Below are 115343 nucleotides of genomic sequence, written 5' to 3'. Positions count from 1 at the left end.
GCCTTCAGGTGCAGGTCGATCGGGCGGTTGCCGATCGCGCAGCCGCCGGGCAGCGAGACGGTCGCCTCGCCCGCGCGCGCGAGCAGCGGGCCGAGCACCAGGATCGACGCGCGCATCTTGCGCACGATGTCATAGGGCGCGACCGTGGAGGTCACCCGGCCCGCGCGCAGCGTCATCACCCGGCCGAAATCCTCGGGCCGCGCGCCCTCGATCATCGTCGAGACGCCGAGCTGGTTGAGCAGATGCCCGAAGCTGTCGACATCGGCGAGCCGCGGCAGGTTGCGCAGCGTCAGCGGCTCATCGGTCAGCAGCGCACACGGCAGCAGCGTCAGCGCGCTGTTCTTGGCTCCGGAAATCGGAATACGGCCCGAGAGCGGCTTGCCGCCGCGAATGATGATCTTGTCCATCGCCGCTGTTTAGCGGCTGCACGGGCTGGTGCAAGAGGGCGCCAAGGCGCGAAAGGTCAAACCTTCTCGAGCGTGCACTGCAGCGGGTGCTGGTTCTGCCGGGCGAAGTCCATCACCTGATTGACCTTGGTCTCGGCGACCTCGTACGTGAAGATCCCGCACACCCCGACGCCCTTCTGGTGGACGTGGAGCATGACGCGGGTCGCCTCGTCCATGTTCATGCTGAAGAAGCGCTTGAGCACGAGTACCACGAATTCCATCGGGGTATAGTCGTCGTTCAGCATCAGCACCTTGTACTGGCTGGGCTTTTTCGACTTGGCGCGGGTCTTGACCGCAATGCCGATATCGGGCGGACCGTCATCGTCTTCGCGATCGGGCCCGGCGCGCACGACCAGGCCTGCATCGCCTGCCACGATGGCAGCGAGGCGTCGGGGAGACGCTGAACGGATTGTCGTGCTGTGCATAGGTCGTCTCGAATATCGTATTTCTGAGGCCTCAGGCAAGGGGCTGCGCGCAAAATGCGACGCGCTGCCCCGTCATCCTGACGCAGCCATCTAGCGCCGATTCGGTTACTCTGGCGTTTCGCACCGCTTTCCGTTAGGGGCGCGGCCATGCATTTTCTCGATCAAGCCAAGATTTTCATTCGTTCCGGTGCGGGCGGACAGGGCGCAGTGTCCTTTCGCCGCGAAAAATATGTCGAATATGGCGGCCCCGATGGCGGCAATGGCGGCAAGGGCGGCGACATCATCTTCGAAGCGGTCAGCGGTCTCAATACGCTGATCGACTTTCGCTATACCCAGCATTTCAAGGCGAAGCGCGGCACCGGCGGCATGGGCCGCAACCGCACCGGCGCGGGCGGCGATGATCTGATCATCAAGGTGCCGGTGGGCACGCAGATCCTGTCCGAGGACAAGGAAGACGTGCTCGCCGACTTCACCCATGCCGGCCAGCGCATCACGCTGCTGCGCGGCGGCGATGGCGGGCGCGGCAACCTGAGCTACGCCACCAGCACCAACCGCGCGCCGCGCCAGCACGGGCCGGGCTGGCCGGGTGAGGAAATGTGGGTGTGGCTGCGGCTGAAGCTGATGGCCGATGCGGGGCTGGTCGGCCTGCCCAATGCGGGCAAGTCCACCTTCATTAATCAGGTGACCAACGCCCATGCCAAGGTGGGCGATTACCCGTTCACGACGCTGCGCCCGCAACTGGGCGTGGTGCGCCACCGCAATCGCGAATTCGTGCTCGCCGATATTCCCGGCCTGATCGAGGGCGCGGCGGAAGGCGCCGGGATCGGCGATCGGTTCCTCGGCCATATCGAGCGCTGCCAGGTGCTGATCCATCTGATCGACGCCAATGGCGACGATCCAGTCGAGGCGATGCGGATTGTCGATGGCGAACTGGAAAATTACGGCGCGGGGCTGGACGAGAAGCCGAAGCTGGTCGCGCTCAACAAGGGCGACCTGCTCGACGACGAACTGATGCAGCATTTCGCGAGCGAACTCGTCGCGGCGGGTGCGGACCGGGTGTTCCCGATCTCGGGTGCGACCGGCAAGGGCATCGAGCAGCTGTTCGATGCGCTGCTTGAATATTTGCCGCATGTGACCGCGACCGAACAGCCCGAAGGGGTGGACCCGGATCGCGATGACGAGCCGGGCACATGGTCGCCGGTTTGAATTTGACGAGTTAAGCCGTTCTCCGTCGAAAGCCGGAGTCTAGGGGCGAGATGGCATTGCGTTCGCTCTGGATTCCGGCTTTCGCCGGAAAACAAGGAAGAGACCGATGAACGCCCCCGCACCCCTCTCCCCCACGCAATGCCCAGTCCTCGTCGTCAAGGTCGGCTCGGCGCTGCTCGTCGCGCCCGAGGGCAAGGTGCGGCGCGAATGGCTCGCTTCGCTGGTCGCGGATATTGCCGCGCGGATCAAGGCCGGCCAGCGCATCGTCATCGTCTCCTCGGGCGCGATCGCGCTCGGCGCGCGGCGGCTCGGGTTGCCCAAGGGCGGCCGCGCGAGCCTCGAGGATGCACAGGCCGCCGCCGCGACCGGTCAGATTGCATTGAGCCAGTGCTGGGCCGAACTGCTCGGCGCACACGGCATCACCGCCGCGCAGATGCTGGTGACGCTGGACGATCTCGAGGATCGCCGCCGCTTCCTCAACGCCTCTGCGACGCTGCGCCGCCTGATCGCGCTCGATGTCGTTCCGGTGATCAACGAGAACGATTCGGTCGCGACCGAGGAGATCCGCTTCGGCGACAACGACCGGCTCGCCGCGCGCATCGCGCAGGCGGCGGGCGCGGGTGGCGTGGTGCTGCTCTCCGATGTCGACGGGCTCTATACCGCCAATCCGAAGAGCGACCCCGATGCGCGGCTGATTGAAAACGTCGCGCGGATCGATGCGCGGATCCGGTCGATGGCCGATGGCGGCTCGGCTTCGGGCATGGGATCGGGCGGCATGCTGTCGAAGCTTGAAGCCGCGCGGATCGCGACCAGCGCGGGCGCGCATCTCGCCATCGCCAATGGCACGCACGAACACCCTCTGAAGCGGCTCGACGAGACCGGGCGCTGCACCGTGTTCACCGCCGGCAAGCAGGGCAAGGGCCGCAAGCTGTGGCTGGCCGGACGGATGACCGCGCGCGGAAGGATTACGGTCGATGCCGGCGCCGTTTCCGCACTCGCCAAAGGATCGAGCCTGTTGCCAGCGGGCGCAACCGCCATTGAAGGCAAGTTCGCGCGCGGCGACGTGATCGAGATCGTGACGGCGAGCGGCGAAGTGATCGCACGCGGCCTCAGCGAATATGACGCCAGCGATGCTGCGCGCATCATCGGCCTGCGCAGCGATGGTATTGCCGAGATACTGGGCTATGCACCGCGCAGCGCACTCGTCCATCGCGACCAGATGGTGCTGCTGTGAGCGTGATCGCGATGACCGGCGGCACCGGCTTTGTCGGCGGCGCGACCATCGATCAGGCGCTTGCCGCAGGACACAGCGTTCGCGCGCTCGCCCGCAAGCCGCAACGCGAACGCGAAGGCGTCACCTGGGTGCGAGGCGCGCTCGACGATCCGGCCAGCCTTGCGCAGCTCTGCGAAGGCGCGGACGTCGCGCTGCATATCGCAGGTGTGGTCAACGCGCCCGATCGGGCAGGCTTCATCGCGGGCAACATTACCGGGACCGAGAACGTGCTCGCTGCGGCAAAAGCGGCGGGCGTCGATCGCTTCGTTCATGTCTCGTCGCTGGCAGCGCGCGAGCGCGCCCTGTCCAACTATTGCTGGTCCAAGGCCGAGGCCGAGGACCGCGTCACCGCCTCCGGCCTAGACTGGATCATGGTGCGCCCGCCTGCCGTCTATGGCCCGGGCGATACCGAGATGCTCGACCTGTTCCGCATGGCGGCAAAAGGCTTGGTCATGCTGCCGCCGAGCGGGCGCATGTCGGTGATCCATGTCGCCGATCTGGCCGCCTTGCTGGTGCGGCTCGCGGGCGGCGCGGGCGATGTGCACGCGATCTACGAGGCCGATGACGGAACCCCGCAGGGCTGGAGCCATGAGGGCTTTGCCGATGCGCTGGGCCGCGCGGTGGGGCGCAAGGTGCGCACCGCGCGCGCGCCGAAGCCGGCCCTGTTCATGGCAGCGCGCGCCGACCGGCTGCTGCGCGGCAAGAAAGCCAAGCTGACACCCGATCGTGCGCGCTATATCGCGCATAGCGACTGGACATCCGATCCGCTGCGTCGCCCGCCGCGCGATCTGTGGCAACCGGAAGTAGCGACGCCGAAAGGGCTGGCCGAAACCGCGCGCTGGTATCGCGCCAACGGGTGGCTCAAACGCTGATGAGCGGGTGCCCGAGAGCCATTTCGACGACGAACAGCGCAAAGGTGATGCTGAGACCAATCAGGAACAGCCGATAGGCAAGGCCCAGATAGCGGTATTTTTTGTGCTGCAGCACCATGCCGTTCTGGTGCACGTCGCGCAGCATGGTGCGGAAGATCGTCTCGTCCATGTGCAGATGGTCGATCACCAGATCGGCGAAATCATCCTCGGTCATCTGCGAGAAATTGCCGAAAAACATGAAATTGGTCGCCCCGGGCGGCACGTCGGCCTTCGGCTTGGGCGTGCCGCGCACGGAGGGCAGGATCGCGAACACCGCGCACATGGCCGACAGGAAGGCGAACAGCGCCAGCACCATCAGCGGCAGGCTGACATTGCCGCCGCGCGCCTGGCCGACTGCGATGGTGAACACCACGAACGTCGCACCCATCAGGATGCTCGCCTTCTGATCGGCCATCTGGCTCAGGGACAGGTTGGTCTGCACCGAGGTACGGATGAGGTGAATCGCGTGCGGAGAGAAGGTGTGCGGCGTCTGCGGCCAGGGGCTCGGGATCGCCGGACGGCTCGCATCGACTCGCATTTTCACCCCACCCTCTTCCATGACAGATTGATGACACAGCCGCACTGCGCTTGACAAGCGCCCCTGCACTGCCCTTCTGGCTGCAACAAGCTGCCGCGATTGTGCCGCATTCGCGGGGCATGGGCAGAGACAACCGTTACGGATGAAAGCACGACATGACCGACACCGCCATTTATGACCGGATCGCTGCGCAGATCGAACCCTTCAACAAGAAGGGCATCGCGCTCACCGAGAGCACCACCTTCGCCTCCGATCTGGAATGGGACAGCCTCACCGTCATGGATTTCGTCGCCGCGATCGAGGACGAGTTCGATATCATCATCACCATGAACATGCAGGCCGAGATCGAGACCGTCGGCCAGCTGGTCGCCGCGGTCGAGAAGCTCACCGCCTGACCCCGCGCTATCGTGCGCACCTTCCCCAACCGTGTAGAGACCCCCGAATGACCGACCTGTTTTCCAAGTTCGACGCCCTGATCGGCGAGCGCGAGGCGCTGCTTTCCACCGGCGTGCGCGATCCCTTCTCGCTGGTGATGGAATCGGTCAAATCGCCCACGGTCGCGATGTGCAACGGCAAGGAGACGATCCTGCTGGGCACCTACAACTATATGGGCATGACCTTTGACGACGACGTGCTCGAAGCCGGCAAGCAGGCGCTCGACAGTTTCGGATCGGGCACCACCGGCAGCCGCGTGCTCAATGGCACCTATGCCGGACACCGCGAGTGCGAGGAAGCGCTGAAGGAATTCTATGGGATGGACCATGCCATGGTCTTTTCCACCGGATACCAGGCGAATCTGGGCATCATCTCGACCATGGCGGGCAAGGACGATTACATCATCCTCGATATCGACAGCCATGCCTCGATCTATGACGGCTGCGCTCTCGGCAATGCACAGATCGTCGCCTTCCGCCACAATGATGTCGAGGCGCTGGAAAAGCGGCTGAAGCGCCTGCCCCCCGAAGCGGGCAAGCTGGTGGTGCTCGAAGGCGTCTATTCGATGCTGGGCGACATCGCCCCGCTCAAGGAAATGGTCGCGGTGTCCAAGGCCGCAGGCGCAATGGTGCTGGTCGACGAGGCGCATTCGATGGGCTTTATCGGCGAACATGGCCGCGGCGTCGCCGAAGCTGCGGGCGTGATCGACGATGTCGATTTCATCATCGGCACGTTCAGCAAGTCGGTCGGCACGGTCGGCGGTTTCTGTGTGTCGAACCACCCCAAGTTCGAGGTGCTGCGCCTCGTCTGCCGCCCCTATGTCTTCACCGCCAGCCTGCCGCCCAGCGTCGTCGCCACCGCCGCGACCAGCATCCGCAAGCTGATGCACGCGGGCAACAAGCGCGCGCATCTTTGGGAGAACAGCAAGCGCCTGCACCAGGGCCTGCGCGATCTCGGCTTCTCGCTCGGCACGCCCGAGGCACAGAGCGGCATCATCGCGGTGATCATGCCCGACATGCTCAAGGGCGCACAGATGTGGGAGGCGCTGCTCGAACGCGGCCTCTACGTCAACCTCGCCCGCCCGCCCGCAACCCCTGCCGGCATGACACTGCTGCGCTGCTCGCTCTGCGCCGAGCATTCAAGCGAGCAGGTCACGCAAATCCTTGGTATCTTCGAGGCAGCGGGCAAGGATGTCGGGATCATCTGATCCCGGCAGTACCAATCAACCCCAGATCGTCGTCAGCCAGTAGAACAGCGCGCCGACCGCGGCCGAAGCGGGGATGGTGATCAGCCAGGCGATGACGACGCGCCCGGCGACGCCCCAGCGCACTGCAGACGCGCGCCGCGCCGCGCCCACGCCAACGACGCAGCCGGTGATCGTATGCGTGGTCGAGACCGGAATGCCGAACGCCGTCGCGGCGAACAGCATCACCGATCCGCCCGACGAGGCGCAGAAACCCTGCTGGTGCGACAGCTTGGTAATGCGCGTGCCCATGGTCTCGATGATTTTCCACCCGCCCGACAGCGTGCCAAGTGCGATGGCGATGTAGCAGCTCAGCACCACCCATTCGGGCACCGCGAACTCGCCCTCCAGCATGCCCTGCGAATAGAGCAGCACCGTGATGATCCCCATCGTCTTCTGCGCGTCGTTCGCGCCATGGCCCAGCGAATAGGCGGCGGACGAGACCAGGTGCAGCTTCTTGAACACGCCCTCGGCCCGCTTGGCGGTGGCGCGCAGGAAAATCCAGGAGGTGAGCACCACCAGCAGGATCGACAGGATCATGCCGATCGTTGGCGACAGCACGATCGCCGAGGCGGTCTTGAGCACCCCCGACCAGACGATGCCGTCAAGCCCGGCGCGCATCACCCCTGCGCCGATCAGCCCGCCGACCAGGGCATGGCTCGACGAGGACGGGATGCCCTTCCACCAGGTGACGACGTTCCAGAACATCGCCCCGACCAGCGCGCCGAAGATCACCTGCGGGTTGACGATATCGGCATCGATAATGCCCTTGCCGATCGTCTCGGCGACCTTGAGCCCGAAGATCCAATAGGCCGCGAAATTGAAGAACGCCGCGAACAGCACCGCGTGCACGGGCTTGAGCAGCCGGGTCGACACCACTGTGGCGATCGAATTGGCCGCATCGTGCAGGCCATTGAGAAAGTCGAACGCCAGCGCGAGCGCGATCAGCGCGATCAGCAGCGGCATGGCAATGATGGTGGTTTCCATGGGGTGCGGCGCGCGTCAGGCGTGGTCGATGACGAGACCGTCGATCTCGTTGGCAACATCCTCGAACCGGTCGACCACGCGCTCCAGATGCATGAACAGCTCGCGCCCGACGGTGAACTGGATGGGGCTCGCCGCGCCATGTTCCTTGAACAATGCCTTCAGCCCGCGCGCATGGATCTCGTCGGCATGGCCTTCCATGATGACGAGGCGTTCGGTCAGTTCGTGCAGCCGCTGCGCGTTCTTGTTGACGCTGCGCAGCAGCGGCAGCGCCTCGACCGTGATCCGCGCGCAATCGACGATGATCGCGGCGATATCCTTCATCTCCTGCTTGAACTCGGTCACCTCGTAGAGGTCGATCGCGCCTGCGGTCTTCTGCATCTCGTCGATGGCATCGTCCATCGCGCCGATCAGGCTGGTAATCGCGCTGCGGTCGAACGGGGTGAGGAAGGTGCGGCGCACGGTCTGCAGCACCTCACGGGTGATCTGGTCGGCCTCATGCTCGCGCTCGACCAGCTCCTGCACATGATCGGCCATGCCCGGACCGCCATTGAGCAGCCGCGCCAGCGCGTTGGAGCCCGACAGCAGGGTCAGTGCATGCGCCTCGAACAGCTCGAAGAAATTGCCCTGCTTGGGCAGAAGGGCCTGAACCCAGGAAAAAACCGCCATTTTCGGTGAAGCCTTTTGCGTATCCGGAAGAAAACCACCCTTGGCGATGCGACGATCGGCGTCGCTGGCGCGGAAGCGGCGGATCAGTTCGGCGAGCTCGGGCTCATCCACCATCTGCGCGGCTTCTTCCAGCGAGAACCATTGCCGGTCGCGCTGGTCCTGCTCTTCCCATTCGTCCATCACGTCGGTCACCGAGAAGGGGAACACCTCGACCGTCACATTGAGCATCGCGCCGTTCTTGCGCTTCTTGCGATAGCGATAGCTGCCGAGCGGCGTCGGGCAGGCCGCACCGCGAACCCCCGCCTCTTCCTCCGCCTCGTGCGCGGCGGCGGCGTGCGGTTGCAGCCCTTCGATCATGTTGCCCTTGGGCAGCACCCAGCGCCGCGTCTCGCGCGAGGTGACGAGCAGGATCGTCACCGGCGCGTTCACATCGTCACGCGCCGTGCGATACGGCAATGCAGCTATCTGGCGAATGGCGTGTCCCCTGTCACAAAACCGCCGCATATCTGTAACAATTGCCGGTGCAAAGCGATTTCTGCCCGTTTTGGCGGCGTTCCATGCGGCTACCCACCGCTTTGTGACGCATGGCGCCTTGCAAGGCTTCAATTGCCCGCAAATATCTGTAAGGGGCAGCGCCATGGTCCTCCCCGGAAAAGGCCGACACCCATGACCGAATTGCTTGCGCTGCGCGATGCCGTGCGCGCTCACCATCGTGCCGATGAAGGCGCGGTGCTCGATTATCTGATGGCGAACTACGCCCCCTCGCCCGAGCTGCGTGCGCGCATCCGTGCGCGCGCGGTGCGCGTGGTCGAGGATGTCCGCGCCGCCTCGGGCCCGACGCTGATGGAAAGCTTCCTCGGCACCTATGGCCTGTCGAGCGACGAGGGCCTCGCGCTGATGACGCTGGCCGAGGCGCTGCTGCGCGTACCCGATGCCGAGACCATCGACGACCTCATCGAGGACAAGATCAGCCCTGCCAACTGGCGCGAGCATTTCGGCAAGTCGGAAAACACTTTGGTCAATGCCAGCACCTTTGCGCTTTCCATGACGCAGTCGGTGCTCGAAGGCCCGTCGAGCAAGGGTCCGCTCGATGCGCTGCGCGGGGCGATCAAGCGGCTGGGCGAACCGGTGATCCGCGCTGCCGTGCGCCGCGCGATGAAGGAGCTGGGCAACCAGTTCGTGCTCGGCGAGGACATGGACGAGGCGCTCAAGCGCTCGCGCAAATGGGCGGCGGAAGGCGCGACCTTCAGCTATGACATGCTCGGCGAGGCCGCGCTCACCTTCCCCGATGCCGACCGCTATTTCGCATCGTACATGAACGCGATCCGCGCGATCGCCGATGCCGCCAAGACCGACGACATGCGGACCAATCCGGGCTTGTCGATCAAGCTCTCCGCGCTCTACCCGCGCTACGAGATGAGCAAGGCAGACGAATGCGTCCCCGCGCTCGCTGACCGGGTGCTCGAACTCGCCCGCGCCGCGCGCGATGCGAAGATCGGGCTCAATATCGATGCCGAGGAAGCCTATCGCCTGGGCATGTCGCTCGACATCATCAAGCTGGTGATGAACGATCCCACGCTCGCGGGCTGGGATGGCCTGGGCGTTGTCGTCCAGGCCTTCGGGCGTCGTGCCAGCTTCGTCATCGACTGGCTGTACAAGCTAGCGGAATCGCTCGACCGCAAGATCATGGTGCGGCTGGTCAAGGGTGCCTATTGGGACAGCGAGATCAAGCGCGCGCAGGTCGATGGCGTGCCCGATTTTCCGGTGTTCACCAGCAAGGCCGCGACCGACATATCCTATATTTGCTGCGCCGCGCAGCTGCTGCGGCTCACCGACCGCATCTATCCGCAATTCGCCACGCACAATGCGCACAGCGTCGCGGCGATCCTGGAGATGGCCGGCAACCGCGACGATTTCGAGTTCCAGCGCCTCCACGGCATGGGTGAACCGCTGCACCATGCGCTGCTGCGCAACGAAAAGGTCCGCTCGCGCATCTATGCACCGGTCGGGCGCCACCGCGAACTGCTCGCCTATCTGGTGCGCCGCCTGCTGGAGAACGGCGCGAATAGCTCGTTCGTCAACCAGCTCGCCAACCATGCCGTGCCCGCCGAGGCGATCGCTGCCGACCCGTTCGAGCAGCTCGATGCGGCGCGCGCCGAGGCCGATGCGAAGATCATCCGCCCCGCCGCGATCTATGCCCCGTCGCGCGTCAATTCGCGCGGCTGGGACCTCGCCAACCGCGCGGACCTCAATGAATTCCTCGAATCGCGCGGGGCGTTTGCCGACCATCAGTGGCAGGCCGCCCCGATCCTCGCGGTCGAAGCGGGTTCGGGCACAGCACCGCGCGAGGTGTTCAGCCCCGCCCAGACCGACCGGCAGGTGGGCACCGTCACCGATGCCGGCGAAGCCGAGGCCAGGGCCGCGATCGCCGCCGCGCGCATCTGGGACACGCCGGTGGCCGAACGTGCCGCAGCGCTGACCCGCGCTGCCGATCTGTTCGAAGCGAACCATGGCGAGATTTTCGCGCTGCTCGCGCGCGAGGCAGGCAAGTGCGCACCCGACGCCATTGCCGAATTGCGCGAGGCGGTCGATTTCCTGCGCTATTATGCCGCCGAGGCGCTCGCCGCGCCCGCATCGAGCCCACGCGGAATCATCACCTGCATCTCGCCCTGGAATTTCCCGCTGGCGATCTTCACGGGGCAGATTGCCGCCGCGCTCGCCATGGGCAATGCCGTGCTGGCAAAACCGGCGGAACAATCGCCGCTAATCGCACATCTCGCCACGCGGCTGCTGCACGAGGCGGGCGTTCCCGTCACCGCGCTTCAGCTGCTGCCGGGACCGGGCCGGGTGGTCGGCGCGGTGCTGACCAGCGATCCGGCGATCGCCGGCACCTGCTTCACCGGATCGACTGCGACCGCGCAGACGATCAACCGCGCCATGGCCGAAGGCTGCGCCCCCGATGCGATGCTGATCGCCGAGACCGGTGGCCTCAACGCGATGATCGTCGATTCGACCGCTTTGCCCGAACAGGCGGTGCGCGATATCGTCGCCTCGGCCTTCCAGTCGGCGGGCCAGCGCTGCTCAGCCCTGCGCATGCTTTACGTGCAGCGCGATATTGCCGATTCGCTGAAGGAAATGCTGTTTGGCGCGATGGATGCGCTGACGCTCGGCGATCCGTGGTGGCTGGCCAATGATGTCGGCCCGGTGATCGACCAGTCGGCGCGCGAGAAGATCGCCGCGCATATCGAGGCGGCGCGGCGCGACGGCCGGTTGCTGAAGCAGCTCGATGCGCCCGAGACCGGCTGGTTCGTAGGCCCCGCCGCGATCGCGGTAAACGGCATCGAGGATCTGGCCGAGGAAATCTTTGGGCCCGTGCTGCACATCGCGACCTTCGAGGCGGGCGAGATCGACGCGCTGGTCGAGCGGATCAACGCGCGCGGCTATGGCCTGACCTTCGGGCTGCAGACGCGCATCGATGCCCGTGTCGACGCGATCACCGCACGCATCCATGCGGGCAACATGTACGTCAACCGCAACCAGATCGGCGCGGTCGTGGGCGCGCAGCCCTTTGGCGGCGAAGGGCTTTCGGGCACCGGCCCCAAGGCGGGCGGGCCGCGCTATCTGCCGCGCTTTGCTGATGCCGAAGGACCGCAGATCGACCTGCCGCCGCTGACGCGGATCGCAGGCCAGGCCGAGGTCGAGGCGGCGCTCGCTGCGCTGCCGCGCGTCACTGAGCTGCCCCTCGACACGCAGACCATGCCGGGGCCGACGGGCGAATCGAACGTGCTATCGACCTTCGCGCGCGGGCGGGTGCTGTGCCTCGGGCCGAGCGTCGAGGCGGCAACGCAGCAGGCGGAAATCGCGCGCGGCGAGGGCTGTGCGGCGCTGATCGTGGTGCCGGGCGCCAAGGGGCCGCATGCGATCGACGGCTTTATCGAGCGCCCCGATCTGCAGCGCATCCAGGGCTTCGACGCGGTCGCCATCTGGAGCACCAGCGAAGACCAGCGCGCGATCCGCAAGGCGCTGGCCGCGCGCGAGGGTGCCATCCTGCCGCTGCTGACCGAGGCCGGTTTCGCGCCGCGCTGCGTGCACGAACGCCATGTCTGCATCGATACGACCGCGGCAGGCGGGAACGTCTCGCTGCTGGCCTGAGGTCAGAGCATCGCGAGGTCGGTCGGCAGTCCCATCGCGACGCGGCCGACCAGCTCGTACACGCTGCTCGCGGTGGCGATATGCTGGGTCGCGACATGCGCGTCGCGAAAGCGGCGCTGCAGGTTGCTGGTCATATACACCGCGCTGCCGCCGCCGATCGTGAACGCGGTCTTCGCCACCTCGGCTGAAGTCTCGGTGGCATAGGTCGCGGCAAGGCGCAGCAGCGCGCGCTCCTCGGGCGAGAGCTCGCCGCGCGCGGTCGCGCCGTGCCAGCAGGCTTCGACGCATTCGCGCAGATAGGCCTCGGCCCCGCCGAGCTTCGCCTGTGCGCGCATCAGTTCGGTCTGCACGACGCCGCGTTCGGCGAGGCTGCGCTGCCCCCCTTGCGGCTTCTTGGCCTTGGCGAGCGCCTCGATCTCGTCGAGCGCGCCCGCCGCATTGCCCAGAGCGACCGACGCGACGCCAAGCGCCAGCAGGCCAAAGATCGGGAACTGATACAGCGCACCCGGCTCGACCGGCTTGTCCGCGATCAGCGACACGCTGCGCTCCTTGGGCACGATAATGTCCTTCACCGCGAAATCGCCCGAGCCGGTGCCCTTCATCCCCATGACATGCCAGGTATCGAGCAGTTCGGCCTGCTCTGCCGGGAAGATCATCATCCGGTGATAGGGTGCGCCATTGTCGAAGCGCTGCAGTTCGCCGTCCTTGAAGATCATCGCGCCGCCCGACAGCCAATCGCAATTGGCGCTGCCCGATCCCCATTGCCAGCGGCCCGAGACGACATAATGATCGCCCCTGTCATCCGCCCGGCCCATCGGCGCGAACACGCCGCCGGTGATCGAATGCGGGTCGGCATAAATCTCCTTCGCCACATCGTGCGCGAGATAGGCCGCGTTGAGCGCGGTGGTCGATCCGATCATCGCGCACCAGCCCGCGCTGGCTTCCGCGCGCGCGATGGCGTGCAGCACCGCGACCATCTCCATCGGCGTCAGCTCCAGCCCCTGCAGGCTCTTGGGGCGCAGGATGTTGAACGCACCGGCCTTCGCCATCGACTGCGCAATATCGGCAGGAAGATGCCGCGTCTGCTCGATCTCGTCCGCGCGCGAGGCGATGCCCGGCAGCAGCATGGCGATGGCATGGCCCAGCGGCTCTATGCTTTCAAGTGGTTGCATCTCGTTCCTTCGCCCTTCCCTAACCGTCATCCTGAACTTGTTTCAGGATCCATTTTGCGATGTCTCTCCATCTTTGCCTGGAGGCACAATGGACCCTGAAACAAGTTCAGGGTGACGAGAAAACCTCCGTCGCGCTTCGCCTATAACCGCATCAGGCTCGCCAGATTGTTGCGCTGCATGTCGCTCGATCCGCCGACGATCGGCATGCCCAGCAGGTCGCGGACATGGCGCTCCATCTCGTACGCGTCGCTGAGCGCGTACGACCCCATCACCTGCTGGCAGGTCAGTGCGATCTCCACCCCGGTATCGGCGACGAACAGCTTGGCCATGCTGGTCTCCACCGAACAGGGCCGACCTTCGTTGGCCAGCCACGCGGCGTGATACAGCAGATGCCGCGCGGCCTGCCATTTGGTCTTCGCGGTGACCAGCTTGTTCCGGATCGCCTGATGCTGGCTGATCGGCTTGCCGAACTGCACCCGCTCCTGCGCATAGGCCCAGGCCTCGTCGATCGCGGCGCGCGCGATGCCGAGCGCGACGGCGGAAATCTCGAGCTTCTCGACATCGAGCGCGCGGCCCGCGAGCAGCTTCCAGCCCTGGTTCCACATCGCCTCGCCGCCGACAATGGCGCTCACGGGCAGCCGCACATTGTCGAAATACACGTCCTGGCTGTGCGTGTAGCGCAGATTGACGTGCTCGATGTCCTGCATCGTCACGCCGGGCGCTTTCGTCGGCACCAGCACGAACGAGAGGTTGCGATAGCGCTCTTCCACCGGGCCGGAACGCACGAGGCAATAGATGTAATCGGCCCAGTCTGCGCCGGTGCACCAGCGCTTGGCACCGTTGATGACGATCTCGTCACCCTCGCGCACCGCGCGCGTCTCGACGCTCGCCAGGTCGCCGCCGACATTGGGTTCGGACAGGCCATAGGCGAAGAACATTTCACCCTTGGCCAGACGTGGCAGGAACTCGGCCTTCTGCTCGGGCGAACCGTTTTCGCTCAGGTTCATTCCGCCATAGAAGCTGGTATGGATGAAAGGACCTGCGAGGCACGGCCCGGCGGTCGCCAGTTCCTCGATCACCGCGATGGCGGCGACCAGATCCTGCCCTGCCCCGCCATGTTCCTCGGGCACTGTAAGTGCCGTAAGCCCCAGTTCGTTGAGTTTCGCATAGACATCGCGCGGCCATTCCGCCGCCCTGTCCCAGGCCTGCCGCGCCTCGCGCGGGGCATGATCGGCGATGAACCGCTGGATCGTGGTGCGCAGGGCGCTGACGTGCTCGGGCTCGTCGGTGAAGCTCTGGAGGGTCATGCTTGCCTCTCCCCCCTTCCGTCATCCTGAATTTGTTTCAGGATCCATCGTGCCCTGAAAGCCGAAGGTGCGTGGGGATAAATGGACCCTGAAACAAGTTCAGGGTGACGACATATGGGCGCTTGGATTATCATCTCACTCCCCCGTCAGCTTGGGGCTGCGCTTCTCGGCCATCGCCGCCACCGCCTCGCGCCGATCGCCCAGATAATTGCTCACGCTCTCCCAGCCGATCGCAGCGTCCATCATCTGTGCGGCGAGTGCGCGCAGCGGGATGTTGGTCACGCTCTTGGTCCAGCGCACGGCCCATTTGGGGTTGCCCTGCAGCTTGGCGATGATCTCATTGAGCTTCGCATCAAGCTGATTGCCCGGCACTGCATGGTTGATCAGGCCCAGGTCCTTTGCTTCGGCGGCGCTCAGCATGTCGCCGGTCATCAGCAGTTCCTTGGCCTTGGCATAGCCGATCAGCTGCGGCCAGATCAGCGCGCCGCCATCGCCCGCGACCAGCCCGACCTTGACATGCGGATCGCCGATCACCGCCTTTTCGTCGGCCACGATGATGTCGCAGAGCAGCGCGATCGTCGCGCCCAGCCCCGCCGCCGCGCCGTTCAACCGGCACAAGATCGGCTTTTCCATCTCGAGCAGGCTGGAGACGATGCGCTTGGCGTCCCAGGCGATCGCGCGGAAGCTTGCCGGATCGTCGATCTGCTGCTGGAACCAGGCGAAATCGCCGCCCGCGCAGAACGCCCTGCCCTTCGCGGCCAGCACGATGATGTCGCTCCCGCTATCGCGTTGCAGATCGGTGAACACCCGCGCCAGTTCGTCGTGCATCGGGCCGTCGACGCCGTTGACGGGATGGTCCGAGGTGATGAACGCTCTCAGCACGCGGCCATCGCGCTCGAAGGTGAAGCGCGTGTAGCTCTGGTCCTCGATGCGGAATTCGTCGCTCATCCGATATCTCCCAAACGCACCAGCCGCCGCCCGAAGCTGGCGCCGGTGAACAGCCCGCAAAACGCCTCCGGCATGGCCTCGAGCCCGTCATACAGCTCCTCGCGATAGACCAACTTTGCATCGCGGATCATCTGCCCCATCGCGGCCTGCGCCTCGGCAAATTGCGGAATGTCATCGAACACCAGGATGCCGCGCATCGTCAGCCTTTTAGCGATCATCTCGCCGGTATTGGTGATGCCGACACGCTCGCCCTGCGGGACATTGTAATCGGCGACCTGGCCCGACATCACGATCCGGCCATGCAGCCGCATCAAGGGCAGCACCGTGTCGATCATCGCATTGCCGACATTGTCGAAGAAGATATCGACGCCCTTGGGACAGGCTTTCGCGATCGCCGCGCCGAGATCGCCTTCCGCCTTGTAATCGATCGCCGCATCGAAACCGCAAGCCTCCACCAGCCAGTCGTACTTGGCCTTGCCGCCCGCGATGCCGGTCACGCTCGCCGCCCCCCAGGCCCTGGCGAGCTGCCCCGCCGTCGCGCCCACCACGCCCGCTGCCGAGCTGATCAGCACATGCGCGCCTTCGCGAAATTCGCCGACGCGTTTCATGCCGAACCAGCTGGTCATGCCCGGAATGCCAAGCACGCCGAGCCATAGCGTGCGCGGCAGGCCATTGTCGGCGATCGGCATCACATAGCCGCGCCCGTTGCCGATCGAGTGCGTTGTCCAGCCGCCGCTGCCCGTCACCCAGGTGCCGACAGGAAAGCGATCATTGCGGCTTTCGGTCACCATACCGACCATGAATCCATCCATCGTACCGCCCGGCGGGATCGGCGGGGCATAGCTCGCGCCGGTGGCGTGCAGCCGCGACCGCACCCCGGGATCGACCGAGGCAATGCGATGTTCGATCAGGAATTGCTGGTCCTCGAGCGCGGGAACCTCCCGCTCGACAATCGCGAAGTCATGCGGCTGCGGCAGCCCGTCGATCGGTGCCTTGAGCACCACGCTGCGCATCGTCGCCATGACCTCTTCCCGCTCCTGTCCTGTTATCGTTAGGCACTTGATTGCATAACCGATACCATTAGCAAAGCAGAAATGCTGACATTGCTGTCAGTGCGGACCATCAGCCGGGGCGGCGATCGTTCCCAAGCTCCGCCAGCAGCGCGCGATCGGCATCGGGCACCAGTCCTTCGAGCACGCGCCAGAAGCCGGTGACCGATTCCTGCCCCGCACGCCGATAGGCCTGGGCAAGACGGCTGCGCAGCGCATCGAACAGCTCGGCCTCGAGCGCCGCGCCCGCCGGGGTGAGCCGCAGCAGCTTCTGCCGCCGGTCGGTCTCGCCGCTGCGCGTCTCGATAAGGTCGCGACGCTGCAACTCGGTCAGCACCCGGCCCAGCGACTGCTTGGTAATAGCGAGCGCGCGCAGCAGCTGGCTCACCGTCAGATCGGGATTGCGCGCGATGAAATAGAGCGCGCGGTGATGCGCGCGGCCAAGACCCTGCACCGCGAGCTGGTCATCGATCGATTTGGTCAGCCGCGTATAGCCGAAGAACAAGAGCTCCACGCCGTGGCGGATTTCATCCTCGCGCAGGAAAAGCGCGGAAGCCGAGGGGGAAGATGGGACAGGCATGTTGACCTTGATTGCCAGCGAGATTAGGTCTTGGCAAGCCCGCGTTGCAGCAAGGCCAATTGCCGGGATGCCGATCACCAGTTCCGATCCTTGCGCCACCAGAGGATGCCATGCTGCCTTTCACCATCGAGCCGACGACCAACCCGACCCCCGCAGATGCGCGCGATGCGGCGCTGGTCGATCCGGGCTTCGGCAAGCTGTTCACAGACCATATGGTCGTGGTGCGCTATGACGAGGACAAGGGCGGCTGGTACGAGGCGAAGGTGACCGCGCGTGCGCCGATCCCGATGGATCCGGCCTCGTCGGTGCTGCATTATGCGCAGGAAATCTTCGAAGGCATGAAGGCGTACAAACTGTCCGACGGCAGCACCGCCTTGTTCCGCCCCGATGCCAATGCCCGCCGCTTCAACGAATCCGCGACGCGCATGGCGATGCCGCATGTGCCGCACGACCTCTTCGTCGAATCGGTCGAGCAGCTGGTGCGGATCGATTCCCAATGGTTTCCGAAGGTCGAGGGCGGCGCGCTCTATCTGCGCCCGTTCATGTTCGCGTCCGAGGTGTTCCTCGGCGTGCGCCCGGCCAAGCAATATCTGTTCATCACCATCGCATCGCCCGTGGGTGCCTATTTCAAGGGAGGCATTGCGCCTGTGACGATCTGGGTGTCGCAGCATTACACCCGCGCCGCGCCCGGCGGCACGGGTGCGGCCAAATGCGGCGGCAATTACGCGGCCAGCCTCGTCGCGCAGGCCGAGGCGACCGCGCAAGGCTGCGACCAGGTGGTGTTCCTCGATGCCGCCGAGCACAAATGGGTCGAGGAACTGGGCGGCATGAACCTGTTCTTCGTGTTCGACGACGGCAGCATCATCACCCCGCCGCTCACCGGTACGATCCTGCCCGGCATCACCCGCAGCTCGATCATCGACCTCGCCCGCGCACAGGGCCTGACCGTCAGCGAACAGCCCTATTCGATCGACCAGTGGCAGGCCGATGCTCAGAGCGGCAAGCTGCGCGAGACCTTCGCCTGCGGCACCGCAGCGGTGGTGACCCCGGTCGGCACGGTGAAGTCCCCGCAAGGCAGCTTCACCATCGGCGGCAATCAGTCGGGTCCGGTGACGGCGAGTCTGCGCTCGGCTCTGGTGTCGATCCAGCGCGGTGACGCTGCCGATCCGCACGGCTGGGTCCACCGCATCGCCTGAGGCACACGCCCCGTTCAACGCCCCAAAAAGGCGCTTGGCGCGGCGAGGCTTTTCCGTATATAGGCCGCTCCCGCGCTGCCCCGGCCCCTCGCCCGGCAGCCATAGACAGCACGGCATTGGCCAGCACGGCATTGGGGTGTCGCCAAGTGGTAAGGCACCGGTTTTTGGTACCGGCATTCGCAGGTTCGAATCCTGCCACCCCAGCCAGCTTTTAATACTAGCCTAACTACCTGAAATCATTCAAGTAAGCCTGCGAATCTAAAACAACATGGCCACCGTGATGGTATCCTCAGGTGGCCACGTCGGAGAGCATGATTCGTACCGTCTCAAAGTGCAATGGAAATTGCCGCTCATCCACAAGTTATGCCCCGCAAAAATCCTGTCGACGGCGCTGCGCCCGGCCACCCTCAACTCGATGCATTAGGTGATTCCAGATAGGCTTATCTCCGCAAGCTGCAAAAAAGCTCAAATCGCAGCCTATAGGCCATGGCCGTCTGCTCCCGGACGATAGATCTGGCGTCGCTGCGCCTGATGACCTTCCACCGATCCCTTCAGATGATCCCCACTATCGCCAGCATCAAGATGATCCGAAAGCTCTCCAGACGTCGATGCTCGACGCGAATCAGGCTTTGCCTGGACCGTTGTCAAGGGTCGCGTGCTTTCCTTCCCTCCAGAGCTGGCTGTCATCTGTTCTATGAGCAAGCGATAGCCATCTGCGTCGAAGAAGTACGATAGCCGCTCCGTAGCATATTCCTTGCGATCTGATGGCGGCTTGGAGGCTAACGACGGCGAGAAGTCGATGATCGCCTCAGCAACCTCAATCGCCGCGCGACCACGCTTGATGAGTATGCGTGTAACATCGTGGTCGATGGCTCGATTTCGATCTTCGCTTGAAGCGCCGGGATTGGCCATATGCTCCTCCAGCAACTCCTGCCAAAGGCGGACGAATTCCTTACCCGTTTCACTCGGCGGAACGAGCTTGCCGAGATAGCGGCGGACACGCGCACGATCTTGTTGATCCCGCTGGCGAGCCAATTCGTCAGTTATTGCTTGGTTGCGCTGTACATCGGCAAGGGTGCTCATTCCCAACGCCGATGCTGGCGAGCGCTCCTCCAGAAATGGTTCTATTTGCGTCGCAGTAAGCCCCTGGCGCACCATGCCAAGTAATGCCTGGTTCTCGATTGCAACGAGATCATTACGGCCCATGGGGCGGTCAGCCGAGAATACATGAATGCGCGCGGCCCAATTCTCGAGATATTGGCGCACTTCCGGCGGATCTCCAGGCCGCGGCGACGTTGCCGCCAGCAGCCGCTTCCTCTGCTCAGCCTGCACGACAGAGGCATCAGGCAGCGGCCTTCTCGCAGGGTCGGAAGCAGAATGTCGATCAGCGCTTTGCGGTGCATCGCTCTGTTCACGTGCCCGCTGCTCCAAAGCCTCCTGCGTGCGCTGTTCCAGCAGTCGTGCGCGCGCCGCGCGGGCTGATTGCGTCGCCTGCTCATCCGCACGACGTTCCTCATCTTCGCGCATCACACGTTCGATATGGCTACGGAAGAACTCAGCAGCGGCGAGATGCGAAACCACTCTGGCTGCCTCAGCGGACGTTGTATGGGACTGATTCAGAAGGATGTTGCTGGCCAACGCCTTTTCGTTGCGCGCTTCATGATGCTGCTCTTGCCGAAGCCCTGCTATGACAGTGCTGGCGAGGCTTAGCACTTCGGCTTGCTTGGACCATCTGGCCGACGCGGGGCAACGTGCTTCAACGGCCTTCATGCTGAGTGCGTAGTCCCCCTTGGTCGTTCGCCTCAACAACCCTGGCTGCCGAATCAAGTCTTTCAAGGCATCGACTTCCGCGGTTTGCCTAGCAGCTATGCGCTCGAATATCGCCAGATTGCCGGGATCGTCCATCAACGCGTTATCGGCGGCGGTGGCCTTCCAGCCCTCAATCCTTACGCGCTGTCTCTGATCAACCAGAATCCGGTGATCGGCCTGATCGGCCCTCATGGCAAGATAGCTTGCCTGGCGTTGCTGACTTTGTCGACGCGCGTCAGCTTCTGATGCACGCAGCGCAAGACCACGGCTCTTGAGCGACAATGTCGCAACGCTCAGGGGTTGTGTGAATGCCTTGAGTTCATTGTGGAGCGTCTTTGCCCGCTCCTTGATGCCATGGAGGGAACGTCTCAACGAGGCAATCATTTTGGCGATACGAAGCCTGCGGGTCTCCGTCACCTGATCTTCAAGGTCATGCCATACACGCATCGCATCGGCATCGCCAAGCTTGGCACGGCGTGCGACAAACTCTGCGAATACGGGCTTCTTGCGCGCAGGTCCTGCCACTGCCAGCGCGTAGCTGAGTTCGGCCTGCGCCCGGGCAACCAAATCGCGGCGCAAGCCGCTGGCCGCGAACCTGGCTGCACTCGCGCCGGCACATGGCTGCAGCGTCAGCCTGAGCTGCTCAATTTGCATGCCGACTGCAAGCTTTTCGGCCTTGTAGCGTTTGAATGCGGACTTTCTGCGCGCCGTTGCACGATGCCATTGCTTTATTTCTTCGCGGAACTGAACCTGAAGCTTTTGAAACCCCTGGTCGAACGTCTTTTCTGGCTTGTTCAGGGTGATTGGTGGCCGCGGATGCGACGCTTGATATTCAACAAAGGGTTGATCTGCTGATACATCTAGCTTGGCCATGCCGCCCAATCCAAACGCAGAGATTTTCACGCACTCGCGCGGATTGGAAATGTTGTAGAGCTGCAGACCACGTTTGCGCTCGCCGCTTGATATGACCCGCAGGTTCAATCCGTGCTGGCCAAGCGCACGGATCCGCATCTCCCAGCTCGGCAGCGCCAGGGCTGATCGTACCTGATCAAAGTACCGATCCTGAAGGGCGACTTCGCCCCGCGCTTCCAGTCGCTGTCGTTGGCTGTGCAAGAGCTGCGGTTCCTGCAGCTCGATGGCAACCGAACGCGAAGGAAGTTCGCGCAGCCCCCATTCGACTTCGAGCTGTCTCGCCAGTTTCGTCAGACGCATGGGAAGGTGACTATCCCACGCCCGGCTTTTGACAGCACCATTTGGCATGGCCTTGGCTTCGTCTGAAGTCACCGGCCTTCCCAGCGCCTGCGCAAACTGGATTCGAGGCGGCGGCCTGCCAAGATCATCCATTTCGCAGACAACAACATGGACATGGTCGTCGTCATGCACCACTGCCATGTACGGACGACCGGCAAGGCCCGCCGCATCAACCATACGACAGGCGAGGTCGGCATACCTGGCGTCGGTCAGACCGACTTCGGCCCGTGCCATCATGTGGACCACTGGTCGCATGCGGCACGGCGCCAGCGCGGCATTCCGAGCCATTTGCGCAGCGGCCGTGCGTTCGTCGTACACGCCTTCCATCCTGATGATGCGCGCTTCACCACGGTCTTGGTGCTCACCATGGCGCAGCAGGTAATCGATGAGGCCCGCAAAATCACGGCCGCGGGTACACTTGATGATCATCTTCGCATCGCGTTGGTCACCGCATCGATCGCGGTGTCGAGTTTGGGCGTGATTTTCTTTTCCGCCTCATCAAGTCGCGCCAGAAGTCTGGCCAGCAGTTCCGGTAGTTCGTTGCGGACACGGGATTTATGCTCGTCCGCTATGAACACGGGATCGATCCGGTCCATCCAGGTTGCCATTTTCTCGACATCATGGCGCAAGCGACGAAGATCAGTGCCGACGCTGCCCAGGTCAGCAAGGGCGTCTTGCGCGCCCGGCAGCGGTCGACGCCGGTGTGGCTGCGCTGGCAGTGCGATGCCACCATCGCTGACAGGCCGCATTGCCGGAATGAGCGATCGCAACCAATCCTGCTTAGCATGAGGCCCGGAAAAGCCTTTGGCGGACAGATGGGCGATCAGCGTCTCATGATTTTCCGCCGTGAGTTTGACTCGAAAGTCCTTTGGCTTGGGGCGTGGAGCTTTCTGGTTTCTTGCGACAGTCATGACCAGATACTCGTCGAGGGGAGGGCTTGGGAGGGGCTATGCCCAACCCAACAAGTCAAGTCGTTCCACCGCCACTGGCGACAGAGCACAGCGACAGAGCAAAGTGGCGCAAAAGGTGGACACGACATCACTTGCTACCCTTCTTAGAGTTACCTTTCCATTATGCATTCTATTTTACTGTTTGAAAAGCATAATTGTTAATACTATGTTGAAGGAAAGGAGAATCAGGCCATGAGTTCAACACGCAAGAAATTAACCAACAAAGCCCCCGTGAAACCGAGACCTTCAACATCATTCAGGATAGGTGTTGGCTTCGCGAATAGCTTGCAGCAGGCAACAAGAGAGCAAATAAACAAGATTAACGAAGATCGCAAACGCCGCTATAAACTCGATGCAATAATCAACTACGCTGTGGAAGCGGTCCTCGAGATGCAGCAAGATCTCACGCCGAGCGAAATAGCTGCTGCGGTCACCGGAGTTCTGCATGACCTTGTACGCGAGGGGGTCATCGAGGGCACTTTACCAAGCGATGAACGCATAAAGTCATCAGTGCGGAGCAAGCTGCGACCGAAGCCGGCAAAAGCCACGCCATTGCCGCAAACCGAAGCTAGAACAGCCGAGCCTCAAACGACGACGCCAGCAGTTCAACATGGTTTTCCAGCGGCGGTCGAAGCGCGAATGCCTTCGGCTGACGAGCAAAGTCATAGATCCTTATGAGGTGCCAGTTCTCGCCGCGTTCGCGCGAAACTTCGAGTTCGTTGCGCGAGATGTGGAATGGCGTTCGCTCCCAGCCACAGGTCGTCTTGACCTCGATTAGGCGCGCTTGTCCGTCCGGTTCGAAGCTGGCTATGTCGTAGCCGAAGCCATCGCCATCCGCATCGGATGTCCACCGCACTTGAACCGCCAGATCATGCCTGCCAGCATCGACAAGGGTGCTGCGCTCATGGTGCAGAACAACCGCCTCCCCCGCCCTGCCAAGCGCACGATTGCGCTCGTCGCGGCCAGCGATGTCATATTTCCTGGCGACGGCTGCCATCAGTTTTGGGTCCACTGGAGGAGGTGCGTTGCGGTGCGTTGGCGGAGGGCCGATCCACAGTCGTGGCGGGTGAGCGACGCGTTGCGCGAGACCGGTATCGTGCTTCGGCCTCAGCCAGTCCGGGTGCGCATCCAGCCATCGCTGGACACCATCTTCGAGCGCGTGCTGATAGTGCCTTGCGGGCTTGAGTCCATTGATCCACGGCTGTCCGAACCCGATCATGACAGCGGATATGTTCTGGTGCTTGCGCTCGATCGACTTGGCAGATCTGGGGATCAAATTGGCCAGCGCACGGTAGCGCGAAGCCTTGTTGACCACCTTGCCCGCAAGCTCCTCGGCAAGCATCGCGAAATAGTCGGCCACCACCAGATCGATCTCGCTATCTGACCAGACCTCGACCAATTCTATCCCCCTCGTATGCCGCGACTATAGCGCGCGCAAAATCCCTGCCCAGGGTCAATCTTCCATTGCCGCCCCCTGCCCCCGGTGCTTATTTGAACCCATGCCGGGGGACATTTCCACACAGCACCAGATTGACGCCTTTATCGCCCAATGGCGCGATACGGGCGGGTCGGAGCTGGCGAACACGCAGAGCTTCATCAACGGCCTGTGCGCGCTGATCGGCGTGCCCGCCCCCGATGGCAGCCGCACCGACGACGCGCACAACGATTACGTGTTCGAGCGCCGGGTGTTTCAGGACAATGGCGACGGCACGCAGAGCTTCGGCCGCATAGACTGCTACAAGCGCGACTGCTTCAACGCAGGGCGCGGAATGTCTGGTAAGCCGTATCCTCACCCATCTGGTAAATAGACTTGAGGCTGATCGTGCGGGCCTTGGCTGATCAGCCGGGGCGGCTTCACCGCCGCGTTCCTGCTTCAATGCCTTGAAGCGATTGGCGTCACTGACGTTCGTGTCTAGCTGTTCGCTATCCCCTTCATGGAAGGAGCGTCGAAAGCAAAGCTGGTCACGCACTTCAGGACGCGTTCGTGTTGCTTATTGAAATTCTGCATCGTGACGGCGGTTGTGCGGTGAGCTATCACCGCATCGTCGCTAGGGAAAAGGCTGCGATCCTCTGTCCAGTCGCCCCGCAAGCTGTGGCTGGGCACATCCCCGATCAGGCTGGGAACGTCAGCTAGGTAGTGAGCTGCGATGCCGCCGTAGATCATGATGTCCTGCTGCCATTGAAAATTCTGGTTGTTCCAAACACCCCAGTTTTCAACGCGTTCACCTCGGCTTGTGCGCAACAGGCCATCAGCTTGGGAACGAATTTTTTCTGCGAGGTTTTCCAGGGTTTCGCGATCGCGTATGGCCCGGAAGCCACCATCAACATTCTTGAACCGTTGATCCTGGTCATCGCAATGCTGCCGGGTCCAATCGTTCAATCGACGCTCCAAATCTGAGCATCCTTTGGCAATCTCCCCGATTCTCGTTTGGAGCTTGGCCACTTCTTCTTTGGTAAAATCAAAGGCCAGTGTAGCCGAGCCGAAGGCTTGCCTGGCCTGATTTGACAGAGCGGCCATCCGCTTGTCATATTCATGCAGATGAGAGTGCGCTGAAAACTCAGCGCGAAGCGTTGTTGCCAGAAACTCGTGGAGTTTTGCGTCGATCATTTCGGCGATCCGACTTGGTTCAATAACGCCGGCGCGGTCCAGTGTGTCTGGCTGATAATCCAGTTCTGAAGCGTGAGTCGCCCCATCCAAAACTGAAGCTGAAATTTCGCCGCTGGTCGGGCGCATAGGCAGCCGACGCACGTACTCGAACAGGGCAGCGACTAGGATTGCCTGCAGGACAAGCATCCATCCCCACCAAGGGAGTAATGCCCCGCTCATGCCGAATATCCTTCGGAGGTTCGGAAGTTCAAGTTGGCTGGAAAGCGTGTCGTAGCCGGTGAGGGCACCCCATGCCAAAAGCGCGACACGAATCCGAACTGGCTTTGCCAGCTCACTCGCCAGACTTGTCTGTTTGCTACCCATAGCGCCCTTCTTGCCTCACCTTCCCAAGAAAGTGGAGTCGCAGCATCCCGCGCCGAAAATTCCCGTAATGCCATCTCACCAATCCTTATGATTGGCGGCTCTAGGTGGCTTTCTGCTTTTGCTACCTATTGCCGGACCTTTCCGATGAGGACATCCTCACGCGGCTGGTCGCGCTGAACAAGGAACGCGCCACCGAAGAGGCACGCGGCCTGATCCGCTATCTGCGCCCCGAATTTCAGGACCCCGGCTATGCCGCGCCGGTCAACCAGACGCTCGATTTCGGCGAAGCTGCCATCGTCCTGCCCGACAATGTCATCGCGTGGCCCAAGACGCTGCCCGGACAGGTCAGCGCCGTGCAGTCCATCCTCACCGCCGCCCCCGCCCCGCTCGCCGCGCAGGACATCGCCCGCAGCTTCAAGGGCAAGCGTGCCGCCACCGTCCGCCCGGTGCTGGACGCGCTGACGGGTATCGGCATGGCCCGGCGGCTCAAAGACGGGCGGTACGCGGCGTGAAACTCAGTGGCGGCACGGCTGGGCGACCCATGGGGCACCTCTCGATCGAGGCTCTGGAGGCCCATACCCGTGCGAGCGAACGCGATCCGGATGAATTCACCCTGGTCCTTGCCGAACTCGGCTATCGCAAGACCAAGCGCGCTTTGGAGCTCAAAGACCTTTTCGCCCGATTGCACCGCGCGGCATCATCGAAGGACATTGGCGCACAATGAGCGACATCAAGCTTTGTCGGATATCGTGACGGGACAGGGGGAGATTTCTCTCCCCCTGCCTTGCTCGCTATGCCGCCATCGCATGCTCATCGCTGATCATGCCCGCAAGCCCGTCACAGGTCCGTTTGAGCTTCGCCTGTACCGTATCCGTGAGGGTGGCGCTGCGCCGCAGCCACTCGAGGACCGCGAAGGCCGCCGCCCAGGAATCGATGCCTGCTTGGCCCTGAGCGCGCAACCATGCGAGATGCGCGACGGCGAGCAACGCGCAGTCCAGTTGGACATGGGCACGGACATCGGCCCAACCTGCATCGTTATGCGGAAAGAGCACGTGCTTCTTGCCCGCCATCAGGAAGGATGGGAGCCCGATACGCACCAGAACTTCGGACAGGTGATGCCAGGTCTTGCTGCCGTTCTTGATCGCCAGGCCGAGGTCAAAGTGGCGACCTGGCGCGTCAACGCCCTGGTAGCGCGGCCGCTCAGCGCGAAAATGCTGGGGCAGCACGAGGGAGTATTCCTGGGCAGCCAATTGGAGCAGTTGAACATCGGTGGCGATGCTGCCGTAGCCGATAACGACGCGATCGGTACGGGCATGGAGATGGTGGAACAGGTCGCGGACCACTCGCCGCTCATCGCAATCCTCGTCGGCTGACCAGTGCGCAATGCCTTCAAAGCTGATCGCACCGTCGGCTGACACGCTGAGGTCGAACGCGGCAGCGGCGAAGATTCGCTTGCTGGCGATGCGGTGGAAAGGCTGGAGATGAGAATTGATGCGCTGCGAGGCGGCATGCAGCCCTTCATCCCAGGCGGATTCGGTGTCGATGTATGTGAATTTGCGCATGTACATATTCCTTGATGCGCCAAAGGCCGCCCTGATCGGACGGCCTTTGGCATGAGTTCAGATGGATTTGATGGGTTGATGGCCGGGATCGGCCTGGGCTTCAGCGCATGCAGATGACCGGATTGCGGGGTCCCGCCTCGGCCAGGACTGCCGCGTCCGTTTCCATCAAGCCGCAGCCCGGGATGGACGCATCGCCCATGGTTGCGACGATCTTGCGCATCCGGGACAGCGCCCGCCTGTTGCCCGCGCCAATCTGATCCGGCAGGCCCGGGATACGCTGCAGGCTGCCGCGCGAATCGATGCAGAACTGCTCCTTCTCGTTGACGCTGACCAGCACGACCGGCGCATCCTCTGACGCTGCATAGGGCAGGCAACGACGGAAGATGTTCACCTCACAAAGCTCCCGATAGACGACCGCATAGCCGCCGGGCCGCTTGGCTCCGGCATGGGCAAAGCCGACATGGATGCAGTCCTTCTGCACCTCGGCGGCATAGCGCCCAAGCTCGACGCCATATTGCAGGTCCATCATCTTGCCGATGCTGAACGCGATGGTATCGTTGACGGTGCGGTGGAGCGGCAGGCCCATCGCCTGACGCAGGGCGTGCAGTTGGTTCTGCTGACGCTGGTTGGGTGTAGTCACGGTCTGTTTTCTTTCTGTCTTTGGAGTTTGATGAGCTTTTCCCCTCTTTGAGAAGGCTCACCTTCTAATTGTCCGAAGGGTCTGACCGCGCCTGCGATGCGGCGCGGTCGATATGTCCACTGGCTCAGCGGTGGCGCTGATGCCAGTTCATGCTGATCAGCCGTGGACTGGGGCCATGCGGAACGACATGGCGAAACAGCCACATTTCCTCATTTTCGACCTGGCCGTCGGCAACTTCAGTCCACCAGACCTTGGCAGCAGGGTCCCAGCTGTAACCCCGGTCCTTCAGGATGTTGCGCGCCGAGTACGGTGCCCGCGTCGCCTCGACGCGCCAGGTCTCCCGGCTGGCATTGTCCAGAAGCGTTCCCAGCATCGGTCTGCCGTCCGGCAGCGGATAGGCCAGCAGATGGATAAGGCTGATGACATCGGCCAGCGCGCGGTGACCGTCATTGTAGAAACCGGCCTGAGCCAGCAGATGGCCGAGCGCTCGTCCATCAAGGCCTGCGTCCATCAGCCAGTCAAAATCGCTTAGGGAGCATGCCCAGGCGGCATCGGCTGTGGAAGGCAGCAACTGGCGGATGAACGACGCATCGAACCGGGCGTTGTGCGCCACGAACACATCGACCCCACTAAAATCAGCCTCGACCAGATCGAGATCAATGGCCTTGCCCCGCAGGTCAGCGTCAGTCAGACCGGTCAGCCGGAAGATGCGCTCCGGCAGAGGCGCGCCGGGATCAGCCAGCGCCTCGCGCACGGTCAGGATATCGACAATATCCCCTTCCGCATCGACGAGCAGGATCACATAGCCGAGGTCGATGATCTGATCGCGCAGCGCATCCGTGCCGGTGGTCTCCACGTCAATGACCGCGACCTGTAGCAGCGGCTCGACAGGCTGCTTGCTGACGATGAAATGCTCCAGCTTGGCAGCCGGTAGCAGTATCCGGATTGCGATTTCGTCATTGGTTGCCGCAGGTGCGGCGGTACTCATATTTTCTGGTCTTCTGTCCATTTTCAGGCTCCGTGACCGAGCCTGAAGGAATCCTTTTCCTCCATCCCAACTCGATCACAGGCTCTGCCGACGAGAGATTTTCCAATTATGAGGACATGCGAAGGCGGACAGACCTTGGTCCAGCGAGCAACACTCGGTCTCGGCATTGTCAGGCTGTGTTGAAGAGGCGAACCGCCGCGGACGCAGCTTCTTGAGGCGACACGCAAGGGCTGAGCAAGATGCCAGCTATGGTTGAAATTTATGCTTTCCTCGGGCGAAAGCTATTCACGTAGCTGTACGTGGGCAGTTCACCGCTTCTTAAACCAGTCACATTATCTCTACTGAGCGTTACACGGATAACCACGCGTATACGTATACAGCCATATACATACAGTAGATAATTGGAGCTTTGCGGTGAGCCAAACCCGAGGGATACAATATGAAACAGTTGCAACGGTTGCCGATGCCCTGGTGGGTCACGGAGCAAAACCGGAACAAATTTCGCCTTATCATATTCGCCAAGAGACCGGAACGGGCAGCCTTACGACCATCGGCAACCACTTAAAGCAGTGGAAGCTGCGCGCATCCCGTGGTGTCGTACCGGTGAACTTCTCCGATGACGATCTACAGACCATTATCGCTATCATGACCAGCAAAATTGAGGAGGCGGCGTTACGCGTGCGGTGTGAAGAAGCCATGCATTCAAAGGTGCTTGTTGCCGATCGCGAACGGTTTCAGCAGGAAAATGCTGAGGCGCTGCGGATAAATGACGAGATCGAAGCAGAACTGGAAGCGGCTCGCGAAAAGGCGAAAACGCATGAGGAAGAGGTGGAAAAGCTTCGCCTCACCATAGCCAGGCTCGAGGGCAAGATAGCTGCCTTGACCGAAATGGTCGAGCCTTCGGCAGCCGCGACACCCTCGATCGACGATGCCACCCCTGCCAGTGAACCCGTCGGGCAGGAAGTCGAGGACCGGCCTGGATCAACCTTCGCCAGTCGGGCGATGGGCGACGCGGCTGTCAGTGCTTTGAAGAAATATCCTCCGTATTGTGATGAGGACTCGCCGCCGGACCAATGAAAACGGGTAATTGACCACCCGTCAGGGTAGCTGTTTCATCCGTCAATTGCCCTAGCGTGTTTGCGTCATCACCACCGCAGCAAGCATGCTTGGCAGCTTTCACTGCCAAGCGCCGCCAAAGCGACTGCCGTAGACGACGGGGTTGAGACGATTGCTGCCACAAGACGGAAGGCGCGTTGTGGGACTTTTCCGACATTCGCAGACGACGTGCTAAATGACTGGGTTCGCCAATACCGGCCGGTCGGCATCGGCCTGCGTGCTAACAGGGGCGGAAATTCCGAAACCGAACCACCAGCCGCCCCGGTTTATGACAAACTAAAGATGGCGAAGCGCGCACTCCAACATTGGGGAATTGTATAGCAGTGCCAACGCTCCCCCAATGGAGGCGCTGTATGCGGCTGCAATGCCGAACCGCTTCGCCCTTGTCGCTTTCGTCCCTGCGATTCTCCTGAACGCCTGCGGCAGCGAGCCTGCCTCGCCGCCCAAGGCACCTGTTCACAGCGAGGCAATCGCCCATGAGACCGAGCTTGTCCGCCTGAAGCTCACGCCGGAAGCGCAGAAGCGGCTCGGGATTGTCACCGAGCGGATCGGGACGGGCACCGCATCGGCCATGCGCATGACCAGCGGCGAAATCGTCATCCCGGCAGGCGTCGGCGGCGCGCCGATCAACTCTGCCAGCAATCTGCAACTGCTCGCTGCCCAGCAGGTCGCCGCCGAGGGTGAACTGGCGCGGGCACGTGCGCAGCTGGCTCTGGCGCGCATCGCCTATGATCGCGCCTCGGCTCTGGTTGATGAGGAAGCGGGAAGCATTCGCGCGCGTGATGAGGCGACGGCGGCACTCGGCGCGGCCAAGGCTGCTGCCGATGCGGCGGCAGCCCAGCGTCGTCTTCTCGGGCCAGCGGTGGCGAGCCTTGGCAACCAGCGCTACGTTTGGGTGCGTGTGCCGGTGTTCGGGAGCGACCTTGCCGGGCTGCAACAAGGCCAGTCTGCGCTGATCTCGCCGCTGGGACAGGACGGCGCGAAACGATCGGCGCAGCCCGTCGATGCGCCGCCATCGGCGAACGCAGTCGCGGGCACCGTCGATCTCTATTTCGCGCTCGACAATCGTGACCGGGCCTACCGTGTCGGCCAGCGCGTCAGCGTCGCGCTCCCGCTCGCTGGTGGGCGAAGCGAAGGGCTGTCCGTGCCGACCTCCGCGATCCTGCGCGACATCTATGGCGGCGAATGGGTCTATGCCAAGACCGAGGCCGACACCTATGTCCGCCAGCGGATCGAGGTTGCTGCAACCGACGGTAGCCGCGCGATCCTGTCGCGGGGTCTGCGTCCCGGCACGCTGGTGGTCACAGCAGGCGCTGCTGAGCTGTTCGGCACCGAGTTCGGGGTCGCACACTGATGCTGGCCTGGCTGGTTCGCTCCGCGCTCAAGCAGCGCGTGCTGGTGCTTGCCATGGCGGCGCTGCTGGTGGTGCTCGGCCTGCGCGCGTCGGCCGATGTGCCACTTGATGTTTTTCCAGAGTTCGCCCCGCCCATTGTCGAGATCCAGACCGAGGCGCCGGGCCTGTCGACCGAGGAGGTCGAAAGCCTGATCACGGTTCCGATCGAGACCGGGGTGAACGGCGTGCCGGATCTGGCAACCCTGCGCTCGAAGTCGGTGCTGGGCCTGTCTTCCGTAACGATTCTGTTCGAGCGCGGCACCGATGTGATCCGCGCCCGCCAACTGGTGCAGGAGCGCGTGGCGCAGGTGCAGGCGCGATTGCCTGCCGCTGCCCGCCCGCCGGTGATGCTGCCGCCGCTGTCGTCCACCAGCCGGGCGATGAAGATCGGCATCTCGTCCAAGAAGCTCGATCAGATGCAACTGTCCGAGCTGGTGCGCTGGACGATCCGGCCCAAGCTGATGTCGGTGCCGGGCGTCGCCAATGTCGCCGTCTGGGGCTACCGCGACCGGCAGTTGCAAGTGCTGGCCGATCCTGACCGGCTCCAGGCATCTGGTGTCACGCTGGCTGAACTGCGCGCGGCGACCGGGGATGCGGTGCTGGTCGGCGGCGGCGGCTTTGTCGATACGCCCAACCAGCGGCTGCCGGTGCAGCAGGCCGGCGCGATCCAGACCGCCGAGGACCTCTCCCGCACGGTCATCAAGATCGCCGGCGATGCGCCGGTGCGTGTAGGCGATGTCGCGCGGGTGACCGACGGCTTTGCCGCGCCTATCGGCAATGCGATCATCGACGACGGCCCCGGCCTCATGCTGATCGTCGAGAAACAGCCTACCGGCAACACGCTCCAGTTGACCCGCGATGTCGAAGCGGCGGTCGCAGAGCTTCGCCCCGGCCTCAAGGACGTCAAGATCGACACCACGATCTTCCGCCCGGCAACCTTCATCGAGAAGTCGATCGACAACCTCACCCGCGCGCTGATGATTGGCTGCCTGCTGGTGGCGCTCGTCCTGTTCGCCTTTACCCGCGACTGGCGGCAGGCGACGATCAGCCTTGTGGCGATCCCGCTGTCGCTGCTCGCGGCGGGCCTCGTGCTGCTATGGAGCGGGGCGACGATCAACACGATGGTGATCGCCGGACTGGTGATTGCCCTTGGCGAGGTGGTCGATGATGCGATCATCGATGTCGAGAACATCGCCCGCCGTCTGCGCCTGAACCGCGAAGCAGGCAATCCGCGTTCGGCCTTTGCCGTGGTGCTTTCGGCCTCGCTCGAAGTGCGCACGGCGGTGGTTTTCGCCTCGCTGATCGTCATGCTGGTGTTCCTGCCGATCTTCTTCCTTGGCGGGGTGGCGGGGACGTTCTTCCGGCCCCTCGCCATCGCCTATGTGCTGGCGATTGCCGCCTCGCTGCTGGTCGCGCTGGTGGTGACGCCTGCGATGTGCCTGATGCTGCTTCCCAATGCGCCCATGAAGGAGCATCGCGACACGCGCTTTGTCGCCTCGCTCAAGCAGCGCTATCTCGGCGTCCTGCCCCGGCTGATCGACCGGCCACGGCTTGCCATGGGCATCGTCGCGGGCGGCCTGCTGCTTTCCGGCGTGGGCTATCTGGGATTCAAGGACCAGTTCCTGCCCGACTTCCGCGAGACCGACTTCCTGATGCACTTCGTCGAGAAGCCGGGTGTGGGCATCGATGCGATGGACCGCATCACCATTCGCGCCTCTAAGGAACTGCGCGCCATACCCGGCGTGCGAAACTTCGGTGCGCATATCGGCCGAGCCGAGGCTGCCGACGAGGTGGTTGGCCCGAACTTCACCGAGCTGTGGATCAGCCTGGATGACGGGGTCGATTACGACGCCAGCGTCGCGCGCATCAAGGAAGTGGTCGAGGGCTATCCCGGCCTCTATCGCGACGTGCTCACTTATCTGCGCGAGCGCATCAAGGAGGTGCTCTCGGGCGCAGGCGCGACCGTGGTGGTTCGGATCTACGGCCCCGATCAGGACGAACTGCGCGCAGCAGCCGAGCGGGTGCGCGGCAAGGTCGCCAGCATCCCCGGTGTGACCGACCTCAAGGTCGAACAGCAGGTGCTCGTGCCGCAAATCCAGATTCGCCCCCGTGCGGCCGATCTGGTCACGCTTGGCCTCACGCCGGGCGAAGTGCGGCGGCAAGCTCAGACCCTCGTTGCGGGCGAGAAGCTGGGTGAGATCTACCGCGACCAGAAGGCTTTCGATGTTGCCTTGTGGGGTGAACCTGAAATCCGCGGCGACCAGCACGCGCTTGCCGATCTGATGATCCAGACCCCGGTTGGCGCGCCTGTCCGCCTGCGCGACGTCGCTGATGTGGTGATCGTGCCCGCGCCCAACGAGATCAAGCGCGAGGACGGCCAGCGCCGTCTCGATGTCACGCTCAACATCGCCAGCGATGCCGATCTCGGAGCCGTGGCGCGCGGGGTCGAGGCGGCGGTGAGCGAGGTGCCCTTTGCGACCGGCTACCACCCCGAGATCCTCGGCGAGTATGCCGCTCTCAAGGAATCGCGCGAACGGCTGTGGACGGTGGGTCTTGCCTGCCTCGTGGGTATCCTGCTGCTCGTATGGCTGGAGTTTCGCTCCGCCCGGATTACCGCACTGGTCGGCCTCAGCCTGCCCTTTGCGCTGGTCGGCGGGGTCATCGGGGTGGCGCTCACCGGCGGGGTTCTGTCGCTGGGATCGCTGGTCGGCTTTGTCACCGTGATCGGGATTTCGTCGCGCAACGGGATCATGTTGCTCTCGCATTACGATCACCTGCGGCGGTTCGAAGGCGAGGCGTTCGGCCCGGCTCTGATCTTGCGCGGCGCACAAGAGCGTCTGGTGCCGATCCTGATGACCGCACTGTGCGCAGGGCTTGCGCTGGTGCCGCTGGTGATAGCGGGCGACAAGCCGGGTCACGAGATCGAGCATCCCATGGCGATCGTCATCCTCGGCGGTCTGATCTCATCGACTGCGCTCAACCTGTTCCTGATGCCCGCGCTTTACGGCCGCTTCGGCAAGGAACGCCCGGAGCCTGAGCCTCAATTGGCGGAGGCGGTGGCATGAAGCACTTTGTCTCCTGCGCGGCGCTGATGGTGACCGCTTGTGCGACCCCGTCGCCGCCGATGGCATCTGCAATCAATTCCACGATGGCTGCCGGGGCGTTCGCGAGCCTTCCGGTCGCCTCGATCGAGCCTGTGCCCGATGATTGGTGGCGGCTCTACGATGATCCTGTGCTTGACCGCCTGGTCGAAGCGAGCCTTGCGGCCAATGCCGATCTCAGGGTCGCCTTTGCCAATCTCGATGGCGCGCGCGCGGCGCTGCGTCAGGCGCAAGCCGCGCGGCTGCCCCAGACCACGATCGAGAGCAGTCTCGGCATCGACAATCCCGCCAATCAGCCGAGTGCCTCGGGCAATGTGCCGACCACCGACTACGATCTGGCAGTCACCGCAAGTTGGGATGGGGACCTGTTCGGACGGCTCCGTTCGGGTTCTCTGGCCTCCCGCGCGGATGCTGAGGCGCAGGCGGCTGCGCTTGATGGCGTCAAGGTCGCCGTCGTCGCCGATACGGTTCTGGCCTATGTCGATCTGTGCGGTGCCACCCGCAGCCTTGCCGTCGTGCAAGAACTGGTCGCGCTTCAGGCCCGTGCGCTGACCATCACCCGCAGCCAGCTTGCGACAGGCGAGGTCTCCCCGCTGGAAGTGTCGCAGGCAGCCAACCTTGTCGCGGCGACCAAGGCGACTATCGCACCGCTGGAAGCCGCGCAGGCCAATGCGCGCTTTCGCCTCGCCACGCTTGCAGGTCGCCCGGCGGGAGAGGCGCGCAGCAATCCCGTGACTTGCACCGCGCCGCCGAAACTGCGCACTGCGGCTCCCGTCGGCGACGGCACGGCCTTGCTGCTGCGCCGCCCGGACATCCGCGAGGCCGAACGCCGCCTTGCTGCCGCCACTGCGCGGATCGGTGTTGCCCGTGCCGATCTCTACCCCCGCATCAACCTCGGCGGGGCGCTGGGCCTCTTGAGTGGGGGGCTGGTGGCGACCGGTTCGCCGCTGGTGAGCTGGGCCTTCCCCAATCAGGCCCCGGTCCGTGCACGGATCGCCCAGGCCGAGGCAACCGAACGGGCCGCGTTGGCCGGATGGGACGTAGCGGTGCTTCGGGCGCTGCGCGATGTTGAAACGGCGCTTGCGGCCTATGATGGCGAAGCGCGCCGCAACCGGGCACTGGCCGAAGCCCGCGATGAAGGACGCCTCTACGCTCGGCGCGCCGAGGCGCGCGTCCGGCTTGGCGATGCAGCACCGCTGTTACGGATCGATGCCGATCGCACGCTGGCGCAGGCCGAACTGTCGCTCGCTCAGTCCGAACTCGCCGTTGCGCAGGCGCAGGTGGCGCTGTTCCGGGCGCTTGGCGGTGGCTGGCGCAGCGGTCCCAAGCCGCTAGAATGAACCCATGAGAATCCTGATCGTCGAGGACGATACCGATACGAACCAGTTCATCGCCCGCGGCTTGACCGAACTGGGCCATCAGGTGGTGACCAGCGGCGACGGCCGCGACGGGCTGTTCCATGCGACCGATGGCGGCTTCGATGCCATGGTGGTCGATCGGATGCTGCCGGGACTTGATGGACTGTCGCTGGTCAAGGCTCTGCGCGCCGCCGGGAACAGCACCCCGGTGCTGATGCTGACCGCTGTCAGCGGAATTGCCGACCGGGTTGAAGGGCTCGAAGGCGGGGCTGACGATTATCTGGTGAAGCCCTTTGCCTTTACCGAACTGGCGGCTCGCCTCCATGCGCTCGGTCGTCGTCCCTCTGCGGCAGCGGAGCCTTCCCGGCTGGTTGCCGGCGACATCGAACTCGATCTGCATCGGCGCACGGTCGTCCGCGCAGGACGCAAGATCATATTGCAGCCGCGCGAGTTCGCGCTGCTGGCGGAACTGATGCGGCATCCCGGACGGATCATGACCCGCACCATGCTGCTGGAACGGGTGTGGGATTTCGACTTCGACCCCAAGACCAATATCGTCGAGACCCATCTTAGCCGCTTGCGCTCCAAGCTCAACGCCGGGTTCGACAGCGACCCGATCGAGACGGTGAGGGGCGCGGGCTATCTCATCAGGGACGGAGGATGAAGCGCTGGTGGCGTGGCACGTTCGGCTTGGTGGCAGCGGTCGCTCTAGGCTTTGCGCTGGCGACACTGGTGATCGGCGCGGTAGCGTTCGAAACCACCCATGAGGCGCTCGAATTGCAACTCGATCACCGCGTTGCCATCGAGACGCAGGCCCTGATCGATGAAGGGCAGGACGGGCATGAGGGCGTGGCTGCCGCCATCCGTCGGCGCGAGGCGGCCAGCAGCACAGCCAGTCTCGGCTACCGGCTCGTCGATGCCCAAAACAGGCCCATAGCGGGATCGCTTAGTACGATCGTTCCGCCCAAGCCCGGATATGTCGAACTGCTGCCTTACAAATCGAACGGCGAGGAGCGGATCGCGCAGTCGCTGACCACGGTCCTACCCGGTAATTACCGCCTGTTGGTCGCAGCCGATCGCGCCGCCATCGACGAAATGGACAGGCGTTTCATCCTTCTGTTTCTCGGCGCATTTGGCGCGATGCTGTTGCTCGGCATCGGTGCCGCTTGGCTGGTCGGCATCGTCACGCGCCGCCGCCTAGCCCGCATCGATCACACGGCTGCTGCGATCATCGCCGGCGATCTGTCACGGCGCGTGCCCCTGACCGGAAGCGGCGACGAGTTTGACGGTGTGGCCACGACGCTTAACCGAATGCTCGACCGCATTGCCGGGCTGATGGAGAACCTGCGCCAGGTCTCAAGCGATGTTGCCCACGATCTGCGCACGCCACTGACCCGGCTGCAAAACCGGCTCGACGAGGCTCTGCGCGAGCGGGATAGCGAGCTGCAACGCGAGGCGATCGAAGCGGCCGCAAGCGAGGCCAGTGAGCTTCTCGAGGTCTTCTCCGCCCTGCTGCGGATCGCCGAGGTCGAAGGCATGGCAGCCCGTGCCCATTTTCAGACGGTGAACATGAGCGCCGTCGTAGCTGATGTGGTCGAGGCTTTTCGGCCCGCGATGGAAAGCAGCGGCCATCAGCTTGTCAGCCGAATCTCGCCGGGCCTGACCTTGTCCGGTGACCGCAGGCTGTTGCAACAGATGTTGACGAACCTGCTCGACAATGCCGCGCAGCACACCCCGCAGGGAACGATGGTCCACCTAGATCTGGAAAGCACGCATGATTGCATAAGGCTCGCCGTCACAGATGATGGTCCGGGCGTGAGCGAGAAGGAGGCGCCTGAACTCTTCAACCGCTTCGCGCGCGTCGACCCCAGCCGATCAACGCCAGGTCACGGTCTGGGTCTGGCTATGGTTGCAGCGATCGTTGCTGTACATTCTGGCAGAGCAACCATTGCTCCGCGCCCAGGCTTTGGTGTGTATATCGAGTTTTGATCCAACCTGACTGGCTGACAATTTGACGCTACTCGCTCCTCCACCAGTTACTGTCAAGGGCCTGAGATAGGCTTACCAGAGCGACTAAACTGCCATGCAAGCGGTGCCCGCGACGATCACCACAAGGCTAACTGAAATTTAACCACCCAATGGAATTATCACACTGAAAACGAAGCCTTTTTCAGGTGTCTGATGTTAACTTTCCATTCTGGTGTCCGCCTGCCTGTGAGAAAGCGGATATTGCGCGACAAGGCCGGGCTCGCGCTTATCGAATTTGCCTTCAGCCTGCCGATTTTTATCGGTCTTGGCTTTTACGGTGTCGAAGTTGCCAACCTCGCAATCTCACAGATGAAGGTTAGTCAAATCACACTCAACATCGCGGACAATGCATCTCGCATCGGGAGTATGAATTCCCAACTTGGAGCCAAGCAGGTTCTCGAATCACAGATCAACGATGTTTTTCAGGCCGCAGATATTCAGGGTGGGAGATATAACCTCTTTGGCCAAGGACGGACGGTCGTTTCCAGCCTCGAAATGAACGCGGATGGCGGTCAAACGATAATGTGGCAACGATGCAAGGGAGAACTCGGCGAGGAGTCTGCTTATGGCGAGGAAGATGTAGGCAAAAAGGGAAAAGGTTTCACCGGAATGGGGCCAGCGGCAGAGCGGATAGCTGCCATACCCGGCACTGCTGTCATGTACGTCGAAACCTTTTACGAGTACGAGCCCTTGTTCGGGGAAATGTTCATGGAAGCGAGAACGCTGCGGCAAGAGGCTGCTTACATCGTGCGTGACCAACGCCAGATCGGCACCAAGCCAATCGCTGACACCTCTGAAATGCGAACCTCCACATGCGACAAATATGATTCGATGCTGCCGCAGACCCCCGACCCCAAGCCGGGCGATGAAGATAAGTGCGTCAAGCGCATTCACAAGGATCATTATCACTGGGAATGTCCAAAAGGCGTGAAGAAGCCCAAGGAAACCAAAGAAGAGAAAGAAAAGAACGAATGCGACCTCAAATTGATCGTGTGCGTCAACGGTGTGAAGGTGAAAGACTGATTGGGGGGACGGACGTACGGCGGCTTTCAGGCGGATACCGCGCCGTCCCGAATGGCCGACATTAGGGCGCAAAGCCGACCGGCCGGTTTTGCTACCGAATGGCGGGTTTTAGGGAAAGCCGGCGCTCGCGACACCGACGCTGAATGTCTTGAGCTGGTCGACAGCAGACATACGCAGCCGCGTCGCGTGACAATTGCGACCTGCGAGATCGTCCCAGCTTACGTACGACGGATCGGTTAAGCCGTGTTCCAACCATCAAGCAGCCAAGTCATCGACATCCCTGTGCGCGAGATAAGCTTTGTACAGCTCCACAATCTCCGATTTCGCTAGGCTGGGAATGCTTACGACTCTGGCCGCAGTCTGCCGCAAATCGAGTGTCTTGAGCCGTTGCACCACCACGCGATCAGCCTGGACAAAATAATGAGAGCTTGCAGATTTCCCGGCTGGATCATCGTAGACTCTACCGGCATTGGCGCCGATCCGCCGAATCGCAACAGTGACTTTGCCAGCCATGGCTTCGGCCGGTACTACGGACTTGACGAAGGTAAAATCGGGATGGCTGTGCTCGACATGGCGCAGCTTGCGAAGGTCTGACCGCCGTTCCCAGATCTGGAAGACCGTCCGCACTTTATGCGGCCTCCCCAGAAACAAGAAGGCATTTTCAGGTACGGTCCATTGCGCGACAAGATGGAACCGCTGGTCGAGACGGTTCTCGACGGCTGCCTTTTGAACGGAAACAGGCAGTATGAAGCCAATAAGGGTGGCCATGGTCGCAGCGCGGTTGAAAAACTGCCACGCGAGCTCTGATCCTTTGCCGAAGGGTGGGTTGCCCAATATGGCGATAGGTCGGTCCAGCGCGAGTTGATCTGCCAGCCACGCGCGGTCCACATCGAGGAAATCCGCTCGTACAACGCCGGGATACTGAGGGTCCAAATCAATACCAAGGCTGCCTTCGGGCATTTGCTTCAAGAACGCACCCTTTCCGGCTGACGGCTCGATCATTACGAATTTCCTTGGATCGTAGAGCTCCCGAAACTCGCGCCAAAGCCATGCCGCCACCTCGTCAGCCGTGAAAAACTGACTGAGTTTAGCTGCCTTGTCTGCAGAATCTGGCTTACGATCAGATTCGTATGTGAGGTTCTGGCGGAGTTGAACCTGCTGCTCGCACAGCTGTGGCAAATTGCTCGACGCCAACATAGGCGCACTGCTGGGGCCGCGGTGTTGCGCTCCACCTAGATCAAGAAAACCCGGAGAAGCATCCTGATGGTCAAGCCCATCCGGATGAGGTGAAATAGGGGCCGGGGCTTCCACGACGGGTCGTGCGGGGATACGCGACCGTCGCCAGCACACACCACAGAACCGCTCCACCCGAACAGTCTCAAGAGCGACCTTGGATCGTCTGTGCGCCGGCCTCACCTTCGCATGATTCTTAGCAATTGACTGGCCGGCTACAGCACAGTTTTTGTTAGCAGCTGATCGACTTATTGCTGATCCTTGGCCTTCCCTTGCTCCATCTAACCAATGATGTTGAATACGCTGAGACAACGCAATTTGTACCTTGCACGATGAGCAAGCCATCATTTCATTATCGGTCGAAGTTTCTTCCGCCGTTGCTGCTCCAGGCATCGCCTGATATATTTTTAAACTGCGCATTTACCTATCTCCTTAGTCAAGAAGAAGGTTTTAGGATGGTGGGTCCGATTTCGACAAACGACTGACTGAAAATTTTGGCGATGCGCAATTTTGTGTCAGATCAGCCACTGGCATCGCATGGGGTGTCACCGCCGAGACACTTTAGGAGATCTCTCTACCGGGCTGCTGTCGGTAGCCCACCTCAAGCCGCCAAAAACCCGAAAGACCTCGATTCGCTTCCCATCACCACAGTTTTGGCTGTTCGCAATTCCTGACCCAACTAACTGTGCCGCCGCGGTTTGCGAGCCTTACGGCCCTTTCGCACTAGGGCTGGCAGCAGTGTCACGGGCGCAGCGACAAGGTGATCTGTAACGATCGGGATCTTGTTGACGGCCGAGCGAAGCATGGCGAGATCGCTGGCTTTCGAGTAGCGTCCCCCTGTTTCGTTGGTGATCCGGTGGCCAAGGACATCCGCTCGTACATCTTCTGCCACTGAGACTGCCTTGAGGCCGGTGGCAAGGGTGTGGCGGAACGAATGTACCGCCATGCCCTTTTTGAGGAAGGGCAGCTGAGCGGCGCATTTCGTCCAGACGGTCTTGTAAAAGGCATCGCCCATGGTGCCGATACCGCTTTCAGCGCGCAATTCCGGGAACAGCAGAGTTTCGCCTTCGGCCCGAAGTGCCTCGACATAGCCGGTGAAACCCAATCGAATGAGCTCATCGGCGACGGGCAGGAGCCGTGCAGACCATGCGTTTTTGAGGCGCCGGGTTGTGTTGGGCCGGACAGAAAAATGCCATCCCCCGTCATGCTGCTCTATGTCCGCGAGCTCCAGCCCACAGATTTCCTCGCGACGAAATCCCGTGTACCAGGCGATCAGCGGCACGAAATACGCTGCCCCATGCCAAATGTCGTCCCCGGGCTTGAACGGCTTTGCCCATGAGGCAGAGCCCGTCCAGGGCGGAAGGTTGAACAGCGCCCTGCCCTGCTCTTCGGTATAATGTTCGGTCAGCAACCGAGGGTCGCGGTCGTCCTCAACGATAAACGCCGAATATTCGAGCTTCGCTAATGGGTGGTGACCTGAAAACCATTCGGTGAGCTGGCGGAGGAAAAACCAATGGCGATTCGTGGTTGATATCCCCAAGCCGATTTGGTCGGCGCTGATCTTGTTTTCGGCCACCAACGCGCTGGTTTCGCGTACGATCTCCTGGATGGGCATAGCCCGCTGACGCTCCGACTTGCGGAAGCTGGGACCATGCAGGCCGTTGAAACATTTGTTCAGTTCAAGGAGGTCCTTCTGTCTGATTTGAGCCAGAGGACGCCCCTCCATGACCTGCTCAAGCAGCAAGGCGGGCAATTTGAACTGCTCGCGCGTCTTTGCCGTCCAGGTTGAACCCTTTTTGCGAGCCTGGCCATCAGCACCGCCGGTGCGTGGATTATGGTCAATAAAGCGCGCTGCCGCTTCTGTCGGTTTGAGCCGGGCCCACTCGTCATCTCCGGACGGGCCTGCCGATACAGCCATCACCGTGTTCGCGACCGCTGGCGCAACGACAGGCGGCGCCATCTGCGGCGCTATAGGCGCCGCAGACATTAGAGGCACTGGTCCATAGGCCAGCGATGGATCGGCAAGCGTCGCCCTGAATTCGCGGATGGCTTCAACCTTGGCCTGGTGAATAATCTTGCGCGCCAGCGCCAGCGTGATCGGTGTCTCGGACACCGCAAGATCGGCGAGATGCGCGGCAGCCGCCTCCACCAGAGGCGTGCCTTGGACTTCCTCCTCGATATCTGACCAAGCCATAACAACCATGGGCTTGTCAGGGTCATCGTCGAGGCTGGAACCAGTAACCAGAAAATCGTCGATCGATCCGTTGGCGACGGCGGAGAGATTGGCGATCTCTCCAGCGTCGAGCCTGAGTTTCAGTGCGTCCTCGATGAGATCATGATCTTCAGGTGCCGCAACCAGCATCTGGGCATGCAACTGTTCAAGCCGGTCGCGCTCGAGAAGGATCTGTCGCCGGAAGATTTCTTGGCGCTGCGCTGCGGTGAGGTTGGTGGCAGCGATGTTGCGCATCAGGTTCATGGCCAGTTTCTCGCAGGCCAGCGACAAAGCTGGCCCCATGAAACGGGCCCGACTGTGCTGGTGGGTTCGCAGCGACACCCTAATTCTGAAAGGTTTATCCCGTCCTAAGCGTATCTGGCGGCGGAAATAATATGTCCCACACTTGCGCGAGAGATTTTGAATGGCGTGCATTGGCCGTGGTCCCCATCCTGACCATGCGCATGGTCACCACACGCGACGGTCATGGCAGGCTCACCAAACAATTCAGATATATAGGGCATTTCCAGGTTCGAATCCTGCCACCCCAGCCAGCTTCTCGAAGACGTATGAGATTGCCATTGGCAAGGCACCCGATGTTGCGACCCCGGACGGGTCGATGCTGTCCCCGCCCCCGTCTCGCTGCGCAGGACATCGCTTTCGCCGCCAAGAGCATGCTCGCCCTCGCCTTTGGTCCGGCGCTTGATATGCCGCCTCCTATCGGCATGGGCCAAAGGCTCGAGGTCTGGCGGTGCTTGGCCTGATCGGCATCATACCGTATCGCGCGGCCGCCTGCGCATGCCTCGACATTCCGACCCGGTTGGATCAGTGTCGACCGCATGACCCCCATGGCGCACGCCCCAAGACCGTCCATCTCCTTCATGCCCTGGCTGGTCGCGGCGCTCGCTTCGCTTGTGGCTCCGCTGCTGGCTATGCAGGCGCTGCTAGAATCGCCATCGCCGACGCCATGGGTGCTGGTGGCAGGACCGATGCTCGCGCTGGGGCTGATGGGGGCGGGGATGATCACCTCCGCCGCAGCCGCGCGTTTCCGGATCGGCGTGCTGATGGCCTTGCTCGCGGCAATCGGCCTTGTCCTTGCAGCGCGCATGATGGGCATGCCATCGCTGGCCCATCCGGCTGCCACGGGCCTTGCCTTTATCGCCGCGAGCGTCAGTTTTGCGGCGCGGGGCAAGCTGTTCGCCCGCAGCGCAGCCGACAAGGGCTGGTGGATCGCGATGTTCGTGGTTGCCGGCGAGGCTGCGATGCTCGGCACAGCGGCGGCCATGCCGGGGGCTCTGCCGGACTGGCTACTGGTGTTGCTGCCGGCGCAATGGGCCAGCATGGCGATCCAGACTGCGCTGACAGGTGCCGGAACGATCGCAGCCGGCTCCGCGCTGATCGCGCTGGTGGGCACCGCAGCAGTGACGTTGCTGGTCGCGCGGCTGCTGCCCCGGCGCTGGCCCTATGCGCTGATGTTCTCGGCCTGGCTGGGCCTGTCCGCGCTGGTGTGGCATTACCCGCCGCCGCCGTCGCACGCAGCCTTGAGCGACGGCGGTGCTACGCCTGCAGAGACGGGAATGCGGACGGCTAGCGGGTTTTCCGCACCGGGCGCGGACAGGCCGCATGCAGCTGTCGCAGCGCCGACCAGACCGGCAGCGAAAGCTGCGCCGCATCGTCCACGGTCAGCGCGGTGATCTGCCACCCGTCATTTGTGGGGCCGAGTTCCAGCGCACTGCTGTTGCGGACGGCCAGCGCGGTCGGCGGGCGGAGATCGACGATCCGGCTGGCGGGCATATAGCCATAGGCATCGTCGCTGGCGCCGAGCTGGTCCGACAGTGACACCACCAGCTCGCAGCCCGATGCCGCGTATTGCACGGCCGATACCTTGCGCCGCGACCAGAAGCGATAGTTGCTGGTCCCCTTGACCTGCCGAGCGCCCATAAAGAAACCAAGCTTGCCCTCGCGCGCCAGCCGCGAGAGATAAGCGACCCTGCCGACCGGCGATGCCGCGGTCTTGAGCATGTCGGCCTGGTTCGCACCGATGATGTCGGACAGGCGCAGCAGGAATTGTGGGTCCTCCAGCAACGCGGCCATGCCCGACAGCGCGGCGAGGAAATCGAGATCGACGAGATTGCGGCGCGCAAGCTCCTTGAGCGAGGCTTCCAGTTCCTCTGCCGATCCCGAGGCCGCCGCTAGCTGCGCCTGCGTCCTGTAGATTTCGGGATAGGCCGGATCGGCAGCGGCAGCGGCGCTGAGCGCCGGGCGCGCTTCCGCCAGGGGCAGGCCAGCCGCTTCCTTCACCCTGGCTGTCGCGATCTGTCGAAGCACGGGCTGCAGCTTGCCAAGCTCTGCTTCCGCGCTGTCGGCTGCGGGACTGCCGGGCAGAGATTCGCGCACCTGCCGCAGCACGCGCGCTGCATCGACCGGCTGGTTGAGGCGCCCGGCATAAAGCTCGGCAGCCTTGAGCGCATAATCCGGCGCGTTGCGCCCGGCCGCCCAGCCCTCCTCGTACAGCCTCGCAGCCTTGCCGATCAGCCCTTCGGCCAATGCCGCATCGGCTGCGCCGACATTCTGGTTGCCCGTTTTCAGCGAGCGGATGGTGAAGACCAGCTTCTCGACCGCCGCACGCGCGCTGGCGGGCGCCTGCGCCAATGCCTGATTGGCCTGCGTCTCCGCCGCGTCATATTGCTGCAGCCCCATATAAGCCATGGCGACATAATAGCTGGCGCGATAATCGGCCGGGTCGACGCGCAGCGCGTCCTTGGCGACCGCGAGCGCCTCGATATAGCGGTCCTCGGAAAGAAGCTGTTTCGATGCTTCGATCTGGACGTCGTTCGCCCCCTGCAGCGCAAGCGCAGGCGCAGGCAAACTTGATGCTGCGATGGCGGGCAGCAGCACCGAAGCCGTGCGGGCGGCGAGGCGCCTGGGCGTCATGCAAAGTCCCTTCATCCGGGTCAACTGCCCGATCCGGGCGTGTTGGCGAGTTCGCGCTCGCGCGCCTCAGCCTCGGCCTGGCGGCGTGCCTCTTCCTGCTGGCGCTCGAGCGCCGCCGCCTCCTCCTGCTGGCGCTTCAGCTCCAGCGCGGCAGCCAGTCGGGGCTCGACTTGTGCCAGGGCGCGGTCGAGCTTCGCCAGTTCCTGGCTGGCCGACGTGTTGTAGCCGGGAGCAGCGCCGATGAAGAGACTGCTGGCGCGCGCGATGAACTCCGCGACGCGCGGCAAGATCTCACCGAACCCGGCGGCATCGTATTTGCCCATGCGGAAGGTATAGCCTGCCCCGGCAATAGTCGGGCCGTCGCTGCCGCGTCCCATCAACGTGGTCAGGATATTGAGATAGCCCGCGAGGCCGAATGCGGTGATCCTCGATGCGACCTCGTTGGCGGTGGACTGCACGCTCGCGGTCTGTCGCTGCGCGGTATTGTCGTTGTTGGTCAGGCCCGTCGCCATGCGCGCGCGATCGTCGGCATGGCGGTCCTCGCATTTGGCCAGCGCATCGCTCCAGGTGCGGGCATCGGCGATACAGGCCTGCAGCGCGGGAATGGTCTGGGCGGTACCGGCATCCTTGATGACCGCATCGATCTGGCGGCTGATCACGGTGCGCTGCTGGACGTAATCCTGCGCATCGAAGGCGAATTCCTGGCGGATGATGCCGCGCTCCATGCTGGTGGCCGTGCGCCACAGCCCCATGCCCTCGAACAGCTGGCTGCGGATCGCATCGATATCGGGCGACAGCTTGGCGAGCTTCGCCTTCGCATCGCGCAGCTGCTGCGCCAGCCGGTCGATGCCCTGTTGCAGTTCGCGCTCCTTCGCGGCGATCTGCTCGGGCGTAGGCTTGATGATCGACTGGCCCGAATGCGGGAACTGCTCGCCCTTCGAGATGATGTCGGACTTGGTGCGCCCGCAGCCCGAGCAGAACAGGCCCTGGCGATATTCGTCGAGGATCGCCTCCTTGTTGCGGATGGCTTCGTTGAGCTTGTCCGTCAGCTGCTTCTCTTCGGCCTGAAGCTTACCGATCTGATCGGCCGTCGCTCCATAGGCCCGCACCAGCGACAGGATGGCGCTGGTGACGCTGTTCGCCATGTCGCGGGCATATTCGGGGCCCTTCCAGTCGGGCGGACGGTTCGAGCGGGTGGCCAGCGCCTCGGTGCCGACACGGCTGCTGCGCAGACGGGTCGGGTCGAGCAGATCCTGCGCTGAGGCCAGGTTCGCCCCCATGGCCGGGAGCGCGACCAAGCCGACCACGACGGCACGACGATCAACGGAACTCCGGTCTTCATGGCAGCACGGGCACTGCGTGCCGTGTCGATCGTCCATCGCACACCCCTTTGCGATCTTGCGGTTATGTTGACGACCCTTTTGGCCATGGATAATGAAATCGCACCGCCATGGCAACGGGTGCACCGGGCCAAGCGATTGAATTATCTTGCCTCAGCCGCCTGGCGCATGAGGCCATCGGTCGGAGCCTGGACGTTGAAAATAGCCCCTATCCTGTCCGCCACCGCTTTGGCCTTCGCATCGGCTGCCTTGTCGTCGGCTCAGGCCCAATCGGGATATTATCCGGTCTTTTGCCAGGGCATCGCCGTGGGATCGGGAGGGAACAGCATGTTCCTGTCGTCCGGCTTTTACCAGGCGCTCAGCACCCCGCCAGAAGGCTATCTGATCACCGACGCGACGCTGACGGCCGACTTTGCCAAGGCGGTCAAGGCGCAGACCGGCGAAACGGTGCTGGGGCAGACCTGCTATACCCGCGCCGATCGCCAGGAGCTGGAGGCCTTCATCGCCACCACCCGCGCTTCGAATGGCGGCAACTGGAAGCTGGTCGACGTGACCTGGCTGCCGACGGGCGCCTATCCGCTGACGACAAACCTGGCCGATCTTCAACCGGGTGGCGGCCCATCGTCTCGCGCCACCGCTGCTCCTGCCGCGCCTCCGGCATCGAGCGCCGCCGCTACGGCGCGATCGGCAGAGGCGGACCGGGTGGCGATCGAACTGCGCCAGCGCGAGCAGGCCGAGCGGGCTGCGGCAGCCGCACAGGCCGAAGCCGAGCGGCGGCTGGCCATCGCCAAAGCCGATGAGGAGCTGCGCGCCGTCAACGCCCAGCAGGCGCAAATGGCCGAAGCCCAGCTGCGCAAGAATGCCGAGGAGCAGCGGATTTTCGAGGAAAAGCAGCGCGTCTACGAGGAGCGCCAGCGCGCCTTTGCCGCTGCCGAGGCGAAATACCAGGCCGAGGTCAAGGCCGCCGCCGAAGCGCGCAGGAAATGGGAGGCCGATGTCGCTGCCTGCCAGGCTGGCGACACGACACGCTGCGCCCCTGCTCCCCAGCCATGACGGCAAGCGGCTGACGCCCTTCGGAGCTGAGGCCGCATAAGCATACCGGGTGGAGATGGCAGCCAGGGGGAACCATGGCGCGCGGCAAACCGTTGCGGCCATGTAGATACAGCCCATCGGACCCCGCCATTGCCGCGTCGTGTCCCTGCAAGGAGGACCGCCATGCCTGCCCGCCCATCGTGGAAGGGCCAGATTCGTCTGGCGCTGGTTTCGATACCGGTGGAAATCTACCCCGCGACGAAAAGCGGCGCCGGCATCCGTTTCCGCCAGATCCACGAACCGAGCGGCCAGACGATCAAGTACGAAAAGACCGTGCCCGGCATCGGCCCAGTCAAACCGGCGGATATCCTCAAGGGCTTCGAATACGAGAAGGGCAGCTATGTGCTGCTCAACGAGAAGGAGATCGAGGCCGTCCGGCTCGAAAGCCGCAAGACGCTCGAGCTGACGCAGTTCGTGTCGCTGCACGACATCCCCGTGCTCTATTACGAAAAGCCCTATTTCGTGGTCCCCGCCGACGATCTCGCCGAAGAAGCGTTCATCGTGCTGCGCGAGGCGCTCGACCAGGCCAAGAAGGTCGGTCTGGGTCAGCTGGCGATGCGCGGCCGCGAATATATCGTCGCGCTTCGCCCCTGCGGCCGCGGCATCATCATGGAAACGCTGCGCTATGCCGACGAGGTCAACAAGGCCGCGTCCTATTTCCGCGAGATCGGCGACGAGAAGCCCGATGACGAGCTGCTCGAACTGGCCACCACTCTGATCGACAAGAAGACCGCGCCGTTCGATGCAGGCGAGTTTCACGACCGCTATGTCGATGCCCTGCGTGACCTGATCGACACGAAGATGAAGAACAAGGGCAAGCGCGTTACGCCCGATGACGAACCGGCAGCGCCTGCGGGCGGCAATGTCATCGACTTGATGGCCGCGCTCAAGAAATCGGTCAACGCCAAGGCAGCGAGCGCGGGAGGCGCTAAGCCCGCCGCGAAGCGCGCTTCCGCGAAAAAGGCGCCTGCCAAATCGTCGCCCAGGCGCAAGGCAGGCTGATCATGGCGGATCGCACGCCCGATCCGCTCGCCGAATATGCCGCGAAGCGGGACTTTGCCCGCACACCCGAGCCCGACACCGCGCCGGTCCGCCGCAAGGGCAAGCAGCCGCCGATGCTGGTGGTGCAGAAGCACGATGCGACGCGGCTGCACTGGGACCTGAGGCTCGAGGCGGACGGCGTGCTCAAGAGCTGGGCGGTGACGCGCGGTCCGAGCATCGACCCCAGGGACAAGCGGCTCGCGGTCCGGACCGAGGACCATCCCTTATCCTATGCCGATTTCGAAGGCGTCATCCCGGCGCGCGCCTATGGCGGCGGCACGGTCATGCTGTGGGATACCGGGCATTGGGAACCCGTGCCCGGCAAGAGCGCGAGCGATATCGACAAGGGCCATCTGCATTTCATCGCGCACGGCCAGCGAATGCGTGGGCAGTGGATCCTCGTCCGGATGAAGCCGCGCGCCGGTGAAAAGCGCGAGAACTGGCTGCTGCGCAAGGTCGAGGATGCGGAGGCGGGCCAGGGCGACGGGCTGGTCGAACGTGCGCTGACCAGCGTCAAGACCGGGCGGACGATGGATCAGATCGCCTCTGGCGCTGAGCCGGTCTCGCCCCGGCGCAGGCGCGCGAGTGCGGCAGGTTTGCGCGCCAAAAACCCCATGCCCGCCATTCATCCCCCGATGCTGGCGACGCTGGTGCACCAGCTGCCCGGCGGCGAGGACTGGCTGTTCGAGGTGAAATATGACGGCTATCGCTGCCTGGTCGGCTTGGGCAAGGATGGCGCAGTCGGCTGGACGCGCACCGGGCTTGACTGGAGCGACAGGTTTCGGTCGGTGCTCGATGCGATGCAGGCCGTGCCAGCCGCCTCGGCGCTGTTCGACGGCGAGATCGTGGCGCTCGACGAAGACGGCCGCCCCAGCTTCTCGGCCTTGCAGCGCGCGCTGAAATCGGGCGGGCCGCTTAGCTATTTCGCGTTCGACCTGCTCGCGCTCGATGGCGAGGACCTGACGCAGCGGCCGCTGGCCGAGCGCAAGCAGCGGCTTGCAGCGCTGCTCGAGCGCGTAGACCCGCCGATCTTCTATTCCGACCATATCGAGCGCGACGGGCGCGCGCTGTTCCAGGCCATGGTCGACAAGGGCTATGAGGGCGTGATCGCCAAGCGCGCTTCCAGTCGCTATGTCGGTGAGCGGAGCGATGCATGGCTGAAGATCAAGGTCGAGCGCCGCGAAGAGTTCGTGATCATCGGCTGGATCGCCAGCACCAAGCGCGGACGGCCCTTTGCCTCGCTGCTGCTGGGCCAGCATGAAGGCGGCCAGCTGGTCTACAAGGGTCGCGTCGGCACCGGCTTCGATACCGACACGTCGGAAGAATTGCAGGCGCGGCTGGCCGACCTCGCGCGGACCGAGCCCGCCATCGCCGATGCCAAGGCTGTGGCCGGCAAGGCGCACTGGGTCGAACCCGTGCTGGTCGCTGAGGTGCGCTATGCCGAATATACGCATGAGGGCGTGCTGCGCCATGCAAGCTTCATCGGCCTGCGCGGCGACAAGCCGGCAGCCGAGGTGACCGGGGAGATCGAGATGAACCAACCTGCAGGCTGGATCGCGCCCCAGCCGTCGATACGCATCACCCATGCAGACCGGCCGCTGTTCGGGGCTGACGGCCCGACCAAGGGCGATCTCGCGAGATGGTACGAGGCGGCCGCCCCGCTAATGCTGCCCTTCATCGCCAATCGCCCGGTGGCGTTGCTCCGCTGCCCGCAAGGGATCAGCGAACAATGTTTCTTTCAGAAGCATGTCCAGAAAGGCTGGGGCAAGGAAATCGGCTCGCTGATGATCGAGGAGGCCGATGGCTCGACCGATCCCGTCTTTGTGCTGGGTGACAAGGCTGCGATCCTGCGCTGCGTGCAGATGGGCGCGATCGAGTTTCACGGCTGGGGATCGCGCGCGGACGATATCGAGCATCCCGATCGGCTGGTGTTCGATCTCGATCCCGATGAAGGCATGGACTTTCCAGCTATCGTCATGGCGGCTCGTCAGATGCGCGATCATCTCGCCGATATGGGCCTCGTCACCTTCCCCATGGTGACCGGCGGCAAGGGCATTCACGTGATCGCGCCGCTCGACCCGGGCGCGGACTGGGCGGTGACCGAGGGGTTCGCCAAGAGCTTTGCTCAGGCGCTCGAACAGGCCGAGCCCCGGCGCTACACCGCATTGATGTCCAAGGCGCGTCGCAAGGGCCGCATCTTCATCGACTGGATGCGCAACCGGCGCGGATCGACCGCGGTCCTGCCCTATAGCGTGCGTGCGCGCGATGGTGCGCCGGTCGCAGTGCCAGTCGCGTGGGATGATCTCCCGTCGCTCGCTGGGGCCAACCGCTTCACGCTGCTCGATCCAGGAGCGATCCTGGAACATGCCAGCAGCGTTGGTGACGATTGGGGCAAGGCCAGCCAGACGCTGACGATCGGCGATTAGTCAGGTCGCTCCGGCATCCGGGTCTCGGGGCCATCGAACTCGCTGCATCGATCGCCGGAATTGCTGTCCCCTCGCAAAATGTTCTCCTATGCATCACAGGATGGTGCGGGCAGTGAGCGGCTGCCTATCGCCTGGATGGACCTACCGAGGAGCGGGCCGAATGGATCACACCATGGATTATGGTGGTTATATGCCGCACGGCATGTGCCTGTTGTGGGAGCCGTGGCTGGTGCTGCTCTGGGCGGGATCGGACCTGCTGATCTTCCTGTCCTATACCGCCATCCCCATCGCGCTGCTCCGCGTGCTGCGCCAGCGCACCGAGGTGCCGCATGGCGGGCTAGTGACGCTGTTCGCCTCGTTCATCCTGCTGTGCGGCCTCACCCATGCGCTCGGCATCGTCACCTTGTGGATTCCGATCTATCCCTGGACCGGCTGGGTGAAGCTCGCCACCGGCATCGTCTCGATGACCACGGCGGTGGTGCTGTTCCGGCTGATCCCGGACATCATCCGCCTGCCCTCGCCCGCATCGCTTGCGGCGGTCAACCAGACGCTGAGCGACGAGATCGCGGCGCACAAGGCGACGCTCGCCTCGCTCGACCGGCAGGTGCAGGAGCGGACGCGCGAGCTCGAAAAGGCGACCGCCGCGCTGGCGGTGCAGGCGCGCGAAGCGGTGCACCGCAGCGGCAACCTGCTCGCGGTGGTGCATTCGCTGGCGACGCAATCGGCGCGCGGCACCGAGCGGACCAGCGATTTTCTTGACGCGTTTCTGGGGCGTGTCCGTGCGCTTGCCGATACCACCCGCGCGATCGCGCGCAGCGACAAGTCATCGGCCGAGCTCGAGCAGTTGGTCGAGACCGGGCTGGAGGTTCTGAGGAGCACTTATGGCCCGCGCATCGCGATATCGGGTCCGGCACTGTCGATCGATCCGGTGGCGGCGCAGCAGCTGAGCCTCGCGCTCTATGAGCTGGCGACGAACACGCAGAAATACGGGCTGGGTGCCTCGGATCAGGCCGAAGTCGCGGTGCGCTGGAGCGTGGATGGGGGTCGCTTCACCTTTGTCTGGCACGAACGCGGCTTGCCTGCGGCGGTCAGCGACGCGCCGCCCAATCCCGATGGCTTCGGCACCAAGCTGCTGCTGCAGATCGTACCGCGCATGATCGGCGGCGCGGCGGAACGCAAGCTCGCGGGAAGCGAGATGGTCTATTGCCTGTCCGCGCCGGTCGAAGCGGTGGTCGCCGAAGAAACCGATGGCAGCGGCGACCCGCTTGCGGCGCGGATCATCGACACCAGTTTCGGCATTGAATAGCCGGGAACACGCCGCACGCCTCAGGATGCGCGGCGCGCGGGCGCGACCTCTGCAATCGCGCAGCCCAGCGCCTTGCCCTCTTCATCCTTGAGCGCCGCCTCGCGCAGCGCGGCAATCTGCACTGCAGCGTCTGGCCGCTCGAGCAGATGGCGCTCCGCGGTCTCGAGCACCGCCTCGAGATTGGCGATGCCGCGCTCGAACGTATCCGAATAGCCCTTGACCAGCGCCTGACAGGCCAGGATTTCGGCGGCGGCGGCAACATCGCTCGCGGCGGCGCGGTCGGCCAGCGCAAGCCAGCGTTCGATCCGCGCCTGCTCCACCGCATAGCGCAAGCTCTTGCGGCGCATCGGACGCATCGCGGCCAGCCCGCGCAGCATCAGGAACCATTTGAGACCGGTCGTCTCGACATGGCGTCCGCGTGCGAAGAACGGCTCCAGCCGGCGACGTAGGCCGGGGCTGTTCAGGATGCGCTCGCCCAGACCGCGCGGCAGCGTTTCGCACACCTCCTGCAAGCGCGGATGCATGTATTCGGTGACGCGCAGCACCTGCCCTTCGCTCACGCGCACCTCCTGTGCGATGCGGCTGCTGCGCGTGGCGCGGATCTTGAGATCGGCGACGCGGATCGGGTCCTCGAAGGCCATCCACAGCGCGAGGTGGCGTGCCACCGGTGCTGCGAGCGCCGGGTCGAGCGCAGCAAAGCGCTCGATCCGGTCGAGATAGAGTTCGGCATAGGCCGCGTCCTGATAGTCCATCAGCCGCGCGGCACCCTCGGTAGCGAGCGCATGCGCATTTTCAGGCAGCGTGCGGCACAGACGTTCGTGCAGCGCGCGGCCCGCCGCAGTGGTGGGCTTGCGGTCCTGCTGGGCCTCGGACACGGCGGCGACACCCTTTTTCGCCGCCTCGAAGCCCGAGGCAAAGCCCTTGAGATTGGCGGCAACCGCCTTGCCGCCATGGCGCACCGCCTGCTCGAACGCCTCGCGCGAGAAAGGCAGCGCGCCGCTCCCCGCGAGCGCGCCGAACATGACCGAGCTGATGACGCTGCCCGCGCCTTGCGCCGCCGCCGCCATGTCGAAGCCGATGAACCGCGCCGCGCGCCGCTCTGCCGCATCGAGAATGCGGGCATTGGCGCCGGTGCCGTCGCCAAGCGCCGACTTTTCCGAAATCGCATAGACGCGGTGGGTCGATCCGATCAGCGTCGTGCGATCCTGGCTCACGAAGCCGCGCAGGATCGCGCGCCCCGCCTCCATAAGTTCGGACGCGATGACGATGTCCACATCGCCTGGCACCGGCATCATCGCCAGCACCGGATCGGGGCGGTTGTCGCCCTGCGATCCGACGCGGACCAGCTCGATATAATAGACGGTGGAGCCGGTGCGCTGCGCCACGCCGGGGACCGAGGTGCCCTGCGCGACATAGCCGTTCGCGCGCGCGACCACCTGCACCCATTCGGCGAGCACGCCGCCGCCCTCGCCGCCCAGCGCGAGAATGGCGATGGTGATCCGGTCGCGCCCCTGGTTGAAGATATCCATCAGAACGCCCTTGCTGCCAGCGCCCGCTCGTGACGGCGCTGCATCTTCGCGATGATCCAGCCGCGCAGCTTCGCCGCCGTCCGCTCCCACCAGCCCGGATTGGTCACCACCGTCGCCTTCCAGAACGAGGGGCAGAGCACGGCCGCATGCGCCACCTCGCCGCAATTGCCGCAGCCGACACAGCTGTTGTCGATATGCGTGACCGGGTGCTGGCGCAGCGGATCAGGATTGGGACGGATGCTGAGCGAAGGACAGCCCGACAGCCGGATACAGGCATGATCGCCGGTACAGGTATCGGCATCGACTCCGAAGCGTTCGCGCACGACGCGCTTGCCCTCGCTCGCCGCCCTGGCGAGCTGCGGCTTGATGCGGCGCTGCTTGTTGAGCATGCACTCGGACTGGGCGACGATGACCTTGGGCCCCTTTTCCGGTGTTGTCAGCGCCTCGCGCAGCGTGTCGCGCATCCGGGCGACGTCATAGGTGCGGGTCAGCGTCCGCGCCCAGCGGACCCCCATGCCGCGCACCGCCTTCTCGATCGGATGCTTGGTCGTGCGGATATCGTTGTCGGCGCGCGAGGAGAGGATGTCCTGCCCGCCGGTCGCCGCCGAATATCCGTTGTCGACGACGATGGTGACGGTGTCGTCCTGGTTGAACACCGCATTGCCGATGCCCGAGGTCAGGCCATTGTGCCAGAAACCGCCATCGCCCATCATGGCGACGGCGCGCTTGCCGCTGCCATTGGGCTTGAACGCGGAAGCCCCTGCAGTGCCCAGGCCATAGCCCATGGTGGTGTTGCCGATATGGAAGGGCGGCAGGATCGAGAACAAGTGACAGCCGATATCAGCCGAGACATGCAGCTGGCCGAGCTCGCGCTGCACCAGCTTCATTGCCGAGAAGATCGGGCGTTCGGGGCAACCGGTGCAGAAGCCGGCGGGCCGCGCCGGAACATTGGCGGCAAGCTCAGGCTCGGCGGGCATGGACTGGGCACGCGTCGGCGCGCGATCGGGCGCCCATGTCTCCAGAAAGCGCGCCAGCCCCTCGCCGATCACCTGACCCGAATATTCGCCCGCGCGCGGCATCACGTCCTTGCCGACGATGCGGGTGTTGAGATCGGCGCGGCGCAATATGGTATTCAGCTCGTGCTCGATGAATTCGGGCTGGCCTTCCTCGAGAACGAGCACCGCCTTTTTCCCCGCACAGAACTGAACCACTTCATCGGCGATCAGCGGATAGACGGCGTTCAGGCAATAGACCGGCAGCTTCGTGCCGCCCCAAGTATCGGACAGGCCGGCCAGTTCGAGCGCGCGATTGAGCGTGTTGAACAAACCGCCCTGCACGATGATGCCGATCTCGTCGCGCTCGGGGCCGAACCACTCGTTCAGACGGTTATCGCGGATGAAGGCCTGCGCGGCGGGCCAGCGCCTTTCCACCTTCTCGATCTCGTGCAGGAAGATCGCGGGGGGCAGCACGATCCGGTCGAGATCGCGCGTCGGGCTCTCGGCCGCATCGCCCACGGTCATCGCCGGGCGCCGGTTGTCCTTGGCAACGAAGCTGCCCGTCATATGGCAGCTGCGCACGCGCATCTCCAGCATTACCGGGGTGTTGGACGCTTCGGAGAGCTCGAACCCCTTTTCCACCATATCGACGATGGTCGAAAGATTGGGCCGCGGATCGAGCAGCCACATCTGCGATTTCATCGCGAAGGCATGGGTGCGCTCCTGCATGATCGAGGAACCCTCGCCATAATCCTCGCCGATGATGATCAGCGCGCCGCCGGTGACCCCGCCCGAGGCAAGGTTGGACAGCGCATCCGAAGCGACATTGGTGCCGACCACCGACTTCCACGCGACCGCACCGCGCAGCGGATAGTTGACAGAGGCAGCCAGCATCGCACCCGCCGCCGCCTCGTTGGCGCTCGATTCGAAATGGACGCCCAGCTCCCTGAGCAGCGGATCGGCATCAGCGAACACGTCCATCAGATGGCTGATCGGCGATCCCTGATAGCCGCCGACATAGGCAACCCCGGCCTGGAGCAGCGCCTTGGTGACGGCGAGTATCCCCTCGCCTTCGAAATTCTCGCCCGCGCCCAGGCGAAGCTTCTCGACCTCCTTCTTGAACGACCGCTCCGCCATGGCTCAGCGCTCGACAAAGGCCAGCACGCGCAACGGGCTGCCCGATCCTCGCGCGATCTTGAGCGGGGCGGCGACGATAAAGGCTCCGGTCGGCGGCAGCTTGTCGAGATTTTCGAGGCATTGCAGCCCATAGAGCCCCGCACCGTGCAGCAGCGTGTGCGCGGGATAGGCCGGATCCATCAGATGCGCCTGCCCGGCATCGGTGCCGATGGTCTCGACACCAAAGCCCAGGATGCGGCGCTCTTCGATCAGATAGCGCATCGCATCGGGATCGGGACCGGGCGTGTGCGCGCCATCCTCGCCCCGGTTGGTATAGGCCTCGCCGGTGCGCTTCGACCAGTCGGTGCGGAACAGCACCCAGCACCCGGCGGGAATCTCGCCATGCACCGCTTCCCAGGCGCGGATGAAATCGGCGGTGAGCACGAAATCGCTGTCGGCAGCCGCCTGCGCGGAGGCATCGATCACCACCGCCGGGCCGACAAAGCGCTGGGGCGGGATGGTGTCGACGGTGTTGTCGGCCAGGTCCTTGCCGGTCACCCAATGCACCGGCGCGTCGAAATGCGTGCCGGTATGCTCGCCGGTGGTAAAGTTGTTCCAGTGCCAGGCGACGCCACGCTCGTCATAGCAGGAAATCTCCTCACGGCTGAATGCGGCGGTCTGGCCGAAGGGCGGCGGCAGCACCAGCACCGGGGTTTCCTCCGACAGTGGCTGCGTCAGATCGATCGTCTCGATCGCTCCGCTGGCAATGGCGGCGGCAAATTGAGCAAGCGTGGTTCCCGGCATGATTCTCTCCCCGAACAGGCAATGTCCGAAAGAATGTGCCAGACTTGCGTGCACATGCAACTAAAATGTTGCAAATGCACGTTGTGCCCCTTTTCCAGCAACGTTAAGGCAGGCAAAAAGCAGAGGAACGGGCTGGTGGACAAACGACTTTTGGGCGATCCGGGGACCCCGGCCTTTCAGGTGACGTCCTATCCCTTCTATCTGATCAATCGCCTCGCCAGCCGCTACAACGCCGCCATCGAGGCCATATTGCGCGAGATCGAACTCGACATCCCGAGCTGGCGGGTGTTGATGATCCTGGGCGAGGAAACGCCGCGCGGCGTGCGCAGCATCGCCGAGGCGGCGGTCATTCCGCTTTCCACCATGACCCGGATCGTCCAGCGCATGGCGGCTGCGGGGCTTGTCCATTCCGGACCCAGCGCGCGCGATGCGCGGGTGACCGAAGTGTCGCTGACAGCCGAGGGCGAGGAAAAGCTGGCGCTCGCCCGCAAGGCGACCTCGCCGATCTATCACAAGGTGATCCGCGATCTTTCCGCCGAAGATTTCGGCCAGCTGATCGGGCTGCTGAACCGGCTCTACGACAATCTCGGCGACGGCTGACGGCTCAGGTCGGCTTCGCCCTGCGGTCGAAAGGCGGCACCCCCATACGCATGCACACCGATTATTGGATCCATTAATGCTTGGAAGCCTCTCGAAGCTGTGCCAAGCATCCCTCCGCACTGGCTCCCGATGCGGGGCTCGAATGATCAGGGGAGGACATCATGGCCGTTATCGCGACAACGCATGTGGGGTCGATGCCGCGCGGACCCGAGCTCACCGAGCTGCTGCTCGCGCGCGATGCGGGAAGGCCCTATAATGCGGCGGAATTCGACCGTGCCGTGTCCGATGCGGTGAACCGCTCGGTCGCCTTCCAGCGCGATTGCGGCGTCGACATCGTCAGCGACGGCGAGATGGGCAAGGTCGGCTATTCGACCTATATGATCGAGCGGCTGTCGGGCTTTGGCGGGCATATCGACCGCAAGCCCGCCGCCGATCTCGCCGAAGTGCCCGATCTGGCGAAAAAGCTGTCGGCGATCATGGGCAGCCAGGAATTCGTCCGCGCCTCGTGCATCGGCCCGGTCAAGCTGGTGACGCTCGAGCCCCTGCACGATGACATCCGCCGCTTCCGCGCCGCAATGGACGCCTATGGGCAAGGCGCACGCGGCTTCATGAATGCCGCCTCGCCCGGCCTGATCACCGCGTTCCAGGTCAACCGCCATTATCCCAGCCACGAGGCCTATCTTGCCGATCTCGCCGATGCGATGCGCGAGGAGTACGAGACCATCGTCGCCGCCGGGTTCGACCTGCAGCTCGACTGCCCCGATCTCGCGATGTCGCGTCATACTGGCTATCAGGACCTGAGCGAGGCGGAATTCCTCAAGGTCGCCGCTGCCAATGTCGAGGCGCTCAACGCCGCGACGGCCAACATCCCGCCCGAGCGGATGCGGATGCACATCTGCTGGGGCAATTACGAAGGCCCGCACGACCACGACATTCCGCTCGAGCGGGTGATCGATATCGTGCTCTCGGCCAGGCCCGCCACGGTGCTGTTCGAAGGCGCCAACCCCCGGCACGAGCATGAATGGACGGTGTGGCGCGATGCCGCGATTGCCGATGACAAGCTGCTCGCCCCCGGCGTCATCGACACCTGCTCCAACTATGTCGAGCATCCCGAGCTGATCGCGCAACGGATCGAGCGCTTTGCCGGTATCGTCGGCGCAGACCGGGTGATTGCCAGCACCGATTGCGGGTTCGGCACGTTCGCGGGCTATGGCAAGATCGACCCGCTGGTAACGGCGAAGAAGCTCAAGGCACTGCGCGAGGGTGCGGATATCGCGGCGGCGCGGCTATGAGCCCTGCGGAACGCCAGGCCATCGAATGGGAATGCGCGCGGTTGATCGCGCTCTATGCCAACCTCAATGACGCGCATCGCTGGGAGGACGTAGTCGCGCTCTACCATCCCGACGGGCTAATGACGCGCCCCACTGCGCCCGATATCGAAATCCGCGGACACGAGGCCATTCTCGCCGCGTTCAAGGCGCGCTCGCCGCGGACCACGCGGCATTTCTGCAGCAATGTGGTGATCGACGTCGAGGACGCGCAATATGCGCGCGGCGAGAGCGCGATCCTGCTGTTCACCGGCAGCAGCGCGCCGCTGGTCGGGTCGTTCCACGACCGTTTTATCGCCACCGAACAAGGCTGGCGCTTCCTCGAACGGCGCGGGTCGCTGACCTTCCAGCCCTGAACCGGGCTCAGTGCCCTGCGGGCGCTGGCCTGGCCGCGAAGATATTGCCCGGCAGCCTGGCGGCCAGCAGCACGCTGATGCCCAGCAGGCTGGCGATTACCGCGATCGCTGCGGTCGAGGGCGGGACGCTCGCGCTGCGCCCCCAGGCGAAATAGACGCTGCCGGCGAGCGCAATGCCCAGCGCGCCGCCGACCTGCTGCGCGGTCTTCATCATCCCGCTGGCGGCACCGGCGTGATCGCGATCGACCTGCGCCACCGAGACCGGCGCGATGCAGCCCGAAAGCGACCCCATGCCGAGCCCGGCAACGACCAGCACCGGCGCGAGCGAGGTCCACGAAAGATCGAGCATGCCGATGCCGAGCAGCACCAGCGCGCTCGCCACCAGCATCGTCGCCCCGCCCAGCACCAGCACCCATTTGCCGTAACGCGGCAGGAAGTTGCGGCCGAGCACCGCGATGCCGATCATCGCGCCCAGGCCGAAGGGCATGTGCAGCAATCCGGTGGTGAGCGCGCTTTCGCCACGCTCGCTCTGCAGCGCAAAGGCGAAGGTCAACAGGAACCCGGCATTGGCGGCGGCGAACACGATCGAGATGCCAAGGCCCAGCCGGAAGGGCAGGATCGACAGCAGCGATGGATCGAACAAGGCAGGCTGACTTGCCCCTACCCGCGCTGCGACATGCCGCCACACCGCGAACAGCAGCGGGGCCACCAGCAGCAGCGCGCCGATCTCGGCCATGCCCCAGCCCGTCTCCGCGCGGGTTAGCGGCCAGAGCAGGCAGAAAACGGCGATCCCGAACAACAGCACACCGATGAAATCGAAGCCGGCGGGATGCGACGACTTGCGATCGGGCAGGAAGAACCAGCCCGACACCAGCGCAAACAATCCGACCGGCAGGTTGATCAGGAAGATCAGCCGCCAGCCCAGGCCGAACAGGTCAAGCTGGATCAGCAGCCCGCCCAGGATCGGCCCGGCAATCGCGGCCAGCCCGCCGACCAGCCCGAACAAGGCCAGTTTCGACACGCGCTCGAGCGGCGTGAACAGCACCTGCATCAGCGCCAGCGCCTGGGGCGACATGATTGCGCCGCACGCGCCCTGCGCCAGCCGCGACAGCACCAGTTGCTCAGGCGTCTGCGCCAGCCCGCAGGCGACCGAAGCGAGCGTGAACCCGGCGACGCCCCAGAGGAACACGCGACGATATCCCAGCGAATCGCCCAACCTGCCGCCCGCCATCAGCAGCAACGCGAAGCTGAGGGCATAGCCCGCAACGGTCCACTGAATCGCCTCGGCCGAGGCATCAAGGCCCGAGGTTATCGCGGGCAGCGCAGTGTTGACGATCGTCAGATCGACAATCTCGAGCACCACCGCGACGATCAATGTCACCAGCGCCAGATTCTGCTGGCGCTTGGTCAAGGGAACGGGTTCGCTCACGGTCAGATCTTGCCTTCGCGCAGCATCGAAGCGGCGGCATCTGCGGCGCGCGCGGTCAGCGCCATATAGGTCAGCGAGGGGTTCTGGCAGGCCGACGAGCTCATCTGCGCGCCATCGGTGACGAACAGGTTCGCGATGTCATGCGACTGGCTCCATTTGTTGAGCACCGATGTCGCGGGGTCATGCCCCATGCGCGCGCCGCCCATCTCGTGGATCGCGGTGCCGCCCGCCCCCGGCTGGTCGAAGCCCATGATGACCTGGCCACCGGCCCTGGTCAGCATTTCGCCTGCGTCGGTCTTGGCCTGGGCAAGCGCGGCGCGCTCCTCCTTGCCAAACGCAAAGGCGATGTTGAGCTGCGGAATGCCATCGGCATCGACCGCCTTGGGATCGAGCGTCAGCCGGTTGCTCGCGCGCGGTACGCAATCGGCAAAGGCCACCAGCACCATCCGCCACATGCCCGGCTTCTGGAGCTTCTGCTTGAGCTCTGCGCCGATGCCCGGATCGCGCTTGCCCGCGGTCCAGGTGCTCTGCAGCGCCCCGCCCTGGAACGAATAGCCGCGCGTGTGCCCCTCGCCGTCCATCGCGTCCATGTTGCGATAGCGCGCGACGACCACGCCGGTGGGACGGTTACCGGTGGTGGTGCGGTCCTCGAAGCCCGGCATCAGCGCGATCGCCGAAAGGGTGTTGGCATGGTCCATGATGTGCGTGCCCAGCACGCCGCTGCTGTTGGCAAGGCCATTGGGCATCGCCTCGCTGGCCGAATTGAGCAGAACGTGCACCGAGTTGAACGCGCCGGCATTGAGGAACACCATCCGCGCGGTCGCGGTCTTGCGCTCCCTGGTATTGCGGTCGAGATAGCGCACACCGGTGATCCGGCGGGTCGCGGGATCGTAATCGAGCTTTTCCACCACCGCGTCGGTGATGACGGTGAGCCGCCCGGTCGCCATCGCGGCGGGCAGCGTGCTCGACTGGGTCGAGAAATAGGCCCCATAGGAACAGCCGCGCGCGCAGATCGAACGGTTCTGGCAGACCCCGCGCTCGCCCTTGCCTTCGGTCAGGTTTGCGGTGCGGCCGATGGTCAGGCGGCGCTCGGGCCAGTTGGCCTGCATCACCTCGCGCACATGCTGCTCGACCGGGTTGAGTGCCATCGGCGGCTGGAAGCGTCCATCGGGAAGCTGCTTCAGCCCCTCCTTCGCACCGGACACGCCGATGAACTCCTCGACCTTGTCATACCAGGGGGCGAGATCGGCATAGCGGATCGGCCAGTCGGTGCCGTGCCCGTCGCGCTTGTTCGCCTCGAAATCATAATCCGACCAGCGATAGGACTGGCGCCCCCAGGTCAGCGAGCGACCGCCGAGCTGGTACGAGCGGAACCAGTTGAAATCGGTGCCTTGCGCCTTGCTGTACGGGTTCTGCGCATCGTTGACGAAATGGTTCTGGGTATATTCGTTGAAATGCCGGTTGAGCATCTGCACCGCATGCTCGCGCGCGTACATTTCCTGGTCGCCGATCCCACGGAACGGCATCTCCCAGGGCGTCTTCAGCTCGGTCGTGTAATCCTGCTGGTGGCGGATATTGCGCCCGCGCTCGATCATCAGCACTTTCAGGCCCGCCTCGGTCAGTTCCTTGGCAGCAAGGCCCCCGGTAATGCCGGAGCCCACGACGATTGCATCGAAATCCATGGTCTTTCCCTTCCCGCTCAGCCGAAATCGACCGCAGTCCAGTCGCTCGAAAAGGCGCGGGTCTGCGGCGTTACAGGGACGTCGGGGTCATAGGTGCCGGGCACCAGGTTGAATTGCAGCTCCTGCGATCCGCCCGGCTCGCTGGTATAGAAACCGGTCAGGATCAGCGCCTTGACCGTGCGCCAAGGGTGTTCGCGGACACCTTCGGCATAGGCTTCGGCATCGAGCGCGGTGAGCCACCCCGCCTGCGCCTCGGGCGCGGCCTTGAGGAAATCGCCCTTGGCGCGCGCATCGAGCTCGGCCTCGAGCCAGGCCGCCTGGTCGAGCGAGCCATCCTTGCGCGCATGGCGCGTGAGCGCGTCGGGCGCATCCTTAGCCAGCGGCGCCCGCGATTTCTCAAGCCCGTGCGCAAGGCCGAGCAGCACGAAATCGCCCGCGCCGACATCACCTGCGCCCGGCGTCTCGGTCTTGGGGATCACGATCTGGCTGACGGTGCGCATCAGCTCGCGCTGGCGCTCGCTTGGCGCTTCGTCGGCTTCGAACAGGTCGAGCCGGATCGCGGCCAGCGGCACGCCGACCACCGCCGCCAATATCGCCGCGCCACCCAGAAACCGCCTGCGGCTCCAGCCCTTGGGCTGCTGTTCTTCCATCGTTCTCAGGCCTCTCCGCCCCATGCCTTGTGCTTGTTCCACTTTAGAAAATCCATTATCAGAATACAAATTCTATTTATAAAAGGAGAGAGACGATGATGAGATGGTCCCGCCAGCTGGATTATGGCAAACATGCCGCGCCGTTCGCGCTGCCCGATACCGATGGGCGCATTCGCACGCTGGAAGAGTTCGAGGCCCCGGCACTGCTCGTCGCCTTCATCTGCAACCATTGCCCGGTGGTGCTGCACCTGCTGCCCGGCCTTATCGATCTCGCGCGCGAATATGCATCCAGGGGGCTGCAGGTGGTGGCCATCTCGTCGAACTCGCCGGAAGACTATCCCGAAGACGACTATCCGCACATGCAGCAGTTTGCGAAGGACCACGACCTGCCCTTCCCCTATCTGCACGACGAGAGCCAGGACGTGGCGCTGGCCTATAACGCCATCTGCACCCCCGATTTCTTCCTCTACGGACCCGATCGTGCGCTCTTCTATACCGGCCAGTTCTGTTCCAGCCGCCCCAAGCTGCCGCACCCGCCGGTGCCGGGCGCACCGCCGCAGCGCACCGATGTGCCCGTGACCGGCGAGGACATGCGCGCCGCTGTCGATGCGCTGCTGGCAGGCCAGGCAGCGCCGGAGCATCAGGTTCCGAGCGCGGGCTGCTCGATCAAGTGGCTGCCCGGCAAGAACCCGTCCTGGGGCTGAGGCGATGACGATCATCGCGCGGCACTGGGTGCCAGCCGCCGCCGTGGTGCCGCAGGAGCGCGGGCCCGAGTTCCTGGGCCCCGTCGATGGCGCGGACTGGTCCGATGGCACGGGCTTCTATCGCGGCTTCTTCACCAGCTTTCGCGTTCGCGCGGGCAAGGCGGTGTGGTTCCACTGGCCGCTGCCCACCCCGGTCGAGCTGGGCGACCATCGGGTAGCGCTCCATTCGCTCAGCCTGCTTTGGGAAACCGGCGATGGCGCCCTGCTCAACTGGGCGACAATGCAGCATGGCGGGATGGACCGGATCGAGCTAATCCCGCGCCTCACCGTTCCACCCTCGGCGCCGGTGCCGTTCGAACCGACACCAGAGTTCCGCCCCTATTGCCCGGAGAACAACCGGCAGCTGAGCGAATTCGTGCTGCCCGCGCCGCTGCCGCTGCGCTTCGGCGTGCAGCTGTGCGTGATGGTATCCGCGCCCGAGGATCGCGACGGGCTGGTGCGCTTCTATGGCGCGGGGGCCGATTTCACGGCAGCCGCCGACTGAACGCAAAAAGGGGCGGGTCCCGCCTCACCGGACCCGCCCCCTCTCGTCATCCGCACCCATCCGGGGGCCACCACATACGCCCCCGGGTCCCCTGGTGCAGATCAGAAGTCGAGCAGCATGCGCACGCCATAAGTGCGCGGCGCGCTGAACTGCCAGTTGTAGATGTCGTCGTTGCCCGCAGCCGTGAAGGCGGCATAGGTCAGCGGCTGGTTGTCCTCGAGATTGCGGGCGAACAGCTGGATGCCGAACTTGCCGGTCTCGTCGCGCCATTCGAGCGTTGCGTCGGTCTGGAAGAAGCTGCTCTGGCGCGAATCCCGGAAGTTGAACACATCCATGAAATAGGCCGACTTGAAGCGGGTGAAGACGCTGGGGGTCAGCGTGCCTGCGCTGCCCAGATCGAACACATGCTCATAGCCTGCCGCGACCACCCATTTCGGCGCCAGCGGGGTGCGATTGCCCGCCAGGTTGGGCTGGACCACCGGGTTCGAGGTAATGTCGCTGTCAAGATCGCCAAGGCCGGTCAGGCAGCCGAGCGTCGGGTGCGTTTCCGAGGCGCAGAACACGGCATAGGACGCCAGGAAGTCATCATATTTCGAGCTCAGATAGTTGATGCTCGCGGTAAAGCGCCCAGAGTCGAACACCTTGATCGACGCATCGAGTTCGAGACCCCAGATGGTCGCGCCACCGGCGTTGAACACCTGGCCACCGATGGTGTTGTCCAGAAGAACGGCCGCCTGGAGATCCTTGTAATCGTAATAGAAGCCCGAGAAGTTGATCGTGCTGGGGCCGAAGCTGCGCTTGATGCCCGCTTCATAGGCCGTGTTGGTTTCAGGCGCATACTGGCCGATCGTGTCGAAGCCACCCGCCTTGAAGCCGGTCGAGACCTTGGCATAGACCAGCGTATCGCTATCCGGCTTGTAGTTGACGCCGACCAGCCATGTCAGCTTGTCCGCCTTGGCGCGGAGAATATCGGTGCGCTGCGGCGCGGCGGTGATTCGGCGGATGCCGGTGTTGAACAGCGGCGACGTCGGGTTGCCCAGGCCGCCCGGATAGAAGGGGAAGATGCCGGTGCGGCTGTCGTCGGTATAGCGCGCGCCTGCGGTCACCGACAGTTCGTCGGTGATCGGAATATCGACCTGGCCGAAAGCCGAATAGCTGCGGCTGCTGACGTCGCGGCGGAAATAGTTGATGAAGGCGCCATTGGGGCCGGTCAGGAAGGCGGGCAGGAACGGCGGGCCGTTGAACAGGCCGCGCTCGATGAACAGATCTTCCTTGAAATAGAAGCCGCCGAACTGCCATTCAAAGCTGCCCGGGCTGCCGCCGTTCAGCCGAAGCTCGTGGCTCTGGGTTTCGACGTTGTTGGCGAAGTTCTTGAACAAAAAGGCCGGGGTCAGCGCCGCGTCGAAGGCTTCGACGGTACGGCGATAGCCGCCGGTATAGGTCAGCGTCGCCGCTTCGAAATCATAGGCGATCTTGCCGCGCACCACCTTGGAGTCCTGCTCGTTGCGGCTCGGTGCGCGCGCCGAGGTGACATAGTTCTTGCGGTCGATCGTCGCCAGGCCGTTGGTGTTCTGCGGAATGCAGACCACGAAGCGCGGATCGGCACCGATCCTCGTCCAGCCATTCTGGTTGCACCCCGGTCCGGGAACCAGAGCGGGATTGGAGCCGAGGCCGTTGTTATAGTTCACGAAGGCGTTGCCGGCGATGATGTTGTCCACCGCGCTCACCTCGAACGCGAGATCGAGCGTCAGCGGATCGATCGGGTTCAGGTGCAGGCTGACACGGCCCGCGCGGCTGTTGTCATTGCCGGTGCGGACATTGACATTGGGATGGCTGAAAAAGCCGTCGCGCTTGGAATAGCTGCCCGAGAAGCGGATGCCGCCGATATCGCCGATCGGCAGATCGACACCGCCCTGAACCAGCACGTGATCGAAATTGCCGTAGGAGGCGGCGAGGTTGAAACCGAAATCGTCGCCGGGCTTGCGGGTGATGAAGTTGACCGCGCCGCCGGTGGCATTGCGCCCCTGCAGCGTGCCTTGCGGCCCGCGCAGCACCTCGACGCGCTCCAGATCGAACAGCGATGCGTTCATCACGGTCGGGCGGTTGATATATTCGCCGTCGATATTGACGACGATCGAGGCGTCCTGCGTTTCGGCATTGTCGTTGGTGCCGATACCGCGCAGCGTGACGCGCGTCAGGTTGGTGTCGTTGGTGATCTGCACTGCCGGAGCGAGGCGCTGGATGCCGGTCAGATCGCTGATCCCGGCCTTTTCGACATCTTCGCCGCTGACCACCTGAATGGCGATCGGAACATCCTGGACGTTCTGGACGCGGTTCTGCGCAGTAACGACGATTTCCTTGTCGGCATCGACTTCGGTAGCGTCCTGCGCATGAGCAGGCGCTGCGAGCGCTATCGCGCCGACCCCCAGCAACAGCGCAGCACGAATGGCGTGTGAGTGCATCTCGGCAATCCTCCCCTCAAAGGCCCGCCTGCGGATCTGCCCGCTTATGACGGCGTGATTAGAACGACTAAAACTAGAATGATGATTTTATATATTGACCTTGCGGTGTCAAGCTTTAGCCCAATCGATTGAAATTATCCGAGACAATCCGTTTCATGAATGCTCTTTGCCCTGATCAACGGAAAACCGCCATTTCGCGCGCCGTGGTTGCAGCAGAAACCAGTCCGCGCCTTTGACATTCGCGCAACAGGCTATGCAAAAAATGCGTTGCCAAGCCATATCGCGCAGCTTTATACGAATCAGCATTCTAATAAATAGCAGCCAGTCGGAGCTGCCAGGCGATCCAGGCCGCAAGGCCGATCGGTGCCGCTGCATGGGGAGAGGAACCATGTCCGGGACACGTTTGCGGCTGACCGAAAAGCTGAGCTATGGCTTTGGCGATATGGGCTACAGCCTGCCCTACAACATGGCGAGCGGCTTCCTGTTGCTCTACTATGTCAATGTCGTAGGCCTGCCCGCTGCGGCCGTCGGCACGATCTTCCTCGTGGCGCGATTGATGGACGCGGTGATCGACATGGGCGTCGGCATTGCCGTCGACCGGACGCGGAGCCGCTGGGGCCGCACCCGCCCCTATTTCCTGTTCACCGCCCTGCCCTATGCCCTGCTGTTCGTCGCAACCTTCGCCGTGCCTTCCGGCTGGAACCAGACCGCCCAGCTCGCCTATGCCTTCATCACGTTCAAGCTGCTCGGCATCGTAATGAGCTTCGGCTCCATCCCCTATAGCGCGCTGCTGCCGATGATGAGCAGCGACCGCAGCGATCGTCTGAAGCTGGGCGGAATGCGTTCGATCGGCACCTCGGTGGGCGTCGTTCTGGGCACAGCAGCGGTGCAGCCCATCCTCGCGGCCTATGGCGGCGAAAAACAGCCCGGCGGCTATCTCGCCGCCGCCGCGATCTTCAGCGTGCTGTCGATGCTCTGCATCCTCGCCCTGTTCCGCAACTGCCGGGAGCGGGTGGTCGACGACGCGTCTGCGCGTTTCCCCATCCTGCCGGAGATCGGCAAGATGCTGCGCAACCGCGCCTGGCTGGTCTCCTTCCTGTTCTGCCTGGTCTATTTCGTCCGTTTTGGCGGAATGATGGCGATTACCGCTTATTTCGCGATCGATGTGATGCAGGCGCCCTGGATGATCGGCGTGATGCTGCCGGCGGTGGCGGGCATGCTGCTGCTCTCGGCGTTCGTCGCCCCCACCATCCTCGCCCGCACCGGCATCCGCAACGGTTGCGTTGCGATGCTCGGCATCGCCGCGCTGCTGTTCGCCATCCTGCCGCTGGTCGAAGGCCAGCCGACGGTGTTTCTTGCCATTTACATTGCCGCATGCCTTGCCACGTCGGTCACCACCACCGCCGCCTTCGCGATGATCGCCGAGACGGTGGATTATCACGAGGCACAATTCGGCGTGCGTCGCGAGGGCTTGCTGTCCGCGGGCGTCAGCCTTGCGACCAAGGTCGGCATGGCGCTCGGCACGGCAGGCATCGCCTTCATCCTGGCCGGTGCCGGCTATGATCCCGCCGCAGTCACCGATGGTGCGCGCGCAGCGATCCGCTGGACCTATTATGGCGGGATCATCACCCTGCTGCTCGCGCAGATCGGCATCGTGCTGGCATGGCCGAATGCCCAGACCCGACGGAGCCCGGACGAAGAGGAAGGCGAAATCGGCCTGACGCCATCCAGCATCTGAGCGCTCACCGGAAAGGGCTGTCGGTGCCGCAGGGGCTGTTCTAGAAAGCCCGTATGGACGCGAAATACGACACCATCGGTCTCAACTATGCCGAACTGCGGCGCCCCGATCCCCGGATCGGCGCGCGCATCGCAAAGGCGCTCGGGCCGGCTCGCACGGTCGTCAATATCGGCGCGGGGACAGGATCCTATGAACCATCCGACCGGGATGTCACGGCGGTCGAGCCATCGATCGAGATGATCCGCAAGCGGTCGCCTGGCGCGGCGCCCGTAGTGCAGGCGAGCGCCGACAGCCTGCCTTTCCCAGACCGCAGCTTCGATGCGGCCATGGCCGTCCTCACCATCCATCACTGGCCGGACAAGCAGGCAGGCCTGCGCGAAATCCGCCGGGTAACGCGCGGTCCGATCGTCATCCTGACCTTCGACCCCGGCGCCCGCCCCTGGCTGACCGACTATTTTCCGCAGCTGTCGGCGCTGGATGAGGCGCAGATGCCCTCCCTGACCGATTATGCCCGCTGGCTTGGGTCCGTGCGGATCGAGCCGGTGCCGGTCCCGCGCGATTGCAGCGACGGCTTTCTCTACGCCTATTGGGTTCGCCCCCACGCCTATCTCGACGCGCGCGTCCGCTCGGGCAGTTCGTCGTTCTGGTCGATCGACGATGTCGGTAGCGGGCTAGAGCGGTTGCGCGGCGATCTGGAAACCGGGGAATGGCAGCGCGCTTATGGGCATCTGCTGCACCAGCCGGATTATGATGCGGGCTACCGGCTGGTCATCGCCGATTAGCGCCCAAAAGCAAAAAAAGGGGGTGCCCGTGGCCGGGGCACCCCGAGTGGGAAGCGCGTTGGAGCGGCTGGCCGTCAGGTGGCGAGCGCGCGGATATGCGTCAGCGCTGCAGCGGTATCGCTGGTGCTGGGGGTCAGTTCGAGGCCCAGCGCACCGGTATAGCCGACGCTTTCGATCAACTTCAGCATCGCAGGCCAGTCGATCTGACCGGTGCCCGGCTCAGCCCGTCCCGGCGCATCGGCGATCTGGATATGGCCGACCAGATGCGCGACCTTGGGCAGGACCTCGGCTGGGTTCTCGCGCTCGGTGGTCGAATGATAGAGATCATAGAGCAGCTTGACCTGCGGGCTGCCGATCTTCTCGATCACCGCGACCGCATCCTCGGTCATGCCGAACAGCACGCCCGGATGGTCGACCCGGGTGTTGACCGGCTCGAGCAGGATGGTCAGGCCATGCGCCTCGGCCACTGGCACGACGCTGGCGATCGCCCCGGCGACGATGTCGAGCTGCGCCGGACGCTTCATATAGGGCACCGCGATCCCCGACGGCACGACGATATTCGTCGCCCCCAGCTCGGCTGCCTCTGCAGCTGCCTGCGCGAACATCTCGCGAAAGCGCTCGTGCTGATCGGCCATCACCAGCGCGATGCGCGGATCGGTGACGGTGGCGAGCAGTTCGCACCCCGTCTCTGCCAGCGCGGCCTTGAGGCTGGGCACGTCACGATTGGCGGTGGTGAAGATTTCCACCTTGCGGAATCCCGCCCTGGCCGCTGCGGCCATGCGGTCCTCGAGCCGGTCGCCGGCCTCGTGGAACATGTATTCCAGGTTTACGCTGAGTTCGAAGGGCATGAATTGGTCTTTCGTTGAGACAAAGTCAGTAGGCGAAGGTTTCGCTGAAGGTGCGATAGGGTTCGGGCGGACGCGCCTCGAGCCGCTGGGGGGTGTCGGTGCGGTACATGTTGCCCATGACCGTGGCAGGGCCATCGACCGGCGGCATGAACACCGGTTTGCCATCCTCGCCGACATACATCAGGTCGACATTGAACGAGTCATCCTGGGCAGCGGCGGCGAAGGGAATCCAGCCCATGCCGTAGGGCGCGCGGGCGACTTCGAAGCAGTGGAAATGCCAGATCTTCCACTCGCCATCCTGCTTGATGAAGTCGATGCCGTATTTGAGATACACATTGTGCATCCACACCTTCTTGCCGTTGACCAGCTCCTTCTCGAACATCCAGGCGGGCATGTTCTTGGCATGCTCGGGATCGACCAGGCCCGATTCGATGCCGTTGACGATCCACAGGCCCTTGGCGGTCTGGCCGTCACCGGCAATCTCGATGATCGGCGTAGTGACATAGTGCATGATCAGCTTGCCGCGAGGCGCGGGCCGGCCCTGGTGATAGGAGATGATCTTGTCCCAATCGGTGTAGACGCCGAGGTTGGAATATTGCGCGCGCACGTCGGGCGTGCCCTTCCTGGCCCAGAGCGGAATGATGTCGGTGTCGCGAAAGGCGTTGTGCAGATACATGTAGCGCGAGAACAGGTTTTCCACTTGGGCGCGATCCTGCGCGACCGAGGCGACCTGGCGCAGCGTGGCCAGTTCCTTCTCGAGTGCGGCGACACGCTGGTCGGCGGTCTCGGCCTGCGCGGTGAATGGCAGGAACAGCGCTCCGCAAGCCATGGCCGCGGCAGCGCCCATCATGTGACGACGGATGGTCATCTTCTCTCTCCCGTTCTGCATGTTTCTACTGAATAAATATAATAATTCTAATTCTGTCAATCCGTCGAATCCGGCTGGAATCCGCCGAATCTCAGGGGTTGACCTCGAAGGAAAATTATACGAATATTGGTTCTAATTAAGGCTTCGGCCCCAGGGAGAGGGTTCTGGCAAACCGCCGCAGCGCGGCCCAGCCCTCTTCCGATTCGACCCGTGCGATCCCAGTGGAGAGGACCCAAATGACCTATGACATCAAAAGGGGCGTCAGCCTCTATTCCTATCAGAACGATACCTTTGACGGCACGCTGACCCGCGACGACTGCATCCGGATCTCGTGCGAGCTGGGTGCGAACGGCATCGAGGTGATCGGTGAGCAGAGCTTCTGGGGCTGGCCCGAATGCGGCGTGAACCAAGCGGACATCGCCGCTTTCCACGAAAGCATGAAGCGCCATGGCGGGGTCGGCGTCAGCCACGATTTCATGCTCGACTACAAGCGCTACAAGGGCCGCCCGATGCCGTTCGAGGAGCAGGTGGCGAGCGTCAAGAAGGACATCGATTTCGGTGCTCTGCTGGGCATGAAGTTCATCCGCGCACTGGTGTCGATCGCGCCCGAGGTGCTGGTCGCCGCTGCGCCCTATGCCGAGGAAAAGGGCATCAAGATCCTGATCGAGGTGCACGCGCCGCTGCACTTCGATCATCCCTGGATCATCCGCCACGCCGAGGCCTTCGAGAAATCGGGCTCGGATGCGCTGGGCTTCCTGCCCGACATGGGCATGTTCCTGTTCCGCTTCCCGCGCGTGTGGAAGGAAAAGTTCATGCGGCTGGGCGTGCCGAAGAACATCGCCGACTATATCGAAAAGGCCTATGAGGACCGCGTGCTGTCCGAGTACGTCATTCTCGACGTGCGCGAGATGGGCGGCACCGGCCCGGCCATCGCGATGGCCGAGACGCTGCGCCACAATGCCGCGTTCGAACCCAAGCGCATGCTCGACTACATGCACCGCATCCACAACATCCACGGCAAGTTCTACGAGATGACCGAGGATTATGTCGAACCCTCGATCCCCTATGACGAGATCGTCAGGGTGCTCAAGCTCGGCGGCTACAAGGGCTATATCTGCTCGGAATATGAGGGCAATCGCTGGATCGAGGACCATGAGGAGCCGAACTCGGTCGAACAGGTCCGTCGCCAGCAGGTGATGCTGGCCCGGCTGCTCGGCGAGACCGAAACCCCCGCGCTCAAGACCCCGCTGGCCGCCTGAGGAGACTGATACCATGATGGACCACAAGATGATCGTCGCAGGCAGCCTGAAGGCTGTCGAGGGTGGCTTCGCGCTCGAGGCACGCCTGCCCTATTATCGCGGCCTCGGCCTCTCGATGGTGGAGGACGTTGCCGTCACCGTCGACGGCACCACCTATCCGCGCGAGGCCGTGCGCTTCACCGTGCGCGAGGCGACCTACACGCTTGATGAGATGGAAACCTGCTACGACAATCGCTGGAATTTCGGCGAGAAGGCGCTGATTACCGTGCTGGGCGCAGAGCTTGCCCCCGGCGACCACAAGGTGACCGTCGCGGTGCGCAAGCGCATCTCGTACCTGCCCTTCATCCCGACGATGACGGCAAGCAAGGACCTGGCGCTCGCCGCCTGATCGCCTGCTGGCAGAAAAAAGCCCTCCGGAATCGTGCGATTCCGGAGGGCTTTTTTCTCGTCTCGGATGCGCCGGGCTCAGTCGATCCCCATCAGCCGCTTGTTCAGTTCCCGGTCGGCACCGCCCGCCGCGAAATCGTCGAACGCATGCTCGGTGACGCGGATGATGTGCTTCGCAATGAACGGTGCGCCCTCGGCCGCGCCCTGTTCGGGATGCTTGAGCGCGCATTCCCATTCGAGCACCGCCCAGCCGGCAAAGTCATTGGCCGCCATCTTGCTGAAGATCGCGGGGAAATCGACCTGTCCGTCGCCCAGGCTGCGGAAGCGTCCGGGCCGGTCGACCCAGGACTGATAGCCGCCATAGACGCCGCTGCGGCCATTGGGGCGGAATTCGGCATCCTTGACGTGGAAGCATTTGATCCGCTCATGATAGATGTCGATATAGGCCAGGTAATCGAGCTGCTGCAGCACGAAATGGCTGGGATCGTAGAGGATGTTGGCGCGCGGATGGTTGCCGACGCGCTCGAGGAACATCTCGAAGGTCACGCCGTCGTGCAGGTCCTCGCCCGGATGGATTTCATAGGCGGCATCGACGCCATTCTCGTCGAACACGTCGAGGATCGGCTTCCAGCGGCGCGCCAGTTCGTCGAACGCATCCTCGACCAGACCTGCGGGCCGCGCGGGCCAGGGGTAGAAATAGGGCCAGGCAAGCGCGCCGGAAAAGGTCGCGTGCGCGTTCAGCCCCAGCTTGCGGCTGGCGATCGCGGCATTCTTCACCTGCTGCACCGCCCATTCCTGCCGCGCCCTGGGGTTGCCGTGGACCGATGCCGGGGCAAAGCCGTCAAACTGCGCGTCGAAGGCCGGGTGCACCGCGACCAGCTGGCCCTGCAGATGCGTCGACAGCTCGGTAATCTCCAGCCCCTTGTCGGCGAGCATGCCCTTGATCTCGTCGCAATAGGTCTGGCTTTCCGCAGCGAGCGTCAGGTCGAACAGCCGCTCGTCCCAGCTCGGTATCTGAATGCCCTTGTAGCCCAGGCCCGCGACCCAGTCGGCGATGCTTTCCAGGCTGTTGAACGGCGCAGCATCGCCCGCGAACTGGGCGAGGAAGATCGCCGGGCCCTTGATGGTCTTCATGGGGATTCCTTTCAAACGGTGAGCGGCACCCAGCCGGAGGCTTCCCGGCTGGCACGGACGGCAGTGTCGACAAAACTCATGCCGCGCAGCGCATCTTCGATGCCCGGCAGCAGCGGCGCAGGCTCGCCACGCAGCAGCCCCGCGAAATCGCGATAGATATTGGCGAAGGCCTCCAGATAGCCCTCGGGATGGCCGGTCGGCGTGCGCGTGCGGCTGGCGGCATCGGGGCCGAGTTGAGGGCCGCCGGCATGCACGATCTCGGTCCGGCCATCCAGGCTGTGCAGGGTGAGCGTGTTGGGCACTTCCTGCCGCCAGACGAGGCCGCCCTCGTCGCCATAGACGCGGATGCGCAGCCCGTTCATCTCGCCAACCTCGATCTGGCTGGCGAGCAGCACGCCGCGCGCACCATTGTCGTAGCGCAGCAGGACGGTGCAATCGTCGTCGACCGGACGGCCCGGCACCACTGCTGCCAGATCAGCGAGCAGTTCAACCACTTTCAGCCCGGTAACGAACTCGGCCAGCTGGAAGGCGTGCGTGCCGATATCGCCGATGCACCCGCCCGGGCCCGAGCGCGCAGGATCGGTGCGCCATTCGGCCTGCTTGCCCACCGCCTCGCCCGCGAGCCAGCCTTGCGGATATTCGACTACCAGCTTGCGGATGGTGCCCAGCGCCCCCGCCGCGATCCTGGCTCGGGCCTCGCGCACCAGCGGATAGCCGGTATAGGTATGGGTGAGCGCATAAGGCAGCCCGGCGGCAGAGACGCATTCAGCCAGTTCCTGCGCCTCGGCCAAGGTCGCGGTGGCGGGCTTGTCGCTGATGACGGGAAAGCCTGCGGCGAGCGCCGCGCGCGCAGCGGGCAGATGGTGGTGATTCGGGCTGACGATGCTGACGAAATCGATCCCGTCCTCGCGCGCTCTTTCGCCCGCGAACATGGCGTCGAGCGAGGGATAGGCGCGCTCCGGATCGATGCGATAGCTTTCGCCCGCCTCGCGGCTGCGCCCGGCATCGCTGGAAAAGCACCCTGCGACCAGCTCGATCTCACGGTCCATTTCCGCTGCAATCCGGTGAATCGGCCCGATGAACGAGCCTGGGCCGCCACCGATCAATCCCATTCGCAAACGCCGCATCGTCGATCCGCTCCTGCCTGTTGTTTTCGAATTCATATTCTAGTTTGTACCGATCGCGCTCGTCAAGGCAGGTTGTGCGCAAGGCTGTGGCGGGCGAAGCTGAGGCTTGACCGGAGCAGCAACGCGCCATAAACTCGAATGCATATTCTAATAATCAGCCGGATCGGCGGCAGGAGAGAGCAGTGCAGGCATTGGCCAATTTCTATCGGGACCTTACCCTCAAGCCGCAGGGCGTCATCGTGGTGCTCGCGGCGTTCCTGCCGATCATCGCGATCGTCGCGATGGGGCCTGCGGTCCCTGCGATGATCCAGCATTTCGCCGATGATCCCGAGGCGCGCGCCAAGGTGCCCGCGATGATCGGCGCGCCGGGCCTGGCCATGGCGCTGATCGCGCCGTTCGCGGGGCTGCTGGTCGACCGCTACGGACGTCGTTCGCTGCTGCTCTTGTGCACCGCGCTCTATGGCGTGTTTGGTGCCGCGCCGCTGTTCCTCAACGACCTTGATCATATCTATTATTCGCGGCTGCTGCTCGGCGTGTCCGAGGCGGGAATCCTGACTGTCGTCAACACGCTGATCGGTGATTACTGGGACGACAAGGGCCGCAAGAACTGGCTGTTCCTGCAGGGGCTGCTCGGCCCCTTCCTCGCTGGGTTCGTCGCGCTGATCGTCGGTTTTGCCACGACCGTGCAGTGGAACGGCGTGTTCCTGGTCTATCTCGTCGCCTTCCCCATCTGGGCAGCGATGTTTGTCTGGCTGTTCGAGCCCAAAAAGGCCGCGGACAAGGGCGTCACCATCGCCGCTGCGCCCGACGGGCGGAAAACCCCCTTCCCGCTGATCAGCCTGATCCAGGTCGCTTCGGTGACGCTGTTCTGCTCGATGCTCTATTACGTGTTCATCATCAACGGCGCGCTGGTCTTCCGCGAGGTGGGCGTAACCGAGCCGCAGAATTACGCCGCGATCATCTTCATCCCGCAATTCTTCATCCTGGCAGGCGCTGCCCTGTTCAAGCTGCTGTCGGATCGGAGCCACGCGGTGCAACTGGGAACGTTCCTGTCGCTGATGGGGCTGGGCCTGGCCGGCATGGGCCTTGCGCATACGCCCGTAATCATGGCCGCTGCGCTGATCGTGCAGCAGACCGCCGCGGGCATGGCGGTGCCTTCGCTGATCAACTGGACGCAGACCAAGTTCGACTATCACCATCGCGGCACCGGCATGGGCATCTGGACAGCCTCGTTCTTCCTGGGCCAGTCGCAGTCGCCACGGATGGTTCACATGATCGATGCGAGCGCCGGATCGATGCAGGGCGCATTTCTGATCGCCGGCTGTGTCGCGCTGGGCGGCGCGGTGCTGGCGATTGTCACCAGCCTTGCTGCACGTCCGCAAGTGGTCAGGGCATGATGCTGCGCGCGCTCGTCTGTGCAACGGCACTGGCCCTCGCCCTGCCCGTCCAGGCGCAACACACTCCTGCCTTCCAGTTCAGCGATGCGGCACGCGCCGATTATCCCGGTGAAATCGTCCTCCGCACCGGCCTCGGGCAGCCGAAGGAAGAATGGTTCCGCCAGGATGGCGCCTTGCAGGTGCGCAACATCAGCCAGGCCACACTCACCCCGTTCCTGCCCGATCCCAAATCGGCGACCGGTGCGGCGGTGATCGTGGCGCCCGGAGGCGGCTTTCTGGGGCTCGCGATCGAGGATGAAGGCTTTCGCGTCGCCCGCTGGCTCGCCGATCACGGCATCGCGGCCTTTGTGCTGAAATATCGCGTGCTGCCCACGCCGGCCGACCCTGCGATCTTCCGCCGCGAGCTGGTGGCGGTGCGAACCGGCAAGGGCCAGGCCAGTTTCCGTCCGCCCGCCGACACCCCGCCCGAGGCGCTGGCCGACGGACAGGCGGCGCTGCGCCATGTGCTGATACAGGCTAGCGAATATCGGATTGACCCCAGGCGCACTGGCATGATGGGTTTTTCGGCCGGAGCCTTTCTGACGCTGTCGGTCATGTCCGCCGATGCGCCCGATGCACGCCCTGCCTTTATCGCGCCGATCTATGGACGGCAGTCTGCGGTGGCGATGCCCGCCAAGGCACCGCCGATGTTCGCGCTGATCGCGGCGGACGATCCGCTGTTCGCCCGCGATGGCTTTGCGCTGGTCGATGGATGGCGCAAGGCCGGCGCACCGGTCGAGTTCCACTTCCTGCAAAATGGCGGTCATGGCTTCGGCCTCGGGCGCGCCGGAACCACCAGCACCGACTGGATTTACGGTTTTCACCGCTGGCTTGACGTGAACGGCATGCTGGCTTCGGAACCTTGACTCGCATTTCGCGGTTGCACAAAGTCAATCTTCGCCGCATGTCGGCTGCCACGTAAAGGTGCGATGACGGAAAACTTGATGCCAAACCTGCCCCTGCCCTCCCCTTTCTGCACGCAAGGAGCCGCGCCATGCCCGGCAGCGTGAAGAAGAAGAAGCAGGAGGCTGCGAACGGCTTTGCGGTCGCCGATGTCAGCCGCAAACCGCAACAGGGCCGCTCGCTGGCATCACTCAAGCGCATGCTGGAAGCCGCACGCGAGCTGATGCTCGAGCGTGGCAGCGAGGAATTCACCCTGCAGGAAGTCAGCGAGCGCGGCCAGGTGTCGATCGGCTCGATCTATCTGCGCTTCGAGAGCAAGGACAATCTGGTACGCGGCGTCATCGCCGAGGCGCTGGAGGAACAGTCCGCCGAGGAAGCCGCCATGGTCCAGCGGCTGAGCACCGAATGCGCGGATCTGGCCAGCTTCGTCTTCGAATATGTCGAAGGCTATGCCGAGGTGCTGCGCAAGCACGCCCCGTTGCTGCGCCTCACGATGATGCGCGCCGAACATGATCCGCTGGTCGCGGCCCCGGGCAAGCAATATGCGCTGCGCGCGGAAACCGATGCGACCCAGGCCATGCTGGCGCATGCTGCGGAATTCGGCGGCGAGGATGCCAGGGACCATGAGGTCAAGGCGCAGTCGGGTTATCACGTGATCTTCGCCACGCTGGCGCGCCAGCTGAGCCTGGGATCGACCGGCGAGTCCGCCCATGCCTATGACTGGAACCTGATGAAGCGCGAACTGGCACGGATGTGCCTGGCCTATCTGCGCGCGGATTGACAATCGCCAAGGCTTAATTAGAGTTCTGATTCTAATAATGGCGCAACGTTAGAGCTGCGCCGGAATCAGGAGATGAGGCCATGGCATCTGCCCCCCCTCTTGCGCAGCGCCTGTCTTGGCCGCAGCGTCTGGCATGGATGGTCTGCGCCATGCCCGAGCTGGTGAAATCCTTCGCCTGGGACGCCTTCGTGCTGTTCTTCTATGCGCAGGTGGTGGGCCTTTCGGGCTGGCTGATCGGCATCGCGATCGCGGTGATCATCGTCTTCGACACATTGGTCGATCCCTGGATCGGGGCGTTTTCCGACCGCTTGACCGGCACCCGGTTCGGACGACGGCACAGCCTGATGTTCGCCGCGATCCTGCCGTTCAGCATCGGCATCGCCATGGTGTTCGCGCCGCCAGCAGGCCTAGCGCAGGTGCAAATTCTCGCCTGGCTGCTCGGCTGGGGTCTCCTCGCGCGCTGCGGCATTTCGTTCTGGACGGTGCCCGCCTATGCGCTGGGGGGCGAGCTGACCAGCGACACGGTCGAGAGACGGCTGGTCGCGGTGCTGCGCAATATCGGCAACCAGCTCGTCATCCTCACCGTCCCGGCGGTGGCGTTCGAAGTCTTCTTCGTCGCCTCCCCCGCCTTCCCCAAGGCGCAGCTCAACCCTGCGCCCTATCCCGGATTCGGGCTGTTCGTCGCGGTCCTGGGCGGCACACTGATGCTGCTCGGCGCGCTTGGCACCTATCGCCGCGCGCGCCAGATCGAGGCGCAGGAGAGCTTCAAGCCGGAAAGCGAAGAAGGCAGCGGTCCCATCGCGGTGCTGATGCGGATGGTCCGGGCGATCCGCATCACACCCAATATCGGCAAGCTGCTGCTGGTCGCATTCCTGGTGCTGTTCGTGAACTCGGTGATCAACCAGCACTCGCTGCACCTCGCCACCTATTTCTGGCAGCTCGACCCAAGCTGGACGCCGCGGCTGCTGATGGCCGCGACCTTCGGATCGCTGCTGGCGATGCTGCTCGCGCCGCTGTTCCTCAAGCTGTTCTCGACCCGTCAGGCGATGGTCATCGGACTGTGCGGCTTCTTTGCGGTGCAGGCGCTCGCGGTGCTGCTGCCTTTGGGCGGGTTTGCCCCGGCTGCCGGAACCGCTGCAATCGGCGCGCTGATCGCGGGCCTGCGTTTTCTCGGTGGCCTGGCCTATGGCCTGTATGTCGTGCCCTTCAACGTCATCACCTACGAGATCGGCGACGAGCACGCCTATGACACCGGACGCCCCGCCCAGGGGCTGGTCTCGAGCTTCATGTTCATCGGCCTGCAACTGGGCAGCGGCGCGGTAGCGCTGCTGGCGGGATCGTTCCTGGGCGTGATCGACTTTCCGGTCGGCCTGCCCGTGGAGGCCATGCCGCAGGACAAGGTCGATGCGCTCGCCTGGTTCGTGCTGGCGCTGGTGACGCTGGCGGGCGGCGCGATGGCGTGGCTGGTCAGCACGTTCAGGATCAATCGCGACAAGGTCGATGCCCTGCGCACGGCACCGGCGGAAGGAACAGCATGATGCGAAACAAGACCCTTATCCTCGCCCTGGCCGCCGCGCTGACATACGCCTGCACGGCCGCGCCGCTGGCCAGCCCGACCGAGGCGAACCGGGCGATCGTCGAGGATTTTGCGCGCATCTTCTATACCGAGCGCGACGTGCGCCGGGCGTTCGAAAGGCATGTCGCGCCGGACTATATCCAGCACAATCCGGGGATAGCCGATGGCCGGGAGGCGGCGATCAAGGCGCTGACGCCGATGTTTTCCCGGCCCGAGGCGCGCTTTGAAATGAAGCGCATCCTGGTCGATGGCGATCTGGCGGCGATCCATCTGTTCGGGCGCGGAGATCCTGCCACGCCGGGCGCGGCGGTGGCCGATATCTACCGGCTGAAGGATGGCAAGATCGTCGAGCATTGGGACATATTGCAGCCCATCCCCACCAGGTCCGCCAATCCGCACCCGATGTTCTGAGCGAATGGCAAGAGAAGGGGCGCGGACCGCAAGGCCCGCGCCCCTTTTTTCGTCAGGACCGGATCAATGGCCGGCGAATATCCGGCGGCACATCGCCTGATGCTTTTCGACCTGATCGAAGCCGTCATCGCCCAGATAGGCATGGCCTTCCCATTCGCTCACCAGCGTGCCGGTGAACCCGCCGTCGCGGAACAGCGGCAGGATGGTTTCATAATCGATCGCCTCTTCGCGGCCATCGTCGCCCATGCCGTAGAACTTGCCATGGATGTGGATGGTGCGGTCAACCAAAGCCGCCCAGCTCTTGGGGTCGTGGTTCGACAGAATGAAGAAGGCGAGGTTGGCGGCCTGGATATGGTCGGGCTCATGCCCCTCCTTCAGCGCCCATTCGCGCAGTCGGCCGGCCTTTTCGTGGCTCATGCCCGGCTCGACCCAGACCTCTTTCAGCTTGTCGAGCAGGCTTTCCTTCGCGCCCTTTGCGCGCGCGGCGTTGAGCATCGATTCGGGGATGCGGCTCGCCGTGCCGCCGAAATCGGGAATCCAGCCGAGATAGGGCGTGTCGAGCTTGTCATACATCTCGCCATAGGCCTGCACCGCCGGGTGCCCGGCCCACATCGGCGCGTGCACTTCCACGCCCATGCGGATGTCGAGCTCTTCGGCATAGGGCGCGATCTTGGGCAGCAGCTCGACCGGCAGCGCGAACTGATAGCGCACCAGGCTGAAGCCCATCTTCTTGGCCGAGCGCAGCTGGCGCTTGTGATATTCGACCAGGGTTGCATCGTCGATCGGCTGTGCTCCGGGACGCAGGAAGCGGTCCGAGTTGATCGCGCACGAGGTGGCGTTGAGCCCCGCCTCGGCCATCATCGCCTTGAACTGCTCGGCAAATTCATCCGACACGTCGGGGAATTCGCGGAAATTCTGAAAGCCGATGATCTCGATATTCGGCCCCATGCCGCGCCGGGCGACTTCGTTGAGCAGGCCGTCCAGCTCGAACTTGCGGTTGAGCCAGGCATTGGTGAACGAATAGAGCGTGACGCCGGTCTGCGGGCCGGTGCTGGTTGCGGTGTTGGTCATGTCGATCAGGTCCTTCAGGCGACGCGTAGCGTCTGCGTCTGGGTGTTGGCGCGCTTCATTCCGGGGATGTAGGGCGGGCTGATGAACATGCTCAGCGCCACCTCATGCTCGCTGCCGGGCGCGGCGCTCTGGCCGGGGATATGGAGAAAGGCGCTGTCGCGGACGAACCAGAAGGCATTGGTTTGCTCGCCCAGATCCTTGAGCGGCCATACCGAGCCGTCGAACTCGACCCTGGCGTCGGACAGGTCCACTGGCGCGCCATCGATGTGCACCGAATCGATCTCGACAATGGAAAACGGCAGCGACCTGTACCACGGCAGGCGCATGGCCAGGCGCAGCCCTTCGGGCGTCGCACTCAGCCCTTCTTCTCCGATGATACGTTCGACCGGAAGCATCGCTCTCTCCTCGCTTAATTAGAATGATGTTTCTAATTGTCGCTTGACAGCCGGTCAAGGCTGGTGTTGAAAAAATAAGAACAACAGTTCTAGATTGTGCGCTCGTTTTCTGCAGCGCTGCCAGGGGAGAGGGGCTTGGCCCGGTTCGACTATATCATCGTGGGCGCTGGCTCGTCGGGCTGCGTGCTCGCCAACCGGCTCAGCGCCGATCCGCGTCATCAGGTGCTCCTGATCGAGGACGGCGGGCGCAACGACCATCCATTCATCCTGATGGCGGGCGGCTTCGTCAAGATCATGGGCAATCCCGCCTATTTTCGCGCCTATCCGGTCGCACAGCAGCCCGGCCGACGACAGGAAATGCACGCCTATGGCCGAGGCCTCGGCGGTTCTTCGGCGATCAACGGCACCTGGTATCTGCCCGGCATGCCCGGCGACTATGACGGCTGGGCGGCCATGGGCCTGACCGGCTGGGGCTGGGACGAGATGGCGCGCTGCATCCGCAAGGTCGAAAACTACCGCGCGCCCGGTGCGCATCCCGGTCGCGGCCATGACGGCGAGCAGCAGATCACCCCGTCCGACTACAAGGGCCCCGTGTTCGAGGCGCTGGCCGGGGCCTTCGCGCAAGGCGGCATGCCCTGGGTGGACGATATCACCACGCCCGGCATCACCGGCGCGGGTCGCTCGCAATATACGGTCGATCGCGCCGGCCAGCGCCAGTCAACGTATGAGGCGTTTGTCGAACCGATCCGCCACCGCCCCAACCTCACCATCATCCACCCCGTTGCCGTCACCCGGCTGACCGTCGCCGAGGGCCGCGTCACCGGCGTGGTGACCGAGCGCGAGGGCGTGGAGGAAACGCACCAGGCGGGCGAGGTGATCGTCAGCGCGGGCGTCTATGGCTCGCCGCAGCTGCTCCAGCTGTCAGGAATCGGACCGGGAGCGGAACTGCAGCGGCTGGGCATTCCGGTCGCGCACGAGCTGGCCGCCGTGGGCCAGAATTTCGTCGATCACCAGAAGATGGGCGTCTCGTTCGACCTCCACAACAATCCCGGCAACAATCGGGAATTCCTCGGCTGGCGGCTCTATCGCAACGCGATCCGCTATTTCCTCACCCGCACCGGCCCGCTGGCGCGCGTCGGCATGCCGATCACCGGGCTGATCTCGACCGAGGGGCTCGACGACTGGCCCGAATTCCAGGTGGCCGCGGCGCCCTTTGCGATGCGCACGATCAACGAGATGGCCGAACGGCCGGGGAGCCCGCTGACCGACCGGCCCGGCCTCACCTTCTCGGGCTATCACCTGCGCCCGAAGAGCCGCGGCACGGTCACGCTCACCTCGCCCAGCCATCGCGACGCGCCGGTGGTCGACCCGAACATGTGGTCCGACCCTTATGACCAGCAAAAGGCGCTCGAACTGTTCAAGCTCTTCCGCAGGCTCGCCAGCATGCCCGCGCTCGCGCCCTATATCGGCGATGAGCGCATGCCCGGCGCTGCGATCCAGGACGAGGACGCGCTGACCCCCGAGGTGCGCAAGATGACCGAATGCGGCCTGCACGGCACCGGCACCTGCTCGATGGGCACCGATGCCGCGAACTCGGTGGTCGATGCGCGCTGCCGGGTACACGGCCTGCAAGGTCTCCGCGTGGTCGATTGCTCGATCATGCCGACGCCGGTTTCGGGCAACACCAATGGCCCCGCGATCGCGCTGGCCCAGCGCGCGGCCGAGCTGATCCTGGAAGACGCGCGGGGCTGAACGTATGTTTCTGGGCATCGACATCGGCACTTCGGGGGTCAAGGCGGTATTGCTGGGCGCGAAGGGTCATGTCATCGCCCATGCCAGCTCTGCCCTCACCGTGCAGCGCCCGCACCCGCTCTGGTCCGAACAGGACCCGGCGGCCTGGTGGAACGCCACGCAAGCGGCAGTGCTCGCGCTGCCCGCCGATCTGCGCGCGCGAGTCGAGGCGGTGGGCCTTGCCGGACAGATGCACGGTGCGACGCTGCTGGGTGCAGACGATCGCCCCTTGCGGCCCGCGATCCTGTGGAACGACGGGCGCAGCCATGCCGAATGCGCCGCGCTGGAGGCTGCCGTGCCCGATCTGCGCAGCATCGCGGGCAATATCGCGATGCCCGGCTTCACCGCGCCCAAGCTCGCCTGGGTGCGCGCGCACGAACCCGAAATATTCGCCGCGACCCGCAGCGTGCTGCTGCCCAAGGATTATGTCCGGTTGGTGATGACCGGCGAGAAGATCAGCGACATGTCCGACAGCGCGGGCACGCTCTGGCTCGATGTTGCAAGGCGCGACTGGTCGGACGAACTGCTCGCCGCGACCGGGCTCGACCGATCGCAGATGCCGCGCCTGGTCGAAGGCAGCGCTATCGGTGGCACGCTGCTGCCCGAGGTTGCGGCGCGCTGGGGCATGGGCAGCGTGCCGGTGGCGGGCGGCGCGGGCGACAATGCGGCAGGCGCAGTCGGCGTCGGCGTGGTGCGCGATGGCGATGCGCTGCTCTCGCTCGGCACCTCGGGCGTGATCTTCGTCGCCACCGACCGGTTGCGGGCCAATCCCGATGGCGCCGTGCATGCCTTCTGCCACTGCCTGCCGGGCCTGTGGCACCAGATGAGCGTGCACCTGTCCGCTGCCGTGTGCCTCGATTGGGCCGCGGCGATGATGCACCTCGACGTCCCCGATCTGCTCGCCGCCGCCGAAGAGGCTGGCGCCGGTCAGGGCAGCGAACTCTTCCTGCCCTATCTGTCGGGCGAGCGCACACCGCACAACGACCCGCATGTGCGCGGATCCTTTCTGGGCCTTGGCCATGACAGCAGCCCAGGGCGCATGGCGGCGGCGGTGCTGGAGGGCGTCGCCTTCGCGCATGGCGATGGCCTGGCCGCGCTTCAGGCCGCTGGGACCCGGATCGAGAGCCTTTCGGTGATCGGCGGCGGCGCGCGATCGACCTGGTGGGGCCGCATCATCGCATCGGCGCTGGGCGTTCGGCTGGATTATCTCGACGGCGGTGAGGTCGGTCCGGCGCTGGGCGCGGCGCGGCTGGCGCAGATCGCCGCGACCGGCGCCGATCCTGCCAGCGTCTGCACCCGCTCGCCGGTGCGCGAGAGCATCGCGCCCGATCCCGAGCTTGCCGAGCGGCTGGCGCCCAGGCTGGCGCGCTTCCGCACCGCCTATGCCGCCATAAGAACGATCTGAGAGGAAACCCGCATGTCCGCCGAATATTTTGCCGCCTTCGACACCGTCCGTTACGAAGGGCCCGACAGCACCAATGACCTCGCCTACCGCTGGTACGACAAGGACCGGGTGGTGATGGGCAAGCGGATGGAGGACCATCTGCGCTTTGCCGTGTGCATGTGGCACAGCTTCTGCTGGCCGGGCAGCGACGTGTTCGGCGCGGGCACCTTCAAGCGCCCCTGGCTGCAAGGGCCGATGGACGCCAAGAACGCCGCCGCCAAGCGCGAGGCGGCGCTCGCCTTTGTCGAGAAGCTCGACCTGCCTTTCTATTGCTTCCACGATGTCGACGTGATGGCCGATGCCGAGAATATCGGCGACTTCCGCAGCAGCTTTGCCGAGGCCGTCGATCATCTCGAGGCACTGCAGGCGCAACACGGCCGCAAGCTGCTCTGGGGCACCGCCAACCTGTTCAGCCACCCGCGCTACATGGCGGGCGCGGCGACCAATCCCGATCCGGAAGTCTATGCCTGGGCCGCATCGCAGGTGCGCGATGCACTGGACGCGACGCATCGCCTGGGCGGCGCGAACTATGTGCTCTGGGGCGGGCGCGAGGGCTATGATTCGATCCTCAACACCGAGATCGGCACCGAGCAGGAAAATTTCGGCCGGTTCCTCAGCCTCGTCGTCGATCACAAGTACCGCATCGGCTTTACCGGCACGATCCTGATCGAACCCAAACCGCACGAGCCGAGCAAGCATCAATATGATTTCGACACGCAGACCGTCTATGCGTTCCTCAAGCGCTTCGGGCTGGAGAACGAGGTCAAGGTCAATATCGAGGCCAACCACGCCACCCTGTCCGGCCATACGTTCGAGCATGAAATTGCCATGGCGCGCGCGCTCGGCATCCTGGGGTCGATCGACGCCAATCGAGGCGACCCGCAAAATGGCTGGGATACCGACCAGTTCCCCAATTCGGTCGAGGAGCTGACGCTTGCCATGCTCGAGGTGCTGCGCGCAGGGGGCTTGGGCAATGGCGGCTTCAACTTCGATGCCAAGGTGCGCCGCCAGTCGATCGACGCGGTGGACCTTTTCCACGGCCATATCGGCGGGGTGGACACCATCGCCCGTTCGCTGCTGCGCGCCGCCGCGATCATCGAGGATGGCCGGCTCGAGGCGTTCCGCGCCGAGCGCTATGCCGGGTGGAAGGGTGAACTCGGCCAGATGATCCATGCCGAAGGCACGACGCTTGCGGCCATCGCCGACCGCGCCGTAAGCGCCAACAGCGCGCCCGAATTGAAGTCGGGCCGTCAGGAATATTGCGAGAATCTGGTCAATCGCTTCTGAGATCGCGCACCCCTCGCGTCCGCTTGTGACGCAAGGGGTCGCATGATAGCCTTGAGCCATCATGGCAGAGGCCGAACAGCACGCCGCCGTCATCCGGTCGGCCATCGCCTCCCCCGCTGCGGCGGCGCAATCCTCGCTGGCTGCCTCCTGGTGCCGATCGGCGCTGCGCCACGGGCTCGACCCGGCGCATGGCCCGGCCGCAGACCGGCTCGATGCGGTGCGGCTGGCCGAGGCGCGGCAGGCCAATGCCCGGCTGCTCCACCATGCCCGGCCCGTGCTCGACACGCTTGCGCGCAGCATCGTGCGCACCGGGCGCTGCCTGCTGCTCACCGACGGCAACAGCCTGATCCTGGAAGGTCGGATGACCGATGGCGATGCCGCGATGTTCGACCGCGCGCGGCTCGTCGCCGGCGAATGCTGGTCGGAAGCCGCGGAAGGCACCAACGGCATCGGCACCTGCGTGGTCGAGGACCGCCCCGTCGCGATCCTCAAGGACCAGCATTTCCTCAGCAGCAACACCCAGGTGAGCTGCATGGGCGTGCCGATCCACGGCGCGGACGGGGGGATCATCGCGGCTCTCGACGTCTCGACCAACCGCTATGACCACGACCTCGATACCACCGCGCTGGTGATGGCCGCGCTGCAGGACGCGGCGGGCTCGGTCGAGCGGCTGATGTTCGCCGATGCGTTCAGCGATTGCCGCATCGTTCTGCTCGACCAGCAGACACATGGCCAGACCGCGATGGTGGCGGTCGATCGCGACGATCTGGTGATCGGGGCGAGCCGCGCCGCGCGCCACCACGCGCTGCTCGCCGGAGTCAGCGCGGCTGCGCCCGTGCCGCTCGCCGATCTGTTCGGCCTGCCCGAAGAGGACCCGCTTGCCGCTGCAGAACGACGCGTACTGCGTCAGGCGCTCGCCCGGTGCGGCGGCAATGTCGCCGCTGCAGCGCGCAGCCTCAAGATCGGCCGCGCGACCTTCTATCGCCGCATGGAGCGCGCCGGACTGAACTGATTGCAGGGCCGATCTGTCTCACTCTTGAGACAGTTGCTCATTGGAACCTCCGCCGCCCCGCTCGTCCGCGTGCTTCGCCCGTGCAAGCCTCTCTTTCGCAAACCGCCGAGTCCCGGATGTCACGGGCCGGCGACCAAGCGAGAGGAGACACTTCATGGACATGCACACCCCAGCCGCGCTGCTGATGCGCCCGCCGCTGAAGGCGCATTACGACAACTGGATCGGTGGCCGCTGGGTGCCCGCGAAAAGCGGCGCGACCTTCGACAATGTCTCGCCGCTGACCGGCAAGGTCATCGGCACCATCGCGCGTTCGGGTCCTGAGGATATCGAGGCCGCGCTCGACGCAGCCCATGCCGCCCGGGTCGCCTGGGGCCAGACCAGCGTGGCCGAACGCGCGTTGGTGCTCACCCGCATCGCAGACCGGATGGAGGAGAATCTCGCCCATCTCGCCCAGGCCGAGACCTGGGACAATGGCAAGCCGATCCGCGAGACCATGGCCGCCGACCTTCCGCTCGCCATCGACCATTTCCGCTATTTCGCCGGGTGCATCCGCGCGCAGGAAGGCGGCATTTCCGAAATCGACCGCAACACCATCGCCTATCATTTCCAGGAACCGCTGGGCGTGGTCGGCCAGATCATCCCGTGGAACTTTCCGCTGCTGATGGCCTGCTGGAAGCTTGCGCCTGCGCTGGCCGCCGGCAATTGCGTGGTGCTGAAACCCGCTGAGCAGACCCCCGCCTCGATCATGGCGCTGATCGACATTATCGGCGATCTGCTGCCCGATGGCGTGCTCAACATCGTCAACGGCTTCGGGCTGGAAGCGGGCAAGCCGCTCGCCTCATCCAAGCGCATCGCCAAGATCGCGTTCACCGGCGAGACCTCGACCGGGCGGCTGATCATGCAATATGCGAGCGAAAACCTGATTCCGGTCACGCTCGAACTCGGCGGCAAGTCGCCCAACCTGTTCTTCGCCGATGTGATGGCCGAGGATGACGATTATCTCGACAAGGCGATCGAGGGCTTCGTGATGTTCGCGCTCAACCAGGGCGAGGTGTGCACCTGTCCTTCGCGCGCGCTGGTGCAGGAATCGATCTACGACCGGTTCATTGAGCGCGTGCTGAAGCGCGTCGCGGCGCTCAAACAGGCCAATCCGCTCGATCCCGACACCATGATCGGCGCGCAGGCCAGCGCCGAGCAGCAGGCCAAGATCCTGCGCTATATCGATATCGGCCGCGCCGAAGGAGCCGAGGTGCTAGCCGGGGGTGCCGCCGCGGAGCTCGGCGGCGATCTGGCTGGCGGCTATTATGTCCAGCCCACGGTGCTGCGCGGCCACAACAAGATGCGCGTGTTCCAGGAGGAAATCTTCGGCCCCGTCGTCTCGGTAACCACCTTCCGCGACGAGGACGATGCGCTGGCCATCGCCAATGACACGATGTTTGGGCTGGGCGCGGGCGTGTGGAGCCGCGACATCAACCGCTGCTATCGCCTCGGCCGCGGCATCGAGGCAGGCCGCGTCTGGACCAATTGCTACCACGCCTATCCCGCGCACGCGGCGTTCGGCGGCTACAAGCAATCGGGCATCGGCCGCGAGACTCACCGCATGATGCTCGACCATTACCAGCAGACCAAGAACCTGCTGGTGTCCTACGAGCCGAAAAAGCTCGGCTTTTTCTGAAACCTGACGCCGGGCGCGGCATCGCGTCGCGCCCGGTCCTCTATGTCAGCCAAGGGCGCAACCTCATGCGGGCAGGTTCGTACGCTCCTCGACCCCCCCTCATAAGGATAAAGCCCCCATGACCCTCAAAGCCTTCGCGATCAATTGTACCCTCAAGCGCTCGGGCAAGGAGAGTTCCTCGACCGATGCGATGATCGAGCTGATCGCCGGCCAGCTCGCCAAGCACGAGGTCGAGCTGACCGAGACGATCCGCATCGCCGATTACAACGTGCTGCCCGGCGTCAGCTCGGACGAGGGCGATGGCGACGAATGGCCGGACCTTCGCAAGCGCATCCTCGCCGCCGATATCCTGATCTTCGGTACGCCGATCTGGATGGGCCAGATGTCGAGCATCGCGAAGCGCGTGCTCGAGCGGATGGACGCCTTCATGAGCGAAACCGACGAGACGGGCCGGATGCCCAGTTTTTCCAAGCTCGCGGTCGCGGCGATCGTCGGCAACGAGGACGGCGCGCACCGCATTTCGGCCGACCTGTTCCAGGCGCTGAACGATGTCGGCTTCACCATCCCGGCTGGCGCTGCCTGCTACTGGGTCGGCGAGGCGATGGGCAGCACCGATTTCCAGGACCTCGACGAGACGCCTGAAGCAACCTTCGAAACCGCGCGCATGCTCGCCGCCAACACCGCGCATCTGGCCGGGCTGCTCAAGGCCAAGCCCTATCCGGGCGACGAGGAGCATGACGACGAGAGCTGATTTCTGCGGCGCATGACCGTCACGTCCCCGGTTGCACGATGGATCAAGCTTGTATAAGCATACCATCAAAGCAGGAGAGGCGTGATGGTTTATGTGCTGGGCGGATACCAGAGCGATTTTGCGCGCAATTGGGCGCGCGAGGGGCTTTCGATAGGCGACGGATTCGTCGAGACGGTCCGCGCCGGACTCGACGCGACGCGGCTCGATGCCGACGAGATCGAAAGCGGCCATGTCGGCAATTTCGTCGGTGACCTGTTTGCCGGGCAAGGCCTGCTCGGCGGCTTTTTCGCTTATGTCGATCCCGCGCTCGACGGCCTGCCAACTTCGCGCCACGAAGCGGCCTGCGCCTCGGGCAGTGTATCGGTGCTCGCCGCAGCGGCGGAGATCGAGGCGGGACGCTATGACCTTGCCTGTGTTGTCGGCATCGAGATGATGCGCAACGTTCCGGGACAGAAAGCCGCGGAAAATCTCGGCGCTGCCGCCTATCAGGGACGCGAATTTGCCGATGCGCAGTTCCTCTGGCCGCGTGCCTTTTCCGATCTCGCCGAGGAATATGACGCGCTCTACGGCCTGAACTACGACCATTTGGGTCGCATTGCCGAGATCAACTTCGCCAATGGCAGGCGCAACCCCGCCGCGCAGACGCGGCAATGGCAGTTCGGCCCGAAGAGCTTTACCGAGGATGACGAGGCCAATCCGGTTGTCGAAGGTCGCACCCGCAAGAACGATTGCGGCCAGGTGACCGACGGTGCAGCGGTGGTGTTCCTCGCCTCCGAAAAGCGCGCCTGCGAATATGCGGCGAAGCGCGGCATCCCGATGGAATCCCTGTCACGCATTGCTGGCTGGGGGCACCGTTCGGCTGCGCTCGGCTATCGCGACAAAAGGCGGATGGCTGGCGACAGCGCTTACGTCTTCCCCCAGGTCAAGCGCGCGATCGACGATGCCCGTGCGCGCGCCGGTGTCTCGGGCGTCGAGGCGATCGATGCGGTCGAGACGCACGACTGCTTTGCCATGACCGAATATATGGCGATCGACCATCTCGGCCTCACTGCGCCGGGCGAGGCGTGGAAGGCGGTCGAGGCGGGCGATATCGAGATCGGCGGCAAGCTGCCGATCAATCCCTCGGGCGGACTGATCGGGCTAGGCCATCCGGTCGGCGCGACCGGCGTGCGGATGCTGCTCGACGCGCATCGTCAGGTCACCGGCCAGGCGGCAGACAATCAGGTCGAAGGCGCGCGCCGCGTGCAGACGCTCAATATCGGCGGATCGACCACCACCACCGTCAGCTTCATCGTGGAGCAGGCCGCATGACCGACACCCGTTTCAACCAGTTCAAGCAACTGATCGCCGCCTGGACCCGCAAGGATGCCGACGCCGTGCTCGCCATGCTGCACGATGATGTGGTGTGGCATTATGCCGCCGCCATCGCCCCGCCCGCGCGCGGCAAGGCCGAGGCGCGCGCGTTCATCGAGCGCTTCGGATCGACCATCGCAGAGGTTAACTGGCGCATTTTCGCGCATGCCGAGACCGCCGACCGGCTGTTCGTCGAGGGCGTCGACGAATATGTGACGACCGACGGCGTCCGCGTCGCCGCGCCCTATGCCGGCATCATCGAATATCAGGGCGACAAGATCATCGGCTGGCGCGATTATCTCGATCGCGGCACGGTCGATGCGATCAAGGCGGGCAAGCCCTACCCTGCCCAGGTCAAGGAACTGATCGACCGGCCCGCCGCATGACCACGACAATGCTGGCCGATGCCCCGTTTCGCGAGGCGGAGTTCATGCCCGTCGATCTCGATGTCGAGCGGCGCGCCGATGGCACGATCATCCTGAAGAGCCGCGTGCCACTGCGCGCCTTCGACGCCAATATCCCGCGCGCCTTCGCCGAGCGGGCGGCGCTCAAGGGCGATACCCCCGCGATCGGCTGGCGCGGGACGGACGCGCAATGGGCCTATCGCAGCTATACTCAAATCAAGCGCGACATGGACGGCGCGACACGCTGGCTGGCGGAGAATTTCCCGCGCGGCACCCGGCTGCTGATCATCGCGGAAAACAGCCTGCCGGTCGCGGTGATGACCTTTGCCGCCTGGGCTGCGGGGATGATCATCGTGCCGGTGAGCATTGCCTATGGGCTCGCCGGTGGCGATCATACGCGACTTCGTCACGTCATTGCGCGGACCCAGCCGGATGTGATCCTTGCCGAACCGCACCCGGCCATCGCCGCCGCGCTTGCTGCGACCGCGCCGGGCGCGCGCATCGTCAGCAGCGACCCTGCGCCGTTTGCCGATGCCTCCGCCTATGCCGATGTGATCTCCACCGACCCCGGTGCATTTGCAAATGAGGCCATCGCTGCGGTCGATCCAGCTGCACCCGCCATCTACATGCTCACCTCCGGCTCGACCGGCCTGCCCAAGATTGTGCCGCATTCGTTGACCGCGCTCGCCGCGTGCGGGGCGCAGGGGCTGGACATGATCGGCAAGGCCGCGGGCTGGGACGATGTGATGCTCGACTGGTTGCCCTGGCACCATGCCGCAGGCGCGTCCGTCATGCGCACCTGCCTGCTGGAGGGTGGCACGCTGCATATCGACGCGGGCAAGCCGCTGCCCGGCCTGTTCGACCAGACCATCGCCAATCTGCGCGAGATTTCGGTTTCCTATTTCAACAATGTCCCCACCGGCTATGCGATGCTGGTCGAGGCGATGGAGCACGATGCCGAGCCGCGCGCGCGCTTCTTCGCCAAGATGCGGCTGATGCTCTATGGCGGCGCGGGGCTCCCTCAGCCGGTGTACGACCGGTTGCAGGAACTCGCTATCGCCGAGACCGGCCACCGCATCCACATGACCACCGGCTATGGCATGACCGAGACCGTTTCGGGTTGCATGGCGATCCATTTCCCCGCGACGCGCGTCGGCATCGGCCTGCCCGCGCCGGGCCTGTCATTAAAGCTCGTGCCATGCGACGGGCGCTACGAGGTGCGGCTCGCCGGGCCGAACGTCATGAAAGGCTATCTCGACGAGCCCGAAAAGACCGCCGCCGCGTTCGACGACGAGGGCTATTATCGCACCGGCGATGTCGCAGTGTTCCATGACGAGAACGACTATGGCCAGGGCCTCGCCTTTGCCGGGCGGCTGGCCGAGGAGTTCAAGCTCGCCAATGGCAACTGGGTCTATGGCGGCGCGGTGCGCGAAAAGCTGCTCAAGGCGTGCGATGGCCTGATCGCCGATCTGGTGCTCGCCGATGACGGAAGGCCGTATCTGGCGATGCTCGCCTGGCCCAAGCCGGGCGCGACGCTCGACACGGTGGCCGAGGCGGTGCGCGGCTATAATCGCGAGGCGCGCGGCGGCGCGGTAATCCGCCGGGTCGCGCTGTTCGACACCCCGCCCAATCCAGGCGCGCACGAGCTTTCCGACAAGGGGACGATCAACCGCCGCGCGGTGCTTGATGGGCGGCGCGAATGGGTCGAGCGGGTGTTTGCCGATCCGCCCGACGAGGGCGTTGCCATCACCGGCTAGAACGCTGGAACAATTCATAAAATTGGGAGGAAACGGGATGCTGACGATTCTCGCGATCAATGCGGCTGTGCTGGCCGCATGCTTTGTCGCGCTATGGCTGATCTGTCTGGGGACGCGCGATGTTACCCCGGTGGACAGCTTCTGGGCCTGGGGCATGCTGGTGATGGCCGCTTCCACTTTTGTTCAAGCCGAGGGCGATCCGACGCGGATGCTGATGTTGCTCGCCATCTGCGGCCTGTGGGCGGCGCGGCTGGGGACGTTCATGCTCTGGCGCTGGCGCAGCCATGGGCCCGACCGGCGCTATTCGGCGCTGCTCGGCAAGGCGCAGCAGCACAAGGGCTGGAGCTTCGCGCGCGCCTCGGGCCAACTGGTCTTCGCCACGCAAGCCCCGCTGCTCTTCATCGTCTGCCTGCCGGTGCAGCTGGGCCAGATCGATGCCGCGCCGCCGGTCGGAACGCTGGGCATGATCGGCGCAAGCATCGCATTGTTCGGTATCGCGTTCGAGACGATCGGCGATGCGCAGCTCGTGGCGTTCAAGGCGAAGCCCGAGAACCAGGGCAAGCTGATGACCAGCGGCCTGTGGCGCTATACCCGCCACCCCAATTATTTCGGCGATGCGACGACCTGGTGGGGCCTGTGGCTGATCGCGGCGGAAACCTCGACGGGCCTTGCTGCGATCATCGGACCCGTGCTGCTGACCTGGACGCTGATGAAATGGTCGGGCGCGCCGACGGTGGAAAAGCGGCTCGCCAAGACGCGCGAGGGCTATGCCGAATATGTCGCGCGCACCTCGGGCTTCATCCCGATGCCTCCCAGGCGCGGCTGAAACCGGCGGGTCAGTTGGTCTCGGCCCGCTGACCCAGCCGCTCGGCGGCGGCGCGGAAGCCAGCCTCGATCTCGTCGACGATCGCGCTGACCGGCTCAACGCTGCGCACCGTGCCGACGCCCTGCCCTGCCGCCCAGAGATCCTTCCACTTCGCATGCGGATCGCCGCCATAATCGCGCGTGGCGGGCTTGCCGAGGTCCTTCGGGTCATAGCCGCAGGCGACCAGTGAGGGGATCAGCCAGGACGCGGGCGTGCCTGTAATGGCGGGGCTGACCACGAGATCCTCGATATGGCTGTCGACCACCATCTGCTTGTAGCCCGGCACCGCCATGCTCTCTTTCGCCGCGAGGAAGCGTGTGCCCATGTACACCAGGTCCGCCCCGGCGGCGATCGCGCCCGCCAGCGCCGCGCCATCGGCGATGCCACCGCCGACGCAGATGATGCCGTCGAACTCGGCGCGCAGCGCGGTGATGAAGGCGAAGGGGGAGAGGAAGCCGGTATGCCCGCCCGCGCCCGCCGAGACGCAGACCAGTCCATCTGCGCCCGCCGCCGCTGCCTTGCGCCCCAAGGCCACCGAGATCACGTCCGCCAGCACGATGCCGCCATAGGCGTGGACGGTATCCACCGCCGGCGCCGGGCTGCCCAGCGCCGTAATCACGATCGGCGGCTTGTGCTTCGCAATCAGCGCCAGGTCATCGGCGAGCCGCTGGTTGCTGCTGTGCGTGACAAGGTTTGCCGCCCAGAGGCCGGGCGCGCCTTCCGTCTCCGCCGCGATCCGCGTCATCCACGCATCGAGGTCCGCCGCCGTTCGGCAATTGGGCGTGGGAAAGGCCCCGATAATGCCCGCGCGCGCCGCCGCGATCACCATCTCGGGGCCGGAGACCAGAAACATCGGCGCGGCCACCACCGGCAGGCGCAATTTGTCGATTTTCATTCAGATACGCTCCACGATGGTTGCCACGCCCACGCCCTGCGCCCCGGTCGCGACGACCAGGCCCAAAGTGCCGCCGGATTCGGTCAGCGCGTCGATCAGGGTCGAGAGCAGCACGCCGCCAGTCGCGCCCATCGGGTGGCCTTTGGCGACATGACCGCCGCTGACGTTCACCTTGCTCGGGTCGGGCGCGCGGTCGCGCAGGAACTTGGCATGGGTGACCGCAAAGGCTTCCATGAACTCGATTCGGTCCATATCCGCGAGCGTCAAACCGGCCTTGGCCAGCGCCTTGTCCATGGCAGCAAAGCCGGCGGTCAGCGAATCCCAGGGATCGCCCCCGACCTCCTGATGCGCGACGATGCGCGCGATCGCGCCTTCGCGCGGGCCGATCAGCGCCAGCGCCGCGCCATCGGTCATCGGCGGGGCATGCGCGACGGTGTGGCGATGGTCGATCTGCCGGTCGCCCAGAATGTCGCGATAGGCTTCGGCCAGCGGGGGGAAGGCAGGCGGCAAGGATTGCAGCCGCTCGAGCGTCATCGGCCGCACCGCTTCCTCGCGGTCCAGCCCCGCCACCGCGATGCGCGAGGCGAGCAGGCCCGGCTTGGCCTCTGCCGCTGCGGCGCGTGCCTGCGATTCCAGCGCGACCGCATCGAGTTCAGCGCGCGATATCCCCTCCTTCTCCGCGAGCAGATCGGCGGCGAGCGCGACCTGGATGTAGCGCCGGTCGGGCGGCATGTCGGTGGCGGTATAATAATCCGCCTTGTCGGCCATGAAGGCGACTTTGGACAGCATCTCCACCCCGCCGCCCAGCGCCCATTGCGCCTGGCCCGAGGCGACCGAGGCTGCCGCTGCCCCAACTGCCGACAGGCCCGAGGCGCAGAAATTGTTGAGCGTGTGCACCGCGACGCCATCGGGCAGCTCGGCCTTGAACTTGGAAACCAGCGCGATGTGGCCGCCCTGCGCCCCAACCTGGCCGACACAGCCCAGAGTCATGCGCTCGGCGCGCCCGCGCGGATCGTGCCCCCGCGCCTCCATCGCATCGACCAGATGCGCGACCAGCCCGTGCGGCGTCTCGCTGGCCAGCCCGCCATCGGGGCGCGCCTTGCCGCGAGGGGTGCGCAAGGCGACGTGGAGATAGGCTTCGCTCATGCCGGGGCCCTCCACGCGCTGGGGGGCTGAAAGGCGAACAGGCCGGGCGGCGCGGCAATCACGGCGGGGATGGCGTTGATCGCCACCGCGACGGTCGCATCGGTCAGCGCGCGCGACGGCGGCGCGGTCGGATCGGATTCGGTAATGTCCATGGTCAGATGGATATTGGGCCGCCCCTCGATGCGCACATCCCAATGCCCGCGCCCGCCCTCGTGCAGCCCGGGATCGGCGGTCCACAGGATCGACAGGGTGAAGCGCGCGCCGCACGCATAATGCGCGGTCCAGCGCCATTCGGTCGCGGCAACCGTACCCCTGGGGATGGTCCCTGCCGGAATGACGATATCCGCTGGGGCAAGCGTGAGCTGATGATCCGGGTCGATTCGTTCGACCGATGTACCCATCTGGTACCCAGCGAACACCAGCACCTCGGAAAAAAGCGCGCGATACAGTTCGGCCAGCGGGCCGGTGCGGATGTCGCGCACGGCAGGATCGCTGCCCAGCCCCATGAGTTCGAACACGAAGGCGGCGCTCGCCATGGCCGAAGCATCGACCGTTTCGCTGACCCGGATATGCTCGACCTCGACCGACATGGCGGTGGCGGCGAGCGCGATGCGTTCGACGATCATGCCAGGGCTGACCCCGACCCCCGCCAGCGTCGCCCCGCCCTCGATCGCGGCGCGGTGCAGCCGTTCGGCATAATCCGGCCCTTGTGCAGCAGGCCAGTGGAAGCCGGCGGTGGAGATCACATTCTTGCCCGATCGCAGCAGCGCCTCGACATCCGGCACCAGCGCGTCATAGGGCAAGGTGATGCGCGGCGTGTGGATCACGACATCGGCGTCCGTTGCCAGCGTCTGCGCCAGGTCGTTCGTCGTCAGCACCCCGGTCAGCGGACGCCGGGCGATCTCGCCGGCATCCTTGCCCGCCTTGTCTGCCGAATAGACATGCACGCCCGCCAATGTCAGCGCGGGATCGTCGATGATCCGGCGCAACGCGGTGCGCCCCATCGCGCCGGTCGCCCATTGAATGACATTGCAGGTCATGCCCGCCCTCCCCTTCTGCCGTCTCTTCTGAAAGCCGAATAATCGCACTCCGCGCCGCAGCTCTGGCTTGCCTTGGGCTTAGGTATCTTTATGAAAGTTGTAAAGCACAGACAGGAGAGAGCGATGTTTCTGACCCCGGCAGAGAGGATTGCGGACTATCAGGCGCGCGGCTGGTGGGAGGGGAAAAGCGTCGATGCGCTGTTTTGCAAAGCGGTGGCCGAACGCGGCGACGCGCTGGCGCTGGTCGATCCGCTTAACCGCGACACGCTCGACGGATGCGCGCCCGAACGGCTGAGCTGGACCGAACTCGATGCCAGGGTCGACACGATGGCCGCCGCGCTGATCGAACTGGGGCTGAAGCGCGACGACGTGGTCTGCGCACAGCTGCCCAATACCGTCGATGCGGTGATCCTGTTCCTCGCGGTCGCGCGGCTGGGGCTGATCATCAGCCCGATCGTGATGCAGTATCGCGAGCATGAGCTGGGCCATATCCTCTCGCTCACCGATGCCCGCGCCTTCGTCACCGTGCCCGCCTTTCATGGCCATGACTATGCAGCGATGGCGGCGGGACTGATCGCCCAGCGCCCCGGCATGATGCTGCTGACCATGGGAGCGGCTGAGCATGGCGCCGACCTCAGGGCCCTCGCTGCCAGTGCCGATCCGGCGAGCGTCGCTCCCTGGTGCGCCGCGCATCCGGTGCAGGGCGGCGAGGTGCTGACCATCTGCTGGACCTCCGGCACCGAGGCGCGGCCCAAGGGCGTGCCGCGCGATCACAACCATTGGCTGCTCAACGCCAAGGTGGTCGTCTGGGGCACCGGCATGCAGCCGGGCGATGTACTGCTCAACCCCTTTCCGCTGGTCAATATCGCCTCGATCGGCGGGCTGATGCTGCCCTGGCTCGAGGTGCGTGGCACGATGGTGCTGCACCATCCGTTCGACCTAGGCGTGTTCCTGAAGCAGATCGCGGCCGAGCGCGTCACCTATACCATCGCCCCGCCTGCGGTACTGACCGCCTTGCTCAAGCAGCCGGAGATCGCCGCGTCGGTGGACCTGTCCTCGCTCCGCGCGATTGGCAGCGGATCGGCTCCGCTCACGCCCTGGCTGATCGAAGGCTGGGCAGAGACGCACGGGATCGAAATCTGCAACATCTTCGGATCGAACGAGGGCATGGCTCTGATGTCCTCGCCCGGCGACGTGCCCGACCGGGCCGAACGCGCGCATTATTTCCCGCGTTTCGGCGCCGAAGGGGTGGAGTGGGACAGCCCCGTCTCTGCGGTCATGCGCACGAGGCTGGTCGATCCCGATACCGGCGCGATCATCACCGAGCCGGGCCAGCCCGGCGAGATGCACATTGCAGGCGGCACGGTCATCTCGGGCTATTGGCGCTCGGCCGAGCTCAATGCGGCGAGCTTCGACGGCGAATGGTTCCGCACCGGCGACCTGTTCGAGATCGCGGGAGATGGCGCGCTGTCGCGCTTCTACCGCTTTGTCGGGCGCTCGAAGGAGATCATCGTGCGCGGCGGCGTGAACATCTCGCCGGCGGAGATCGACGAGCTGCTGGTCAGCCTGCCGAACGTGCGCGAGGCAGCCAGCGTGGGCATTCCCGATGCCGATCTTGGCGAGCGAATTGCGGTGGCGGTGGTGGTCGACGAGGGCGTTTCCCCGCCCGATATCGCTGCGGTCGGCACACATCTGGCGGCCGCAGGCGTGGCGGTGTTCAAGCGGCCCGAGCGGCTGGTCGTTCTGCCCGCATTGCCGCGCAACGCGATGAACAAGGTAGTGCGCGCCGATCTGCGCGCGGCGGTGCTGGCGGCGCTGGAGAGTTAGGCGGCGCTCAGGCCGCCGTCGCCATCATCCGTTCGCGCCGCGCTGCCCGCTCGCGCAGCGCTTGCTTGTCGCGCTCCAGCACCTCGCGCTCGACCCAGTGCGAGTGCGTGCCGCTGCTGATCTTGTGCGGCAGCGCGATGCGGCAGATGGGGCCATCGGCAAAGCGCTTGCAGTCGATGATGATGCACTCGGACGTGCCCTGGTTCTCGTCGATGACGAAGCTCACCAGATAGCCGTCATCCTCGTCCTCTGCTCCCACGCGCGGGGCGAACGGCGCTTCGGAGGCATAGCGGCCCTCGGGCAGCGTGATCGTGGTCGATTCGCCGGTTTCCAGGTCGTGCTTGACGAAGCCGTTGAACAGGAACCAGCCGGGCCGGGTCGTGGTCGAATAGGCATAGCGATAGGGCTGCGCCAGATAGCGCTGGTTGATCATGCCGAATTCGACCAGCTGATCGCCCAGCGACTGCTCGCGCGTCTCGCCGGTCCGCAAGTTGAACCGCCAGCGGTGGAGCGTGGGCCGGAAGCTGTTCTCGTCGATATGCGCCATCATCGCGCCCAGCCCGCCATCGTGCGGCAGCGGATCGGGCGTGGGATTGTTCTGGAAATAGCCGTCGAGCACCACCTCGTCGCCCTCTTCCCAGGCGTTCAACCAGTGCAGCACATAGGTCGGCGCGGCATCGAACCAGCGGATGTCGCTGGGGTCGTTGCGGTTCACCAGCGCGAAGCGTGAGGGCAGATCGTGCAGCCGCACCGCATGGATATTGTGTTCGAGCAGCGCCTCGTCCCAGAAGACCGGGAAGTCGTTGAGGATCGCCCAGTTCTCACTGAACGCCATGTCGTGCGGCAGGCGCGGCCCCGGCAGCGGCACCGGCGTATAGCTCTTGAGCCTGCCGTCGGCATCGACCACGCCATAATGCATGTACGGCGCGTGCTTGGAATAGTTGAAGAACAGCAGTTCGCCGGTGCGCTCATCCACCTTGGGATGCGCCGAGATCCCGTCGATCGGCACCCAGGGCGCGGGGCCCAGCTGCTCGAGCGTTTCGGGGTCCATCACATAGCCTTCGCCGCACTGGTAGAAGGTGGCGATCGCCTGGCCGGCATGGACGATGATGTCGGTCGAGGCGCTGTCCTTCAGGCTGCCATGCGCGCCGAAACCGGGGCGGCGCGACAGGCTGGGCTTGTCCTGCAGGCCGCCCCAGAGCGATCCGCCCGCCTCCTGCTCCGCCTGGAAGCAGCGCGAGCGGACGAAACGGTTGCGATAATGCGCCTTGCCGCGGCGGAAATCGATCTGGTGGATCATCCCGTCGCCATCAAACGGATGATATTTGCCCAGCGGCTGGTGGATCTGGTTTTCGGTGTTGCGGAGATAAATGCCGTCGAGATCTTCCGGTATCGCGCCTTCGATCACCTCGAGGTCATAGGCGTTGACCTCTTCGTGCTGGGGTGTCCAGGCTCCGGTCAGATACGGGTGGTTGCTCGGCTGCAATGTGCTGCGGATCGCGGGCAGCCGCTCGATCTTCATGACCATGTCCTCGCCTCTTCCCTGGCTTTTTCGAATGTGTTCCCCGGATAGCAGAATGGTCTGGTTACGCAAGTCTCTTTGCGATACACCGTGCATGCAGGCCGGGATCACCGGCCGCATCAACCGGAGGATGCCATGACGAAATTCCGTATCGCCGCGAGCATGTTCGTGGCCGTTGCAGGGCTGATGCTGCCCGGCGCGGCTGCGGCCGAAACCGCCCCGGCACCCGCCGCCCCCAAGGAGAGCTCAATGACCGACCCCAAGATTGCCGTTGTCGAGAAGATGATCGACGCCTGGAACCGCCGCGACTGGAAGCTGGTGGGCGATCTGTTCGCCGAGGATGGCGTGCTGCATTCGATGATGATCGAGCCGGTCAACGGCCGCCCCGCCATTGCCGAGCGGATCAACGCGCTGGGCGCGGGCATCGAGAGCATCACGCTGCACATTCACAATATCGGCCGCATCGGCGATGTCGTCGTGATCGAGCGGACCGACGAGTTCGTGTACAAGGGCCATCACGGCAAAGTGCCGGTGGTCGGAATCCTCGAGGTCGAGGGCGATCATGTGAAGGTCTGGCGCGAATATTACGACCGCGCCGAGCTGCTGCGCGAAATGGGCATTGGCGAAGAATTTCACAAACCCGCTGCGGCGCATTGAATAACAAGGGCATGCCGGAGCGAAAGGCTCGACGTATCGCTCCGGCGTGCTTATTGTGGTGGGCGTGACTGTTGAACCACAACTCATTCGTACCTGCTCGATCTGGCGGGCGCTCGAAGTGGTGGGCGATGCGCCCACGGTGCTGGTGATCGAGGCGATCTGGCTGGGCACCCGCCGCTTCGATGCGCTGCGCAAGCGCACCGGCCTGCTGAAAGCGTTGCTCAGCGACCGGCTCAAGCGGCTGATCGCCAATGGCATGATCGAGAAATGCCCGAGCAGCGACGGCGGCAACCGGCACGAATATGTGCTGACGCAAAAGGGTCGCGATCTCTACTGGACCTCGCTGATGCTGCTGCGCTGGGAACAGCGCTGGGGCGCGGGCCGCACCAAGCTGCGCGTCGAACTGACGCACAAAAGCTGCGGCCATGTGTTCGAGCCAGAGCCCGCATGCAAGGCGTGCAACCAGACGATCGATGCGACGCAGATGGAATGGGAACCCGGCCCCGGCGTCGGCATGATGGAGCCGGTCTATTCGCGCCGCCGCCAGCAGCGCGAGACGACCGAAAGCGCGGCGACCCTGTTCGATGAGGCCGCGCGGATCATGGGCGACCGCTGGGCTAGCCTGATCATGCGGTCGATCTTCACCAACATCAACCGGTTCGACGACATCCGCCGCGACACCGCGATCGCCACCAACATCCTCGCCGAACGGCTCGCCTGGCTGACCTCGATCGGCGTGATCCGGCAGGAGCAATATATCGAAAGCCCGCCGCGCTTCGAATATCGCCTGCGCCGCAAGGGCGTCGATTATTACCCGGCGCTGCTGATGCTGATGATGTGGGGCGACAAGTATTTCTGCTCGCCCAACGGCCCGCCGGTGCTGCTCACCCACCGCAATTGCGGCCACAGGCTCGAACCCCAGGTGGTCTGCTCGCACTGCCGCGAACCGCTCGAGGCACATGAGGTCGATTTCCGGCTGATCGAGGTGGCGGGCGATGCGGCGGAGGAGCGCCAAGCGGTTTCGGCGTAAAGGCACTGCTCTGGCTTCATTTCTTATCGTCACCCCCGCGCAGGCGGGGGTCCCGCTATGTCGGATAGGGTGAAGAAAGCGGGATTCCCGCGTTCGCGGGAATGACGGGATTGCGCTAGGATGGGATGCGCAGTGACAACCCTGGCCCCACCCGCATTTATCACTTTCATTATCATACCAAACTGGCTAGCCTCGCTTCAGCGGGAGAGAGACAGCCATGGATTCCAGCGTCGAACGCGCGGTCATCGTCACGGGTGCGGGCAAGGGCCTGGGCGCAGCCTTTGCCAAGGCACTGGCATCCGAAGGCACGGCGGTGCTGGTCAACAACCGGCTGCGCAAGGGCCAGCCCGACAGTGCAGGTGCGGTCGCCGACAGCATTCGCGCCAACGGAGGTAGAGCCCTCGCTAACTATCAGGACATCGCTGCCCCCGGCGCGGCCCAGGCGCTGGTCAAGGCTGCGCTCGAGGCGTTCGGGCGGATCGATGCCATCGTATTCAACGCCGGGATTATCGGCCCGGCGGCCAAGCTGCCCGATATGGACATGACGGCGCTTGGCGAGGGGCTGAATACCAATTTCGTGGCGCAGGTCGCGCTCGCCCAGGCCGCGCTGCCGCATCTGCTGCAGGGCCCCGCCGGGCGGATGGTGTTCGTGTCCTCCTCCGCCGGGCTGCACGGGGTGCGCGGGCGCATTCCCTATGCCGCGTCCAAGGGCGCGCTCAATTCCATGGCGCTAACCCTGGCCGACGAACTGAAGCGCACGCCGATCAGGGTGAACGTGCTGTGCCCCTATGCGTCCACGCCGATGACCTCGCAGGATGGCGTCGCGGGCGATCCCCGGCTCGATCCGGCTTATGCAGCGGGAATGGCCGCCTATCTCGCGAGCGAGGCGTGCAGCGTCAACGGCCAGATCTTCCTCGCCGGGGGCCGTCGCTATCGCCGCGCGCGCATGGTCGAGGGGCGCGGTGCTTCCGCCCCCGATGACAGCACCACCTGGGTGGCAGAGCATCTCGAGCAGATCGCGTCGATGGACGGCGCGCGCGAATTTCCGGGTGCCGAGAGCGCCTTTGCCGATCTTTACGCCAGCATAGACATAACCAGTACCGGAGGATGAGGATGCGATTGACCGTGGAACAACTGCTCGACCGGCAGGAGATAGAGGACATATTGATCGGCTATGCGCGCGGCGCCGACCGCGCCGATGTCGACCTGATCCGCGCCGCCTATCATCCCGATGCGATCGAGGATCATGGCGGGGTCTATGTCGGCCCCGCCTCCGACTATGTCGCGCTGATGGCGAAGATCCTGCCCACCGCGCCGCTAATGTCGCACCTGTGCACCAACATCTCGGTCGAGTTCGTCGAGGCCGATCTTGCGGTCACCGAATGCTATTTCCTCACCTTCTCGCGCCGCGAGTCCGAGAGCGGATCGTTCGACAGCCTGACCATGGCGCGCTGCGTCGACCGGTTCGAGCGGCGCGACGGCGCCTGGAAGATCGCGCATCGCCGCCTCGCCTGGGAATGGAACCATGAAATGCCGATCAACGAGACCTGGGGTCGCGGCATGATCATCCCCGATATGGGCAAGGCTGTGCGCGGCGCGAAAAAGCCCGATGACATTCTCTACGGCGCCTGGGCGCGTCAGCGCAGCGGTGAGGAGATCGCAGCATGAAGATCGAAGGATGCACCGCCATCGTCACCGGCGCCAATCGTGGCATCGGCTTCGGTTTTGTCGAGGAGCTGCTCGATCAGGGCGCGGCCCGGGTCTATCTCGGCGCGCGCCAGCTCGCCGATGCCGAGGAAGCCGCGCGCAGCACGGGCGACACCCGTGTCGTGCCGGTCCAGCTCGATGTCACCAAGGCTGAGGATGTAGCCGCCGTCGCGGCGCACTGTACCGATGTCGATCTGGTGGTGAACAATGCCGGGGCCTTCCATCGCCAGACGCTGCTCGAAGCCGAGGACATGAGCTTCGCGCGCAACGAGATGGACACCAACTATTTCGGCATGCTGGCGATGGTCCGCGCCTTTGCGCCGGTGCTCAAGGCCAATGGCGGCGGCGCGATCGTCAACGTGCTGTCCGCCGGCGGAATCTGCGCAGTGCCGAACATGGGCGGCTACAGCCCCAGCAAGTTCGCCGCGCGCGCCGCGAGCGACTGCCTGCGCGCCGAGCTCGAACCGCAGGGCACGCATGTCGCCGCATTGATCGTCGGATCGGTCGACACGCGCATGGCCGAGCATGTCACCTGGCAGGCCAAGTCGAGCCCGCGCGACATCGGCAAGGCAGGGCTCATGGCCGCCGCACGCAAGGTCGACGAGCTTGATACCGACCCGCATGCCGAGTCCGTTCGCGCCTTCCTGGCGCGTGATCCGTACACATTGAAGCGCTCGATGGCCAAGGCGCTGCACGACGGGAGGCGCTGAGATGAAATATGCCAACACTCTGGAGACGATGCTCGCCAAGCAGGACATTGCCGATTGCCTCGCCCGCTATGCGCGCGGCGTCGATCGCGCCGATGGCGAGCTGCTGCACAGCTGCTATTTCGACGACAGCATCGAGGAGCATGGTTCGAGCTATTCGGGCCCGGCGCGCGCCTATATCGACGGCGCGATCCAGCGGATGCAGGGCGGCGACGTGATGGGGCATTACCTGTGCAACCTGCATGTCGAGTTCGAGAGCGACACCCTCGCCTATGCCGAATGCTATGTCCTTACCTTCGCGCGCTTCCCCAAGGACGGGGAGCGCTGGGACACGCTGACCGGCGGGCGCATCGTCGACCGGTTCGAGAAGCGCGACGGCGAATGGCGCATCGCGCATCGCAAGATCACGCTCGACTGGAATCGCGACATGCCGATGGCGGAAACCTGGTGCCTGGGGCTGTTCAAGCCCGAAGACCCGCGGATGCATATCGGCGAAAAGGGCAAGGGGGACTTGAGCTACAGCCGCTTCTGAACGGGTCCATCCCAGCACAACAAAAAGGGCAGCCGGATCGCACCGGCTGCCCCTTTCTTTTCAGCCTGGTCAGGCCGTTCAGAACTTGACGGAGACCTCTGCACCGTATTGGCGGGGGGCGCCCAGACGGCTGACTTCATCGCCGAAGAACGCGATGATGTTGGTGCGATACAGCGTGTTGGTGAGGTTGCGGCCCCAGAGCGAGAAGGTGATGTTGCCATTGCCCGGGGTGAACGAGACGCGGCTGCCCAGCTGGCCATAGCCGCCTTCGCGCTGCAGATTATCGGGTGCCCAGAACAGCCGCGCCTGGTGGCTGTAATTGACGTTGAAGCGCAGCGCGTCCGACCAGTCGCCAATATCGGTGACGAAATCCGCCGCGACATTCCACTGCGCCTTGGGCGTCCGCTGAAGGAAGTTGCCCGAATTGTCGTTGCCGAGCGAATCGATGAACGCGATATATTTGGTGTCGAGTAGCGTCAGGCCGCCCGACAGCGTCAGCCCCGTCGCCACCGCGACGGTCGCTTCGGCCTCGATGCCCTGGATCTTCGCGTCCGCCGCATTGTCGGTGATGTTACACAGGCACGCCGCAGAGGTCTGGGTGACCTGCAGGTTCTTGTACTTCATGTCGAACAGCGCGACGTTCAGCCGCAATCTGCGGTCGAACAGGTCGAGCTTGCCGCCAATTTCGAAGCTGGTCACGGTTTCAGGGTCATAGCTCGATACCGCCGCTGCCGCATTGGCTGGATCGTCCTCGAAGCCGCCGCCCTTGTAGCCAGTCGAGAAGGTGCCGTAGAACAGCATGTCATCATTGGGCTTGAACTCGATCGTCGCCTGCGGCGTGATCTCGCTCCAGCTGTCCGAATAGCGCGCGGTAAAGCTCTGCCCTTCGCGGAAGGTGGCCGCGAGCGGAGTCAGCGCGACCTGATCGTTGGGGTTGAACTTGTCGCCGCCTTCGGTCGCCGTGCCGGTCACGATGCCCGACTTGCGATCTTTCGAATAGCGGATGCCCGCGACCACACGCAGCTTGGGCGAGAAGCGATAGCCGAGCTGGCCGAAAAACGCATAGCTCTCGTTGGTCGCGCGGTTGTCCCATCGGCTTTCGCCCGACAGGGTGGTGAGCACCGTCAACGGCACTTCGGCCCAGAACCGGTCGAGCTTGCGCACCTTGTCATGCTGGTAATAGGCACCGAAAATCCAGTCGAAGCCGCGATCGGACTGTTCCTCGGACACCACGCGCAGTTCCTGGCTGAACTGGCGGATATCCTCGTCCTCGTTGACCGGGAAGGTGAACAGCGTCGGCGAAATGACGCCAAAGCCGTTATCGGGGCCGATGCCGGTCTGATCATAGACGTTGAACGCCTCGCCCTTGCGATAGCCGGTGATCGAGGAGAGCGTGCCGAACCCGCCGAGCCCCTGGTCCATGCGCAGCGACAGGCCCCAGGCCTCGCGGTTGAGCTGTTGCGGCGTATCGGCGGTGTCGCCCTTGTAGCGCGGCCATTCGGGCAGGCCTTCGCGCAGTTTGAGCGGGCGGCCCCGGATCGTCCCGATGGCGGCGCGCGCGGCGCTCCACGGGCCAGAGCCTGCAGCGGGGCCATCGATCGCGACCGAGTGGAAGCCGTTCGATTTGTCCTTGGTGTAATCGAACACCAGCCGCGCGGTGAAATCGCTGTCGTCGGGTTCGACCATCAATTGGCCGCGGAACTGGATGCTGTCGACATCGTCGAGATCGACATCGTGCAGCAGATCCTGGTTGAAGCCATCACGGTTGCGATACTGGAAGCTCAGGCGCCCGGTCAGCGGACCGCTGATCGTGCCGGTAATGTGCCCGCGCGCCAGCTTCTCGTTGTAATTGCCATAGGATACCGCGAGCGAACCACCGGTATCGGCCTGGGGCCGCGCGCTGTAGATGCTGATCGCGCCGCCGACGACGTTGCGGCCCAGCAGCACCCCCTGCGGCCCGCGTACCACCTCGACCCGCTCGATATCGTACATGTCGAAATTGAACAGGCCCGAGCGGCCGACATAGACGTCATCGACGAAGATGCCGATCGACTGGTCCGCCGAAGGGCTGTCGAGCCGGGTGTTGGTGATACCGCGAATGTTGAATTCCTGATCGATCGGCGACAGCGCGGTAAAGCTGAGCGACGTCGCCTGCCCGGCCAGGTCCTCGAAGCTCAGGATGCGCGCGGTCTCGATCGATTCCGCGCTGAATGCCGAGATGGCTGCCGAGGTATCCTGCACCGTCGAATCGCGGCGCTGCGCGGTCACGACGATATCGGCGATCTGCGGTCCCTGGCTGTCCTGCTCGCTCCCGGCCTGCTCACCGGCGTTCTGCGCGGCGGCAGGTGCGGCGACCGCTGCCATTAGCGCCAGGCCGATCGCGGTCATCGAAAAACGGTTGAATCGGCAACGCGCAACAAGATTGTGCTTCAGCATCAATCAGTTCCTCCCCTCAATGCCAGCGCTTGTCGCCGGTCACTTGCAATACTAGACCTATGATAAAGGTTCGTCAATGCAAGTTACTGTTGCCGTTACGGGAACATGGCAAAACGCCCGACCAGCAGGGCTGACCGGGCGCGGGGAAACAGGCAAAATGGGGATATCGGCCCGTCAGACGGGCAGACCGACATAGTTTTCCGCAATCGCGGTCTGCATCGCGGGCGACCGGGACAGGTAATCCATCTCCGCTACCTGCATCTGCCGCTCGAACGCGTTCTGGTCGGGGAAGCTGTGCATCAGCTTGGTCAGTGACCAGCTGAACCGTTCCGACTTCCAGATGCGTGCCAGGGCGCGGTCGCGATAGCCGAGCAGCGCGGTCTCATCCTTGCGCTTGTAATGCGCGATGATCGCATCCGAGAGATAGAGTACGTCCGATGCGGCGAGGTTCAGCCCCTTGGCGCCGGTCGGCGGCACGATATGCGCCGCATCGCCCGCCAGGAACAGCCGCCCGTAATGCATCGTCTCGAACACATAGGACCGCAACGGCGCGATCGACATTTCGAGCGCCGGGCCACGCGTCACGCCATGCTGCGAGATGGTGTTGAAGCGCAGTTCCAGCTCGTCCCACAGCCGGTCCTCGGGCCAGTCCTCGATCTTCTCGGTCAGCGGCACCTGGATGTAGTAGCGGCTGCGCGTCGGCGATCGCATCGAGGCGAGCGCAAAGCCGCGCGGACCGTTGGCATAGATCAGTTCGTCATGGCAGGGCGGCACATCCGCGAGGATGCCCAGCCAGCCGAACGGATATTCATGGATATATTCGCGCGCCAGATGCGGCGGAATGGCGCGGCGCGAGGGGCCGTGAAAGCCGTCGCAACCGGCAATGAAATCGCACTCCAGCGTCACCGGCACGCCATCCTTGGTATAGGTGACCTTGGGATGCGCGCTTTCGACGCCGTGCAGCGCCAGATCGCCTGCCTCGAACACGATCTCGAGCTCGCGCTGCGGCGCGGCGGCGATCAGGTCGCGGGTCAGCTCGGTCTGGCCATAGACGACCACGGTCTTGCCGGTCAGCGCCTTGATGTCGATGCGGACCATCTGGTCGCCATCGGCGAGGTTGAAGCCGTCCTCGACCATGGCCTCGCGGTTCATCCGTTCGTCCAGCCCCAGCCGGTGCATGAGATCGGTGGTCACCGTCTCGAGCACCCCTGCCCTGATCCGGCTCTCGACATGCTCGCGGCTCGCGCGTTCAAGCAGCACGCAATCAATGCCTTCGGCCTTGAGCAGGTGGCCGAGCAGCAGCCCGGCAGGGCCCGACCCGATGATCGCGACCTGGGTGCGGCGCGCGCTCATGCGAGCAACTGCGCTTCGAGTTCGCCGAGCACCCGGTAGCAATCGAGCACCTGTGCGACCGAGCTGTTGGGCTCGCGGCCTTCGCGGATGGCGGCAATGAATTCGCGGTCCTGCAGTTCGATGCCGTTCATCGAGACGTCGACCTGGCTCACGTCGATCGGCTCTTCCTTGCCGTTTACGAGGTCATCGTAGCGCGCGATATAGGTGGCGGTGTCGCCGATATAGCGGAAGAAGGTGCCGAGCGGCCCGTCATTGTTGAAGCTCAGCGACAGGGTGCAGATCGCGCCGGTCTCGCTCTTGAGCTGGATCGACATGTCCATCGCGATGCCGAGATCGGGATGGTGCGGCCCTTCGAGCACGTTCGCCTTGACGATGCGGCCTGCCTGATAGGCGAACAGGTCGACCGTGTGCGCGGCATGGTGCCACAGCAGATGGTCGGTCCAGCTGCGCGGCTCGCCTTTCGCGTTCATGTTCTTGCGGCGGAAGAAATAGGTCTGCACGTCCATCTGCTGGACGTTGAACTCACCGGCCTTGATGCGGTTGTGGACGTACTGGTGGCTGGGGTTGAACCGCCGGGTATGGCCGACCATGCAGACCAGGCCGGTTTCCTTCTGCTTGTCGAGCACCGCCTGGCTGTCCGCCCAGCTATCGGCGAGCGGGATTTCGACCTGCACATGCTTGCCCGCGTTCATGCACGCGATCGCCTGCTCGGCATGCATCTGCGTCGGCGTGCAGAGGATCACGGCATCGACATCGTCACGCGCCAGCGCATCGTCAAGCTCGGTCGTGGCGTGGATCGCGCCATATTTTTCGGCAACCGCCTGCGCCTGTTCGAGGCGGCGGCTGACGATCGAGACGATCTCGACCCCGTCGATCAGCTTCAAACCATCCAAATGCTTTTCGCCAAACGCTCCGGCGCCGGCAAGGGCAATACGCATGAGACACTCCTGTTCATCGATGCGGTGCCCGGATCGAGCACCTCAAACGGCAATTTTCCAATCGACCTCATATCGCTCGATCAAATCCTGCATCACCGTCTTGAATTCGATGAAGCAGTCGTGAACCCGGTCAAACGACGCCATGAAATCGGGACCATCGAGCACCAGCGTTTCGATCGGGTGCTGTTCCTGATGTCTGGCGAGCTTGGCCCGGCAAACCTCGACCGTAGCCTTGAGCACCCGAGCATCCCGCCTGCTCATTCCCAAATCATGGTTTGCCAAATTAACCATCTCGGTTAAGCATAATCCGAGCTGGCGACGATATGATGCGTAGCTTGCTTTCCAGTCCTCCGGCTGGTTTTCGACAATAGACCTAAGCTCAAAAGCGAGACGATCCAGTTCCTTTATTACGGCAGTCAACACGATATGCTGTGACATGACGCTCTCCTTGCCTTTCGGCACAATGGGGACTTCCCCATGCGAGAGCGTCAATTACAGACATTGAGAAATCCCTAATTTGGGGCCAATACGATATGGCCAATGGCGGTGTTGCTGCAGGGCACGTGATAATGGCGGTGCAGCGTCTTCACGCGCTGGCCCAGCGCACCGCGCATGATCAGCCACATCACCATCTCGATGCCTTCCGATCCGGTCTCGCGCAGATACTCGATATGCGGGATATGGCGGACGGCATCATCGTCGGCCTCGAGCAGGTCGAGAAAGCGGTTGTCCCATTCGGGGTTGATCAGGCCCGCACGCGCGCCCTGAAGCTGGTGGCTCATCCCGCCAGTACCCCAGATCTGCACGTTGAGGTCCTCTGGGAAGCTCTCGACCGCGCGCGCGATCGCCTCGCCCAGCGCCCAGCAGCGGTTGCCCGATGGCGGCGGATAGGTGACGACATTGACCGCGAGCGGAATCACCGTGGTCGGCCATTGCTCGCACGCGCCGAACATCATGCTCAAGGGCACGGTGAGACCATGGTCGACATCCATCTCGTTGATGATCGTCATGTCGAATTCATCGAGGATCAGGCTCTGCGCGATATGCCAGGCGAGATCGGGATGACCGGTGACATCGGGCACCTTGCGCGGCCCCCAGCCTTCGTCCGCCGGCTTGTATCGCTCGCCGCAGCCGATCGCGAAGGTCGGGATGAACTTCATGTCGAAGGCCGATGCATGGTCGTTATAGACCAGGATCACGACATCGGGCTTTTCCTGCTTCTCCCAGTCGCGGGTCCAGTCATAGCCCGCGAAAATGGGGCCGAAATAGTCGTCGCGCTCCTTGCCCTGGTCGTGCGCCACGCCCAGCAGCGGCACATGGCTGCTGCCCACACCTGCGGTAATCCGGGCCATCTATCGTCCCTCCCTGATCGAACGGACGCCTTGCGGAGAACGGCCGCCGTCGAGCATCATCTGGCGATATTCGGGCCAGCTCATGTCGGTCATCGTGCTGACCGCCTCGGCAAAGGCGATGCCGTCGGTCGAGAACAGCTTGGACAGGAAATAGATGTTCCCGCCCATGTCGAGCAGCGCGTTGTAATCACGCGCCAGCACCGCCAGCTTGGCCTCCTCGCTGATCGCCCATTCGTCGAGATAGGCGCGCTCGTCGGCCTTGAACCGCTCGCGATTCTCGGGCTTCATCAGGCTCATCGCGAACTGGTTGAGGTGATAGCCCTGCCGCGCACGCTTGGCCGTGAACACGCGGGTGCCGGGAATGTCGTCGAACTCGGCGAGATAGGCGTGAATGTCCTGATGGCTCACAGTCCGCGCTCCCTCAGTTTCGCGTCGAGCCGGGGGAAGACGCGGCGGGCATTGCCCTCGAAGATCATGTGCCGCTCCTCATCGCTGATATCGAGCGCATCGACATAGCGCTTGGTATCGTCGAAATAATGGCCGGTGGTGGGATCGATGCCGCGCACCGCGCCGACCATCTCGCTACCGAACAGGATGTTCTTGTTGTCGATCACATCGGCGAGCAGATCGATGCCGGGCTGGTGATAGACGCAGGTGTCGAAGAAGATGTTGTTCATCAGATGCGTGTCGAGCGCCGGCTTCTTGAGCATGTCGGCCAGCCCGCGATAGCGCCCCCAGTGATAGGGCACCGCGCCGCCGCCATGCGGGATGATGAAGCGCAGGGTGGGAAAATCGGCAAAAAGGTCGCCCTCGAGCAGCTGCATAAAGGCGATGGTGTCCCCCGCGATATAATAGCCGCCGGTGGCGTGCATCGCCGGGTTGCAGCTCCCCGAGACATGGATCATCGCCGGGACGTCGAGCTCGACCATCTTTTCGTAGAAAGGGTACCAGTAACGGTCGGTCAGCGGCGGATGAGTGAAATGACCGCCGCCCGGATCGGGATTGAGGTTGCAGCCGATAAAGCCGAGCTCGGTGACGCAGCGTTCGAGCTCCTCGATCGAGCCCGCCATGTCGGCCTTCGGGCTTTGCGGCAACATGCACACGCCGACAAAGGTTTCGGGGAACAGTCCGACGACGCGCGCGATCAGGTCGTTGCAGCGCCGCGCCCATTCGCGCGCTACCGCCTCGTCGCCGACATGCGGGGCCATGGCCGACGCCCGCGGCGAGAAGATCGTCAGGTCCGCGCCGCGCTCCTTGATCAGGCGCAACTGGTTCGCCTCGATCGTTTCGCGGATCTCGTCGTCCGAGATTTCGGGATAGGGCGGGCACGGCGTCCCGGCCTTGAACGCGGCCTTCTGTTCCTCGCGCCAGGCGTCGTGTGCCTTGGGCAGGACCGTGTAATGGCCGTGGCAATCGATGATCAAAGTCATGCGGTTCTCTTGAGCTGGGGCGTTTCGAGGGCGGCGAGCTTGGCGCTCATGCCTTCGGGCGGCGACATGCGGAGCGAGCCGATCTCGCGCTGGCGCTCGATCGTGCCGCGCGTCATGACGGGATCGACGCCAAGATCCGCCAGCGTTGCCGCGACCTCTTCCATCTCGGCGGCGCGGCGAAGCCCGTGCGCCATCATCCGGTCGAGATTGTAATCGAACCGCTCGGCCCAGCCCTGAGGCTTCCAGCTGGCATCGAGCGAGGCGGTGACGGCATCGAGCACGCCCGCGCGCGCGGCGGCCATAGCGCATTCTGCCGACAGCGCTTCCAGGCCCTTGACCATCACCGACCGGATCATCTTGATCGCCGAGGCCTGGCCGATCGCGTCTCCGGCGATGGAAACATTTGCAAAGCCGAGCGCCTGCAGCGCTTGGACGGCCCCGGCGGCGTGCGGACCAGATACTAGCAGCGGCACGTTGCGACGCTGCGGCAGCACTGGCGCCATCACCGCGACATCAGCATAACGCCCGCCTGCTGCCTCGATCACGGTGGCTGCTTCCGCCTTGGAACCGGGGGCAACACTGTTCATGTCGAGCCACAACGCGCCGGGCCGCAGCATCGGCGCATAGGCTCTCGCCGCAATGACGGCCTCATCGGCAGTCACCAGACACAGCACGACTTCGGCATCGGCCAGCGCCAGCGCGACATCCTCCTCGCCCTGCACCGCGGCATCGGCATAGGCGGCCAGCATCGCGCCGCGTTCTGCCAGCAGGTCGGTCTTGCGATCGAACGCGCGTGCGCCTGACCACGCAAAGGCCCTGCCCGCCTCGCCAAAGCCGATAAAGGTTGCGTTCAACGTCATGCCAGCGGCCTAGGCGATGGCACGCCCCCGCCACCAATCCAATTGAGCTGCCGCTTATTGGTTTTCGTGAAGTCTTGTTTCGTTCGATGCCAGATGGATCAGATCGATCAGCCGCTGCTGCGCCTGAGTCGGCCGCCATCCACGCCGCGTGGTGAGGCCGATGGTACGCACGGTGCGGGGCAGATCGACATCGATCCGCACCAGCATCTCAGCATCCAGTTCGACCGAAATCTGGTCGGGCGACAGCAGCGTCAGCAGGTCGCTCTGCATGATCAGGCCGCGGATCACCATTACCGACCCGCATTCGACCGGCACCGGCGGCGGATCGCCCGCGAACAGCGCCTGCCAGTGCGCGCGCAGGGGCGTGCCCTGCGGCCCCACCACCCAGGATTGCGCCTGCAGTTCAGCGAGCTCGACCCGCCGTCCGGCGAGCGGATGGCCCTTGCGCGCGAACACCGCGAGCCGATCGGTGAACAGCGGCACCTGTTCGACATCGGCGGGCGGCGTCTCGCGCAGCGCGCCGATGGTGAGGTCGATCACGCCATCGAGCAGCGGATCGATCAGCTCACGCCAAGAGCCCTCGATCACGTCGACAACCGTGCCAGGGCAATCATCAAGAAAACGCGCAATCGCGCGTGGTACGACGAGCGCGCGGCTGAGCGGCATCGCACCGATCGCGATGCGGGTCGCCGGATGCGCTTCCCCCAAAGCCTCGGCAATTCCGGCAGCGAGCTCGCCCGACGCCAGGCGCACGCCGCGCGCCATCGCCCGCCCTGCGGGGGTCAGCGCCATGCCGCGTCCGCGCCGCTCGGCGAGGATCTGACCGCTGATCTGCTCGAGCTCGCGCACCGCGCGGTGGATGCCGGGCTGAGACAGCCCGCTCGCCAGCGCGGCGCCTGCGAACCCCTGTGCATCCGCAAAATGCAGGAATGCCTGAAGCTGCGTGCTCGTCATCAGCTGCTCGGGGCGGGAAAAGCCGCGCGTCCCTGCCCGGCCCTGCCGCCGCACTGCCGCTGCCAGATGCACGAACGCCCGCTCGACGCGCTCGGCGAGCGCCTCGCCCGCCAGGGTCGGCTCGACCCCGCCCGAATGCCGGTCGAACAGCAGCACGCCCAATTGCCGCTCGAGCTTGGCCATGCCCTGGGTCAGCGCCGGTTGCGACAGCCCCGCCGCCTCCGCCGCGCGGTTGAGGCTGCGCAAGGACACGACGCTGACCAGCGCGCGCAGATGCCGCAAATTGAGATCGAAGGGCTGGATCATGGACACAACACATAGCAAAATCTTATTACCCGTCCATAATCTGGATTGGCATGAGACAGGCGCGCGGGGCCACGGCAGGAGCAAAGGAGCATCGCCATGGGAATTGTCGTCCAGAATATCGAACGCACCGATCTTGTGCTGGTGGATGGGCTTGCAAGCGCAGGCGTCGCCACGGTGCACGAGGCGCAGGGCCGGACCGGCCTGCTGGCGCATCATATGCGGCCGATCTATTCCGGCGCGCGGATTGCGGGCAATGCGGTCACCATCTCGGCCCCTCCTGGCGACAACTGGATGATCCATGTCGCGATCGAGCAGTTGCAGCCCGGCGACATCCTCGTCCTCGCGCCCACCAGCCCGTGCGTCGACGGGTATTTCGGCGACCTGCTCGCGACCAGCGCGATGGCGCGCGGTTGCCGGGGTCTGGTGATTGATGCCGGCGTGCGCGACGTGCGTGACCTGACGCAGATGGGCTTTCCCGTCTGGTCCAAGGCGGTGTTCGCCCAAGGCACGGTCAAGAACACGCTGGGCAGCGTCAATGTGCCGATCGTCTGTGCGGGTGCAGCGATCGAACCGGGTGATGTGATCGTCGCCGATGACGATGGCGTGTGTGTGGTCAAGCGCGCCGATGCTGCGGCCGTGCTGGAGAAAGCGCAGGCGCGCGAAGCCGCCGAAGAGGCCAAGCGCCAGCGGCTCGCGGCGGGCGAACTGGGCCTCGATATCTACAACATGCGGCCGCGCCTCGCCGAAATGGGCCTGAAATATGTGTGAGCTGGCGTCACGATCCCTCTCCCCTCGGGAGAGGGAAGGGGCCCACGCGGCGCAGGCGTGTGGGAAGGGTGAGGGTGAGGCCGGCCACATCGCCCTCACCCTTCCGGCGCTTTGCGCCTCCCTCCCTCTCCCGGCGGGAGAGGGAATGTGAACAGCGCCCGCTGCATGTGGATGCGTGGAGGGACGTCCAAGGGCGGCTATTTCCTGAAATCCGACCTTCCCGCCGATAGCGCCGAGCGCGATGCGTTCCTGCTGCGCGTCATGGGATCGCCTGACCCGCGCCAGATCGACGGCATGGGCGGCGCGGATCCGCTGACCAGC

General features: G+C 64.3%; 105 protein-coding genes and 1 tRNA gene (2 of these 106 only partly in view). 58 read left to right on the top strand and 48 right to left on the bottom strand.

All coding sequences use genetic code 11. From position 1 onward, the window contains the following. A protein-coding gene (gene murA / locus OPU69_RS01325; RefSeq protein WP_060978827.1) for a UDP-N-acetylglucosamine 1-carboxyvinyltransferase crosses the window boundary here: on the bottom strand, positions 1–407 show its 5' portion. It extends 877 nt beyond the left edge of the window; only the first 407 of its 1284 coding nucleotides appear in the window; it begins with the start codon at positions 405–407; the stop codon falls past the left edge of the window. A gap of 56 nt (positions 408–463) precedes the next feature. Further along, complete coding sequence (clpS, locus tag OPU69_RS01320; RefSeq protein ID WP_081096850.1) at positions 464–871, bottom strand: ATP-dependent Clp protease adapter ClpS; 408 nt, start codon at positions 869–871, stop codon at positions 464–466. Positions 872–1018: 147 nt separating this feature from the next. Here clpS and obgE point away from each other — a divergent pair, with 147 nt between their 5' ends. The 3 genes from obgE (at position 1019) to OPU69_RS01305 (ending at position 4222) form a co-directional block, all read left to right on the top strand. Then, the gene (gene obgE, locus OPU69_RS01315) at positions 1019–2077 is read left to right on the top strand and encodes a GTPase ObgE (RefSeq protein ID WP_498509015.1); all 1059 of its coding nucleotides are present in this window, start codon (positions 1019–1021) and stop codon (positions 2075–2077) included. Between the two features lie 106 nt (positions 2078–2183). Then, entirely contained in the window at positions 2184–3311 is a 1128-nt protein-coding gene (gene proB, locus OPU69_RS01310; RefSeq protein WP_060978825.1) for a glutamate 5-kinase, read from the top strand. Beyond that, positions 3308–4222, top strand: coding sequence for an NAD-dependent epimerase/dehydratase family protein (locus OPU69_RS01305; protein WP_060978824.1), 915 nt, complete (start codon positions 3308–3310; stop codon positions 4220–4222). The genes proB and OPU69_RS01305 overlap by 4 nt, the downstream gene beginning before the upstream one ends. On the opposite strand, the gene OPU69_RS01300 is transcribed toward OPU69_RS01305, so the two are convergent. Then, complete coding sequence (locus OPU69_RS01300) at positions 4212–4820, bottom strand: Pycsar system effector family protein (RefSeq protein ID WP_498509014.1); 609 nt, start codon at positions 4818–4820, stop codon at positions 4212–4214. The two genes, OPU69_RS01305 and OPU69_RS01300, sit on opposite strands and share 11 nt — an antisense overlap. A gap of 134 nt (positions 4821–4954) precedes the next feature. Between OPU69_RS01300 and OPU69_RS01295 the strand changes: the two genes are divergently transcribed. Together OPU69_RS01295 and spt are read left to right on the top strand one after the other, a co-directional pair. Further along, positions 4955–5194 (top strand): acyl carrier protein, encoded by a 240-nt coding sequence (locus tag OPU69_RS01295; protein WP_498509013.1) that lies wholly within the window; start codon positions 4955–4957, stop codon positions 5192–5194. A 47-nt stretch (positions 5195–5241) separates the two neighbouring features. After that, complete coding sequence (gene spt, locus OPU69_RS01290; RefSeq protein WP_066046184.1) at positions 5242–6441, top strand: serine palmitoyltransferase; 1200 nt, start codon at positions 5242–5244, stop codon at positions 6439–6441. 15 nt (positions 6442–6456) lie between these two features. On the opposite strand, the gene OPU69_RS01285 is transcribed toward spt, so the two are convergent. Together OPU69_RS01285 and OPU69_RS01280 are read right to left on the bottom strand one after the other, a co-directional pair. Next, entirely contained in the window at positions 6457–7464 is a 1008-nt protein-coding gene (locus OPU69_RS01285) for an inorganic phosphate transporter (RefSeq protein ID WP_060977498.1), read from the bottom strand. Positions 7465–7479: 15 nt separating this feature from the next. Beyond that, a complete protein-coding gene (locus OPU69_RS01280) occupies positions 7480–8634 on the bottom strand; it encodes a DUF47 family protein (protein ID WP_231725735.1) in 1155 nt (384 codons plus the stop codon). A 162-nt stretch (positions 8635–8796) separates the two neighbouring features. On the opposite strand from OPU69_RS01280, the gene putA reads away from it, so the two are divergent. Then, positions 8797–12282: a bifunctional proline dehydrogenase/L-glutamate gamma-semialdehyde dehydrogenase PutA gene (gene putA, locus OPU69_RS01275; protein ID WP_498509012.1), complete on the top strand. Its 3486-nt coding sequence runs from the start codon at positions 8797–8799 to the stop codon at positions 12280–12282. A gap of 2 nt (positions 12283–12284) precedes the next feature. On the opposite strand, the gene OPU69_RS01270 is transcribed toward putA, so the two are convergent. The 5 genes from OPU69_RS01270 to OPU69_RS01250 all read right to left on the bottom strand — a co-directional run bounded on the left by OPU69_RS01270 (position 12285) and on the right by OPU69_RS01250 (position 17338). Continuing rightward, on the bottom strand, positions 12285–13454 hold the full coding sequence (locus OPU69_RS01270; RefSeq protein WP_060977496.1) for an acyl-CoA dehydrogenase family protein: 1170 nt from the start codon (positions 13452–13454) through the stop codon (positions 12285–12287). 140 nt (positions 13455–13594) lie between these two features. Continuing rightward, positions 13595–14761, bottom strand: a complete 1167-nt coding sequence (locus tag OPU69_RS01265; RefSeq protein WP_498509011.1) for an acyl-CoA dehydrogenase family protein — start codon at positions 14759–14761, stop codon at positions 13595–13597. Positions 14762–14896: 135 nt separating this feature from the next. Then, the gene (locus OPU69_RS01260; protein ID WP_498509010.1) at positions 14897–15709 is read right to left on the bottom strand and encodes an enoyl-CoA hydratase/isomerase family protein; all 813 of its coding nucleotides are present in this window, start codon (positions 15707–15709) and stop codon (positions 14897–14899) included. Beyond that, a complete protein-coding gene (locus OPU69_RS01255; RefSeq protein WP_498509009.1) occupies positions 15706–16731 on the bottom strand; it encodes an NADP-dependent oxidoreductase in 1026 nt (341 codons plus the stop codon). Before OPU69_RS01255 ends, OPU69_RS01260 begins: the two co-directional genes overlap by 4 nt. Before the next feature lie 100 nt (positions 16732–16831). After that, on the bottom strand, positions 16832–17338 hold the full coding sequence (locus OPU69_RS01250) for a MarR family winged helix-turn-helix transcriptional regulator (RefSeq protein ID WP_060977500.1): 507 nt from the start codon (positions 17336–17338) through the stop codon (positions 16832–16834). A gap of 110 nt (positions 17339–17448) precedes the next feature. Between OPU69_RS01250 and OPU69_RS01245 the strand changes: the two genes are divergently transcribed. Together OPU69_RS01245 and OPU69_RS01240 are read left to right on the top strand one after the other, a co-directional pair. Further along, a complete protein-coding gene (locus OPU69_RS01245) occupies positions 17449–18534 on the top strand; it encodes a branched-chain amino acid aminotransferase (protein ID WP_060977493.1) in 1086 nt (361 codons plus the stop codon). Between the two features lie 132 nt (positions 18535–18666). Then, positions 18667–18741: transfer RNA gene (locus OPU69_RS01240), tRNA-Gln, on the top strand. A gap of 270 nt (positions 18742–19011) precedes the next feature. Here OPU69_RS01240 and OPU69_RS01235 read toward each other — a convergent pair. From OPU69_RS01235 to OPU69_RS01220, 4 genes are all read right to left on the bottom strand, one after another. Further along, positions 19012–22023: a relaxase/mobilization nuclease domain-containing protein gene (locus OPU69_RS01235; RefSeq protein ID WP_498509008.1), complete on the bottom strand. Its 3012-nt coding sequence runs from the start codon at positions 22021–22023 to the stop codon at positions 19012–19014. Next, the gene (locus tag OPU69_RS01230; RefSeq protein ID WP_498509007.1) at positions 22020–22505 is read right to left on the bottom strand and encodes a hypothetical protein; all 486 of its coding nucleotides are present in this window, start codon (positions 22503–22505) and stop codon (positions 22020–22022) included. Before OPU69_RS01230 ends, OPU69_RS01235 begins: the two co-directional genes overlap by 4 nt. A 291-nt stretch (positions 22506–22796) precedes the next feature. Next, positions 22797–22991, bottom strand: a complete 195-nt coding sequence (locus OPU69_RS01225; RefSeq protein WP_498509006.1) for a hypothetical protein — start codon at positions 22989–22991, stop codon at positions 22797–22799. A gap of 121 nt (positions 22992–23112) precedes the next feature. Beyond that, positions 23113–23943: a protein NO VEIN domain-containing protein gene (locus OPU69_RS01220; protein WP_498509005.1), complete on the bottom strand. Its 831-nt coding sequence runs from the start codon at positions 23941–23943 to the stop codon at positions 23113–23115. A gap of 100 nt (positions 23944–24043) precedes the next feature. Here OPU69_RS01220 and OPU69_RS01215 point away from each other — a divergent pair, with 100 nt between their 5' ends. Both OPU69_RS01215 and OPU69_RS01210 read left to right on the top strand, forming a co-directional pair. Next, entirely contained in the window at positions 24044–24352 is a 309-nt protein-coding gene (locus OPU69_RS01215; RefSeq protein WP_498509004.1) for a type IIL restriction-modification enzyme MmeI, read from the top strand. 27 nt (positions 24353–24379) lie between these two features. After that, on the top strand, positions 24380–24460 hold the full coding sequence (locus tag OPU69_RS01210) for a DUF6471 domain-containing protein (RefSeq protein WP_498509313.1): 81 nt from the start codon (positions 24380–24382) through the stop codon (positions 24458–24460). Here the strand turns inward: OPU69_RS01210 and OPU69_RS01205 are convergent. Continuing rightward, the gene (locus OPU69_RS01205; RefSeq protein ID WP_498509003.1) at positions 24457–25515 is read right to left on the bottom strand and encodes a hypothetical protein; all 1059 of its coding nucleotides are present in this window, start codon (positions 25513–25515) and stop codon (positions 24457–24459) included. The genes OPU69_RS01210 and OPU69_RS01205 overlap by 4 nt on opposite strands. 128 nt (positions 25516–25643) lie before the next feature. On the opposite strand from OPU69_RS01205, the gene OPU69_RS01200 reads away from it, so the two are divergent. Further along, a complete protein-coding gene (locus OPU69_RS01200; protein WP_498509002.1) occupies positions 25644–26027 on the top strand; it encodes a hypothetical protein in 384 nt (127 codons plus the stop codon). Continuing rightward, positions 26024–26239 (top strand): hypothetical protein, encoded by a 216-nt coding sequence (locus OPU69_RS01195; RefSeq protein ID WP_498509001.1) that lies wholly within the window; start codon positions 26024–26026, stop codon positions 26237–26239. The genes OPU69_RS01200 and OPU69_RS01195 overlap by 4 nt, the downstream gene beginning before the upstream one ends. Before the next feature lie 67 nt (positions 26240–26306). Here OPU69_RS01195 and OPU69_RS01190 read toward each other — a convergent pair whose 3' ends face one another. From OPU69_RS01190 to OPU69_RS01180, 3 genes are all read right to left on the bottom strand, one after another. Continuing rightward, positions 26307–27077 (bottom strand): hypothetical protein, encoded by a 771-nt coding sequence (locus tag OPU69_RS01190; protein ID WP_498509000.1) that lies wholly within the window; start codon positions 27075–27077, stop codon positions 26307–26309. 100 nt (positions 27078–27177) lie between these two features. Next, complete coding sequence (locus OPU69_RS01185; RefSeq protein WP_498508999.1) at positions 27178–27717, bottom strand: hypothetical protein; 540 nt, start codon at positions 27715–27717, stop codon at positions 27178–27180. 124 nt (positions 27718–27841) lie between these two features. Continuing rightward, positions 27842–28705: a 3'-5' exonuclease gene (locus tag OPU69_RS01180; RefSeq protein ID WP_498508998.1), complete on the bottom strand. Its 864-nt coding sequence runs from the start codon at positions 28703–28705 to the stop codon at positions 27842–27844. 414 nt (positions 28706–29119) lie between these two features. Between OPU69_RS01180 and OPU69_RS01175 the strand changes: the two genes are divergently transcribed. The 7 genes from OPU69_RS01175 to OPU69_RS01145 all read left to right on the top strand — a co-directional run bounded on the left by OPU69_RS01175 (position 29120) and on the right by OPU69_RS01145 (position 38724). Then, a complete protein-coding gene (locus OPU69_RS01175; RefSeq protein ID WP_498508997.1) occupies positions 29120–29782 on the top strand; it encodes a DNA-binding protein in 663 nt (220 codons plus the stop codon). A 403-nt stretch (positions 29783–30185) separates the two neighbouring features. After that, the gene (locus OPU69_RS01170; protein WP_498508996.1) at positions 30186–31175 is read left to right on the top strand and encodes an efflux RND transporter periplasmic adaptor subunit; all 990 of its coding nucleotides are present in this window, start codon (positions 30186–30188) and stop codon (positions 31173–31175) included. After that, positions 31175–34279, top strand: coding sequence for an efflux RND transporter permease subunit (locus OPU69_RS01165; RefSeq protein WP_498508995.1), 3105 nt, complete (start codon positions 31175–31177; stop codon positions 34277–34279). The genes OPU69_RS01170 and OPU69_RS01165 overlap by 1 nt, the downstream gene beginning before the upstream one ends. Next, positions 34276–35655 carry an efflux transporter outer membrane subunit gene (locus OPU69_RS01160; RefSeq protein WP_498508994.1) on the top strand — a complete coding sequence of 460 codons (1380 nt, stop codon included), beginning with the start codon at positions 34276–34278 and terminating at the stop codon, positions 35653–35655. The genes OPU69_RS01165 and OPU69_RS01160 overlap by 4 nt, the downstream gene beginning before the upstream one ends. Positions 35656–35659: 4 nt before the next feature. After that, positions 35660–36337, top strand: a complete 678-nt coding sequence (locus OPU69_RS01155) for a response regulator transcription factor (RefSeq protein ID WP_498508992.1) — start codon at positions 35660–35662, stop codon at positions 36335–36337. After that, a complete protein-coding gene (locus tag OPU69_RS01150) occupies positions 36334–37662 on the top strand; it encodes a sensor histidine kinase (RefSeq protein WP_498508991.1) in 1329 nt (442 codons plus the stop codon). Before OPU69_RS01155 ends, OPU69_RS01150 begins: the two co-directional genes overlap by 4 nt. A gap of 240 nt (positions 37663–37902) precedes the next feature. Beyond that, the gene (locus tag OPU69_RS01145; RefSeq protein WP_498508990.1) at positions 37903–38724 is read left to right on the top strand and encodes a TadE/TadG family type IV pilus assembly protein; all 822 of its coding nucleotides are present in this window, start codon (positions 37903–37905) and stop codon (positions 38722–38724) included. A gap of 255 nt (positions 38725–38979) precedes the next feature. Here OPU69_RS01145 and OPU69_RS01140 read toward each other — a convergent pair whose 3' ends face one another. After that, positions 38980–40377 (bottom strand): hypothetical protein, encoded by a 1398-nt coding sequence (locus OPU69_RS01140; RefSeq protein ID WP_498508988.1) that lies wholly within the window; start codon positions 40375–40377, stop codon positions 38980–38982. A gap of 259 nt (positions 40378–40636) precedes the next feature. Continuing rightward, a complete protein-coding gene (locus OPU69_RS01135; RefSeq protein WP_498508987.1) occupies positions 40637–42433 on the bottom strand; it encodes a tyrosine-type recombinase/integrase in 1797 nt (598 codons plus the stop codon). 575 nt (positions 42434–43008) lie between these two features. On the opposite strand from OPU69_RS01135, the gene OPU69_RS01130 reads away from it, so the two are divergent. After that, on the top strand, positions 43009–43863 hold the full coding sequence (locus OPU69_RS01130; RefSeq protein ID WP_498508986.1) for a hypothetical protein: 855 nt from the start codon (positions 43009–43011) through the stop codon (positions 43861–43863). On the opposite strand, the gene OPU69_RS01125 is transcribed toward OPU69_RS01130, so the two are convergent. Both OPU69_RS01125 and OPU69_RS01120 read right to left on the bottom strand, forming a co-directional pair. Further along, positions 43757–45103 (bottom strand): tetratricopeptide repeat protein, encoded by a 1347-nt coding sequence (locus OPU69_RS01125; protein WP_498508985.1) that lies wholly within the window; start codon positions 45101–45103, stop codon positions 43757–43759. The genes OPU69_RS01130 and OPU69_RS01125 overlap by 107 nt on opposite strands. Positions 45104–45123: 20 nt before the next feature. Then, entirely contained in the window at positions 45124–46482 is a 1359-nt protein-coding gene (locus tag OPU69_RS01120) for a hypothetical protein (protein WP_498508984.1), read from the bottom strand. Positions 46483–46770: 288 nt separating this feature from the next. On the opposite strand from OPU69_RS01120, the gene OPU69_RS01115 reads away from it, so the two are divergent. From OPU69_RS01115 to OPU69_RS01100, 4 genes are all read left to right on the top strand, one after another. Then, positions 46771–47496 carry a hypothetical protein gene (locus tag OPU69_RS01115; RefSeq protein ID WP_498508983.1) on the top strand — a complete coding sequence of 242 codons (726 nt, stop codon included), beginning with the start codon at positions 46771–46773 and terminating at the stop codon, positions 47494–47496. Between the two features lie 162 nt (positions 47497–47658). Next, positions 47659–48537 (top strand): non-homologous end joining protein Ku, encoded by an 879-nt coding sequence (ku, locus tag OPU69_RS01110; RefSeq protein WP_498508982.1) that lies wholly within the window; start codon positions 47659–47661, stop codon positions 48535–48537. Positions 48538–48539: 2 nt separating this feature from the next. Further along, positions 48540–51002, top strand: coding sequence for a DNA ligase D (gene ligD / locus OPU69_RS01105; protein WP_498508981.1), 2463 nt, complete (start codon positions 48540–48542; stop codon positions 51000–51002). 160 nt (positions 51003–51162) lie between these two features. After that, positions 51163–52308 (top strand): sensor histidine kinase, encoded by a 1146-nt coding sequence (locus OPU69_RS01100; protein ID WP_498508980.1) that lies wholly within the window; start codon positions 51163–51165, stop codon positions 52306–52308. A 20-nt stretch (positions 52309–52328) separates the two neighbouring features. Here OPU69_RS01100 and OPU69_RS01095 read toward each other — a convergent pair whose 3' ends face one another. From OPU69_RS01095 to OPU69_RS01085, 3 genes are read right to left on the bottom strand one after another with little or no spacing between them, the layout of a single operon-like run. Continuing rightward, entirely contained in the window at positions 52329–53837 is a 1509-nt protein-coding gene (locus tag OPU69_RS01095) for an indolepyruvate oxidoreductase subunit beta family protein (RefSeq protein WP_498508979.1), read from the bottom strand. After that, entirely contained in the window at positions 53837–55969 is a 2133-nt protein-coding gene (locus tag OPU69_RS01090) for a thiamine pyrophosphate-dependent enzyme (protein ID WP_498508978.1), read from the bottom strand. The genes OPU69_RS01095 and OPU69_RS01090 overlap by 1 nt, the downstream gene beginning before the upstream one ends. 3 nt (positions 55970–55972) lie before the next feature. Beyond that, the gene (locus tag OPU69_RS01085) at positions 55973–56752 is read right to left on the bottom strand and encodes a cyclase family protein (RefSeq protein WP_498508977.1); all 780 of its coding nucleotides are present in this window, start codon (positions 56750–56752) and stop codon (positions 55973–55975) included. Between the two features lie 135 nt (positions 56753–56887). Between OPU69_RS01085 and OPU69_RS01080 the strand changes: the two genes are divergently transcribed. From OPU69_RS01080 to OPU69_RS01070, 3 genes are all read left to right on the top strand, one after another. Beyond that, positions 56888–57352 (top strand): MarR family winged helix-turn-helix transcriptional regulator, encoded by a 465-nt coding sequence (locus OPU69_RS01080; RefSeq protein ID WP_498508976.1) that lies wholly within the window; start codon positions 56888–56890, stop codon positions 57350–57352. Between the two features lie 161 nt (positions 57353–57513). After that, positions 57514–58644 carry a cobalamin-independent methionine synthase II family protein gene (locus OPU69_RS01075; protein WP_498508975.1) on the top strand — a complete coding sequence of 377 codons (1131 nt, stop codon included), beginning with the start codon at positions 57514–57516 and terminating at the stop codon, positions 58642–58644. Continuing rightward, positions 58641–59036: a nuclear transport factor 2 family protein gene (locus OPU69_RS01070; protein WP_060979294.1), complete on the top strand. Its 396-nt coding sequence runs from the start codon at positions 58641–58643 to the stop codon at positions 59034–59036. The genes OPU69_RS01075 and OPU69_RS01070 overlap by 4 nt, the downstream gene beginning before the upstream one ends. A gap of 7 nt (positions 59037–59043) precedes the next feature. On the opposite strand, the gene OPU69_RS01065 is transcribed toward OPU69_RS01070, so the two are convergent. From OPU69_RS01065 to OPU69_RS01055, 3 genes are read right to left on the bottom strand one after another with little or no spacing between them, the layout of a single operon-like run. After that, positions 59044–60465: an MFS transporter gene (locus OPU69_RS01065; RefSeq protein WP_060979293.1), complete on the bottom strand. Its 1422-nt coding sequence runs from the start codon at positions 60463–60465 to the stop codon at positions 59044–59046. Positions 60466–60467: 2 nt separating this feature from the next. Then, positions 60468–62147 carry a GMC oxidoreductase gene (locus tag OPU69_RS01060; protein WP_060979292.1) on the bottom strand — a complete coding sequence of 560 codons (1680 nt, stop codon included), beginning with the start codon at positions 62145–62147 and terminating at the stop codon, positions 60468–60470. A gap of 17 nt (positions 62148–62164) precedes the next feature. Continuing rightward, complete coding sequence (locus tag OPU69_RS01055) at positions 62165–62797, bottom strand: gluconate 2-dehydrogenase subunit 3 family protein (protein WP_498508973.1); 633 nt, start codon at positions 62795–62797, stop codon at positions 62165–62167. Between the two features lie 95 nt (positions 62798–62892). Between OPU69_RS01055 and OPU69_RS01050 the strand changes: the two genes are divergently transcribed. Beyond that, positions 62893–63501 carry a thioredoxin family protein gene (locus OPU69_RS01050; protein WP_498508972.1) on the top strand — a complete coding sequence of 203 codons (609 nt, stop codon included), beginning with the start codon at positions 62893–62895 and terminating at the stop codon, positions 63499–63501. Positions 63502–63505: 4 nt separating this feature from the next. Next, on the top strand, positions 63506–64045 hold the full coding sequence (locus OPU69_RS01045) for a hypothetical protein (protein ID WP_498508971.1): 540 nt from the start codon (positions 63506–63508) through the stop codon (positions 64043–64045). A gap of 101 nt (positions 64046–64146) precedes the next feature. Here the strand turns inward: OPU69_RS01045 and OPU69_RS01040 are convergent, their stop codons facing one another. Beyond that, entirely contained in the window at positions 64147–66507 is a 2361-nt protein-coding gene (locus OPU69_RS01040; protein ID WP_060979288.1) for a TonB-dependent receptor, read from the bottom strand. Between the two features lie 159 nt (positions 66508–66666). Here OPU69_RS01040 and OPU69_RS01035 point away from each other — a divergent pair, with 159 nt between their 5' ends. From OPU69_RS01035 to OPU69_RS01025, 3 genes are all read left to right on the top strand, one after another. After that, positions 66667–66825, top strand: coding sequence for a hypothetical protein (locus tag OPU69_RS01035; RefSeq protein ID WP_498508969.1), 159 nt, complete (start codon positions 66667–66669; stop codon positions 66823–66825). 70 nt (positions 66826–66895) lie between these two features. After that, positions 66896–68245, top strand: coding sequence for an MFS transporter (locus OPU69_RS01030; protein WP_498508968.1), 1350 nt, complete (start codon positions 66896–66898; stop codon positions 68243–68245). 53 nt (positions 68246–68298) lie between these two features. After that, the gene (locus OPU69_RS01025) at positions 68299–69027 is read left to right on the top strand and encodes a class I SAM-dependent methyltransferase (RefSeq protein WP_498508966.1); all 729 of its coding nucleotides are present in this window, start codon (positions 68299–68301) and stop codon (positions 69025–69027) included. A 74-nt stretch (positions 69028–69101) separates the two neighbouring features. On the opposite strand, the gene OPU69_RS01020 is transcribed toward OPU69_RS01025, so the two are convergent. Next, positions 69102–69875, bottom strand: a complete 774-nt coding sequence (locus OPU69_RS01020; RefSeq protein ID WP_498508965.1) for a TIM barrel protein — start codon at positions 69873–69875, stop codon at positions 69102–69104. Between the two features lie 25 nt (positions 69876–69900). Then, the gene (locus OPU69_RS01015; RefSeq protein WP_498508964.1) at positions 69901–70743 is read right to left on the bottom strand and encodes a nuclear transport factor 2 family protein; all 843 of its coding nucleotides are present in this window, start codon (positions 70741–70743) and stop codon (positions 69901–69903) included. Between the two features lie 236 nt (positions 70744–70979). Between OPU69_RS01015 and OPU69_RS01010 the strand changes: the two genes are divergently transcribed. Then, entirely contained in the window at positions 70980–72002 is a 1023-nt protein-coding gene (locus OPU69_RS01010; protein ID WP_498508963.1) for a sugar phosphate isomerase/epimerase family protein, read from the top strand. A gap of 13 nt (positions 72003–72015) precedes the next feature. Continuing rightward, positions 72016–72390, top strand: coding sequence for a C-glycoside deglycosidase beta subunit domain-containing protein (locus OPU69_RS01005; protein WP_060979283.1), 375 nt, complete (start codon positions 72016–72018; stop codon positions 72388–72390). Positions 72391–72467: 77 nt separating this feature from the next. On the opposite strand, the gene OPU69_RS01000 is transcribed toward OPU69_RS01005, so the two are convergent. Further along, positions 72468–73523: a sugar phosphate isomerase/epimerase family protein gene (locus OPU69_RS01000; protein ID WP_060979282.1), complete on the bottom strand. Its 1056-nt coding sequence runs from the start codon at positions 73521–73523 to the stop codon at positions 72468–72470. Positions 73524–73534: 11 nt separating this feature from the next. Next, positions 73535–74650, bottom strand: a complete 1116-nt coding sequence (locus OPU69_RS00995) for a Gfo/Idh/MocA family protein (RefSeq protein ID WP_498508962.1) — start codon at positions 74648–74650, stop codon at positions 73535–73537. Between the two features lie 182 nt (positions 74651–74832). On the opposite strand from OPU69_RS00995, the gene OPU69_RS00990 reads away from it, so the two are divergent. The 5 genes from OPU69_RS00990 (at position 74833) to OPU69_RS00970 (ending at position 79757) form a co-directional block, all read left to right on the top strand. Beyond that, positions 74833–76047 (top strand): MFS transporter, encoded by a 1215-nt coding sequence (locus OPU69_RS00990; RefSeq protein ID WP_498508961.1) that lies wholly within the window; start codon positions 74833–74835, stop codon positions 76045–76047. Continuing rightward, positions 76044–76952 (top strand): alpha/beta hydrolase, encoded by a 909-nt coding sequence (locus tag OPU69_RS00985; protein WP_498508960.1) that lies wholly within the window; start codon positions 76044–76046, stop codon positions 76950–76952. Before OPU69_RS00990 ends, OPU69_RS00985 begins: the two co-directional genes overlap by 4 nt. Before the next feature lie 128 nt (positions 76953–77080). Further along, positions 77081–77770, top strand: coding sequence for a TetR/AcrR family transcriptional regulator (locus OPU69_RS00980; protein WP_060979278.1), 690 nt, complete (start codon positions 77081–77083; stop codon positions 77768–77770). A gap of 80 nt (positions 77771–77850) precedes the next feature. Beyond that, positions 77851–79308: an MFS transporter gene (locus tag OPU69_RS00975; protein ID WP_498508959.1), complete on the top strand. Its 1458-nt coding sequence runs from the start codon at positions 77851–77853 to the stop codon at positions 79306–79308. Continuing rightward, on the top strand, positions 79308–79757 hold the full coding sequence (locus OPU69_RS00970; RefSeq protein WP_498508958.1) for a nuclear transport factor 2 family protein: 450 nt from the start codon (positions 79308–79310) through the stop codon (positions 79755–79757). The genes OPU69_RS00975 and OPU69_RS00970 overlap by 1 nt, the downstream gene beginning before the upstream one ends. A gap of 63 nt (positions 79758–79820) precedes the next feature. Here OPU69_RS00970 and OPU69_RS00965 read toward each other — a convergent pair whose 3' ends face one another. Beyond that, positions 79821–80828 (bottom strand): sugar phosphate isomerase/epimerase family protein, encoded by a 1008-nt coding sequence (locus OPU69_RS00965; protein ID WP_498508956.1) that lies wholly within the window; start codon positions 80826–80828, stop codon positions 79821–79823. Between the two features lie 14 nt (positions 80829–80842). Next, positions 80843–81223 carry a C-glycoside deglycosidase beta subunit domain-containing protein gene (locus OPU69_RS00960; protein WP_060979275.1) on the bottom strand — a complete coding sequence of 127 codons (381 nt, stop codon included), beginning with the start codon at positions 81221–81223 and terminating at the stop codon, positions 80843–80845. Between the two features lie 135 nt (positions 81224–81358). Between OPU69_RS00960 and OPU69_RS00955 the strand changes: the two genes are divergently transcribed. From OPU69_RS00955 to OPU69_RS00910, 10 genes are all read left to right on the top strand, one after another. Next, positions 81359–82975 carry a GMC family oxidoreductase gene (locus tag OPU69_RS00955; protein ID WP_498508955.1) on the top strand — a complete coding sequence of 539 codons (1617 nt, stop codon included), beginning with the start codon at positions 81359–81361 and terminating at the stop codon, positions 82973–82975. 4 nt (positions 82976–82979) lie between these two features. Continuing rightward, on the top strand, positions 82980–84419 hold the full coding sequence (gene xylB, locus OPU69_RS00950; protein WP_498508954.1) for a xylulokinase: 1440 nt from the start codon (positions 82980–82982) through the stop codon (positions 84417–84419). Between the two features lie 12 nt (positions 84420–84431). Next, positions 84432–85745: a xylose isomerase gene (xylA, locus tag OPU69_RS00945; protein ID WP_498508953.1), complete on the top strand. Its 1314-nt coding sequence runs from the start codon at positions 84432–84434 to the stop codon at positions 85743–85745. 61 nt (positions 85746–85806) lie between these two features. After that, complete coding sequence (locus tag OPU69_RS00940; protein ID WP_498508952.1) at positions 85807–86757, top strand: helix-turn-helix domain-containing protein; 951 nt, start codon at positions 85807–85809, stop codon at positions 86755–86757. Between the two features lie 154 nt (positions 86758–86911). After that, on the top strand, positions 86912–88432 hold the full coding sequence (adh, locus tag OPU69_RS00935) for an aldehyde dehydrogenase (protein ID WP_498508951.1): 1521 nt from the start codon (positions 86912–86914) through the stop codon (positions 88430–88432). Between the two features lie 118 nt (positions 88433–88550). Further along, positions 88551–89183: a flavodoxin family protein gene (locus tag OPU69_RS00930; protein ID WP_498508950.1), complete on the top strand. Its 633-nt coding sequence runs from the start codon at positions 88551–88553 to the stop codon at positions 89181–89183. Between the two features lie 84 nt (positions 89184–89267). Further along, positions 89268–90494 (top strand): acetyl-CoA acetyltransferase, encoded by a 1227-nt coding sequence (locus OPU69_RS00925; RefSeq protein ID WP_498508949.1) that lies wholly within the window; start codon positions 89268–89270, stop codon positions 90492–90494. Beyond that, positions 90491–90922: a nuclear transport factor 2 family protein gene (locus OPU69_RS00920; RefSeq protein WP_498508948.1), complete on the top strand. Its 432-nt coding sequence runs from the start codon at positions 90491–90493 to the stop codon at positions 90920–90922. Before OPU69_RS00925 ends, OPU69_RS00920 begins: the two co-directional genes overlap by 4 nt. Next, positions 90919–92697: an AMP-binding protein gene (locus tag OPU69_RS00915; RefSeq protein ID WP_498508947.1), complete on the top strand. Its 1779-nt coding sequence runs from the start codon at positions 90919–90921 to the stop codon at positions 92695–92697. Before OPU69_RS00920 ends, OPU69_RS00915 begins: the two co-directional genes overlap by 4 nt. 37 nt (positions 92698–92734) lie before the next feature. After that, on the top strand, positions 92735–93523 hold the full coding sequence (locus OPU69_RS00910; protein ID WP_060979265.1) for a DUF1295 domain-containing protein: 789 nt from the start codon (positions 92735–92737) through the stop codon (positions 93521–93523). Positions 93524–93533: 10 nt separating this feature from the next. Here OPU69_RS00910 and OPU69_RS00905 read toward each other — a convergent pair whose 3' ends face one another. Genes OPU69_RS00905 through OPU69_RS00895 form a run of 3 tightly spaced genes read right to left on the bottom strand, consistent with a single transcriptional unit; the run spans position 93534 to position 96643 of the window. Then, positions 93534–94457: an NAD(P)H-dependent flavin oxidoreductase gene (locus tag OPU69_RS00905; protein ID WP_498508945.1), complete on the bottom strand. Its 924-nt coding sequence runs from the start codon at positions 94455–94457 to the stop codon at positions 93534–93536. After that, a complete protein-coding gene (locus OPU69_RS00900; protein ID WP_060979263.1) occupies positions 94458–95603 on the bottom strand; it encodes a thiolase family protein in 1146 nt (381 codons plus the stop codon). It abuts the gene before it with no gap. Then, on the bottom strand, positions 95600–96643 hold the full coding sequence (locus OPU69_RS00895; RefSeq protein ID WP_498508944.1) for an NAD(P)H-dependent amine dehydrogenase family protein: 1044 nt from the start codon (positions 96641–96643) through the stop codon (positions 95600–95602). Before OPU69_RS00895 ends, OPU69_RS00900 begins: the two co-directional genes overlap by 4 nt. 123 nt (positions 96644–96766) lie before the next feature. Between OPU69_RS00895 and OPU69_RS00890 the strand changes: the two genes are divergently transcribed. After that, positions 96767–98470 (top strand): class I adenylate-forming enzyme family protein, encoded by a 1704-nt coding sequence (locus OPU69_RS00890; protein ID WP_498508943.1) that lies wholly within the window; start codon positions 96767–96769, stop codon positions 98468–98470. 7 nt (positions 98471–98477) lie between these two features. On the opposite strand, the gene OPU69_RS00885 is transcribed toward OPU69_RS00890, so the two are convergent. Next, complete coding sequence (locus tag OPU69_RS00885) at positions 98478–99998, bottom strand: carotenoid oxygenase family protein (protein WP_230962517.1); 1521 nt, start codon at positions 99996–99998, stop codon at positions 98478–98480. Positions 99999–100127: 129 nt separating this feature from the next. On the opposite strand from OPU69_RS00885, the gene OPU69_RS00880 reads away from it, so the two are divergent. The 6 genes from OPU69_RS00880 (at position 100128) to OPU69_RS00855 (ending at position 104625) form a co-directional block, all read left to right on the top strand. After that, on the top strand, positions 100128–100649 hold the full coding sequence (locus tag OPU69_RS00880; RefSeq protein WP_498508942.1) for a nuclear transport factor 2 family protein: 522 nt from the start codon (positions 100128–100130) through the stop codon (positions 100647–100649). Positions 100650–100713: 64 nt separating this feature from the next. Next, positions 100714–101679: a winged helix-turn-helix transcriptional regulator gene (locus tag OPU69_RS00875; RefSeq protein WP_498508941.1), complete on the top strand. Its 966-nt coding sequence runs from the start codon at positions 100714–100716 to the stop codon at positions 101677–101679. A 217-nt stretch (positions 101680–101896) separates the two neighbouring features. Further along, a complete protein-coding gene (locus tag OPU69_RS00870; protein WP_498508939.1) occupies positions 101897–102790 on the top strand; it encodes an SDR family NAD(P)-dependent oxidoreductase in 894 nt (297 codons plus the stop codon). Positions 102791–102792: 2 nt separating this feature from the next. Further along, positions 102793–103347, top strand: coding sequence for a nuclear transport factor 2 family protein (locus OPU69_RS00865; RefSeq protein ID WP_060978004.1), 555 nt, complete (start codon positions 102793–102795; stop codon positions 103345–103347). Beyond that, positions 103344–104096, top strand: a complete 753-nt coding sequence (locus OPU69_RS00860; protein WP_060978005.1) for an SDR family oxidoreductase — start codon at positions 103344–103346, stop codon at positions 104094–104096. Before OPU69_RS00865 ends, OPU69_RS00860 begins: the two co-directional genes overlap by 4 nt. Before the next feature lies 1 nt (position 104097). After that, positions 104098–104625: a nuclear transport factor 2 family protein gene (locus OPU69_RS00855; RefSeq protein WP_060978006.1), complete on the top strand. Its 528-nt coding sequence runs from the start codon at positions 104098–104100 to the stop codon at positions 104623–104625. A gap of 78 nt (positions 104626–104703) precedes the next feature. Here OPU69_RS00855 and OPU69_RS00850 read toward each other — a convergent pair whose 3' ends face one another. The 9 genes from OPU69_RS00850 to OPU69_RS00810 all read right to left on the bottom strand — a co-directional run bounded on the left by OPU69_RS00850 (position 104704) and on the right by OPU69_RS00810 (position 114254). Then, positions 104704–107061, bottom strand: coding sequence for a TonB-dependent receptor (locus tag OPU69_RS00850; RefSeq protein ID WP_498508938.1), 2358 nt, complete (start codon positions 107059–107061; stop codon positions 104704–104706). Between the two features lie 174 nt (positions 107062–107235). After that, the gene (gene pobA / locus OPU69_RS00845) at positions 107236–108414 is read right to left on the bottom strand and encodes a 4-hydroxybenzoate 3-monooxygenase (protein WP_498508936.1); all 1179 of its coding nucleotides are present in this window, start codon (positions 108412–108414) and stop codon (positions 107236–107238) included. Next, the gene (locus OPU69_RS00840; RefSeq protein WP_498508934.1) at positions 108411–109352 is read right to left on the bottom strand and encodes a Gfo/Idh/MocA family oxidoreductase; all 942 of its coding nucleotides are present in this window, start codon (positions 109350–109352) and stop codon (positions 108411–108413) included. The genes pobA and OPU69_RS00840 overlap by 4 nt, the downstream gene beginning before the upstream one ends. 42 nt (positions 109353–109394) lie before the next feature. After that, on the bottom strand, positions 109395–109790 hold the full coding sequence (locus OPU69_RS00835; protein ID WP_066117832.1) for a hypothetical protein: 396 nt from the start codon (positions 109788–109790) through the stop codon (positions 109395–109397). A gap of 74 nt (positions 109791–109864) precedes the next feature. Next, positions 109865–110704 (bottom strand): class III extradiol dioxygenase subunit beta, encoded by an 840-nt coding sequence (locus OPU69_RS00830; protein ID WP_060978011.1) that lies wholly within the window; start codon positions 110702–110704, stop codon positions 109865–109867. Beyond that, a complete protein-coding gene (gene ligA / locus OPU69_RS00825) occupies positions 110705–111112 on the bottom strand; it encodes a protocatechuate 4,5-dioxygenase subunit alpha (RefSeq protein WP_060978012.1) in 408 nt (135 codons plus the stop codon). It abuts the gene before it with no gap. Then, positions 111109–112134: an amidohydrolase family protein gene (locus OPU69_RS00820; RefSeq protein ID WP_498508933.1), complete on the bottom strand. Its 1026-nt coding sequence runs from the start codon at positions 112132–112134 to the stop codon at positions 111109–111111. Before OPU69_RS00820 ends, ligA begins: the two co-directional genes overlap by 4 nt. Beyond that, positions 112131–112994 (bottom strand): NAD(P)-dependent oxidoreductase, encoded by an 864-nt coding sequence (locus OPU69_RS00815; RefSeq protein ID WP_498508931.1) that lies wholly within the window; start codon positions 112992–112994, stop codon positions 112131–112133. The genes OPU69_RS00820 and OPU69_RS00815 overlap by 4 nt, the downstream gene beginning before the upstream one ends. A gap of 54 nt (positions 112995–113048) precedes the next feature. Beyond that, on the bottom strand, positions 113049–114254 hold the full coding sequence (locus OPU69_RS00810; RefSeq protein WP_498508929.1) for a LysR family transcriptional regulator: 1206 nt from the start codon (positions 114252–114254) through the stop codon (positions 113049–113051). A 96-nt stretch (positions 114255–114350) separates the two neighbouring features. On the opposite strand from OPU69_RS00810, the gene ligK reads away from it, so the two are divergent. Beyond that, complete coding sequence (gene ligK / locus OPU69_RS00805) at positions 114351–115022, top strand: 4-carboxy-4-hydroxy-2-oxoadipate aldolase/oxaloacetate decarboxylase (protein WP_060978016.1); 672 nt, start codon at positions 114351–114353, stop codon at positions 115020–115022. A gap of 165 nt (positions 115023–115187) precedes the next feature. Continuing rightward, positions 115188–115343 carry the 5' portion of a 4-oxalomesaconate tautomerase gene (locus OPU69_RS00800; RefSeq protein WP_060978017.1) on the top strand. 879 nt of this gene lie beyond the right edge of the window, so the window shows 156 of its 1035 coding nt (coding positions 1–156); its start codon is at positions 115188–115190; its stop codon lies beyond the right edge, outside the window.

The organism is Blastomonas sp. 34TW, assembly GCF_059803595.1.
Note: the sequence above shows the minus strand (reverse complement) of the source record. Positions and strands in the feature narration are given on the sequence as shown.

Coding starts and splice junctions, on each gene's coding strand:
- clpS (WP_081096850.1), bottom strand. CDS start 871: ATGCACAGCACGACAATCCGTTCAGCGTCTCCCCGACGCCTCGCTGCC.
- obgE (WP_498509015.1), top strand. CDS start 1,019: ATGCATTTTCTCGATCAAGCCAAGATTTTCATTCGTTCCGGTGCGGGC.
- proB (WP_060978825.1), top strand. CDS start 2,184: ATGAACGCCCCCGCACCCCTCTCCCCCACGCAATGCCCAGTCCTCGTC.
- OPU69_RS01300 (WP_498509014.1), bottom strand. CDS start 4,820: ATGGAAGAGGGTGGGGTGAAAATGCGAGTCGATGCGAGCCGTCCGGCG.
- OPU69_RS01295 (WP_498509013.1), top strand. CDS start 4,955: ATGACCGACACCGCCATTTATGACCGGATCGCTGCGCAGATCGAACCC.
- spt (WP_066046184.1), top strand. CDS start 5,242: ATGACCGACCTGTTTTCCAAGTTCGACGCCCTGATCGGCGAGCGCGAG.
- OPU69_RS01285 (WP_060977498.1), bottom strand. CDS start 7,464: ATGGAAACCACCATCATTGCCATGCCGCTGCTGATCGCGCTGATCGCG.
- OPU69_RS01280 (WP_231725735.1), bottom strand. CDS start 8,634: ATGCGGCGGTTTTGTGACAGGGGACACGCCATTCGCCAGATAGCTGCA.
- putA (WP_498509012.1), top strand. CDS start 8,797: ATGACCGAATTGCTTGCGCTGCGCGATGCCGTGCGCGCTCACCATCGT.
- OPU69_RS01270 (WP_060977496.1), bottom strand. CDS start 13,454: ATGCAACCACTTGAAAGCATAGAGCCGCTGGGCCATGCCATCGCCATG.
- OPU69_RS01265 (WP_498509011.1), bottom strand. CDS start 14,761: ATGACCCTCCAGAGCTTCACCGACGAGCCCGAGCACGTCAGCGCCCTG.
- OPU69_RS01260 (WP_498509010.1), bottom strand. CDS start 15,709: ATGAGCGACGAATTCCGCATCGAGGACCAGAGCTACACGCGCTTCACC.
- OPU69_RS01255 (WP_498509009.1), bottom strand. CDS start 16,731: ATGGCGACGATGCGCAGCGTGGTGCTCAAGGCACCGATCGACGGGCTG.
- OPU69_RS01250 (WP_060977500.1), bottom strand. CDS start 17,338: ATGCCTGTCCCATCTTCCCCCTCGGCTTCCGCGCTTTTCCTGCGCGAG.
- OPU69_RS01245 (WP_060977493.1), top strand. CDS start 17,449: ATGCTGCCTTTCACCATCGAGCCGACGACCAACCCGACCCCCGCAGAT.
- OPU69_RS01235 (WP_498509008.1), bottom strand. CDS start 22,023: ATGATCATCAAGTGTACCCGCGGCCGTGATTTTGCGGGCCTCATCGAT.
- OPU69_RS01230 (WP_498509007.1), bottom strand. CDS start 22,505: ATGACTGTCGCAAGAAACCAGAAAGCTCCACGCCCCAAGCCAAAGGAC.
- OPU69_RS01225 (WP_498509006.1), bottom strand. CDS start 22,991: ATGCAGAACTCCGGTGACCGCAGCAGCTATTTCGCTCGGCGTGAGATC.
- OPU69_RS01215 (WP_498509004.1), top strand. CDS start 24,044: ATGCCGGGGGACATTTCCACACAGCACCAGATTGACGCCTTTATCGCC.
- OPU69_RS01205 (WP_498509003.1), bottom strand. CDS start 25,515: ATGGGTAGCAAACAGACAAGTCTGGCGAGTGAGCTGGCAAAGCCAGTT.
- OPU69_RS01190 (WP_498509000.1), bottom strand. CDS start 27,077: ATGCGCAAATTCACATACATCGACACCGAATCCGCCTGGGATGAAGGG.
- OPU69_RS01180 (WP_498508998.1), bottom strand. CDS start 28,705: ATGAGTACCGCCGCACCTGCGGCAACCAATGACGAAATCGCAATCCGG.
- OPU69_RS01170 (WP_498508996.1), top strand. CDS start 30,186: ATGCCGAACCGCTTCGCCCTTGTCGCTTTCGTCCCTGCGATTCTCCTG.
- OPU69_RS01165 (WP_498508995.1), top strand. CDS start 31,175: ATGCTGGCCTGGCTGGTTCGCTCCGCGCTCAAGCAGCGCGTGCTGGTG.
- OPU69_RS01160 (WP_498508994.1), top strand. CDS start 34,276: ATGAAGCACTTTGTCTCCTGCGCGGCGCTGATGGTGACCGCTTGTGCG.
- OPU69_RS01155 (WP_498508992.1), top strand. CDS start 35,660: ATGAGAATCCTGATCGTCGAGGACGATACCGATACGAACCAGTTCATC.
- OPU69_RS01150 (WP_498508991.1), top strand. CDS start 36,334: ATGAAGCGCTGGTGGCGTGGCACGTTCGGCTTGGTGGCAGCGGTCGCT.
- OPU69_RS01140 (WP_498508988.1), bottom strand. CDS start 40,377: ATGCGCAGTTTAAAAATATATCAGGCGATGCCTGGAGCAGCAACGGCG.
- OPU69_RS01135 (WP_498508987.1), bottom strand. CDS start 42,433: ATGAACCTGATGCGCAACATCGCTGCCACCAACCTCACCGCAGCGCAG.
- OPU69_RS01130 (WP_498508986.1), top strand. CDS start 43,009: ATGACCCCCATGGCGCACGCCCCAAGACCGTCCATCTCCTTCATGCCC.
- OPU69_RS01125 (WP_498508985.1), bottom strand. CDS start 45,103: ATGACGCCCAGGCGCCTCGCCGCCCGCACGGCTTCGGTGCTGCTGCCC.
- OPU69_RS01120 (WP_498508984.1), bottom strand. CDS start 46,482: ATGGACGATCGACACGGCACGCAGTGCCCGTGCTGCCATGAAGACCGG.
- OPU69_RS01115 (WP_498508983.1), top strand. CDS start 46,771: ATGTTCCTGTCGTCCGGCTTTTACCAGGCGCTCAGCACCCCGCCAGAA.
- ku (WP_498508982.1), top strand. CDS start 47,659: ATGCCTGCCCGCCCATCGTGGAAGGGCCAGATTCGTCTGGCGCTGGTT.
- ligD (WP_498508981.1), top strand. CDS start 48,540: ATGGCGGATCGCACGCCCGATCCGCTCGCCGAATATGCCGCGAAGCGG.
- OPU69_RS01100 (WP_498508980.1), top strand. CDS start 51,163: ATGGATCACACCATGGATTATGGTGGTTATATGCCGCACGGCATGTGC.
- OPU69_RS01095 (WP_498508979.1), bottom strand. CDS start 53,837: ATGGATATCTTCAACCAGGGGCGCGACCGGATCACCATCGCCATTCTC.
- OPU69_RS01090 (WP_498508978.1), bottom strand. CDS start 55,969: ATGGCGGAGCGGTCGTTCAAGAAGGAGGTCGAGAAGCTTCGCCTGGGC.
- OPU69_RS01085 (WP_498508977.1), bottom strand. CDS start 56,752: ATGCCGGGAACCACGCTTGCTCAATTTGCCGCCGCCATTGCCAGCGGA.
- OPU69_RS01075 (WP_498508975.1), top strand. CDS start 57,514: ATGGCCGTTATCGCGACAACGCATGTGGGGTCGATGCCGCGCGGACCC.
- OPU69_RS01070 (WP_060979294.1), top strand. CDS start 58,641: ATGAGCCCTGCGGAACGCCAGGCCATCGAATGGGAATGCGCGCGGTTG.
- OPU69_RS01060 (WP_060979292.1), bottom strand. CDS start 62,147: ATGGATTTCGATGCAATCGTCGTGGGCTCCGGCATTACCGGGGGCCTT.
- OPU69_RS01055 (WP_498508973.1), bottom strand. CDS start 62,797: ATGGAAGAACAGCAGCCCAAGGGCTGGAGCCGCAGGCGGTTTCTGGGT.
- OPU69_RS01050 (WP_498508972.1), top strand. CDS start 62,893: ATGATGAGATGGTCCCGCCAGCTGGATTATGGCAAACATGCCGCGCCG.
- OPU69_RS01045 (WP_498508971.1), top strand. CDS start 63,506: ATGACGATCATCGCGCGGCACTGGGTGCCAGCCGCCGCCGTGGTGCCG.
- OPU69_RS01040 (WP_060979288.1), bottom strand. CDS start 66,507: ATGCACTCACACGCCATTCGTGCTGCGCTGTTGCTGGGGGTCGGCGCG.
- OPU69_RS01035 (WP_498508969.1), top strand. CDS start 66,667: ATGCTCTTTGCCCTGATCAACGGAAAACCGCCATTTCGCGCGCCGTGG.
- OPU69_RS01030 (WP_498508968.1), top strand. CDS start 66,896: ATGTCCGGGACACGTTTGCGGCTGACCGAAAAGCTGAGCTATGGCTTT.
- OPU69_RS01025 (WP_498508966.1), top strand. CDS start 68,299: ATGGACGCGAAATACGACACCATCGGTCTCAACTATGCCGAACTGCGG.
- OPU69_RS01020 (WP_498508965.1), bottom strand. CDS start 69,875: ATGCCCTTCGAACTCAGCGTAAACCTGGAATACATGTTCCACGAGGCC.
- OPU69_RS01015 (WP_498508964.1), bottom strand. CDS start 70,743: ATGACCATCCGTCGTCACATGATGGGCGCTGCCGCGGCCATGGCTTGC.
- OPU69_RS01010 (WP_498508963.1), top strand. CDS start 70,980: ATGACCTATGACATCAAAAGGGGCGTCAGCCTCTATTCCTATCAGAAC.
- OPU69_RS01005 (WP_060979283.1), top strand. CDS start 72,016: ATGATGGACCACAAGATGATCGTCGCAGGCAGCCTGAAGGCTGTCGAG.
- OPU69_RS01000 (WP_060979282.1), bottom strand. CDS start 73,523: ATGAAGACCATCAAGGGCCCGGCGATCTTCCTCGCCCAGTTCGCGGGC.
- OPU69_RS00995 (WP_498508962.1), bottom strand. CDS start 74,650: ATGCGGCGTTTGCGAATGGGATTGATCGGTGGCGGCCCAGGCTCGTTC.
- OPU69_RS00985 (WP_498508960.1), top strand. CDS start 76,044: ATGATGCTGCGCGCGCTCGTCTGTGCAACGGCACTGGCCCTCGCCCTG.
- OPU69_RS00980 (WP_060979278.1), top strand. CDS start 77,081: ATGCCCGGCAGCGTGAAGAAGAAGAAGCAGGAGGCTGCGAACGGCTTT.
- OPU69_RS00975 (WP_498508959.1), top strand. CDS start 77,851: ATGGCATCTGCCCCCCCTCTTGCGCAGCGCCTGTCTTGGCCGCAGCGT.
- OPU69_RS00970 (WP_498508958.1), top strand. CDS start 79,308: ATGCGAAACAAGACCCTTATCCTCGCCCTGGCCGCCGCGCTGACATAC.
- OPU69_RS00965 (WP_498508956.1), bottom strand. CDS start 80,828: ATGACCAACACCGCAACCAGCACCGGCCCGCAGACCGGCGTCACGCTC.
- OPU69_RS00960 (WP_060979275.1), bottom strand. CDS start 81,223: ATGCTTCCGGTCGAACGTATCATCGGAGAAGAAGGGCTGAGTGCGACG.
- xylB (WP_498508954.1), top strand. CDS start 82,980: ATGTTTCTGGGCATCGACATCGGCACTTCGGGGGTCAAGGCGGTATTG.
- xylA (WP_498508953.1), top strand. CDS start 84,432: ATGTCCGCCGAATATTTTGCCGCCTTCGACACCGTCCGTTACGAAGGG.
- OPU69_RS00940 (WP_498508952.1), top strand. CDS start 85,807: ATGGCAGAGGCCGAACAGCACGCCGCCGTCATCCGGTCGGCCATCGCC.
- adh (WP_498508951.1), top strand. CDS start 86,912: ATGGACATGCACACCCCAGCCGCGCTGCTGATGCGCCCGCCGCTGAAG.
- OPU69_RS00930 (WP_498508950.1), top strand. CDS start 88,551: ATGACCCTCAAAGCCTTCGCGATCAATTGTACCCTCAAGCGCTCGGGC.
- OPU69_RS00925 (WP_498508949.1), top strand. CDS start 89,268: ATGGTTTATGTGCTGGGCGGATACCAGAGCGATTTTGCGCGCAATTGG.
- OPU69_RS00920 (WP_498508948.1), top strand. CDS start 90,491: ATGACCGACACCCGTTTCAACCAGTTCAAGCAACTGATCGCCGCCTGG.
- OPU69_RS00915 (WP_498508947.1), top strand. CDS start 90,919: ATGACCACGACAATGCTGGCCGATGCCCCGTTTCGCGAGGCGGAGTTC.
- OPU69_RS00910 (WP_060979265.1), top strand. CDS start 92,735: ATGCTGACGATTCTCGCGATCAATGCGGCTGTGCTGGCCGCATGCTTT.
- OPU69_RS00905 (WP_498508945.1), bottom strand. CDS start 94,457: ATGAAAATCGACAAATTGCGCCTGCCGGTGGTGGCCGCGCCGATGTTT.
- OPU69_RS00900 (WP_060979263.1), bottom strand. CDS start 95,603: ATGAGCGAAGCCTATCTCCACGTCGCCTTGCGCACCCCTCGCGGCAAG.
- OPU69_RS00895 (WP_498508944.1), bottom strand. CDS start 96,643: ATGACCTGCAATGTCATTCAATGGGCGACCGGCGCGATGGGGCGCACC.
- OPU69_RS00890 (WP_498508943.1), top strand. CDS start 96,767: ATGTTTCTGACCCCGGCAGAGAGGATTGCGGACTATCAGGCGCGCGGC.
- OPU69_RS00885 (WP_230962517.1), bottom strand. CDS start 99,998: ATGGTCATGAAGATCGAGCGGCTGCCCGCGATCCGCAGCACATTGCAG.
- OPU69_RS00880 (WP_498508942.1), top strand. CDS start 100,128: ATGACGAAATTCCGTATCGCCGCGAGCATGTTCGTGGCCGTTGCAGGG.
- OPU69_RS00870 (WP_498508939.1), top strand. CDS start 101,897: ATGGATTCCAGCGTCGAACGCGCGGTCATCGTCACGGGTGCGGGCAAG.
- OPU69_RS00865 (WP_060978004.1), top strand. CDS start 102,793: ATGCGATTGACCGTGGAACAACTGCTCGACCGGCAGGAGATAGAGGAC.
- OPU69_RS00860 (WP_060978005.1), top strand. CDS start 103,344: ATGAAGATCGAAGGATGCACCGCCATCGTCACCGGCGCCAATCGTGGC.
- OPU69_RS00855 (WP_060978006.1), top strand. CDS start 104,098: ATGAAATATGCCAACACTCTGGAGACGATGCTCGCCAAGCAGGACATT.
- OPU69_RS00850 (WP_498508938.1), bottom strand. CDS start 107,061: ATGCTGAAGCACAATCTTGTTGCGCGTTGCCGATTCAACCGTTTTTCG.
- pobA (WP_498508936.1), bottom strand. CDS start 108,414: ATGAGCGCGCGCCGCACCCAGGTCGCGATCATCGGGTCGGGCCCTGCC.
- OPU69_RS00840 (WP_498508934.1), bottom strand. CDS start 109,352: ATGCGTATTGCCCTTGCCGGCGCCGGAGCGTTTGGCGAAAAGCATTTG.
- OPU69_RS00835 (WP_066117832.1), bottom strand. CDS start 109,790: ATGTCACAGCATATCGTGTTGACTGCCGTAATAAAGGAACTGGATCGT.
- OPU69_RS00830 (WP_060978011.1), bottom strand. CDS start 110,704: ATGGCCCGGATTACCGCAGGTGTGGGCAGCAGCCATGTGCCGCTGCTG.
- OPU69_RS00820 (WP_498508933.1), bottom strand. CDS start 112,134: ATGACTTTGATCATCGATTGCCACGGCCATTACACGGTCCTGCCCAAG.
- OPU69_RS00815 (WP_498508931.1), bottom strand. CDS start 112,994: ATGACGTTGAACGCAACCTTTATCGGCTTTGGCGAGGCGGGCAGGGCC.
- OPU69_RS00810 (WP_498508929.1), bottom strand. CDS start 114,254: ATGATCCAGCCCTTCGATCTCAATTTGCGGCATCTGCGCGCGCTGGTC.
- ligK (WP_060978016.1), top strand. CDS start 114,351: ATGGGAATTGTCGTCCAGAATATCGAACGCACCGATCTTGTGCTGGTG.